This is a genomic window from Streptomyces hyderabadensis (assembly GCF_020404845.1).
Taxonomy (GTDB): domain Bacteria; phylum Actinomycetota; class Actinomycetes; order Streptomycetales; family Streptomycetaceae; genus Streptomyces; species Streptomyces hyderabadensis.
This window is the reverse complement of sequence record NZ_JAIOJZ010000008.1, coordinates 1-112,266: the sequence shown is the minus strand read 5'-3', so window position 1 is coordinate 112,266 and position 112,266 is coordinate 1. Positions and strand designations below refer to the sequence as shown.

The 112,266-nt window shown below is 72.2% G+C and carries 111 protein-coding genes, 2 tRNA genes and 1 riboswitch (1 of these 114 only partly in view); of the genes, 82 read left to right on the top strand and 31 right to left on the bottom strand.

Translation table 11 applies throughout. The annotated features are described in order from the left end of the window. Positions 1-69 carry the 3' end of an ATP-binding protein gene (locus K7854_RS09145; protein ID WP_226025944.1) on the top strand. It extends 384 nt beyond the left edge of the window, so 69 of the gene's 453 nt are visible here — the last part of the coding sequence; its start codon lies beyond the left edge, outside the window; it ends in the stop codon at positions 67-69. Positions 70-113: 44 nt separating this feature from the next. Here the strand turns inward: K7854_RS09145 and idi are convergent, their stop codons facing one another. Together idi and K7854_RS09135 are read right to left on the bottom strand one after the other, a co-directional pair. Beyond that, the gene (gene idi / locus K7854_RS09140; protein ID WP_226025880.1) at positions 114-707 is read right to left on the bottom strand and encodes an isopentenyl-diphosphate Delta-isomerase; all 594 of its coding nucleotides are present in this window, start codon (positions 705-707) and stop codon (positions 114-116) included. Positions 708-949: 242 nt separating this feature from the next. Continuing rightward, a complete protein-coding gene (locus K7854_RS09135) occupies positions 950-1,888 on the bottom strand; it encodes a cation diffusion facilitator family transporter (RefSeq protein WP_226025879.1) in 939 nt (312 codons plus the stop codon). A 477-nt stretch (positions 1,889-2,365) separates the two neighbouring features. Between K7854_RS09135 and K7854_RS09130 the strand changes: the two genes are divergently transcribed. From K7854_RS09130 to K7854_RS09035, 20 genes are all read left to right on the top strand, one after another. Continuing rightward, positions 2,366-4,183, top strand: a complete 1,818-nt coding sequence (locus K7854_RS09130) for a DUF5941 domain-containing protein (RefSeq protein WP_226025878.1) — start codon at positions 2,366-2,368, stop codon at positions 4,181-4,183. Next, entirely contained in the window at positions 4,180-4,932 is a 753-nt protein-coding gene (locus K7854_RS09125; protein ID WP_226025877.1) for a phosphocholine cytidylyltransferase family protein, read from the top strand. Before K7854_RS09130 ends, K7854_RS09125 begins: the two co-directional genes overlap by 4 nt. Next, complete coding sequence (locus K7854_RS09120) at positions 4,920-5,981, top strand: iron-containing alcohol dehydrogenase family protein (RefSeq protein ID WP_226025876.1); 1,062 nt, start codon at positions 4,920-4,922, stop codon at positions 5,979-5,981. Before K7854_RS09125 ends, K7854_RS09120 begins: the two co-directional genes overlap by 13 nt. Continuing rightward, entirely contained in the window at positions 5,959-6,738 is a 780-nt protein-coding gene (locus K7854_RS09115; RefSeq protein WP_226025875.1) for a CDP-alcohol phosphatidyltransferase family protein, read from the top strand. The genes K7854_RS09120 and K7854_RS09115 overlap by 23 nt, the downstream gene beginning before the upstream one ends. An 8-nt stretch (positions 6,739-6,746) precedes the next feature. After that, positions 6,747-7,619, top strand: a complete 873-nt coding sequence (locus K7854_RS09110; protein WP_226025943.1) for a glycosyltransferase family 2 protein — start codon at positions 6,747-6,749, stop codon at positions 7,617-7,619. 106 nt (positions 7,620-7,725) lie between these two features. Continuing rightward, a complete protein-coding gene (locus K7854_RS09105) occupies positions 7,726-8,655 on the top strand; it encodes an ABC transporter permease (protein ID WP_226025874.1) in 930 nt (309 codons plus the stop codon). Next, entirely contained in the window at positions 8,648-9,427 is a 780-nt protein-coding gene (locus tag K7854_RS09100) for an ABC transporter ATP-binding protein (RefSeq protein ID WP_226025873.1), read from the top strand. The genes K7854_RS09105 and K7854_RS09100 overlap by 8 nt, the downstream gene beginning before the upstream one ends. Before the next feature lie 362 nt (positions 9,428-9,789). Further along, positions 9,790-10,701, top strand: a complete 912-nt coding sequence (gene hpnC, locus K7854_RS09095) for a squalene synthase HpnC (RefSeq protein WP_226025872.1) — start codon at positions 9,790-9,792, stop codon at positions 10,699-10,701. Beyond that, positions 10,698-11,648 carry a presqualene diphosphate synthase HpnD gene (hpnD, locus tag K7854_RS09090; protein WP_372481017.1) on the top strand — a complete coding sequence of 317 codons (951 nt, stop codon included), beginning with the start codon at positions 10,698-10,700 and terminating at the stop codon, positions 11,646-11,648. The genes hpnC and hpnD overlap by 4 nt, the downstream gene beginning before the upstream one ends. Beyond that, a complete protein-coding gene (locus K7854_RS09085; RefSeq protein WP_226025871.1) occupies positions 11,648-11,806 on the top strand; it encodes a DUF6380 family protein in 159 nt (52 codons plus the stop codon). The genes hpnD and K7854_RS09085 overlap by 1 nt, the downstream gene beginning before the upstream one ends. Continuing rightward, on the top strand, positions 11,803-13,239 hold the full coding sequence (gene hpnE, locus K7854_RS09080) for a hydroxysqualene dehydroxylase HpnE (RefSeq protein ID WP_226025870.1): 1,437 nt from the start codon (positions 11,803-11,805) through the stop codon (positions 13,237-13,239). The genes K7854_RS09085 and hpnE overlap by 4 nt, the downstream gene beginning before the upstream one ends. A 68-nt stretch (positions 13,240-13,307) precedes the next feature. Beyond that, entirely contained in the window at positions 13,308-14,372 is a 1,065-nt protein-coding gene (locus K7854_RS09075; RefSeq protein ID WP_226025941.1) for a polyprenyl synthetase family protein, read from the top strand. 114 nt (positions 14,373-14,486) lie between these two features. Beyond that, complete coding sequence (gene shc / locus K7854_RS09070) at positions 14,487-16,529, top strand: squalene--hopene cyclase (protein ID WP_226025869.1); 2,043 nt, start codon at positions 14,487-14,489, stop codon at positions 16,527-16,529. After that, the gene (locus K7854_RS09065) at positions 16,529-17,170 is read left to right on the top strand and encodes a phosphorylase family protein (protein ID WP_226025868.1); all 642 of its coding nucleotides are present in this window, start codon (positions 16,529-16,531) and stop codon (positions 17,168-17,170) included. Before shc ends, K7854_RS09065 begins: the two co-directional genes overlap by 1 nt. A gap of 6 nt (positions 17,171-17,176) precedes the next feature. Continuing rightward, positions 17,177-18,199 (top strand): adenosyl-hopene transferase HpnH, encoded by a 1,023-nt coding sequence (gene hpnH / locus K7854_RS09060; RefSeq protein WP_030404094.1) that lies wholly within the window; start codon positions 17,177-17,179, stop codon positions 18,197-18,199. Positions 18,200-18,203: 4 nt separating this feature from the next. Beyond that, a complete protein-coding gene (gene ispG, locus K7854_RS09055; RefSeq protein ID WP_226025867.1) occupies positions 18,204-19,358 on the top strand; it encodes a flavodoxin-dependent (E)-4-hydroxy-3-methylbut-2-enyl-diphosphate synthase in 1,155 nt (384 codons plus the stop codon). Between the two features lie 25 nt (positions 19,359-19,383). After that, the gene (dxs, locus tag K7854_RS09050) at positions 19,384-21,354 is read left to right on the top strand and encodes a 1-deoxy-D-xylulose-5-phosphate synthase (RefSeq protein ID WP_226025866.1); all 1,971 of its coding nucleotides are present in this window, start codon (positions 19,384-19,386) and stop codon (positions 21,352-21,354) included. Beyond that, complete coding sequence (locus K7854_RS09045; RefSeq protein ID WP_226025865.1) at positions 21,355-22,740, top strand: aspartate aminotransferase family protein; 1,386 nt, start codon at positions 21,355-21,357, stop codon at positions 22,738-22,740. A gap of 62 nt (positions 22,741-22,802) precedes the next feature. After that, the gene (locus K7854_RS09040; protein WP_226025864.1) at positions 22,803-23,417 is read left to right on the top strand and encodes a helix-turn-helix domain-containing protein; all 615 of its coding nucleotides are present in this window, start codon (positions 22,803-22,805) and stop codon (positions 23,415-23,417) included. Continuing rightward, positions 23,414-23,533: a DUF6126 family protein gene (locus K7854_RS09035; RefSeq protein ID WP_226025863.1), complete on the top strand. Its 120-nt coding sequence runs from the start codon at positions 23,414-23,416 to the stop codon at positions 23,531-23,533. The genes K7854_RS09040 and K7854_RS09035 overlap by 4 nt, the downstream gene beginning before the upstream one ends. A gap of 26 nt (positions 23,534-23,559) precedes the next feature. On the opposite strand, the gene K7854_RS09030 is transcribed toward K7854_RS09035, so the two are convergent. Next, positions 23,560-24,357 (bottom strand): tyrosine-protein phosphatase, encoded by a 798-nt coding sequence (locus K7854_RS09030; protein WP_226025862.1) that lies wholly within the window; start codon positions 24,355-24,357, stop codon positions 23,560-23,562. A gap of 423 nt (positions 24,358-24,780) precedes the next feature. Next, positions 24,781-24,940, top strand: a riboswitch (cyclic di-AMP (ydaO/yuaA leader). A 2-nt stretch (positions 24,941-24,942) separates the two neighbouring features. Between K7854_RS09030 and K7854_RS09025 the strand changes: the two genes are divergently transcribed. Together K7854_RS09025 and K7854_RS09020 are read left to right on the top strand one after the other, a co-directional pair. Next, positions 24,943-25,890, top strand: coding sequence for a M23 family metallopeptidase (locus K7854_RS09025; RefSeq protein ID WP_226025861.1), 948 nt, complete (start codon positions 24,943-24,945; stop codon positions 25,888-25,890). 235 nt (positions 25,891-26,125) lie between these two features. Further along, positions 26,126-26,911 carry an SGNH/GDSL hydrolase family protein gene (locus K7854_RS09020; protein WP_226025940.1) on the top strand — a complete coding sequence of 262 codons (786 nt, stop codon included), beginning with the start codon at positions 26,126-26,128 and terminating at the stop codon, positions 26,909-26,911. A gap of 159 nt (positions 26,912-27,070) precedes the next feature. Here K7854_RS09020 and K7854_RS09015 read toward each other — a convergent pair whose 3' ends face one another. Continuing rightward, the gene (locus K7854_RS09015; protein WP_226025860.1) at positions 27,071-27,691 is read right to left on the bottom strand and encodes a TetR/AcrR family transcriptional regulator; all 621 of its coding nucleotides are present in this window, start codon (positions 27,689-27,691) and stop codon (positions 27,071-27,073) included. Between the two features lie 154 nt (positions 27,692-27,845). Here K7854_RS09015 and K7854_RS09010 point away from each other — a divergent pair, with 154 nt between their 5' ends. After that, positions 27,846-29,039: an MBL fold metallo-hydrolase gene (locus tag K7854_RS09010; protein ID WP_226025859.1), complete on the top strand. Its 1,194-nt coding sequence runs from the start codon at positions 27,846-27,848 to the stop codon at positions 29,037-29,039. A gap of 95 nt (positions 29,040-29,134) precedes the next feature. Further along, the gene (locus tag K7854_RS09005; RefSeq protein ID WP_226025858.1) at positions 29,135-29,989 is read left to right on the top strand and encodes an FG-GAP repeat domain-containing protein; all 855 of its coding nucleotides are present in this window, start codon (positions 29,135-29,137) and stop codon (positions 29,987-29,989) included. Positions 29,990-30,028: 39 nt separating this feature from the next. Here the strand turns inward: K7854_RS09005 and K7854_RS09000 are convergent, their stop codons facing one another. Continuing rightward, positions 30,029-30,697, bottom strand: a complete 669-nt coding sequence (locus K7854_RS09000; RefSeq protein WP_226025857.1) for a GntR family transcriptional regulator — start codon at positions 30,695-30,697, stop codon at positions 30,029-30,031. 222 nt (positions 30,698-30,919) lie between these two features. On the opposite strand from K7854_RS09000, the gene K7854_RS08995 reads away from it, so the two are divergent. The 3 genes from K7854_RS08995 (at position 30,920) to K7854_RS08985 (ending at position 33,060) form a co-directional block, all read left to right on the top strand. Beyond that, entirely contained in the window at positions 30,920-31,630 is a 711-nt protein-coding gene (locus K7854_RS08995; RefSeq protein ID WP_226025856.1) for an RraA family protein, read from the top strand. Next, a complete protein-coding gene (dapA, locus tag K7854_RS08990; RefSeq protein WP_226025855.1) occupies positions 31,617-32,552 on the top strand; it encodes a 4-hydroxy-tetrahydrodipicolinate synthase in 936 nt (311 codons plus the stop codon). Before K7854_RS08995 ends, dapA begins: the two co-directional genes overlap by 14 nt. Positions 32,553-32,676: 124 nt before the next feature. Next, on the top strand, positions 32,677-33,060 hold the full coding sequence (locus tag K7854_RS08985; protein WP_226025854.1) for a RidA family protein: 384 nt from the start codon (positions 32,677-32,679) through the stop codon (positions 33,058-33,060). A 242-nt stretch (positions 33,061-33,302) separates the two neighbouring features. On the opposite strand, the gene K7854_RS08980 is transcribed toward K7854_RS08985, so the two are convergent. After that, a complete protein-coding gene (locus K7854_RS08980; protein WP_226025853.1) occupies positions 33,303-34,181 on the bottom strand; it encodes an amidohydrolase family protein in 879 nt (292 codons plus the stop codon). A gap of 435 nt (positions 34,182-34,616) precedes the next feature. Between K7854_RS08980 and K7854_RS08975 the strand changes: the two genes are divergently transcribed. The 8 genes from K7854_RS08975 (at position 34,617) to K7854_RS08940 (ending at position 44,207) form a co-directional block, all read left to right on the top strand. Beyond that, positions 34,617-35,516 (top strand): HpcH/HpaI aldolase family protein, encoded by a 900-nt coding sequence (locus K7854_RS08975; RefSeq protein WP_226025852.1) that lies wholly within the window; start codon positions 34,617-34,619, stop codon positions 35,514-35,516. 29 nt (positions 35,517-35,545) lie between these two features. Further along, complete coding sequence (locus K7854_RS08970) at positions 35,546-36,604, top strand: amidohydrolase family protein (protein ID WP_226025939.1); 1,059 nt, start codon at positions 35,546-35,548, stop codon at positions 36,602-36,604. Continuing rightward, positions 36,601-38,256 carry a thiamine pyrophosphate-binding protein gene (locus K7854_RS08965; protein WP_226025851.1) on the top strand — a complete coding sequence of 552 codons (1,656 nt, stop codon included), beginning with the start codon at positions 36,601-36,603 and terminating at the stop codon, positions 38,254-38,256. The genes K7854_RS08970 and K7854_RS08965 overlap by 4 nt, the downstream gene beginning before the upstream one ends. Then, entirely contained in the window at positions 38,256-39,152 is an 897-nt protein-coding gene (locus tag K7854_RS08960; protein WP_226025850.1) for a substrate-binding domain-containing protein, read from the top strand. Before K7854_RS08965 ends, K7854_RS08960 begins: the two co-directional genes overlap by 1 nt. 52 nt (positions 39,153-39,204) lie before the next feature. Then, positions 39,205-40,074: an amidohydrolase family protein gene (locus K7854_RS08955; RefSeq protein WP_226025849.1), complete on the top strand. Its 870-nt coding sequence runs from the start codon at positions 39,205-39,207 to the stop codon at positions 40,072-40,074. A gap of 40 nt (positions 40,075-40,114) precedes the next feature. Beyond that, a complete protein-coding gene (locus K7854_RS08950; protein WP_226025848.1) occupies positions 40,115-41,191 on the top strand; it encodes an ABC transporter substrate-binding protein in 1,077 nt (358 codons plus the stop codon). A 68-nt stretch (positions 41,192-41,259) separates the two neighbouring features. After that, positions 41,260-43,035 carry an ABC transporter permease gene (locus K7854_RS08945; protein ID WP_226025847.1) on the top strand — a complete coding sequence of 592 codons (1,776 nt, stop codon included), beginning with the start codon at positions 41,260-41,262 and terminating at the stop codon, positions 43,033-43,035. Further along, the gene (locus K7854_RS08940; RefSeq protein ID WP_226025846.1) at positions 43,032-44,207 is read left to right on the top strand and encodes an ABC transporter ATP-binding protein; all 1,176 of its coding nucleotides are present in this window, start codon (positions 43,032-43,034) and stop codon (positions 44,205-44,207) included. The genes K7854_RS08945 and K7854_RS08940 overlap by 4 nt, the downstream gene beginning before the upstream one ends. 52 nt (positions 44,208-44,259) lie before the next feature. On the opposite strand, the gene K7854_RS08935 is transcribed toward K7854_RS08940, so the two are convergent. After that, the gene (locus tag K7854_RS08935) at positions 44,260-46,149 is read right to left on the bottom strand and encodes a hypothetical protein (protein ID WP_226025845.1); all 1,890 of its coding nucleotides are present in this window, start codon (positions 46,147-46,149) and stop codon (positions 44,260-44,262) included. 376 nt (positions 46,150-46,525) lie between these two features. Between K7854_RS08935 and K7854_RS08930 the strand changes: the two genes are divergently transcribed. From K7854_RS08930 to mnhG, 19 genes are all read left to right on the top strand, one after another. Beyond that, the gene (locus tag K7854_RS08930) at positions 46,526-48,385 is read left to right on the top strand and encodes a sensor histidine kinase (protein WP_226025844.1); all 1,860 of its coding nucleotides are present in this window, start codon (positions 46,526-46,528) and stop codon (positions 48,383-48,385) included. A gap of 116 nt (positions 48,386-48,501) precedes the next feature. Next, a complete protein-coding gene (locus K7854_RS08925; protein ID WP_030189437.1) occupies positions 48,502-48,936 on the top strand; it encodes a roadblock/LC7 domain-containing protein in 435 nt (144 codons plus the stop codon). A gap of 2 nt (positions 48,937-48,938) precedes the next feature. After that, the gene (locus K7854_RS08920; protein ID WP_226025843.1) at positions 48,939-49,313 is read left to right on the top strand and encodes a DUF742 domain-containing protein; all 375 of its coding nucleotides are present in this window, start codon (positions 48,939-48,941) and stop codon (positions 49,311-49,313) included. Next, positions 49,291-49,920 (top strand): GTP-binding protein, encoded by a 630-nt coding sequence (locus K7854_RS08915; RefSeq protein WP_226025842.1) that lies wholly within the window; start codon positions 49,291-49,293, stop codon positions 49,918-49,920. Before K7854_RS08920 ends, K7854_RS08915 begins: the two co-directional genes overlap by 23 nt. Then, positions 49,917-50,492, top strand: coding sequence for a GAF domain-containing protein (locus K7854_RS08910; RefSeq protein ID WP_226025841.1), 576 nt, complete (start codon positions 49,917-49,919; stop codon positions 50,490-50,492). Before K7854_RS08915 ends, K7854_RS08910 begins: the two co-directional genes overlap by 4 nt. A 187-nt stretch (positions 50,493-50,679) precedes the next feature. Then, positions 50,680-51,708, top strand: coding sequence for an L-threonine 3-dehydrogenase (gene tdh, locus K7854_RS08905; protein ID WP_226025840.1), 1,029 nt, complete (start codon positions 50,680-50,682; stop codon positions 51,706-51,708). 37 nt (positions 51,709-51,745) lie between these two features. Then, on the top strand, positions 51,746-52,939 hold the full coding sequence (locus K7854_RS08900) for a glycine C-acetyltransferase (RefSeq protein ID WP_226025839.1): 1,194 nt from the start codon (positions 51,746-51,748) through the stop codon (positions 52,937-52,939). A gap of 29 nt (positions 52,940-52,968) precedes the next feature. Next, positions 52,969-53,871, top strand: coding sequence for a LysR family transcriptional regulator (locus K7854_RS08895; RefSeq protein ID WP_226025838.1), 903 nt, complete (start codon positions 52,969-52,971; stop codon positions 53,869-53,871). Positions 53,872-53,917: 46 nt separating this feature from the next. Continuing rightward, positions 53,918-54,496, top strand: a complete 579-nt coding sequence (locus tag K7854_RS08890) for a helix-turn-helix domain-containing protein (protein ID WP_226025837.1) — start codon at positions 53,918-53,920, stop codon at positions 54,494-54,496. Then, positions 54,493-55,038: a GNAT family N-acetyltransferase gene (locus K7854_RS08885; protein WP_226025836.1), complete on the top strand. Its 546-nt coding sequence runs from the start codon at positions 54,493-54,495 to the stop codon at positions 55,036-55,038. Before K7854_RS08890 ends, K7854_RS08885 begins: the two co-directional genes overlap by 4 nt. A 30-nt stretch (positions 55,039-55,068) precedes the next feature. Next, entirely contained in the window at positions 55,069-55,428 is a 360-nt protein-coding gene (locus tag K7854_RS08880) for an MmcQ/YjbR family DNA-binding protein (RefSeq protein ID WP_226025835.1), read from the top strand. Positions 55,429-55,556: 128 nt separating this feature from the next. Then, the gene (locus K7854_RS08875) at positions 55,557-56,858 is read left to right on the top strand and encodes an MFS transporter (protein WP_226025834.1); all 1,302 of its coding nucleotides are present in this window, start codon (positions 55,557-55,559) and stop codon (positions 56,856-56,858) included. Between the two features lie 105 nt (positions 56,859-56,963). Then, a tRNA-Pro gene (locus K7854_RS08870) sits at positions 56,964-57,037 on the top strand. 116 nt (positions 57,038-57,153) lie between these two features. Beyond that, complete coding sequence (locus tag K7854_RS08865; RefSeq protein ID WP_226025833.1) at positions 57,154-60,057, top strand: Na+/H+ antiporter subunit A; 2,904 nt, start codon at positions 57,154-57,156, stop codon at positions 60,055-60,057. Beyond that, the gene (locus tag K7854_RS08860; RefSeq protein WP_226025832.1) at positions 60,054-60,818 is read left to right on the top strand and encodes a Na(+)/H(+) antiporter subunit C; all 765 of its coding nucleotides are present in this window, start codon (positions 60,054-60,056) and stop codon (positions 60,816-60,818) included. The genes K7854_RS08865 and K7854_RS08860 overlap by 4 nt, the downstream gene beginning before the upstream one ends. Next, positions 60,815-62,458: a Na+/H+ antiporter subunit D gene (locus K7854_RS08855; protein ID WP_226025831.1), complete on the top strand. Its 1,644-nt coding sequence runs from the start codon at positions 60,815-60,817 to the stop codon at positions 62,456-62,458. Before K7854_RS08860 ends, K7854_RS08855 begins: the two co-directional genes overlap by 4 nt. Beyond that, the gene (locus K7854_RS08850) at positions 62,455-63,054 is read left to right on the top strand and encodes a Na+/H+ antiporter subunit E (protein ID WP_226025830.1); all 600 of its coding nucleotides are present in this window, start codon (positions 62,455-62,457) and stop codon (positions 63,052-63,054) included. The genes K7854_RS08855 and K7854_RS08850 overlap by 4 nt, the downstream gene beginning before the upstream one ends. Beyond that, a complete protein-coding gene (locus K7854_RS08845; protein WP_226025829.1) occupies positions 63,051-63,368 on the top strand; it encodes an MrpF/PhaF family protein in 318 nt (105 codons plus the stop codon). The genes K7854_RS08850 and K7854_RS08845 overlap by 4 nt, the downstream gene beginning before the upstream one ends. Beyond that, positions 63,365-63,730, top strand: a complete 366-nt coding sequence (mnhG, locus tag K7854_RS08840; RefSeq protein ID WP_226025828.1) for a monovalent cation/H(+) antiporter subunit G — start codon at positions 63,365-63,367, stop codon at positions 63,728-63,730. Before K7854_RS08845 ends, mnhG begins: the two co-directional genes overlap by 4 nt. 13 nt (positions 63,731-63,743) lie before the next feature. On the opposite strand, the gene K7854_RS08835 is transcribed toward mnhG, so the two are convergent. The 8 genes from K7854_RS08835 to K7854_RS08800 form a co-directional block, all read right to left on the bottom strand. Then, the gene (locus K7854_RS08835) at positions 63,744-64,271 is read right to left on the bottom strand and encodes an NUDIX hydrolase family protein (protein WP_226025938.1); all 528 of its coding nucleotides are present in this window, start codon (positions 64,269-64,271) and stop codon (positions 63,744-63,746) included. 80 nt (positions 64,272-64,351) lie between these two features. Continuing rightward, complete coding sequence (locus K7854_RS08830) at positions 64,352-65,500, bottom strand: amidohydrolase family protein (RefSeq protein WP_226025827.1); 1,149 nt, start codon at positions 65,498-65,500, stop codon at positions 64,352-64,354. 1 nt (position 65,501) lies between these two features. Further along, positions 65,502-66,902: a type I glutamate--ammonia ligase gene (locus tag K7854_RS08825; RefSeq protein WP_226025826.1), complete on the bottom strand. Its 1,401-nt coding sequence runs from the start codon at positions 66,900-66,902 to the stop codon at positions 65,502-65,504. Positions 66,903-67,028: 126 nt separating this feature from the next. Continuing rightward, positions 67,029-67,874 (bottom strand): hypothetical protein, encoded by an 846-nt coding sequence (locus K7854_RS08820; RefSeq protein ID WP_226025825.1) that lies wholly within the window; start codon positions 67,872-67,874, stop codon positions 67,029-67,031. A 153-nt stretch (positions 67,875-68,027) separates the two neighbouring features. After that, positions 68,028-68,678 (bottom strand): HhH-GDP family DNA glycosylase, encoded by a 651-nt coding sequence (locus tag K7854_RS08815; RefSeq protein ID WP_226025824.1) that lies wholly within the window; start codon positions 68,676-68,678, stop codon positions 68,028-68,030. A 2-nt stretch (positions 68,679-68,680) separates the two neighbouring features. After that, a complete protein-coding gene (locus K7854_RS08810) occupies positions 68,681-69,013 on the bottom strand; it encodes a DUF3140 domain-containing protein (protein ID WP_226025823.1) in 333 nt (110 codons plus the stop codon). Beyond that, on the bottom strand, positions 68,959-69,279 hold the full coding sequence (locus tag K7854_RS08805) for a WhiB family transcriptional regulator (protein WP_226025937.1): 321 nt from the start codon (positions 69,277-69,279) through the stop codon (positions 68,959-68,961). Before K7854_RS08805 ends, K7854_RS08810 begins: the two co-directional genes overlap by 55 nt. Before the next feature lie 93 nt (positions 69,280-69,372). Beyond that, entirely contained in the window at positions 69,373-70,182 is an 810-nt protein-coding gene (locus K7854_RS08800) for an alpha/beta hydrolase (protein ID WP_226025822.1), read from the bottom strand. Positions 70,183-70,358: 176 nt separating this feature from the next. Between K7854_RS08800 and K7854_RS08795 the strand changes: the two genes are divergently transcribed. From K7854_RS08795 to K7854_RS08785, 3 genes are all read left to right on the top strand, one after another. After that, positions 70,359-71,546, top strand: a complete 1,188-nt coding sequence (locus K7854_RS08795; RefSeq protein WP_226025821.1) for a thiolase family protein — start codon at positions 70,359-70,361, stop codon at positions 71,544-71,546. A 66-nt stretch (positions 71,547-71,612) separates the two neighbouring features. Next, positions 71,613-73,124, top strand: coding sequence for a long-chain-fatty-acid--CoA ligase (locus tag K7854_RS08790; protein ID WP_226025820.1), 1,512 nt, complete (start codon positions 71,613-71,615; stop codon positions 73,122-73,124). Positions 73,125-73,195: 71 nt separating this feature from the next. Continuing rightward, positions 73,196-73,978 carry a sulfite exporter TauE/SafE family protein gene (locus K7854_RS08785; RefSeq protein ID WP_226025936.1) on the top strand — a complete coding sequence of 261 codons (783 nt, stop codon included), beginning with the start codon at positions 73,196-73,198 and terminating at the stop codon, positions 73,976-73,978. On the opposite strand, the gene K7854_RS08780 is transcribed toward K7854_RS08785, so the two are convergent. The 3 genes from K7854_RS08780 to K7854_RS08770 all read right to left on the bottom strand — a co-directional run bounded on the left by K7854_RS08780 (position 73,905) and on the right by K7854_RS08770 (position 77,481). Further along, the gene (locus tag K7854_RS08780; protein ID WP_226025819.1) at positions 73,905-76,025 is read right to left on the bottom strand and encodes an MDR family MFS transporter; all 2,121 of its coding nucleotides are present in this window, start codon (positions 76,023-76,025) and stop codon (positions 73,905-73,907) included. The genes K7854_RS08785 and K7854_RS08780 overlap by 74 nt on opposite strands. Before the next feature lie 83 nt (positions 76,026-76,108). Next, complete coding sequence (gene cobF, locus K7854_RS08775) at positions 76,109-76,882, bottom strand: precorrin-6A synthase (deacetylating) (protein ID WP_226025818.1); 774 nt, start codon at positions 76,880-76,882, stop codon at positions 76,109-76,111. 59 nt (positions 76,883-76,941) lie between these two features. Further along, on the bottom strand, positions 76,942-77,481 hold the full coding sequence (locus tag K7854_RS08770) for a DUF309 domain-containing protein (protein WP_226025817.1): 540 nt from the start codon (positions 77,479-77,481) through the stop codon (positions 76,942-76,944). Between the two features lie 99 nt (positions 77,482-77,580). Here K7854_RS08770 and K7854_RS08765 point away from each other — a divergent pair. Further along, positions 77,581-77,654, top strand: a tRNA-Pro gene (locus tag K7854_RS08765). Positions 77,655-77,751: 97 nt separating this feature from the next. On the opposite strand, the gene K7854_RS08760 is transcribed toward K7854_RS08765, so the two are convergent. Next, positions 77,752-78,522, bottom strand: coding sequence for a methyltransferase domain-containing protein (locus tag K7854_RS08760; RefSeq protein WP_226025816.1), 771 nt, complete (start codon positions 78,520-78,522; stop codon positions 77,752-77,754). Between the two features lie 27 nt (positions 78,523-78,549). Between K7854_RS08760 and K7854_RS08755 the strand changes: the two genes are divergently transcribed. Further along, the gene (locus K7854_RS08755) at positions 78,550-78,999 is read left to right on the top strand and encodes a MerR family transcriptional regulator (protein ID WP_226025815.1); all 450 of its coding nucleotides are present in this window, start codon (positions 78,550-78,552) and stop codon (positions 78,997-78,999) included. Between the two features lie 22 nt (positions 79,000-79,021). Here the strand turns inward: K7854_RS08755 and K7854_RS08750 are convergent, their stop codons facing one another. The 6 genes from K7854_RS08750 to iolC are packed head-to-tail and all read right to left on the bottom strand — an operon-like array spanning position 79,022 to position 85,004. Then, a complete protein-coding gene (locus K7854_RS08750) occupies positions 79,022-79,444 on the bottom strand; it encodes an ankyrin repeat domain-containing protein (RefSeq protein WP_226025814.1) in 423 nt (140 codons plus the stop codon). Positions 79,445-79,492: 48 nt separating this feature from the next. Then, positions 79,493-80,278, bottom strand: a complete 786-nt coding sequence (locus tag K7854_RS08745; protein WP_226025813.1) for a GntR family transcriptional regulator — start codon at positions 80,276-80,278, stop codon at positions 79,493-79,495. A gap of 51 nt (positions 80,279-80,329) precedes the next feature. Beyond that, on the bottom strand, positions 80,330-82,204 hold the full coding sequence (gene iolD / locus K7854_RS08740; protein WP_226025812.1) for a 3D-(3,5/4)-trihydroxycyclohexane-1,2-dione acylhydrolase (decyclizing): 1,875 nt from the start codon (positions 82,202-82,204) through the stop codon (positions 80,330-80,332). Next, positions 82,201-83,097 (bottom strand): 5-deoxy-glucuronate isomerase, encoded by an 897-nt coding sequence (gene iolB, locus K7854_RS08735; RefSeq protein WP_226025811.1) that lies wholly within the window; start codon positions 83,095-83,097, stop codon positions 82,201-82,203. The genes iolD and iolB overlap by 4 nt, the downstream gene beginning before the upstream one ends. Positions 83,098-83,131: 34 nt before the next feature. Continuing rightward, on the bottom strand, positions 83,132-84,028 hold the full coding sequence (locus K7854_RS08730; RefSeq protein ID WP_226025810.1) for a Cgl0159 family (beta/alpha)8-fold protein: 897 nt from the start codon (positions 84,026-84,028) through the stop codon (positions 83,132-83,134). A gap of 13 nt (positions 84,029-84,041) precedes the next feature. Then, positions 84,042-85,004, bottom strand: a complete 963-nt coding sequence (gene iolC, locus K7854_RS08725) for a 5-dehydro-2-deoxygluconokinase (RefSeq protein WP_226025809.1) — start codon at positions 85,002-85,004, stop codon at positions 84,042-84,044. Positions 85,005-85,256: 252 nt separating this feature from the next. Between iolC and K7854_RS08720 the strand changes: the two genes are divergently transcribed. The 5 genes from K7854_RS08720 to K7854_RS08700 all read left to right on the top strand — a co-directional run bounded on the left by K7854_RS08720 (position 85,257) and on the right by K7854_RS08700 (position 89,781). Continuing rightward, on the top strand, positions 85,257-86,279 hold the full coding sequence (locus tag K7854_RS08720) for a sugar ABC transporter substrate-binding protein (RefSeq protein WP_226025808.1): 1,023 nt from the start codon (positions 85,257-85,259) through the stop codon (positions 86,277-86,279). Continuing rightward, entirely contained in the window at positions 86,279-87,355 is a 1,077-nt protein-coding gene (locus K7854_RS08715) for an ABC transporter permease (RefSeq protein WP_226025807.1), read from the top strand. The genes K7854_RS08720 and K7854_RS08715 overlap by 1 nt, the downstream gene beginning before the upstream one ends. Before the next feature lie 5 nt (positions 87,356-87,360). Further along, a complete protein-coding gene (locus K7854_RS08710) occupies positions 87,361-88,350 on the top strand; it encodes an ATP-binding cassette domain-containing protein (protein WP_226025806.1) in 990 nt (329 codons plus the stop codon). A 2-nt stretch (positions 88,351-88,352) separates the two neighbouring features. Next, on the top strand, positions 88,353-89,255 hold the full coding sequence (locus tag K7854_RS08705) for a sugar phosphate isomerase/epimerase family protein (protein ID WP_226025805.1): 903 nt from the start codon (positions 88,353-88,355) through the stop codon (positions 89,253-89,255). A 112-nt stretch (positions 89,256-89,367) separates the two neighbouring features. Beyond that, positions 89,368-89,781, top strand: coding sequence for a VOC family protein (locus K7854_RS08700; RefSeq protein ID WP_226025804.1), 414 nt, complete (start codon positions 89,368-89,370; stop codon positions 89,779-89,781). Positions 89,782-89,814: 33 nt separating this feature from the next. On the opposite strand, the gene K7854_RS08695 is transcribed toward K7854_RS08700, so the two are convergent. Further along, positions 89,815-90,819, bottom strand: coding sequence for a Gfo/Idh/MocA family protein (locus K7854_RS08695; RefSeq protein ID WP_226025803.1), 1,005 nt, complete (start codon positions 90,817-90,819; stop codon positions 89,815-89,817). Positions 90,820-90,887: 68 nt separating this feature from the next. After that, entirely contained in the window at positions 90,888-92,051 is a 1,164-nt protein-coding gene (locus K7854_RS08690) for a phytanoyl-CoA dioxygenase family protein (RefSeq protein ID WP_226025802.1), read from the bottom strand. 160 nt (positions 92,052-92,211) lie between these two features. Between K7854_RS08690 and K7854_RS08685 the strand changes: the two genes are divergently transcribed. Beyond that, positions 92,212-93,258, top strand: a complete 1,047-nt coding sequence (locus K7854_RS08685; protein WP_226025801.1) for a LacI family DNA-binding transcriptional regulator — start codon at positions 92,212-92,214, stop codon at positions 93,256-93,258. Between the two features lie 13 nt (positions 93,259-93,271). On the opposite strand, the gene K7854_RS08680 is transcribed toward K7854_RS08685, so the two are convergent. Further along, positions 93,272-94,435, bottom strand: coding sequence for a Gfo/Idh/MocA family protein (locus K7854_RS08680; RefSeq protein WP_226025800.1), 1,164 nt, complete (start codon positions 94,433-94,435; stop codon positions 93,272-93,274). A gap of 152 nt (positions 94,436-94,587) precedes the next feature. Then, positions 94,588-94,941 (bottom strand): cupin domain-containing protein, encoded by a 354-nt coding sequence (locus K7854_RS08675; RefSeq protein WP_226025799.1) that lies wholly within the window; start codon positions 94,939-94,941, stop codon positions 94,588-94,590. A 177-nt stretch (positions 94,942-95,118) separates the two neighbouring features. Here K7854_RS08675 and K7854_RS08670 point away from each other — a divergent pair, with 177 nt between their 5' ends. From K7854_RS08670 to K7854_RS08645, 6 genes are all read left to right on the top strand, one after another. Further along, the gene (locus tag K7854_RS08670) at positions 95,119-95,769 is read left to right on the top strand and encodes a GntR family transcriptional regulator (RefSeq protein ID WP_226025798.1); all 651 of its coding nucleotides are present in this window, start codon (positions 95,119-95,121) and stop codon (positions 95,767-95,769) included. Positions 95,770-95,844: 75 nt separating this feature from the next. Beyond that, positions 95,845-96,597, top strand: coding sequence for a PIG-L deacetylase family protein (locus K7854_RS08665; protein WP_226025797.1), 753 nt, complete (start codon positions 95,845-95,847; stop codon positions 96,595-96,597). After that, entirely contained in the window at positions 96,594-97,301 is a 708-nt protein-coding gene (locus K7854_RS08660; RefSeq protein WP_226025796.1) for a 4-carboxy-4-hydroxy-2-oxoadipate aldolase/oxaloacetate decarboxylase, read from the top strand. Before K7854_RS08665 ends, K7854_RS08660 begins: the two co-directional genes overlap by 4 nt. Beyond that, positions 97,298-98,419, top strand: coding sequence for a 4-oxalomesaconate tautomerase (locus tag K7854_RS08655; protein ID WP_308112531.1), 1,122 nt, complete (start codon positions 97,298-97,300; stop codon positions 98,417-98,419). Before K7854_RS08660 ends, K7854_RS08655 begins: the two co-directional genes overlap by 4 nt. Beyond that, on the top strand, positions 98,400-99,350 hold the full coding sequence (locus K7854_RS08650; RefSeq protein ID WP_226025795.1) for a VOC family protein: 951 nt from the start codon (positions 98,400-98,402) through the stop codon (positions 99,348-99,350). Before K7854_RS08655 ends, K7854_RS08650 begins: the two co-directional genes overlap by 20 nt. Positions 99,351-99,549: 199 nt before the next feature. Beyond that, positions 99,550-100,857 (top strand): MFS transporter, encoded by a 1,308-nt coding sequence (locus K7854_RS08645; RefSeq protein WP_226025794.1) that lies wholly within the window; start codon positions 99,550-99,552, stop codon positions 100,855-100,857. Positions 100,858-100,987: 130 nt separating this feature from the next. Here K7854_RS08645 and K7854_RS08640 read toward each other — a convergent pair whose 3' ends face one another. After that, positions 100,988-101,962 carry a bile acid:sodium symporter family protein gene (locus K7854_RS08640; RefSeq protein WP_226025793.1) on the bottom strand — a complete coding sequence of 325 codons (975 nt, stop codon included), beginning with the start codon at positions 101,960-101,962 and terminating at the stop codon, positions 100,988-100,990. A 54-nt stretch (positions 101,963-102,016) separates the two neighbouring features. Beyond that, a complete protein-coding gene (locus K7854_RS08635; protein ID WP_226025792.1) occupies positions 102,017-102,421 on the bottom strand; it encodes a cupin domain-containing protein in 405 nt (134 codons plus the stop codon). A gap of 266 nt (positions 102,422-102,687) precedes the next feature. Between K7854_RS08635 and K7854_RS08630 the strand changes: the two genes are divergently transcribed. The 10 genes from K7854_RS08630 to K7854_RS08585 form a co-directional block, all read left to right on the top strand. After that, positions 102,688-103,251 carry a carboxymuconolactone decarboxylase family protein gene (locus K7854_RS08630; RefSeq protein WP_226025934.1) on the top strand — a complete coding sequence of 188 codons (564 nt, stop codon included), beginning with the start codon at positions 102,688-102,690 and terminating at the stop codon, positions 103,249-103,251. After that, positions 103,248-104,759 (top strand): sugar ABC transporter ATP-binding protein, encoded by a 1,512-nt coding sequence (locus K7854_RS37660; RefSeq protein WP_226025791.1) that lies wholly within the window; start codon positions 103,248-103,250, stop codon positions 104,757-104,759. Before K7854_RS08630 ends, K7854_RS37660 begins: the two co-directional genes overlap by 4 nt. Then, a complete protein-coding gene (locus K7854_RS08620) occupies positions 104,756-105,778 on the top strand; it encodes an ABC transporter permease (protein ID WP_226025790.1) in 1,023 nt (340 codons plus the stop codon). The genes K7854_RS37660 and K7854_RS08620 overlap by 4 nt, the downstream gene beginning before the upstream one ends. Positions 105,779-105,900: 122 nt before the next feature. Next, entirely contained in the window at positions 105,901-106,884 is a 984-nt protein-coding gene (locus tag K7854_RS08615) for a sugar ABC transporter substrate-binding protein (RefSeq protein WP_226025789.1), read from the top strand. Positions 106,885-106,938: 54 nt separating this feature from the next. Next, on the top strand, positions 106,939-107,850 hold the full coding sequence (locus tag K7854_RS08610) for a LysR family transcriptional regulator (protein ID WP_226025788.1): 912 nt from the start codon (positions 106,939-106,941) through the stop codon (positions 107,848-107,850). Positions 107,851-107,959: 109 nt separating this feature from the next. After that, complete coding sequence (locus K7854_RS08605) at positions 107,960-108,877, top strand: VOC family protein (RefSeq protein ID WP_226025787.1); 918 nt, start codon at positions 107,960-107,962, stop codon at positions 108,875-108,877. A 22-nt stretch (positions 108,878-108,899) separates the two neighbouring features. After that, complete coding sequence (locus K7854_RS08600) at positions 108,900-110,348, top strand: NAD-dependent succinate-semialdehyde dehydrogenase (protein WP_226025786.1); 1,449 nt, start codon at positions 108,900-108,902, stop codon at positions 110,346-110,348. After that, positions 110,345-111,121, top strand: coding sequence for a fumarylacetoacetate hydrolase family protein (locus K7854_RS08595; RefSeq protein ID WP_226025785.1), 777 nt, complete (start codon positions 110,345-110,347; stop codon positions 111,119-111,121). Before K7854_RS08600 ends, K7854_RS08595 begins: the two co-directional genes overlap by 4 nt. After that, positions 111,118-111,489: a VOC family protein gene (locus K7854_RS08590; protein WP_226025784.1), complete on the top strand. Its 372-nt coding sequence runs from the start codon at positions 111,118-111,120 to the stop codon at positions 111,487-111,489. Before K7854_RS08595 ends, K7854_RS08590 begins: the two co-directional genes overlap by 4 nt. Before the next feature lie 26 nt (positions 111,490-111,515). Beyond that, positions 111,516-112,266 (top strand): alpha/beta fold hydrolase (locus tag K7854_RS08585; protein ID WP_226025783.1); only part of this gene is annotated, 751 nt, incomplete at its 3' end.

The window sequence follows — 112,266 nt, the reverse complement described above, 5'->3', positions numbered from 1 at the left end:
GTGGCCCACACCGCGAGCGGCGGCAAGGTCATCTGGGCCGCCCTGCCGCTCAAGCACACCCTGCGGTAGGACGCCTTCCTACGGCAGGTGCGGCAGTGCGGCCCGGCGCCCGCTCACCAGTCCGCGGACGGACCCGTCAGCTCGCGCACGGCCGGCCGGGCCGCGTCCAGCACCGTCATGAACCACGCCGAGAAGGTGTCCTTCGCGTGCCGCTCGGCCAGCTCCGCCGGGGACACGAAGGCCGTGTCCGCGACCTCTTCCGGATCCGGGCGCAGCTCCGCCTGCACCAGGCCGACGAAGAGGTGGTTGTACTCCTGCTCGACCAGCCCGGAGGCCGGGTCCGGGTGGTTGTAGCGCACCGTGCCCGCCTCGGCGAGCAGGGAGGGCGACACCCCCAGCTCCTCGTACGTCCGCCTGGCGGCCGCGGCGAACGGCGCCTCGCCGGGGTAGGGGTGACCGCAGCAGGTGTTCGACCACACCCCGGGGGAGTGGTACTTGCCCAGCGCCCGCTGCTGGATCAGCAGCCGCCCCCGCTCGTCGAAGAGGAACACGGAGAAGGCGCGGTGCAGTCGCCCCGGCGGCTGGTGCGCGGAGAGCTTCTCCGCGGTGCCGATCGTCACGCCGTTCTCGTCGACCAGTTCCAGCAAAATCGCGTCTGCGGTGCCGTTCGACGAGCTGGGCGTCGCGGTGGCAGGAGTGATCGGCATACCCATCCTTCACATCGGTCCTCGCGCCCCAAGTGTGCCGTACGAATCCGGCACTCTCGGCACTTCCCGGCACACCCGCATGTCCCGTGTGCCCGCGCTGGCACCCCGGGGCGGCCGGTCGGACACCGAGCAGGGGTCCGATCAGTGATCGTTCCCGGCGTCGCGCCCCGGGAACCTTCCGGGGCGCGGGAACCGGCGCGTCCGGTGCGTGCGCGCCCCGCCGTCCGCCGGGTCACCCCGGCTCACCGGCACAGCCGTGCCTCGTGCTCCGCATGGCCGCCGGGCTCCAGCTGGAAGGTGCAGTGCTCCACGTCGAAGTGGTCGCCCAGGCAGCCCTGCAGCTCGTGCAGCATCTTCTCGTGGCCGATCGCGCTCAGCGCGTCGCCGTCCACCACCACGTGCGCCGACAGCACGGGCATGCCCGAGGTGATGGTCCAGGCGTGCAGGTCGTGCACGTCCTCGACCCCGTCCAGGGCCAGTATGTGGGCGCGCACCTCGGCGATGTCCACGCCCTTGGGAGCCGCCTCCAGGAGCACGTCCAGGGTCTCGCGCAGCAGGCGCCAGGTGCGCGGCACGATCATCAGACCGATGAGCAGCGAGGCGATCGGGTCGGCCGGCTGCCAGCCGGTGGCCAGGATCACCAGCGCCGAGACGATCACCGCCAGGGAGCCCAGCGCGTCCGCCGCCACCTCCAGGAAGGCGCCCCGCACGTTGAGGCTCTCCTTCTGGCCGCGCATCAGCAGCGACAGCGACACCATGTTCGCCACCAGGCCGATCGCGCCGAAGACGACGGTCGGGCCGCCCGCGGTGTCGGCCGGCGTGATGAACCGGTCGATCGCCTCGTACAGGACGTAACCGCCCACCCCGAGCAGCAGCAGGCAGTTGGCCAGGGCGGCCAGGATCTCGGCGCGGGCGTAGCCGAAGGTGCGGCGGTCGCTCGGCGGACGGCTCGCGAAGTGGACGGCCAGCAGGGCCATGCCGAGCCCCAGGGCGTCCGTGGCCATGTGCGCGGCGTCGGCGATCAGTGCGAGCGAGTCGGCGACCAGACCGCCGACGATCTCCACGACCATGACGGTGAGGGTGATCGCCAGCGCCACCCGCAGCCGCCCCCGGTAGGCGGCCGTCGCCGTCCCGCCGGCGTGCCCCCCGTGCGCGTGTCCGTGATCGTGCCCAGCCCCCATGAGAAAGCCGCCTCCCTGTGCGTAACGGCGTCCGGTGACCCGGTGCCCGGATGACAGTGAACTACGGGTAGGGGGTATCGGGCAACGCGGCACTGAACACCGTTGTCATGTGCCCTGACCTGCGAAAACGTTATGCAGGTCAGGACTCTGGAGGGCATTCGGAAGCCCAGATTCCGCCAGGTGGCGCACGGTCGGACGGAGAGCCGCGCTGACCCTGTGCGAACGACTGCGGACGCTGTGCGATGTCCGCGATGCCCGGTCTGCGAGGGCGGTTTGTGGGGCGGGCCCCGCATCCACGATGATGATCGCGGCAAAGGCGGGAGCAAGTGGCGTCGACCGACCGTGAAACGGGCGGTGAACACGGCGTTCCCGGCATCCGATAACCTCTGCCGACATGCCGCCCGGGTGCCCCAGGCACGGGGGCTCCACCATGCACAGGCCCGGCGCCCAGTCGCCGGCACCAGGGAGTGAGTTCGGTTGCCGACCGCCATCCTCACCGGTCAGCCGGTCCCCGGTTCGTCGATCGAGAGCGAGCTGCGGTCCCTGGGCTTCGACGTGCACCTCGCCACCGGCGCCGCCGACACCGAGACCCTGCTGGCCCGGGCCCCCAGCGAGGAACGGGTCGCCGTGGTCGACGCCCGCTTCGTGGGCCACCCGCACGCCCTGCGCCTCGGCCTCACCGACCCCCGCTTCCCGCTCGCCGCGATCCCCGGCGCCGTGACCGCCCAGCCGGCCGCCCGCCAGGCGCTGACCCGCGCGATGGCCCGCGAGAACTCCGCCGGCGGCGGCACCGTGCTCGCCGTGGACAGCCTCGCCGACCGGATCACCGCCGCCCTCGACGCCGACGGCGCCGCCGTGCACCGCCCCGAACTGGGCAGCCTCGTCGCCGCCGTCCCCGCCGACCCGCAGGCCCGCAACGAGGCACGGCAGGCCGTCGCCGCCGTCGACGACGAGGCCGTACGCCTGAAGTCGGCGGTCAAGGCCCGCGACGGCTTCGTCACCACCTTCTTCATCAGCCCCTACTCCCGCTACATCGCCCGCTGGTGCGCGCGCCGCGGACTGACCCCCAACCAGGTCACCACCGCCTCGCTGATCACCGCGCTCATAGCGGCGGGCTGTGCCGCCACCGGCACCCGGGGCGGCTTCGTCGCCGCCGGCGTGCTGCTCATCGCCTCCTTCGTCCTCGACTGCACCGACGGTCAGCTCGCCCGCTACTCCCTGCAGTACTCCACGCTCGGCGCCTGGCTCGACGCCACCTTCGACCGCGCCAAGGAGTACGCCTACTACGCGGGCCTCGCCCTCGGCGCCGCCCGCGGCGGCGACGACGTGTGGGCCCTGGCCCTGGGCGCGATGGTCCTGCAGACCTGCCGGCACGTCGTGGACTTCTCCTTCAACGAGGCCAACCACGACGCCACCGCCAACACCAGCCCCACCGCGGCCCTCTCCGACAAGCTCGACAGCGTCGGCTGGACGGTCTGGGTGCGCCGCATGATCGTGCTGCCGATCGGCGAACGCTGGGCGATGATCGCCGTCCTGACCGCGCTCACCACGCCCCGGATCACCTTCTACGCGCTGCTGATCGGCTGCGCGTTCTCCGCGACGTACACCACCGCGGGCCGCGTGCTGCGCTCGCTGACCCGCAAGGCCACCCGGACCGACCGGGCCGCGAAGGCACTGGCCGACCTCGCCGACTCGGGGCCGCTCGCCGAGGCCGCCGCCAGGGGCCTGCGCGGCACCGCCCGACGACTGCCCGCCGTCACCGCCCCCGCCGTCGCGCTCCTCGGCGGGGCGGCCGTCGTCGCCACCGCGGCCCTCACCGGCTTCGGCGGCCCCTGGCCGCTCGTCGCCGCGATCGTCTACGTGCTGACCTCGGCCCTCGCCGTCGCCCGCCCCCTCAAGGGCGCCCTCGACTGGCTGGTCCCGCCGTTCTTCCGGGCCGCCGAGTACCTCACCGTCCTGGTACTGGCCGCCAAAGCCGACGTGAACGGGGCCCTTCCGGCGGCTTTCGGGCTGGTGTCCGCGGTCGCCTACCATCACTACGACACGGTCTACCGCATCCGCGGCGACGAGGGCGCGCCGCCGCAGTGGCTGGTGCGGACGATCGGCGGGCACGAGGGCCGCACGCTGGTGATCTGCGCGCTGGCCGTGCTGCTCACCGCCTCACAGTTCAAGCTCGCGCTCACGGTCCTCGCCGTGGCCGTGGCACTCGTGGTGCTCGTCGAGAGCATCCGCTTCTGGGTCGCCGCCCACAAGGTCGGCGCACCCGCCGTACACGACGAAGGAGAACCCGCATGATCGGCCTCGTGCTGGCGGCCGGCGCCGGCCGGCGTCTGCGCCCCTACACCGACACCCTGCCCAAGGCACTGGTGCCGGTCGGCCCCGAGGGGGCGGAGGACAGCATCACGGTCCTCGACCTGACCCTGGCGAACTTCGCCGAGGTCGGCCTGACCGAGGTCGGGATCATCGTCGGCTACCGCAAGGAGGCCGTGTACGACCGCAAGGAGGAACTGGAGCAGAAGTACGGCGTCAAGCTCACCCTGATCGACAACGACAAGGCCGAGGAGTGGAACAACGCCTACTCCCTGTGGTGCGGCCGTGACGCCCTCAAGGACGGCGTGATCCTCGCCAACGGCGACACCGTGCACCCGGTCTCCGTCGAGAAGACCCTGCTCGCCGCCCGCGGCGACGGCAAGAAGATCATCCTCGCCCTCGACACGGTGAAGAACCTCGCCGAGGAGGAGATGAAGGTCGTCGTCGACCCCGACAAGGGCGTCCAGCGCATCACCAAGCTCATGGACCCGGCCGAGGCGACCGGCGAGTACATCGGCGTCACCCTCATCGAGGGCGAGGCCGCCGCCGACCTGGCCGACGCGCTGAAGGCCACCTTCGAGCGCGACCCGCAGCTGTACTACGAGGACGGCTACCAGGAGCTGGTCAACCGCGGCTTCAAGGTCGACGTGGCGCCGATCGGCGAGGTCAAGTGGGTCGAGATCGACAACCACGACGACCTCGCCAAGGGCAGGGAGATCGCGTGCCAGTACTGACGAGGCTGATCCCGTCGCCGGTCGTCGTGGACATCCGCGCGGGTGCCCTCGACGACCTGGGGGGTGTGCTCGCCGACGAGCGCATCTCCCACTCGGGCAAGCTGGCCGTCGCCGTCAGCGGCGGTTCCGGTGCCCGGCTGCGCGACCGCGTCGCCCCGTCGCTGCCCGGCGCCGACTGGTACGAGGTCGGCGGCGGCACCCTGGACGACGCGATCAAGCTGGCCGGCGCGATGAAGGGCGGCCACTACGACGCGGTCGTCGGCCTCGGCGGTGGCAAGATCATCGACTGCGCCAAGTTCGCGGCGGCGCGCATCGGCCTCCCGCTGGTCGCCGTGCCGACCAACCTCGCGCACGACGGCCTGTGCTCCCCGGTCGCCACCCTGGACAACGATGCGGGCCGCGGCTCCTACGGCGTGCCCAACCCGATCGCCGTCGTCATCGACCTGGACGTCATCCGCGCGGCCCCGGCCCGCTTCGTGCGGGCCGGCATCGGCGACGCCGTCTCCAACGTCTCCGCGATCGCGGACTGGGAGCTGGCCAACCGGGTCAAGGGCGAGAAGATCGACGGCCTGGCCGCCGCGATGGCCCGCCAGGCCGGTGAGGCCGTGCTCCGGCACCCCGGCGGCATCGGCGACAACGAGTTCCTCCAGGTGCTGGCCGAGGCGCTGGTGCTCAGCGGCATCGCCATGTCGGTCTCCGGCGACTCGCGACCGTCCTCGGGCGCCTGCCACGAGATCAACCACGCCTTCGACCTGCTCTACCCCGAGCGCGCGGCCGCCCACGGCGAGCAGTGCGGCCTGGGCGCGGCCTTCGCGATGTACCTGCGCGGGGCCCACGAGGAGTCCGCCCACATGGCCGAGGTGCTGCGGCGGCACGGGCTGCCGGTGCTGCCCGAGGAGATCGGGTTCACGCCCGAGGAGTTCTTCCGGGCCGTGGAGTTCGCCCCCCAGACCCGCCCCGGCCGCTACACGATCCTCGAACACCTCGACCTGAAAACCGACCAGATCAAGGACCTGTACGCCGACTATGTCAAGGCCATCGGTAGCTGAACTACGCCCGGTCGTCCATCCCGCGGGGGTCAAGGACCGGCGCAGCGGTGAGCACTGGGCGGGACGCCTCTACATGCGCGAGGTCTCGCTGCGGATCGACCGCTACCTGGTGAACACCAGGGTCACGCCCAACCAGCTCACGTACCTGATGACCGTCTGCGGCGTGCTCGCGGCCCCCGCGCTGCTCGTGCCGGGCATCTGGGGCGCGGTGCTCGGCGTGGTCGCGGTCCAGCTGTACCTGCTGCTGGACTGCGTCGACGGCGAGATCGCCCGCTGGAAGAAGCAGTACTCCCTCGGCGGCGTCTACCTGGACCGGGTCGGCGCCTATCTGACCGACGCCGCCGTCCTGGTCGGCCTCGGCCTGCGCGCCGCCGACATCTGGGGCACCGGCCGGATCGACTGGCTGTGGGCCTTCCTCGGCACCCTGGCCGCGCTCGGCGCCATCCTGATCAAGGCCGAGACGGACCTGGTGGGCGTCGCCCGCCACCAGGCCGGAATGGAACCGGTGAAGGAGGCCGCCTCCGAGATCCGCTCCTCCGGCATGGCGCTGGCCCGCCGGGCCGCCGGGGCGCTCAAGTTCCACCGGCTGATCCTCGGCATCGAGGCGTCCCTGCTGATCCTGGTGCTCGCGATCGTCGACCAGGCGCGCGGCGACCTGTTCTTCACCCGGCTCGGCACCGCCGTACTCGCCGGTATCGCGCTGCTGCAGACCCTGCTGCACCTGGTGTCCGTCCTCGCCTCCAGCAGGCTGAAGTGAGCGCGCCCATGAAGGTCGGCGCCGTCGTCATCACGATGGGCAACCGCCCCGAGGAGCTGCGGGCCCTGCTGGACTCGGTGGCCAAGCAGGACGGCGACCCGGTCCAGGTCGTCGTGGTCGGCAACGGCTCGCCCGTCCCGGAGGTGCCGGACGGCGTGCGCACCGTCGAGCTGCCCGAGAACCTGGGCATCCCCGGCGGCCGCAACGTCGGCATCGAGGCCTTCGGACCGGGCGGCAGCGATGTCGACATCCTGCTCTTCCTCGACGACGACGGTCTGCTCGCCCGCACGGACACCGCCGAGCTGTGCCGCGAGGCCTTCGCGGCCGACGACGAGCTGGGCATCATCAGCTTCCGCATCGCCGACCCGGACACCGGCGAGACCCAGCGCCGGCACGTACCGCGGCTGCGCGCCTCCGACCCGATGCGCTCCTCCCGGGTCACCACCTTCCTCGGCGGCGCCAACGCGGTGCGCACCCGGGTCCTCACCCAGGTCGGCGGGCTGCCGGACGCCTTCTTCTACGCCCACGAGGAGACCGACCTGGCCTGGCGGGCGCTCGACGCGGGCTGGATGATCGACTACCGGTCCGACATGGTGCTGAACCACCCGACGACCGCGCCGTCCCGGCACGCGGTCTACCACCGCATGGTCGCCCGCAACCGCGTCTGGCTGGCCCGCCGCAACCTCCCCGCGCTCCTGGTCCCGGTCTACCTCGGCGTCTGGATGGCCCTCACCCTGCTGCGGCGGCCGTCGCGACCTGCCCTGAAGGCCTGGTTCGGCGGCTTCCGCGAGGGCTGGGCCACCCCGTGCGGTCCCCGCCGGCCCATGCGGTGGCGTACGGTGTGGCGCCTGACCCGGCTGGGCCGCCCCCCGGTGATCTGACAAGCTCGTACCGAGAGCGTTCCGGCCCTCCGGCCGGAGGGCCACCAGGTCCAAGTCCACGGCAGGCCCGCGCGGCCGAGCATTTCGAAGACGAAAGTATCCACCAGTGAGTGAGACAACGCACGACGGCACGGTCGCCATGACCAAGCCCGTGTCGCCCGACGAGGGCCTCACACCGGCCCGGCTCGCCGCCAAGTACGGGCTGTCCGTGAGCGGTGCCAGACCGTCCCTCGTGGAGTACGTCCGTCAGCTCTGGGGGCGGCGGCACTTCATCCTCGCCTTCTCCCAGGCGAAGCTGACCGCCCAGTACAGCCAGGCCAAGCTCGGCCAGCTGTGGCAGGTGGCCACCCCGCTGCTGAACGCGTTCGTCTACTTCACGATCTTCGGTCTGATCCTCGACGCCGGCCGCGGCATGCCCAAGGACGTGTACATCCCGTTCCTGGTGACGGGGGTGTTCGTCTTCACCTTCACCCAGTCCTCCGCGATGGCGGGCGTGCGCGCCATCTCCGGCAACCTCGGACTGGTGCGGGCGCTCCATTTCCCGCGGGCCTCGCTGCCCGTCTCGTTCGCGCTCCAGCAGCTCCAGCAGCTGCTGGCCTCGATGATTGTCCTGTTCGCGGTGGTCATCGGCTTCGGCAGCTACCCCTCGCTGTCCTGGCTGCTGGTGGTCCCGGCGCTGGTCCTGCAGTTCCTCTTCAATACGGGCCTGGCCCTGATCGTGGCCCGCATGGGGGCCAAGACGCCGGACCTCGCCCAGCTGATGCCGTTCATCATGCGGACCTGGATGTACGCGTCGGGCGTGATGTTCTCCATCCCGATCATGCTGGAGGACAAGCCGGCCTGGCTCGCCGACGTGCTCCAGTGGAACCCGGCCGCCGTCTACATGGACCTCATCCGCTTCGCGCTGATCGACGGGTACGGCTCCGAGAACCTGCCGCCGCACGTGTGGGCGGTCGCGCTCGGCTGGGCCGTGGTCCTCGCCGTGGGCGGCTTCGTGTACTTCTGGAAGGCGGAGGAGAGGTACGGCCGTGGCTGAGCAGCAGCAGGACCAGCGGGTGCCGACGGTCATCGCGGACGAGCTGCACATCGTCTACCGCGTCAACGGCGCCAGGACCGGCAAGGGCAGCGCCACCGCGGCCCTGAGCCGCATCCTCAAGAGGGGCGAGGAGCGGGGCGTGCGCAAGGTGCACGCCGTGCGCGGGGTCTCCTTCACCGCGTACCGGGGCGAGGCCATCGGCCTGATCGGCTCCAACGGCTCCGGAAAGTCGACGCTGCTGCGGGCCATCGCCGGCCTGCTGCCGGCCGAGCGCGGCAAGGTCTACACCGACGGCCAGCCCTCCCTGCTCGGGGTGAACGCCGCCCTGATGAACGACCTGACCGGCGAGCGGAACGTCATCCTCGGCGGTCTGGCCATGGGCATGTCCCGCGAGCAGATCAAGGCCCGCTACCAGGACATCGTCGACTTCTCGGGCATCAACGAGAAGGGCGACTTCATCACCCTGCCGATGCGCACCTACTCCTCCGGCATGGCCGCCCGGCTGCGCTTCTCGATCGCCGCCGCCAAGGACCACGACGTCCTGATGATCGACGAGGCCCTGGCCACCGGCGACCGCAAGTTCCAGACCCGCTCCGAGGAGCGCATCCGGGAGCTGAAGAAGAAGGCCGGCACCATCTTCCTGGTCAGCCACAACAACAAGTCCATCCGCGACACCTGCAACCGGGTCCTGTGGCTGGAGCGCGGCGAGCTGCGCATGGACGGCCCGACCGACGAGGTGCTCAAGGAGTACGAGAAGTTCACGGGCAAGTAGCGGCCCGACACGCCGGGGCCCCGCCGGAACTGTTCCGGCGGGGCCCCGCGTCTGCAAAGGAAACGTCAACTCCTGGCGTTCTCAGGAATCTTGAACTCAATCGGTGTGTTGTTGTGATGCACCGTGCACCCCGACGGACGCCCGTGAGTTGTACAACGTAAGCTGTACCGGTCCCGAAACGCGGCACATGGGGCGATAATGCCCGACACCCTCGAGCGGGCCTGCCGCGCGGGTGGCGGGGCGGCGTGTCCGAAATAGTGTGTATTGGGTCAGCAGTGTAGAACGGGAGATGTGACGGCAATGGCGACGGAAACTCCCCAGCTCCGCGAGGCGTGCGCCGTCCCCGCCCAGGGCAGCCGGCGATGACGGCCACCGACACGACGCGCGCCGTCGCCCCGGAGCACGGCACCCTCGCCAAGGCCGCCGACGAGAACTTCCCCGTCGCCCCCTTCTTCCTGCCCCGCGCCTGGCGCACCGACCTCATGGCCGTGTACGGCTTCGCCCGTCTCGTCGACGACATCGGCGACGGAGACCTCGCCCCGGGCGGAGCGGACGCCCGCCTGCTCGGCGTGCCCGAGGACCGCGCCGACGACCGCCTGCTGATGCTGGACGCCTTCGAGGAGGACCTGCGCAGGGTCTTCGACGCCTCCGACGGCCCGCCCCGCCACCCGCTGCTGCGCGGTCTGGTGCCCACCGTGCGCCGCCGCGCGCTGACCCCCGAGCCCTTCCTCGGCCTGATCGCCGCCAACCGCCAGGACCAGCTGGTCGCCCGGTACGAGACCTACGACGACCTGCTCGCCTACTGCGAGCTGTCCGCCAACCCGGTCGGCCGTCTCGTCCTCGCCGTCACCGGCACCTCGACGCCCGAACGGATCCGCCGCTCCGACGAGATCTGCACCGCCCTGCAGATCGTCGAGCACCTCCAGGACGTCGCCGAGGACCTGGGCCGGGACCGGATCTACCTGCCCGCCGAGGACATGAAACGTTTCCACGTCCAGGAGACGGACCTCGCCGCGCCCACCGCCAACGCGTCCGTGCGCGCCCTGATCGCCTACGAGTCCGGGCGCGCCCGCGACCTGCTGAATGAAGGAGCCCCCCTGGTGGGTAGCGTCCACGGCAGGCTGCGGCTGCTCCTCGCGGGCTTCGTGGCCGGCGGCAGGGCGGCGCTCCGCGCGATCGCCGCGGCGGATCACGACGTACTTCCCGGTCCGCCCAAGGCAGGCAAGGTCCACTTGCTGCGCGAGGCGGGCGTGGTCCTGCGAGGAGAGGGGTGATCGGGTCCGTGGAGTCGTCAGCGACCATGCCGGCGCCGGTGCTCGCCGCCTACAGCTACTGCGAGGCCGTCACCGGTCAGCAGGCACGCAACTTCGCCTACGGCATCCGGCTGCTGCCCACGCCCAAGCGGCGGGCGATGTCCGCGCTGTACGCGTTCTCGCGCCGGGTCGACGACATCGGCGACGGAGTGCTGGCGGACGACGTCAAGGCCGCCCGGCTGGACGAGACCCGGGCGGTGCTCGCCCGGATCCAGGACGGCGCGGTCGACGAGGGGGACACCGATCCGGTCGCCGTCGCCCTCGCCCACGCGGCCCGGCAGTTCCCGATCCCGCTCGGCGGCCTCGACGAGCTGATCGACGGCGTCCAGATGGACCTGCGCGGTGAGACCTACGAGACCTGGGACGACCTGAAGGTCTACTGCCGCTGTGTGGCGGGCGCCATCGGACGCCTCTCGCTCGGCGTCTTCGGCACCGAACCGGGGGCGCGCGGCGCCGAGCGCGCGCCCGAGTACGCCGACACGCTCGGTCTCGCGCTCCAGCTCACCAACATCCTGCGCGACGTCCGGGAGGACGCCGAGGGCGGGCGCACCTACCTGCCCGCCGACGACCTCGCCAAGTTCGGCTGCTCGGCCGGCTTCAACGGGCCGACCCCACCCGAGGGCTCCGACTTCGCGGGCCTCGTGCACTTCGAAGTGCGTCGGGCCCGCGCCCTTTTCGCCGAGGGCTACCGCCTGCTGCCCCTGCTCGACCGGCGCAGCGGCGCCTGCGTGGCCGCCATGGCCGGCATCTACCGCCGCCTCCTGGACCGCATCGAGCGCGACCCCGAGGCCGTGCTGCGCGGCCGGGTCTCGCTGCCCGGACGCGAGAAGGCCTACGTCGCGGTGCGCGGCCTGTCCGGCCTCGACACCCGGCACGTCACCCGGCGGACCGTCAGGAGGCGCGCCTGATGGACACACCGGGCACACTCGACACCCAGGACCCGCACGAAAACACCGGCGGACAGCGGCGGGCAACCCTCCGGTGGCGGTCGGCGTCCCTGACTGAGACGGTCAGCCGTACGCCGTTCAAACACCACGGCGACCGGACAGGGAAGGGCGCACCATGACGCAGGGCAACGGCACGCGCGAGGGCGGACCGTCGGCGGACGCCTCGGCCCTCGGCCCCGGCGGGCATGCCGTCGTGGTCGGCGGCGGACTCGCGGGGGTCACCACCGCGCTCGCACTCGCCGACGCCGGCGTGCGCGTCACCCTGCTCGAAGGACGCCCGCGGCTGGGCGGACTCGCCTTCTCCTTCCAGCGCGGCGGCCTCACCGTCGACAACGGCCAGCACGTGTACCTGCGCTGCTGCACCGCCTACCGGTGGTTCCTCGACCGGATCGGCGGAGCGGCGCTCGCACCGGTGCAGGACCGTCTCGACGTGCCCGTGGTCGACCTGGCGCGACCCGAGGGCAACCGGCTCGGCAGACTGCGGCGCGACGCCCTGCCCGTACCCCTGCACCTGGGGCGCAGCCTGGCGACCTACCCGCACCTCTCGCTCGCCGAACGCGCCTCGGTGGGGCGGGCCGCGCTCGCGCTGAAGGGGCTCGACCTCGCCGATCCGACCCTGGACACCCAGGACTTCGGCAGCTGGCTGACCGCGCACGGTCAGTCGGCGCGTGCCGTCGAGGCCCTGTGGGACCTGGTCGGGGTCGCCACCCTCAACGCGGTCGCGGGCGACGCCTCGCTGGGGCTCGCCGCGATGGTGTTCAAGACCGGTCTGCTGTCCGACCCGGGAGCGGCCGACATCGGGTGGGCCCGCGTCCCGCTGGGCGAACTGCACGACCGGCTGGCCCGCAAGGCGCTCGACTCCGCGGGCGTCCGTACCGAGGTCCGTACACGCGTCACCTCCGTCTCTGTAAACGAGAACGGCGGCTGGAGCGTTCAGGTTCCCGGCGAGACGCTCGAAGCGGACGCGGTCGTCCTCGCCGTACCCCAGCGCGAGGCCCACGACCTGCTGCCGGACGGTGCGCTGGACGCCCCGGAAAATCTTCTGCGGATCGGCACCGCGCCGATCCTCAACATCCACGTGATCTACGACCGCCAGGTGCTCGGCACGCCGTTCCTCACGGCCCTCGGCACCCCGGTGCAGTGGGTCTTCGACCGTACCGAGGCCTCCGGACTGAAGGAGGGTCAGTACCTGGCGCTGTCCCAGTCGACCGCGCAGAACGAGATCGACGAGCCGGTGGCCGTGCTGCGCGAGCGGTACCTGCCGGAACTGGAGCGGCTGCTGCCGCGCACCCGGGGCGCCGAGGTGAAGGACTTCTTCGTGACCAGGGAGCGCACCGCGACGTTCGCCCCCGCCCCCGGCGTCGGCCGCCTCAGGCCCGGCGCCCGCACCAAGGCACCCGGCCTCTACCTGGCCGGAGCGTGGACCGCCACCGGGTGGCCCGCGACCATGGAGAGCGCGGTTCGCAGCGGTGTCGGGGCGGCGGCCGCCGTGCTCGGCACCCCGGGCCGGTCCCGCGGCCACCTTCCCGGGTTCTTCGAGGAGGCGGCGTGAAAGCCGATCCGCGCGGGACCGCCCCCCGCACTCCCGGCACCGCAACTGGAGGAAAGACTGTGCCCACTGTGCCCCCGGCCCCGAAGGCCGATCGACGGACCACGGTGGACGTGACCGCGCTGCTGGAGCGCGGCCGGACCCTGGCCACGCCGGTCCTGCGGGCGGCGGTCGACCGCCTGGCCCCTCCCATGGACACCGTCGCCGCCTACCACTTCGGCTGGATCGACGCCCAGGGCAACCCCGCCGACGGCGACGGCGGCAAGGCCGTCCGCCCCGCGCTCGCCGTACTCTCCGCCGAGGTCACCGGCGCCGCGCCCGAGGTCGGCGTGCCCGGCGCGGTGGCCGTGGAGCTGGTGCACAACTTCTCCCTCCTGCACGACGACCTGATGGACGGCGACGAGCAGCGCCGCCACCGCGACACCGTCTGGAAGGTGCACGGCCCCGCCCAGGCCATCCTGGTCGGCGACGCCCTGTTCGCGCTCGCCAACGAGGTGCTCCTCGAACTGGGCACCGTCGAGGCCGGGCGGGCCACCCGCCGCCTGACCAAGGCCAGCCGCTCGCTGATCGACGGTCAGGCCCAGGACATCTCCTACGAGCACCGCGACCGGGTCAGCGTCGAGGAGTGCCTGGAGATGGAGGGCAACAAGACCGGTGCCCTGCTCGCCTCCGCCAGCTCCATCGGCGCGGTGCTCGGCGGCGCCGACGAGCGCACCGCCGACACCCTGGAGAAGTACGGCTACCACCTCGGCCTCGCCTTCCAGGCCGTCGACGACCTGCTGGGCATCTGGGGCGACCCGGACGCCACCGGCAAGCAGACCTGGAGCGACCTGCGCCAGCGCAAGAAGTCGCTGCCGGTCGTCGCCGCCCTCGCGGCCGGCGGGCCCGCCTCCGAGCGGCTCGGCGAGATCCTCGCCGCCGACGCCAAGGCCAGTGACTTCGCGAACTTCTCCGAGGAGGAGTTCGCGGCCCGTGCCGCCCTCATCGAGGAAGCGGGCGGGCGGGAGTGGACCGCCGACGAGGCGCGTCGCCAGCACACCATCGCCATCGAAGCCCTCGACGCCGTGGACATGCCCGACCGGGTGCGGGAGATGTTCACGGCACTCGCGGACTTCGTCGTCGTACGAAAGAGATGATCATTATCGGTCGAATAGCCCTCGCGTAGTCGCCGGCCGGTGTCGTTCAGAGACGAGCACCGGCCGACGGCGGACCCAGCAGACGCACCACGCACACTGCACGAAGGGGAAGCCATGACAGCGACGACCGACGGAAGCACCGGGGCCTCCCTGAGGCCCCTGGCTGCCTCGGCCAGTGACACCGACATCACCATCCCCGCCGCGGCGGCCGGGGTACCAGAAGCCGCCGCACGCGCCACCCGGCGCGCCACCGACTTCCTGCTCTCCAAGCAGGACGCCCAGGGCTGGTGGAAGGGCGACCTCGAGACGAACGTCACGATGGACGCCGAGGACCTGCTCCTGCGTCAGTTCCTGGGCATCCAGGACGAGGCGACCACCCGCGCCGCCGCCCTGTTCATCCGCGGCGAGCAGCGCGAGGACGGCACCTGGGCCACCTTCTACGGCGGCCCGGGCGAACTGTCCACCACCATCGAGGCCTACGTCGCCCTCCGCCTGGCCGGCGACTCACCCGACGCGCCCCACATGGCGCGTGCCTCGGAGTGGATCCGCTCCCGCGGCGGCATCGCCGCGTCGCGTGTCTTCACCCGGATCTGGCTGGCCCTGTTCGGCTGGTGGAAATGGGACGACCTGCCCGAACTCCCGCCGGAGCTGATCTACTTCCCGACCTGGGTCCCGCTCAACATCTACGACTTCGGGTGCTGGGCCCGGCAGACCATCGTGCCGCTCACCATCGTCTCCGCGAAGCGGCCGGTGCGCCCCGCGCCCTTCGCGCTGGACGAACTGCACACCGACCCGGCCCGGCCCAACCCGCAGCGTCCGATGGCACCGGCGGCCAGCTGGGACGGCGCCTTCCAGCGCATCGACAAGGCCCTGCACGCCTACCGCAAGATCGCCCCGCGCCGGCTGCGCCGGGCCGCGATGAACAGCGCCGCCCGCTGGATCATCGAGCGGCAGGAGAACGACGGCTGCTGGGGCGGCATCCAGCCCCCCGCCGTCTACTCGGTCATCGCGCTCTACCTGCTCGGCTACGACCTCGAACACCCCGTGATGCGCGCGGGCCTGGAGTCGCTGGACCGTTTCGCCGTGTGGCGCGAGGACGGCGCCCGGATGATCGAGGCCTGCCAGTCCCCGGTGTGGGACACCTGCCTGGCCACCATCGCGCTGGCCGACGCGGGCGTCCCCGAGGACCACCCGCAGCTGGTGAAGGCCTCGGACTGGATGCTCGGCGAACAGATCGTGCGCCCCGGCGACTGGTCGGTGAAGCGCCCCGGACTCCCGCCCGGCGGCTGGGCGTTCGAGTTCCACAACGACAACTACCCCGACATCGACGACACCGCCGAGGTGGTGCTCGCCCTGCGCCGGGTCAAGCACCACGACCCGGAACGGGTGGAGAAGGCGATCGGCCGCGGGGTGCGCTGGAACCTCGGCATGCAGTCCAAGAACGGCGCCTGGGGCGCCTTCGACGTCGACAACACCAGCCCCTTCCCCAACCGGCTGCCGTTCTGCGACTTCGGCGAGGTGATCGACCCGCCCTCGGCGGACGTCACCGCGCACGTGGTAGAGATGCTCGCCGTCGAGGGCCTCGCCCACGACCCGCGCACCCGCCGCGGCGTCCAGTGGCTCCTGGACGCGCAGGAGGCGGACGGCTCGTGGTTCGGCCGCTGGGGCGTCAACTACGTCTACGGCACCGGGTCCGTGATCCCCGCCCTGACCGCCGCCGGACTGCCCACCTCGCACCCGGCCATCCGCCGCGCGGTGCGCTGGCTGGAGTCCGTACAGAACGAGGACGGCGGCTGGGGCGAGGACCTGCGCTCCTACCGCTACGTCCGGGAGTGGAGCGGCCGGGGCGCCTCGACCGCCTCGCAGACCGGCTGGGCGCTGATGGCCCTGCTGGCGGCGGGGGAGCGGGACTCCAAGGCCGTGGAGCGCGGCATCGCATGGCTCGCGGCCACCCAGCGCGAGGACGGCTCCTGGGACGAGCCCTACTTCACCGGTACCGGCTTCCCGTGGGACTTCTCCATCAACTACCACCTCTACCGCCAGGTCTTCCCGCTCACCGCGCTGGGCCGGTACGTCCACGGTGAGCCCTTCGCCAAGAAGCCCCGCGCGGCGAAGGCCCCGGCCGAGTCCGTCGCGGCCGAGGTGAAGGGCAGCTGATGACCCCGCAGACCGGCCCGTCCCCGCTGCTGATCGCCTGCGCGCTCGGCATCGAGCACCTCGCCCTGCGCACCGGCGACCGCGCCGGCGCGGGCGGGCCGGTCACCGTCCTGCGCACCGGCATGGGCCCGAAGGCGGCCGAACGCTCGGTCGCCCGGGTCCTCGCCGACCCGGCGCTGGCGTCCGCCGCCGTGCTCGCCACCGGCTTCTGCGCGGGACTCGCCCCCGGCATGCACCCCGGCGACCTGGTCGTCGCCGAGGAGACCCGGGACCCCCGCTCCACCGTCCCCTGCGTCGCGACCGACCGGCTCGTCAAGGAACTCGCGCGAGCCGTCCCCGGGCGAACCGTCCACACCGGGCCGCTGACCGGCTCGGACCACGTCGTCCGCGGTCCCGAACGCGCCGACCTGCTCGCGACCGGCGCGATCGCCGTGGACATGGAGTCCGCGGCCACGCTCCTGAGCGCCGTCCGCACGGGCCCGCGCCCGGTTGCGGCCGTACGGGTGGTCGTGGACGCTCCAGAACACGAACTCGTCCGGATCGGCACCCTGCGCGGTGGAATATCTGCTTTCCGCGTACTTCGATCCGTTCTTCCCGCATTTTTCGAATGGCACCGTTCTTTGTTGCTCCCCCGGAGGTGAGCCCAGATGGCCATGCCACTGCGCCAGTCCATCAAGGTCGCTACATACCTGGCCGAACAGAAGATTCGCCGACGGGACAAGTTCCCGCTCATCGTGGAGCTGGAGCCGCTCTTCGCCTGCAACCTGAAATGTGAGGGGTGCGGAAAGATCCAGCACCCGGCGGGCGTGCTCAAGCAGCGCATGCCGGTCGCGCAGGCCGTGGGGGCGGTGCTCGAATCGGGCGCGCCGATGGTCTCCATCGCCGGCGGCGAGCCCCTGATGCACCCGCAGATCGACGAGATCGTGCGGCAGTTGGTGGCCAAGCGGAAGTACGTCTTCCTGTGCACCAACGCGCTGCTCATGCGCAAGAAGATGGACAAGTTCAAGCCCTCGCCGTACTTCGCCTTCGCGGTGCACATCGACGGGCTGCGCGAGCGGCACGACGAGTCCGTGGCCAAGGAGGGCGTGTTCGACGAGGCCGTGGAGGCCATCAAGGAGGCCAAGCGGCGCGGCTTCCGGGTGACCACCAACTCGACCTTCTTCAACACCGACACCCCGCAGACCATCGTCGAGGTGCTCAACTTCCTCAACGACGACCTCAAGGTCGACGAGATGATGATCTCGCCCGCCTACGCCTACGAGAAGGCGCCCGACCAGGAGCACTTCCTGGGCGTCGAGCAGACCCGCGAGCTGTTCCGGAAAGCCTTCTCGGGCGGCAACCGAGCCCGCTGGCGGCTCAACCACTCCCCGCTGTTCCTCGACTTCCTCGAGGGCAAGGTCGACTTCCCGTGCACCGCCTGGGCGATCCCGAACTACTCGCTCTTCGGCTGGCAGCGCCCCTGCTACCTGATGAGCGACGGATACGTCCCGACGTACCGGGAGCTGATCGAGAAGACCGACTGGGACAAGTACGGCCGCGGCAAGGACCCGCGCTGCGACAACTGCATGGCGCACTGCGGCTACGAGCCCACCGCCGTCCTGGCGACCATGGGCTCGCTCAAGGAGTCCCTGCGCGCCATGCGCGAGACCGTCTCCTCGAACCGGGAGTGAGGTCATGACCGCCATCCCCTTGGGGCTCCCCGAGGTACCGGTCCGGCCGATCGCTGAGCGGCGCGTGTCGCGGCGGATCCAGGTCGGGCCGGTGGCGGTCGGGGGCGGGGCCCCGGTGTCGGTGCAGTCGATGACGACCACCCGTACCTCCGACATCGGGGCGACGCTCCAGCAGATCGCCGAACTGACGGCCGCCGGCTGCCAGATCGTGCGCGTGGCCTGCCCCACCCAGGACGACGCCGACGCGCTGCCCGTGATCGCGAGGAAGTCGCAGATCCCGGTGATCGCGGACATCCACTTCCAGCCCAAGTACGTCTTCGCCGCGATCGAGGCCGGCTGCGCGGCGGTCCGGGTGAACCCGGGCAACATCAAGAAGTTCGACGACCAGGTCAAGGAGATCGCGAAGGCGGCCCGCGACCACGGCACACCCATCCGTATCGGCGTGAACGCGGGCTCGCTGGACCGCCGCCTGCTCCAGAAGTACGGCAGGGCGACGCCCGAGGCGCTGGCGGAGTCCGCGCTGTGGGAGGCGTCGCTCTTCGAGGAGCACGACTTTAGGGACATCAAGATCTCGGTCAAGCACAACGACCCGGTCGTGATGGTCGAGGCCTACCGGCAGCTCGCCGCCCAGTGCGACTACCCGCTGCACCTGGGGGTGACGGAGGCGGGCCCGGCGTTCCAGGGCACCATCAAGTCGGCCGTCGCCTTCGGCGCGCTGCTCTCCCAGGGCATCGGCGACACCATCCGGGTGTCGCTGAGCGCCCCGCCGGTCGAGGAGATCAAGGTCGGCATCCAGATCCTCCAGTCGCTGGGCCTCAGGGAACGCCGGCTGGAGATCGTCTCCTGCCCGTCCTGCGGCCGGGCCCAGGTGGACGTGTACAAGCTGGCCGAGGAGGTCACCGCCGGTCTGGAGGGCATGGAGGTGCCGCTGCGCGTCGCCGTCATGGGCTGTGTCGTCAACGGCCCCGGCGAGGCCCGCGAGGCCGACCTCGGGGTCGCCTCCGGCAACGGCAAGGGGCAGATCTTCGTCAAGGGCGAGGTCGTCAAGACCGTCCCCGAGTCGAAGATCGTGGAGACCCTCATCGAGGAGGCGATGAGGATCGCGGAGCAGATGGAGAAGGACGGCGCCTCGGGGGCGCCGGCCGTCACCGTGAGCTGAAACGCGGACCGAAGGGGGCCCGAGCGTGACGATTCTGGAGAACATCCGGGGACCACGCGACCTGAAGGCGCTGTCCGAGGCGGAACTCGGCGAACTGTCCGACGAGATACGTGACTTCCTGGTGCACGCGGTCGCCCGCACCGGCGGTCACCTCGGACCCAACCTCGGCGTGGTGGAACTCACCGTCGCCCTGCACCGGGTCTTCGAGTCGCCGGACGACCGCATCCTGTGGGACACCGGCCACCAGAGCTACGTGCACAAACTGCTGACCGGCCGTCAGGACTTCTCCAAGCTGCGCAGCAAGGGCGGCCTGTCCGGCTACCCCTCGCGCGAGGAGTCCGCGCACGACGTCATCGAGAACAGCCACGCCTCCACCGTCCTGGGCTGGGCCGACGGCCTGGCCAAGGCCCGCCAGGTGCAGGGGGAGCGCAGCCATGTCGTCGCCGTGATCGGCGACGGCGCGCTCACCGGCGGCATGGCCTGGGAGGCGCTGAACAACATCGCGGCGGCCAGGGACCGGCCGCTGATCATCGTCGTCAACGACAACGAACGCTCGTACGCGCCGACCATCGGGGGCCTTGCCAACCACCTGGCGACGCTGCGCACCACCGACGGCTACGAGCGGGCCCTGGCCTGGGGCAAGGACGTGCTCCAGCGCACACCGGTGGTGGGCAACACCGTCTACGAGGCCCTGCACGGCGCCAAGAAGGGTTTCAAGGACGCCTTCGCACCGCAGGGGCTCTTCGAGGACCTGGGGCTGAAGTACCTCGGCCCGATCGACGGGCACGACATCGGCGCCGTCGAGTCGGCGCTGCGCCGCGCCAAGCGCTTCCACGGTCCGGTGCTGGTGCACTGCCTCACCGAGAAGGGCCGCGGCTACGAACCCGCCCTGCGCGACGAGGAGGACCACTTCCACACCGTGGGCGTGATGGACCCGCTCACCTGCGAGCCGCTGAGCCCGGCCGGCGGGCCGTCCTGGACCTCCGTCTTCGGCGAGGAGATCGTCCGGATCGGCGAGGAGCGCGAGGACGTGGTGGCGATCACCGCGGCCATGCTGCACCCGGTCGGCCTGGCCCCCTTCGCCGCGCGCTTCCCCGACCGGGTCTGGGACGTCGGCATCGCCGAGCAGCACGCCGCCGTGTCCGCCGCCGGGCTCGCCACCGGCGGACTGCACCCGGTCGTCGCCGTCTACGCCACCTTCCTCAACCGCGCCTTCGACCAGCTGTTGATGGACGTGGCCCTGCACCGCTGCGGCGTCACCTTCGTGCTGGACCGGGCCGGCGTCACCGGCGCCGACGGGGCCTCGCACAACGGCATGTGGGACATGTCCGTCCTCCAGGTCGTCCCCGGGCTGCGCATCGCCGCACCGCGCGACGCCGACCAGCTGCGCGCCCAGCTGCGCGAGGCCGTCGCCGTGGACGACGCGCCGACGCTGGTGCGCTTCCCGAAGGAGTCCGTCGGCCCCGCCGTACCCGCCGTGGACCGGATCGGCGGCCTGGACGTCCTGCACGCCGCGGACCGGCCCGAGGTGCTGCTCGTGGCCGTGGGCGTGATGGCGCCGGTCTGCCTCGGCGCCGCCGAGCTGCTCGAAGCCCGCGGCATCGGCTGCACCGTCGTCGACCCGCGCTGGGTCAAGCCCGTCGACCCGGCCCTCGCGCCGCTCGCCGCCCGACACCGCCTGGTGGCCGTGGTCGAGGACAACAGCCGCGCCGCCGGGGTCGGTTCCGCGGTGGCGCTGGCGCTCGGCGACGCCGAGGTCGACGTCCCCGTACGGCGCTTCGGCATCCCCGAGCAGTTCCTCGCGCACGCCAAGCGCGCCGAGGTGCTCGCGGACATCGGCCTCACCCCGGTCGACGTCGCCGGCCGGATCAGCGCCAGCCTGGCCCTCGCCGAGCCGGCCGCGGACCGGGCGGACGGACCGGCAGTGGAACAGCCCGGCGACGGACGTGTGTCCGGCGACGGACGGATCGTCATGCCAGCGCAAGGAGATAACTGAATGACCAAGGAGTTCGACCTCGCCGCGCTCTTGGCCGAGCGCGGGGCCGAGCGGTACGAGCTGCACGCCAAGCACCTCAACCACCAGCTGCCGCGCATGCTGCACACCATCGGCTTCGACAAGGTCTACGAGCGGGCCGAGGGCGCGCACTTCTGGGACGCGGACGGCAACGACTACCTGGACATGCTCGCCGGGTTCGCGGTCATGGGCCTGGGACGTCACCACCCCGTCGTCCGCAAGGCGCTGCACGACGTCCTCGACGCCTCGCTCGCCGACCTGACCCGCTTCGACTGCCCGCCGCTGCCCGGGCTGCTGGCCGAGAAGCTGCTCTCCTACAGCCCGCACCTGGACCGCGTCTTCTTCGGCAACAGCGGCACCGAGTCCGTCGAGACCGCCCTGAAGTTCGCCCGGTACGCCACCGGAAGGCAGCGGATCCTGTACTGCTCGCACGCCTTCCACGGACTGACCACCGGCTCGCTGTCCGTCAACGGCGAGGACGGCTTCCGCAAGGGCTTCGCACCGCTGCTCCCCGACACCGCGATCCCGCTCGGCGACCTGGACGCCCTGGCGCGCGAGCTGAAGAAGGGCGACGTGGCCGCCCTGATCGTGGAGCCGGTCCAGGGCAAGGGCGTGCACGAGGCCCCGCCCGGCTACCTGCTCGCCGCACAGGAGCTGCTGCACCGGCACAAGGCGCTGCTGATCGCCGACGAGGTGCAGACGGGCCTCGGCCGGACCGGCAAGTTCTACGCCTACCAGCACGAGGACGGCGTGGAACCCGACCTGGTCTGCGTCGCCAAGGCGCTGTCCGGCGGGTACGTGCCGGTGGGAGCCACCCTGGGCAAGGACTGGATCTTCCAGAAGGTGTACTCCTCGATGGACCGGGTGCAGGTCCACTCGGCGAGCTTCGGGTCCAACGCGCAGGCCATGGCCGCCGGGCTCGCGGTGCTGTCGGTGATGGAGAACGAGCAGATCGTGGCGAACGCGGCCGCGGTGGGGGAGCGGCTGAAGTCCCGGCTGGCGGAGCTGGTGGACCGCTACGAACTGCTCGCCGACGTCCGGGGCCGCGGGCTGATGATCGGCATCGAGTTCGGCCGCCCCAGGTCCCTGAAACTGCGCAGCCGCTGGACGATGCTCCAGGCCGCGCGGAAGGGACTGTTCGCCCAGATGGTGGTCGTCCCGCTGCTGCAGCGGCACCGGATCCTGACCCAGGTGTCCGGCGACCACCTGGAGGTGATCAAGCTGATCCCGCCGCTGATCATCGACACCGCCGACGCCGACCGCTTCGTCGACGCCTTCACGGAGGTGATGGAGGACGCGCACAATGGCGGTGGCCTGATGTGGGACTTCGGAAAGACCCTGGTCAAGCAGGCGGTGGCGAACCGCTGAGGGGGTTTTGCCTCTGAGGCAAGGAATTTGCCCTGCGGGCAAGAGTCGGGCTCAATGGAGGCATGAGCCCCTCCGAGACCGGCCCCGCCGAAGGGCCGGTCGCCGCCGTCGCACCCCAGCTGCGCGAGCTGCGGCGGCGGGCCGCCCTCACCCTGGAGGCCGCGGCCCGCGCCGCGGGGCTGTCGCCCGCCCACCTGTCCCGCCTGGAGACCGGGCAGCGTCAGCCATCGCTGCCGATGCTGCTCTCCCTCGCCCGCGTCTACGGTACGACCGTCGCCGAGCTGCTGGGGGAGACGGCCGCCGACCGGGACGCCGTCGTGCGCGCCGCCGACATGGAACCCACGAGCGCGGGCGGCTGGACGTACTACCGGGCCGGAGCGCCCGGCCGCGGCATGCACGCCCTGCGCGTCCTGGTGCCGTACGGCTCCCAGGGCGACGTCGTGCGGGTGCACCCCGGTGAGGAGTGGCTGCACGTCCTGCGGGGCCGGCTGCGCCTGCGCCTCGGGGACACCGAGCACCGGCTCGCCGCGGGGGACGGCGCCCACTTCGACTCCATGACCCCGCACCGGATCGCCGCCCAGGACCCCGACGGGGTCGAGCTGCTCTTCGTCCACACCCTGCTGCAGAGCCCGACGGCCGGGCTCTGCCTCGGCCCGACCCCTGGAGAGACGCCATGAGCACCATCGAGGACAAGTTCCCGCGCGCCCTGTGGGTGCGACTGCTCATCTACATCGTCCTGGGGCACGTCTTCGGCGGCTTCCTCTACCTGCTGTTCGAGGTGGGCGCCAAATAGCACCGGCCGCGGGCGGACGCCCCGGCTCAGTCCAGCATCCGCTCGCGCAGCCGCTCCCGGGTCCCGGGAGTCAGCCGCAGGCCCTTCTCCAGGTAGGCGTCGACGCCGCCCCACGTCTGCTCCATGGTCTCGAAGGCCGCCGCCAGGTACTCGGCGCGCGCGTCGAACAGGGGGCTGAGCAGCTCCATGACCTCGGGGGAGTAGGCCGAGGCCGCGGAGCCGCTGCGGCGCACCTTGTAGCGGCGGTGGGTGGCGTTCGACTTCAGGTAGTCCGCGACGACGGCCTCGCGCTCGACGCCCAGGGCGAGCAGGGTGACGGCGACGGACAGCCCCGCACGGTCCTTTCCGGCGGCGCAGTGCATCAGCGCGGGGACGCTGTCCTCGGCGAGCGCGTGCAGGATCCGGGAGTGCTCCGCCGTGCGCTCCGTGACGATCGAGCGGTAGGAGGCGATCATCCGGTCGGCGGCCTTGCCGCCGGCGAGGATCTGGCGCAGCTGGTCGAGGTCGCCGTCGCGGACCATCTTCCAGAACTCGGCGCCGTCGGCCGGATCGCTCAGCGGCAGGTTCACATTGCGCACGCCCGGCAGCTCGACGTCGGGGCCCTCCAGCTTCTGGTCGGCCGCGTTGCGGAAGTCGAAGATCGTGTGCAGGCCCAGCGAGGCCAGGAACGCGGCGTCCTCGCCGGTGGCGTGCGCGAGGTGCCCGCTGCGGAACAGCACCCCCGGCCGGACCCGCCTGCCGTCCACGGTCGGCAGCCCGCCCACGTCCCGGAAGTTGCGCACACCGGTCAGCTCGGGTTCGGTCGACGGGACCTGCTGCGTCACGGGGACTCCTCCCACTCCGCCCGCCGCCGCTGCTCGCCGGCGGGTGCCACTCGACGATACGGCATGACCGGTGCGCGAAAGCCGTTCCGAGCGGGCAATGCGAACCGATAAGGGCGTTCTGTCCGAATTGATGCCTTAGTGATAACTGGCCCTGAAATGGCGGAGGGTGGGTGAGGGGTGCGTGAGCAGCGTCATATCCGTGACCGAGCGTTGCCCGTCATGTTCACGTAATTCAGGCGGTTCTCAAGGGAATTCAAGGAAAAGGGTGCGACGGAAATCGACGCAGGGTTACCGGCTCTTCCCGCAAAGGATCAATCAAAACACCCGGCGCCGGAACCTCCCGCTTGTCCCTGTGCGTCTTGGTCCCTTACGTTCACCACCGATCCGGACGGACGCCTAATCCTGCCGCCGACCGGAGCCCGCACTCATCCACCACCCGTACCCGGCAGGAGCGGGGGACCCACAGGTAGAACTGCCTGTTCCGGTTCCCGGAACGGCTTGGGGTAAAGCCGCGTTTCGGCGCGGCCGGGCATCTCCAGCCCGCACCCGACAGCTCACCTCGCAGGCGCCGGAGAGGAATTCGCCATGCCCGCCAAGGGTAAGCACCGCCGTACCAGGGCCATGCGCCTGACCCGCACCATCGCCGTCGCCGGAACCGGTGGCGCCGCGCTCGCGCTCCCGCTGATGGGTGCCGCCTCGGCCAATGCCGCGCCCGCCCACTCCGTTTCCGAGCAGGCCGTGCAGTCCATTCCGACGTCGGCCAAGAAGGCCGCCGCGAACGGCTCCGACAAGAACTCGGATTCCCGCACGTACACCGTGAAGAGCGGTGACTACCTTTCGAAGATCGCCGACGAGCAGCACGTCGACGGCGGCTGGAAGAAGCTCTACGCGGACAACCGCGAGGCCGTCGGTTCCGACCCGTCGCTGATCCACCCCGGCCTGGAACTCTCGATCGCCGGCCAGGCCGCCAAGTCCTCGGCGCCGTCCTCCGCGCAGGCGCAGAAGCCCGCCGAGAAGACCGCCGAGAAGCCCGCCGCCGAGAAGCCGGCCCAGAAGTCGACGGACGCCGCGAAGACCTCCGACTCGCAGGCCTCGAACACGGCCGCCCAGTCCGCGGGCACCACCAGCGGCTACACCGCCCCCGTCGCGGGCGGCACCGTCGGCACCCCGTACCACCAGTCCGGCAGCATGTGGTCCAGCGGCTACCACACCGGCACCGACTTCGTCGTCCCGACCGGCACCTCGCTGAAGGCCGTCGGCGCGGGCACCGTCGTCTCCGCCGGCTGGGGCGGCGCGTACGGCAACCAGGTCGTCATCAAGCTCGACGAGGGCCACTACGCCCAGTACGCCCACCTCTCCTCGCTCTCCGTCTCCGCCGGGCAGACCGTGACGGCGGGTCAGCAGGTCGGCCTCTCGGGTGCCACCGGCAACGTGACCGGCCCGCACCTGCACTTCGAGATCCGCACCACGCCGGACTACGGCTCGGACATCGACCCGCTCGCGTTCCTGCGCTCGCACGGCGTCTCCGTCTGACGACCGGATCCGCGCAGCTCCCGCGCCCCGAAGGCCGGACCCCGATCCCCGGGTCCGGCCTTCGGCGTGCGTGGCCACCGGTGCCTCAGGCCCGCGCCGTATTCCGGAATTGACGAACACTTTAGGCGTGGCCTTTCTCACCGCCCGTCAACCCCTTCCTACGGTCGCGTAGGTCACATTCCAAGGTGAATCATGGGCCGATGTGGCAGACGATTCGAAGAGTGACAGCAGAGCAGTGATCGGGTCGTACGTGGCGGTGGGGGACAGCTTCACCGAGGGCGTCGGCGACCCCGGCCCCGACGGGGCGTTCGTCGGCTGGGCCGACCGTCTCGCCGTACTGCTCGCGGACCGGCGCCCCGAGGGCGACTTCACGTACACGAACCTCGCCGTGCGCGGCAGGCTCCTCGACCAGATCGTGGCGGAACAGGTGCCGAGGGTCGTCGCCCTCGCGCCGGACCTGGTCTCGTTCGCGGCGGGCGGCAACGACATCATCCGGCCGGGCACCGACCCCGACGAGGTCGCCGAGCGGTTCGAACTGGCCGTGGCCGCACTGACCGCCGCGGCCGGCACCGTCCTGGTGACCACCGGGTTCGACACCCGCGGGGTGCCCGTCCTCAAGCATCTGCGGGGCAAGATCGCCACTTACAACGGGCACGTCCGCGCGATCGCCGACCGCTACGGCTGCCCCGTGCTCGACCTCTGGTCGCTCCGCAGCGTCCAGGACCGCAGGGCGTGGGACGCCGACCGGCTGCACCTGTCGCCGGAGGGCCACACCCGCGTGGCGCTGCGCGCCGGACAGGCCCTCGGGCTGCACGTCCCGGCCGACCCGGACCAGCCCTGGCCGCCCCAGCCGCCGCGCGGCACGCTGGACGTCCGGCGCGACGACGTGCACTGGGCGCGCGAGTACCTGGTGCCGTGGATCGGGCGCCGGCTGCGCGGCGAGTCGTCGGGCGACCACGTGACGGCCAAGGGAACGCTGTCGCCGGACGACATCAAGACGCGGATCGCAGCGGTGGCCTGACGCCGGCGGGCGAACGCCCCCCCACGCACGCGGCACGACGCGTCCACCCCGAAGGCCCTGGCCGTCCCGGACGTCGGCTTGTGACGTCCCGGCTGACGGCCCTGGCCGTTCCGGCCGACGGCCTGCGGAGTGCGGGGTGATGGGGTGTGGTGTCTCGGGCTAGCGTCGGGTGGGGGTCAGGGCCGAGCGCTCCAGGCCCAGTTCCCGGGCCAGCGCCTCGTCCACCCACTCCTGGGCCCGGACCCGCGACACCGTGCCCGTGTACGACGTGAGCTGCACCGCCAGCCCGTCCAGCAGCGCAGTCAGCCGCAGGGCGGCGGCGTCGGGGTCGGGGCAGGAGAACTCACCGGCGGCCGTGCCCTCGGCGATGACCTCGGCGATCGCCGCCTTCCACTGGCGGTCCAGCTCGCGCGTGACCTCCCGCAGCGCGGGCTCGCGCGGCGCCGCCGCCCAGCCCTCGATCCACAGCCGCCAGCCCTTGGCCTGACCGGTCGGCGCGTACCACCGCACGGCCGCCCGCAGCCGGCGCAGTGCCGTCGTACGCCGGGCGAGCAGCCCGTGCAGATGGGCGAGGTCGGCCTCGGCGGCGTGCGTGAACGCGGCGGCGACCAGCCGTTCCTTCGTGGAGAAGTGATACAGCACCAGGGCGTTGCTGACCCCCAGCGCCGCGGCCACGTCGGCGATCCGCAGCGCCGCCACGCCCCGCGCCGATATCTGCTCGACGGCCGCGCGCAGCAGCTCCTCGCGCCGCTCCGCCACGCCCAACCGGACTCTCCCCACCCCGTCACCCTATACAGGCGCCCGTACGGTTCGCCGTGGACCGGGAACACGGATGTGGCACCCGTCGTTCGAGGTGACGTAGAACGAGACCCAGACGCAGACGCACACGCACACGCACACGACGAGAGCCTGAACCGCTCCACCTGGAGGTACCGTGGCCGCTTTCCGTATCCCGAGTCCCGGGTTCAGCGTGCCGCGGCCCGCGGCCTTCGGCGCGGACCCCGGTGGCGCCCGCATGGCACGCATCCGCAGATCGCCGAACTTCCGCGACGGCGTCTTCCAGAACCCCGGCGGCACCGCCCGCACCCGGCCCTCGGGTTCGGCGACCGAGTTCGCCAAGATCTACTTCGACAGGGAGGCGCGGGCCCTGCGGGCCCCGAAGGGCCCGATCCCGGTGCACGCCACCACCCTCGCCGACCTCGCCCGGCCGCCCGCCACCGGCCTCCGGCTGACCTGGACGGGCCACTCCAGCGTGCTCGCCGAGATCGACGGGCAGCGCGTGCTCTTCGACCCGGTGTGGGGCGAGCGCTGCTCCCCGTTCGCCTTCGCCGGGCCCAGGCGTCTGCACCCGGTCCCGCTGCCGCTCGCCGCCCTCGGCCCCGTCGACGTCGTCGTCATCTCCCACGACCACTACGACCACCTGGACATGCCGACCATCAAGGCGCTGGCCGGCACGGACACCGTGTTCGCGGTGCCCCTCGGCGTCGGTGCCCACCTCGAACACTGGGGCGTGCCCGCCGGCCGGCTGCGCGAGCTGGACTGGCACGAGTCGACCCGCGTCGGCGGCCTCACCCTCACCGCCACCCCGGCCCGGCACTTCTGCGGGCGCGGGCTGCGCAACACCCAGCACACCCTCTGGGCGTCCTGGGTCGTCGCCGGGGAGGAGCACCGCGTCTACCACAGCGGGGACACCGGTTACTTCGACGGCTTCCGGGAGATCGGCGTCGCGCACGGCCCGTTCGACGCCACGATGATCCAGCTCGGGGCCTACGCCGAGTTCTGGCCGGACATCCACATGACCCCCGAGGAGGGTCTCCGCGCGCACCTCGACCTCCAGGGCGGCGGTGCGCACGGCACGCTGCTGCCGATCCACTGGGGGACCTTCAACCTGGCGCCGCACGCGTGGGCGGAGCCGGGGGAGTGGACGAAGGATGCGGCTGAGGAGGCGGGCCAGGCGGTGGCGTTCCCGCGGCCGGGCGAGCCGTTCGAGCCGGCCGGGAAGCTGCCGGTGGAGGCGTGGTGGCGGGCGGTGTCGGGCCCGATCGCGCACCCCTGGCGCCGCCCCCGGATCGCTGAAGGCGTGGCCGGGACGAGCAAGGGCGATCTCGACCTCGCGGGGGAGAGGTGAGGCCGTCGGGGACAGGATGGGGGGGCTGGTTGGAGAGGCGGCGCTGAAACGCTCACTGGCGATCGACTTCCGGCACCGGACACTAGAATCCCGCCATGGCGGAGCCCGTGAGTCCACAACAGGACGGTGTCGGCAGCGTGTTCACCGCCCGGCAGGGACGGCGACGACCGTACATACGCGGGCGCCGGCGGTTCGTCATCGGCACGGGAGCCGCTCTGGCCGCGGTCGCCACGACGCTCGTCCTCCAGCCCGAGCCCGGTGATCACGCGCCGACCGTGGTCTGCTCCGACAACGACAACACCAGCCTGACCGCCGACGTGGACGCGGACGGGCGGCTGGACGAAATACACGACCCCGGCCGCTCAGGAGAGGGTTCCGTCCTCTTCAGCCGGGCCGACGACCGTGTCGAGGTCGGTGTCGGGGAGGCTCTCGGCGTCTGGCAGAAGGCCCGTGGCCTGCTGACGTCGGACCTGGAGACCAGGGGCACGTTCGGCGACTTCGACGGCGACGGCTATCTCGATCTGGCGTTGTTCCGCAGCCAGGAGGACATCGGGGACAGCCCCCGCTCCAACCTGCTGGTGCATGAGGTGCGCTACGGACCGCTTGCCCGGGACCTGAGCGGCAGCCGGAGCGGCACCGTCCGCGCTCAGGCCTCGTTCTTCGTCGCCGCGGTGCGTGCGACCGACGAGGACCGGGACGGGCGCGCCGAGCTGCACGTGTTCCAGTCGGCCGGAGACGGAGCATACGTGGAGTACATCGGCCGTCAGGAGGACGGCAGCGTGACCCTGAGCGAGGCCGGCACGGGCTACTACGGCTACGGTGACTGGGACGAACTCCAGCCGGGGTGGAGCGACTTCGGCACCTGCGTGTACACCAGCCCGGAGGGCACGCCGTCGGTCCGGAGAGAGCCTTCGGATGTCATACCCGCACCAGGAGTGAGGCGAGGGTGACGGGTGCGGCGACGACGGCAAGTTCGACTCGTCCTCGGGTCACTGCCCGGCCCGGGTGGCGTCGTTGGCCTGAACCGCCTGCAGGGTGTTGAGCTTGTGCTGGCGGGCGGCAACCTCGATCGCGTCGAAGGAGGCGGGCGCACCGAGCAGGTCCAGGAGCGCCTCGTGCTCGACGACGGATGCGCGGGCACGGCCGGGGACGGAGGAGAACGCCGCCTTGCGGATCATGTCGAGGCGGCTCCACTCCAGCTTGATCAGGTTGTAGAGGTGCGCATCACCGCAGCGCTCGTAGAAGATGAAGTGGAACTCGCGGTTGAGCGCCGTGAAGCCGACCGGATCGAAGTCGTCCAGCGACTTGGTCATCTGCTGGTTGAGGTGCCGGGCCTGGTCGAGGTCGCCGCTGGTCAGCCTGGGCAGTGCGGCTGCCGTGGCGTAACCCTCGAGCCTCGCCAGCACCTGCATCGTCTGCCCGTAGCTCGCCGTGTCGAAGATGGCCACGCGGGCGCCGACGTTGGGCACCATCTCCAGCCAGCCCTCTGCCTCCAGGCGGCGGATCGCCTCCCGCCACGGGATGGAGCTCATGCCCGTCTCACGCGCGAGCTGGTCGATGACCAGCCGGTAGCCGGGGCCGTAGGTGCCGTCCGAGATCCGCTGCTTGAGCAGTTCGTAGGCGGTCTCCATCTTGGTCGTCCTGCGGGACGTGGTCACCTGTCTCCTCCGGTGTGGCGTGGGTCGATGGCTCCATGATGCCGACTCGCCGCACGGACGGGCAGGCGCAGCGTGCGACGGCGCCCGACTGAGGCGTAGACGGTTCCATGTGGAAAATCATATGTGATCGTGTTAGGTTCTGGCCTCATACCCTCGCAGACGACTGACGGGCGATCGCGCCCCAGTCCCATATATGGAATCGTATATTTTAAGGAGGGTCGGATGATCGACAGAAGTACGGTGCAGGCCCTGGAGAGCGTTTCGACCGCCACGTTGTCGGCTCAGTTGCGCAACCGTGGCATCGAGAACGCCTTCCTGGAGCACCTGACCGTGGGGCAGCCCGGCAAGCGCATGGTGGGTGAGGCCCGCACCCTGCGGTACACCGCGTTGCGGGAGGACGTGTTCGCCGTCCGCGGTGGCGGGATGAACGAGCAGAAAAGGGTGGTGGACACCATCCGCCCCGGCGAGGTGCTCGTCATCGAAGCCCGTGGCGACCTGGGCGCCGGCACCATCGGCGACATCCTCGCCCTGCGGCTGATGCGCCGCGGCGGGGTCGGTGTGGTCACCGACGGCGGAGCGCGGGACACACCGGCGCTGCGCGAACTGGGTCTCCCCCTGTACTTCGGCGCCCCGCACGCCGCGGTGCTCGGTCGACGGCACGTGCCGATGGACTCGGACCTGCCCATCACCTGCGGCGGTGTGCTGGTGATGCCCGGCGACGTGCTGTGCGGCGATGCCGAGGGTGTCGTGGTCCTCCCGGCCGCGATCGCCGCGGACGTCGCGCGTGCGGCCGTGGTCCAGGAGCGCGAGGAGCGCTACATCACCGAACAGGTGGCGAAGGGCGAGTCGTTGGACGGGCTCTACCCCATGGGGGAGGCCCACAGGAAGCAGTTTGAGCTCTGGTCGGAGGATGGGGCAGATGAGGTTTCGTAGCGATCCGTCGGCACTGCGTGGCTCGCTGGCGGCGGTGCTCACACCGTTCACGGAGGACGGCGAGCTGGACATCGAAGGGCTAACCGAACTCGCCCGCTGGCAGCGCGACGCGGGGGCGGACGGGCTGTCCATCGGCGGCTCCACCGGAGAGCCGAGCAGCCAGACGGCGCAGGAGCGCGTCAGCGCCATGCGGGCGGTGGCGCAGGTGGCCGGCGACCAGGTGCCTTTCGTCCCGGCGACGGGCTCGACCAAGCTGGACGAGACGATGGAGCTGACCGCGGCCGCGCGTGACCTCGGCGCGGACGCGGCCCTCGTCATCACTCCGTACTACTCCAAGCCCACGCAGGAGGGGCTCGTCGAGTGGTATGCCACCGTCGCCCGCGAGTTCCCCGACCTCCCGCTCATCGTGTACAACGTGCCGACGCGCACCGCGATCGACATCGCGCCGGAGACGGCGCTGGAACTGCGCCGCCGGTGCGACAACATCGTGGGCATCAAGGAGACGACCAAGGACTTCGAGCACTTCTCCCGGGTGCTGCACCGCTGCGGTCGCGATTTCCTGGTCTGGTCGGGCATCGAGCTGCTGGCCCTGCCCCTGCTGGCGCTCGGCGGGGCCGGGTTCATCAGCGCGCTGAGCAACCTGGCCCCCCGCTCCCTCGCGGACATGTACCGGCACTGGCAGCGCGGCGAGCTCGAAGAGGCCGCGCGGGTGCACTACCGGCTGCACCCGCTGGTCGACCTGCTGTTCGTGGAGACCAATCCCGCCCCGGCGAAGTGGGCGCTCCAGCGCGCCGGACGCCTGGCTTCGGCGAAGGTGCGCCCGCCCCTGGTGGGCCCCGGGCCGTCGGCCCAGCAGCGCATCCTGGAGCTGCTGGACGAGGCCAAGGACGTCGTCGAGCACGAGCAGCTCGCCGCGGCCTGACCGGCGCGGCGCCGTCGGCCTCCGGCGATCGGCACGGGCCGCGGCGCCGGCACTGTTCGGTTCCGCGCCGTGATGTACCCGCCCGCACCGTCCGCGGTGTTCCGCCCTTGAGAAGGAGTCCGAGATGCCTCGCCGAACCAGCATCTACGTCCAGGAGTTCGCGCACGCCAACCCCGTTCCGGCCGCGTGCAGGATCGACAACGTCGTCCACTCCGGTGCGATCGTCGGGACCGACCGGGTCAACGGCGTCCCCCGCACGCTCGACGAACAGTGCGCCGTGATGTTCCAGCGGATGCGCGACATCGTCGCGGCCGCGGGCGGTGAACTCTCCGATGTCGTGAAGGTGACGCTGTGGATGGCCGATCGACGTGACCGAAGCGCGGTGAACCGGGAGTGGACGGCCATGTTCCCCGACCCGGCCGACCGGCCCGCACGCCACGTCGTACAGATCGAACTCGACGAGGCGACACTGATCCAGTGCGACTTCGTCGCCGTGCTGCCCCGCTGAGCGAGTGCTCCGGCAGCCCGACCGGTGACGGCGCGCTCGCATCCGGCGGCGCCCGTGGCGGGTGCCGGGGGTCAGGAGTCCGTTCTGCCGGCCCGTGGACACATGGATGACATGCGCATGTCCGCGGGCCGGCAGGTGTCTTTCCGGGTGCTGTCGTGGCCGCGGGGCGGACTCGCGGACGAAGCGCGGACCGGCCGGTCGCCTGAGGGCGGCCGGCCGGAAACGGGGGCGCGGGATCTGTGTCAGCGGCGGGTGAGTGCCGGGTACAGCCGCAGCGCGGTGTTCCTGAAGATGTCCTCCCGCTCCCGCGGCGTCAGCGCGCCGAGGACGTCGGTCGCGAGGGTGATCAGCTCCGGGAGGGGCTGTTCCGCGGCCGGGCAGTTGGAGCCCCAGGCGATCCGCTGGGCGGAGAAGGCGTCGAGAACGGGGGAGACGAACTCCGCCGCCCGGTCGCCGATGTCGCGGAGCCCTTCCAGGGTCCGGTGGGTCAGCTTGAGGTGCAGGCCCGGATGGGCGGCGAGCGGGGTGAGCTGCGCCGCGGCGGCCGCCGGTGACGTCCGCACGTCCGGGTAGCCGCAGTGGTCGAGCAGGACCTGCGCGTCGGGGTGGCGGTGCAGCAGACGGTCCAGTGCCGCGGCCGTATCGGCTCCGAGCCGCAGCTGGAGGCATACGGGCAGGCGCGTGGCGGCGGCCGCGGTCCAGAAGGCGTCGGCCGCCTCGTCCGCGAACCACATGCCCTGTTCGGAAGTCGGGCTGCCGTCGGTGGTGAACAGCCGGACGCCGGAGAGACCGGCGTCGACCGCGCTCCTGAGCCGCTCGGCGGCGTCCTCCTGCGTGGCGTCGAACGTGCCGACCGCGACGAACCGGCCGGGCCGGAGCTTCACGGTGTCGAGCACGTAGCTGTTGTCGTAGCCGTAAGCCGTCGTCGCCTGGACCAGAGTGGCCTGGCCGACACCGGCCTCGTCCATCCGCTCGACCAGTTCCTCGGCGGTCAGCGGCCGTCCGTGCGTCCATGCCGACTGCTTGCCGCCGATCGGCGCCTGCTTGCCCCCCAGAGGCTTGCGCGGGTAGCGCTCGGTGTCCGCGGAAATGATGTGGCAGTGGGTGTCGACGATCTCCATGGTTGCTTCCTTCTGCCGTGGGCGGGCCGGACGGGGGCCGCCGCACTCCGGACGGGGACCGGCTGAGGCCGCGCCCACGTCGTCGTGCCGGCTGTCGCCCGGGCCTGTCGTGTCGTTCGGGCGTCCGCTGTCCCGCGGTGCTCGGTCCACCGTGCGCCGGTGGAGGCCGCCGGAGAATGCGTCAGTCGGGCACCGCGTCGAGGGATCATACACGATCTCATGTATGGCATTGCCATCGTACATGATTGCATGTATGACTTAGGTCATCAGGGCTTTACACGGTTGTCACTGCCCGGAGGCGGTGTGGTGCGCCCTGGGTCCACCGGTGACCGGCCCCACCCGGCCGTCGCACCCGCTCTCGACGCTCATCGACGTCGCAGCCGGCCGCCGCACCCACACCTCCGCACACTCCGCCCCCAGTGATTGGAGTCCAGCGTGAGCACGACCTCCGCACGCAATGCGTCCCCGCATCCCCCCGGTACCGATGCCCGGCTGAACGGGATCATCGACGGCTTCGAACGCGGCCTGCCGGTCTTCGGTGCCTTTGCCGCGCCCGAACCGGCGGCGGCGATCGGCCTGCGCGACACCGACTACGACGCGGTCCTCTTCGAGGCCGAGCACAAGCCGTGGGACCCGCCGCAGCTGCGGGACGCGCTCCAGTACCTGCTGGACCGCCGGGAGGTGCGCGGGGCCGAGGGTCTCGCCCCGGCGACCACGCCGCTGGTCCGCGTACCGCCCAACGGCGCCGAGCTCTCCCAGTGGCACGCCAAGCAGGCGCTCGACCTCGGTGCGTACGGAGTGGTGTGGCCGCACATCGACACGGTCGAGGAGGCGCGCAACGCGGTCGCCGCCTGCCGCTACCCCGGGCAGGAGCCGGGTGACCGCGGGCCCGCCGGACTGCGTGGCGACAGCCCCGCGTGGGCGGCGCGGTACTGGGGCGTGCCGACCGCCGAGTACTACCGGCGGGCGGATGTGTGGCCGCTCGCGCCGCACGGCGAGCTCCTCGTCGGCCTGATGATCGAGAGCGTCCGGGCCGTGGAGAACCTCGACGAGATCCTGCGGCAGGTGGCGGGCGTCGGCTTCGTGATGATCGGTGAGGGCGACCTCAGCCAGGAACTGAGCCTGCCACGCCAGTACGACCATCCGGCCGTCGTGAAGTACAAGCAGCGGATCCTCGACATCTGCGCCGGGCACGGGGTCGCCGTCGCCCATCCGCATGTGACCGCCGCCAACGTAGACGAGGCCGTCGAGCAGGGATACCGGCTGCTGTTCACGGCACCGGTCGTCAGCCATCCCGGTCTGGCCCGCGGCCGGGAGATCGCCGGCCGCTCATGAGCACGCCCGCTGAGCAGCGAGAGGAACCGATGTACATCGACTGTCACGCCCACTTCACCACCGTCCCACGGGCGCTGAAGCAGTGGCGGGAACGACAGATCGCCGAGTTCGAGCAGCACGGCCGGCGCCTCGCCGCCGACGCGCTGGAGGTGTCCGACGACGAGATCGCCCAGGCCCTGCTGGCCGGGCCGCTCGCGCTCCAGGCCGAGCACGGGATCGACGTGGCACTGCTGTCGCCCATCGCGGGACTGATGGCGCACCACTACGGAGACCAGGAGACCAGCATCGTCTGGAGCCGGCTGAGCAACGACCTGATCCATCGGGTCCGCGGCCTGTACCCCGACGCGTTCGCCGGTGTCTGCCAGCTGCCCCAGTCCCCGCGCGGCGCCATCGACGCCTCCGTCGAAGAGCTGCGCCGCTGTGTGAACGAGCTGGGGTTCGTCGGGTGCAACCTCAACCCCGACCCGTCCGACGGCTACTGGCAAGCACCCCCGATCACCGACCCGTACTACTACCCGCTGTACGCCGAGATGGTCGAGCTGGGCGTGCCTGCGATGGTGCACTCCTCGATGTCGGCCAACCCGGCCGTGCACGGCACCTGCGCCCACTACCTCAACGCCGACACCACCGCGTTCATGCAGCTGTGCCAGTCCGACCTGTTCAAGGAGTTCCCCGACCTGCGGCTGATCCTGCCGCACGGCGGCGGCGTCGTGCCGTACCACTGGTCCAGGTTCCAGGGGGTCATGCAGGACCAGGGGCGGGGCGACCTGCTCGACGTCATCGGCGACAACATCTACTTCGACACCTGCGTCTACGGGCAGCGGGGCATGCAACTGCTCGTCGACACCGTGCCCTCGGCGAACCTGCTCTTCGCCTCCGAGATGATCGGCGCCGTCCGGGGCGTCGACCCTTCCACGGGCCGCCGGTACGACGACACCCGCTCCCTCCTGGACGCGGCCGGAGGTCTCCCGCTGCCCGCCCGCGCCGCCATCGCCTCCGGCAACGCGCTGCGGGTCTTTCCGCGGCTGCGCGCGGCACTGAAGACCCCCGGCGTCGTCTCCGAGCCAGAGAAGGAAACCACCCCATGACCAAGGTGTACGAAGCCATCGCCGACGCGTTCGTGGCGGAGGGCGCCACCCATGTGTTCGGCATGATGGGCGACGCCAACATGCACTGGATGAACGCCATGGCCGACCGCGGCGCGGCGCTGCTGGAGGCCCGCCACGAGGGCCCCGGTCTGACGATGGCCGACGGCTGGGCGCGGGCCACCGGCCGCCCGGGTGTCGCCTCGACGACCTGCGGCCCCGGCGTCACCCAACTCGCCACCGCGCTGGTGTGCGCCGCCCGCGCCCGCACCCCGCTGGTCGTCTTCGCCGGCGAGGCGTCACTGGCGACCCCCGGCGACTCGCAGTACCTGGACCAGCGCAAGTTCGCCGACGCCGTCGAGTGCGCCTTCGTACAGGTGTCGACGCCGTCGCGGGCCCACGCCGCGGTGCGGGAGGCGTTCCGGCTCGCCCGGACGACATCCCGGCCGGTGATGATCAGCGCTCCCATGGACGTGCAGCAGGAGGAGTTCACGGACCCGGCCCCCTACGTGCCGTCCACCGACTTCATCGACACCACCGCCGTGACCCCCGCCCCCCAGCGGATCCAGGACGCCGCGGACATCGTCGCCCGCAGCGAGCGAGTCGTCGTCCTCGTCGGCCGGGGGGCGCGCAGCCCGGAGGTGGCCGACCTCGTCGTCGAGCTGCAGAACACCACCCGCGCCCTGCTGGCCACCACGCTCCAGGCCATCAACTGGCTGCGGGACCGCACCCCCTACCACGCGGGCATCTCCGGAGGCTATGGCACGCGCACCGCCCACGACCTGATGCGGCAGGCCGACTGCCTGGTCGTGGTGGGCGCGAGTCTGAGCGAGTACACGACCTGGTTCGGCCGCCTCTACCCGGCGGCCAGGATCGTCCACATCGACCGGGCGGAACAGGTCGTGCCGGGAGACGGCCGGCCCGCGGACTGCTACGTCCGCGGTGACGCACGGCTCGCCCTCCAGCAGCTGATCACCGCTCTGGACGGCCGCGCCGAACGGGACCCCGGATACCACACGCCCGAGGTCGCCGAGCGGCTGCGCGAGGCCGCCGCGCCGCAGGAGCCGTTCCACCAGGAGGCCGACCGGCTGGACCCGCGCGAGGTGATCCTCACGCTCGACCGGGTCGTCCCGGAAGCGGTCCCCCTGGTGCTGGGCAGCGGTCACCAGACCGACTTCGGCACGATGCTGTTCACCCGGCCGCGCGAGGTCGTGTGCAACTACGGGCTCTTCGGTGCCATCGGCCAGGCGCCGCTGCTCACCATGGGATGGAGCCTCGGACGGGACGGCCGGCCGACCCTCGTCGTGGAGGGCGACGCCAGCTTCATCATGCACCTCGCCGAGTTCGACACCGCCTGCCGCTACGGCTGGCCCGTGCTGGTCCTGGTGATGAACGACGAGGCGCTCGGCGCCGAATACCACAAGTCCGAAGCCCACGGGCTGCGCCGCGACCTGTCGGCGATCCACTCACCCGACCTCGGAGCCGTGGCGCGGGCCATGGGCGGCGCCGGCGCCACCGTGCGCACCCTCGCCGAGCTGGAGAAGGCGGTCGGCGCCTTCGTCGACGATCCCGGCCCCACGGTCGTCGACGTCCGCATCTCGCGCGAGGTGATGAGCGTGCCGTTCCGCCGGCTCTGGCGCGGGGAGGACGTCTGATGAGGCACCTCACGGCAGCGCTGCGCAGGTACCCCCACACCGCACCGCTCATCGAGGGCACCACGCACCTGGACGGCTGCCGGGTCGACATCGCCGACGTCGACCCGATCCACCAGGCGTTCGCGCCGATGGTCCGCCACCAGCGCTACGACGTCAGCGAACTGGCCCTGGCCACCCTGTTGCAGGCCGTCGAGGCCGAGGTGCCGGTCGCGGCCCTGCCCGTGGTCACGGTCGGCAACTTCCCCCACCGGTCGCTCTACACGTTCCGGGACGGACCGCGGCTCACCCCGGCGGACCTGCGCGGCAGACGCGTAGGGGTACGCGCCTACAGCCAGACCACCGGACTGTGGGTACGAGGCGTGCTGAGCGACAGCTACGGGGTGCCGTCCCGCGACGTGACGTGGGTGACCACCGAGGCCCCCCACGTCGCCGCCGTCCGGGAACCCTCCAACGTCGAGCGGACCTCGGCGGACCTCGTCGAGGCGCTGCGCGGCGGACACCTCGCGTCGATCGTGCTGGGCGCTCCGTTCGCGTCCCGGGTCGACGGGCTGGTCCCGCTGATCGAGGACTGGGAGACCCGGCAGGAGAGCTTCTACGCGGAGCACGGCTGGGTACCCGCCAACCACCTCATCGTCGTCCGGCGTGATCTGCTCCGGTCCGAACCGGGCCTCGTCCGGGAGCTGTACCGCGCCCTGACCGCGGGTATCGACGCCGCCCGGCCCCACGCGCCGGCGGGCTCGGTCCGTGAACGCGCCGTCCGGTACGGCGTCGACGACACGCTGCTCGCGATGGTCGGGGCCGCCGTCCGCCACGCGCGGGAGCAGGAGATCGTCCGACGCGACATCGACCCCGCGGAACTCTTCGCGGACTTCGAGAAGTACGCCGGCGGGTCCTGACCCGGGCACCGAGCCGCAGCACCACCGCCCTGCGCAGTTCCTGAGGAGAACGATGACCTACTACTTCGACACGCACACCCACGCCGTGTCCGGCGACACCACCGCGTACCCCGTGCGTCCGCTCGGCGGGAACCGGTCCGAGTGGTCCCGCACCCGTCCGGTCGACGCCGACGGACTGATCCGCCACCTCGACGAGGCCGGGGTGCGCCGGGCGGCGCTCGTCCAGGCGTCGACGGTGTACGGATACGACAACAGCTACGCGGCGGACACCCTGGCCAGGTACCCCGACCGCCTGGTGGGGGTGTGCTCGGTCGACTTCCTGTCCGACACGGCCGTCACGGACCTGCGGTACTGGATCGAGGAGCGGGGCTTCTCCGGAGTGCGCATCCGCGTCTCCGACGGTGACACGAAGGTCGCCACCCCGGGCGCGGGCCTGTCCGACGAACGGATGACCGCCGTCTGGGACTACGTCGGCGCGCGGGGCGTCCCGGTCTGCGTCCAGATGCATTCCAAGGACACGGCGAAGCTGCTGGAGGTGCTCGAAACCCGTCCGGCCCTGACCGTCCTGCTCGACCACGCCGGGCGCCCGAACGCCGCCGGCGGACCGCCGTACCCGAAGCTCGCGGAACTGGAACAGCTCACGCGATTCGACGGCGTACACCTGAAGATCACGCCCGCGGCGCTGCGCCGCCTGGGCGACGAGCCCGGCGCCGAAGTCACCGAGGTCCTGCGACGGCTGGCGGACAGCTTCGGCACCGACCGCCTGATGTGGGGCTCCGACTTCCCCGCCTCCCGGGGCACCGCACGGGAGTCCCGCGAGCTGATCGAGAGCCGGCTGTCCTGGCTGGACGAGGACCGGCGACTCGATGTGCTCGGCCGCAACGCGGCGCGCGTCTACGGCACACCCGTCGGTGCGGCGTGACGCCGTGTCCGCGCCCAGCCCGCAGCAGAACACGGAGGACATGATGACGAGGCGATACCGGAGCGGCCGGCTCACGGCCCTTGGCGCGGTGCTGGCTGTCGTGGGCGCCGCGACCGGGTGTGGCGCCGACCTGGGCACCGCGGACCTCCCGGACTCGATGAGCGCACTCGTCGAGCAGGCGAAGAGCGAAGGCGAGGTCGACTGGCAGGCGGCCAAGCCGCTGGCGCAGATGCAGCCGGTGATCGACCTGTTCGAGAAGGAGTATCCCGGGATCGACGTCACCTACACCGAGACCAAGGCCCCGGACCAGGCGAGCCGGCTGAACGTGCAGCAAGCCGCCGGACGCGTCTCGGTCGACGTCGCCAACGCCGTGGGACAGACGGTGGTGCCGTCCGCCAAGATGGCTGACGACGTCCCCTGGTCCGCGTACGGGGTGGCCGCCGAGAACATCTTCAACGAGGACTTCGTCTACATCTGGGCCGCTCCCAAGGTCTGGGTGTACAACACCGACAAGGTCAAGTCCGCCGACCTGCCGAAGACATGGGACGACCTGCTGCAACCGTCCTGGGCCGGCGGCGCCGTCGCGGCCGACTCACCGGCGCAGTTCATGACCGTGTGGGACCTGGACCCCGCGATGGGCGAGGGCCGGGCCGTCACCTGGGCGAAGAAGTTCGCCGAGCAGGGGCCGCACTACACACCCACGGTCAACGAGGCCGAGGCCCTGGTCGAGTCCGGTCAGGTCGACATGGGTACGAGCCTCGTCAACCTGGTCCTCCAGGCGAAGGCCAAGGGCGCGCCCGTCGAGATCGCACCGCTGTCACCGACCAGTGCGAGCGAGGCGTACCTCTACGTGCCGAAGGGCGCCCCGCACCCGGCCGCGGCCGCTCTGCTGACCTCGTTCCTGTCCTCCGACAAGGCGCAGAAGGTGCTCGGCGAGACGTTCAACTCCCGGATCCCCAGCAGCACCGACTGCTCGGACCCCGACGGCAGTCCCACCCTGCGGGCGATGTGCGACGCCGGCCTGAAGTGGTTCCCCAGCACGGCTCTCAGTGACTACAAGAGTCTGTCGCAATTCTCCGTCAAAGCACAGAAAGCGCTCGGGACGGACATCAGCTAGATCACTCCGCCAAGGAGCGAAGAGGACAGTGACGTGCTTCAGACACGGGAGAAACTGCAATGAATCACGTGAAAGTCGATGAAACGCCGGCGCGGTCGACGGAGCCGGCGGAACCGGCCCCGCGAGCCGATCCGCCACCGGCCGCGCGGGGCGGACGCCTCGCCGCGGGCACCCTGGTCAACGTGGCGATGGTCGTCCTGATCGGCTACCTCGTGCTCGTACCCCTGGTCATCCTGCTGTACTCCAGTCTCAAGGCTTCGACGACCCAACTGCCTTTCCAGGTCTCCGGGTTCTCGTTCACGAACTTCGTCAACGTCTTCGAGTCCAGCCACTTCGCCTCGGTGGCGGGGAACACGGCCCTCTACGTCGTGGGATCGCTGCTGGTCGCCCTGGTACTCAGCATGTGCCTGGCGTACCTCATGGAACGGACCGACATTCCCGGCCGGCGGTTCCTCGCCCCGATGGCCCTGGCGCCGATGGCCGTGCCGGTCACGGTGATGGCGATCGCCTGGGCCCTCGTCGCCAATCCGGTGAACGGGCCGCTGGCGGTGGCCGTCCGCGAGGTGTTCGGCGTGGACATCGACATCTACTCGCTGGCCGGGATGATCCTGGTCATGGGAATCTTCGGCGTTCCCAGCATGTATCTGACGATCGCGCCCGCCTTCGCGCGTCTCAACCCCGAGCTGGAGGAGGCCGCCGCGGCCGTCGGGGCGCCACTGCGACGCCGGCTGCGGCTGATCGTGTTCCCGCTCGTGATGCCCGCCGTGTCCGCCGCCGCCATGCTGCTCGTCGTCGTGGCACTGGAGGGCTTCGCCATCCCCGCGATCCTCGGGCTGCCCAAGCAGATCTTCGTCTTCAGCAGTCAGATCCAGTACTACGTGCAACCGCCGACGGGCCTGCCCAACTACGGCCAGGCCAGCAGTTACGGCGTACTGCTCCTCGCGGTGTCGCTGGTCATGCTGCTGGTCTACCGGCGCCGCACCCGCGACGCGCACCGCTTCCGCGTCGTGTCCGGCAAGGGCTACCGGCAGACCAGAACGGAACTCGGACGCTGGCGGATCCCCGTCTTCGTCGTGGTCTGCGTCTACCTGGCCGTCGGGATCGCCCTGCCCATCCTGACCCTGGTCTGGACCAGCTTCTCGCCGTTCGTCCGTCCGGTCAGCCTCTCCGGCCTCGGCTCGCTGACGCTGTCGAACTACAGCACCGTCTTCACGGCGCCCGGGATGGGGCAGATCCTGCTGAACACGGCGGAGGTGGTGCTGCTCACCGCGACCGTCGCCACCGCGATCTCCGCGTGGCTCGCCATGTCCGCCTCCCGTCGCAGGTTTCCCGGCAGCACGTTCCTGTTCGAGGCCACGTTCCTGGTCTTCGGGATCCCCAGCGTCGTCCTGGGCTTCGCGATCCTGTTCCTCTACATCTTCTTCCCCGTGCCGCCGATCTACGGCACGGTATGGATCATCATCGTGGCCCTGGTGGCCCGCTACCTGCCACGCGGCTCACGCATGGTGCAGACCGCGATGCTGCAGCTGGACGACGGTCTCGTCGAAGCCGCCCAGGTCACCGGCGCGCGACCGTTCACGGTCACCAGGACCGTGCTCCTTCCGCTGCTGAGCCCCGCACTGCGCAAGTGCTGGCTCTGGATCTTCGCCCAGGCACTCGGCGAACTGCCGATCGCCCTCGTACTGACCAGCCCCGACAACCGCACCCTCGTGGTCGAGCTGTGGAGCATCTTCACGTCCAGCGGCGACTACCCGACGGCAAGTGCCCTGGCCGTGCTGCTCCTCGTGGTCTCGACCGTGGCGGTGTGGTCGGTCAACAGGCGCGGCGCAATGGAGGAATCATGACAGAGAACATGACGGAGAACGTGGCCGGCCCGGCGAAGGCCGCACCCGGCAGGTCGATCGTCGTCGACGGCCTCCGCAAGTCCTACGAACGCAACGCCGGCGACGCCGCCGCCTACGCGATCGACGGGGTGTCCTTCGACGTGCCCGAGGGGCAGTTCGTCACCCTGCTGGGACCGAGCGGCTGCGGGAAGACCACGACGCTGCGCTGCGTCGCCGGGCTGGAACGGGCGCAGGGCGGCCGGATCGAGATGGCCGGGCAGATCGTCTTCGACGCGTCCCAGGGGCGCCACGTACGGCCGGAGGACCGGCCCATCGCCATGGTGCCGCAGTCCTACGGGATCTGGCCGCACATGACCGTCCTCGACAACGCGGCCTTCCCGATGCGGCACGGCCGCAACCGTCGACGGGGCGAGGAGGTGCGCCGGCGTGCCATGGAGATGCTCGAACAGGTCGGGCTGCAGAGCATGGCCGACCGGTGGGCGACGCAGCTGAGCGGCGGCCAGCAGCAGCGCCTCGCCTTCGCCCGCGCCCTCCTCGGCGACCCCGAGGTGCTGCTGCTGGACGAGCCGCTGTCCAACCTCGACGCGAAGCTGCGAGCCAAGCTGCGCCAGGAACTGCGGTCGTTCCAGGAGAAGTTCGAGATCGCCGCCCTGTACGTCACCCATGACCAGTCCGAGGCACTCGCGCTGTCGGACACCGTCATCGTCATGAACCAGGGCCGGATCGAGCAGATCGACGGGCCGGAGCGCCTCTACGACCATCCGCGCTCCTCCTTCGTCGCCGACTTCATCGGCAGCGCCAACCTCCTTCCCGTCGAGCACACTTCGCCGGGCCCGGACGGCAGTGTCCTGGCCAAGACCGGTGTCGGCGCCGTGCTCTGCGGGCGCTCTCCGGCCGCCCCGGACGACCGGAGCGGCAACGGCGGCTTCGTCTGCGTGCGCCCGGAGAACGTGCGGGTGCGCGCCGCCGATGAGGGGACACCGCAAGCCGGGGACGACGAGATCCTCGGCAGGGTGGAGACCTCGGAGTTCCTCGGGGACCGGCTGGAACTGGTCGTCCGCGCGGGGGACGTGGCGATCACCGCGTTCGCGCGCGCCGACCTCGGAAGCCGGCCGGGGGACGACGTCTCGCTGGCGTTCGACCCGGCGAGCACCAGCTACCTCGCGAGCTGAACGTCGAAAGGGTGGGGCCGTCCGCGGGACGGCCCCACCCTTTGGCCCGGCGTCAGGAACGCTTCTTCCCCCTCAGGAACTTCTGCGGGATGTAGAGCGGCATGGAGTCCTCCGTCAGCGAGTCGGTGAGCATCCTCTTGTCGGAGCCGTCCGCGTTCATGCTGAAGATCTGGCCGTACGGCTGGAAGGTGTTGTCGGACAGACACGCCTCCTCGCGGAAACCGTACATACCGCTGCTGTACAGGAGGCGCCCGTCGTGGTTCCAGACGGCGTGCGCGTCGTTGGCGCCGCTGTCGGTGAGGCAGCGCAGGCCGGTGCCGTCCGGGCGGATGGTGTACACGTCGAAGTTGGCTCCGGCAGTCCGCCGGGTGAAGACGATGAGCTGACCGTCCGGGGACCAGTCGGGGAGGTTGTCGTAGTCATCGGTGATGGCCCGGATCTCCCGGGTCCTGAGATCGAGGACGCGCAGCCCCTTGTCCCACTCGCTCCAGACGCGGTACACGAGCCGGCGGCCGTCGGGCGAGTAGCTCGGGAATCCGGCGTTGGACGTGCCGTCGGTGAGCTTCTCCCAGGCCGAGCCGTCGCTGCGCACCCGTATCACGGTGTTGGCCGGTGCGTCCTGGGTGAACCAGGAGCCGAGGCCACAGGCGATCCATGCGCCGTCCGGCGACCACGCGGGCCGGTACGCGCCGGGCGAGAAGCCGGGGTCGGGGATCTTTCCGGCCGGGTCGAAGGCGACACGGCGGTCGGAGCCGTCCGGGTTCGCCGTGATGATGGAAGAGGTGCCGGTGAACTTGTCGGTGTACGCAAGGCGGCCCTGCGCCGACAGCACCGGGAAGGAGTCGCAGAACCGGTACTCCCAGTCCGGGTCCCAGCTGTACAGCGGGGTGTCGAACGGACGCGGCGTGAAGTCCGGCTTCTCGTAGATCACCGAGGTGCCGTCCGGCGACCAGCACGGCGAGCGCAGCGCCCGCCTCACGGCCGGCACCGTGCCCGACACGTATGCCAGGCCCTCGTCGTCGCCTCCCTTGACCAGGTAGCCGATCTCCGTGTCGCTCAGGTACTGCGGGGCGAGTTTCAGATTGGGCCCCGACGTGTGCTCGACCCGGTCGGCGCCGGTCGCGAAGTCGACGGAGACGATCTGCGACCGGACCTGGGGGTTCGTCGAGTGCGCGTCGTAGGTGTCCTCCGTCGCGATCTCGTAGAACACGATGCGGCGGCCGTCGGGTGACCACTTCGGCGAGCCGAGACAGTACTCGGGCCTGGTCGCGACCCGACGGAAACCGGTGCCGTCCGGGCGGATGGCGTAGATGCTCAGTTCCTGCGTGTGCTCCCAGCCCACGCCGTTGTCGTGCCCGCGCCAGACGGTGTTGCGGTCGCTGGAGAACGCGATCCACCGGCCGTCCGGCGACCATGCGGGCCGGAAGTGGCAGTCCGGTCCCGCGGGGTCACCGGCGACCACAGGACTGTCGGTGAGGTTGCGCAGGGCCCGGGTGCGCAGGTCCAGCAGCCAGATGTGGGCCCGGTGGTCGCCGCGCGTGGAGACGAACGCCAGTGTGCTGCCGTCCGGCGAGAGCGCGCCGACGTCGTCCACCGCGGGGCCGGTCACCAGCGGTTCGACGCCGGTGCCGTCGACGCGGGCGCGGTGGACACCGGCGTTGCCGGCTCCTTCGCGCTCCGACGTGAAGATCACCGAGCGCCCGTCCGGGGTGAAGGCCGCGTGGTAGTCGAACCCGGGGTTCGCCAGCAGCCTGCGCTCGTTCGAGCCGTCGGCGTTCGCGATGTACAGGTCGCAGGACGACGGCCCGAGCCGGTTCATCAGCATCACGCCCTTCTTGCCCGGGGCCGCGGCGGCGACCGCGAGGGACTTCGGCAGCAGTGCGGCGGCGGCGGACGTCGCCCCGACGGCAAGAAAGGCACGGCGCTTCATGTCTGGCGACATCGTTGTACCAGCTCCCCTTGTCAGGTGATCGAGTGAACGCGCACTGCGACGTTAGGTGCGGAAGGGAGCTGACGTCAGTCAAACATTTATGAAATTAAGAGGGATTTCATATACGATCTTGTCGATCACGGCTCGGGCGGGGTTACTTACTGTGACCAATTCCGATCGAATCCGATCGATGGCGAGCGTGTGCTGAGCGAGTGCTTCACCGGCTTATCGGTCTGTCGTACGAGGCCTCATACCAGAGCGGGATGTTGTCCGGGGGACTTTGGCAACTGCCCACCGCACATGAGGAGCAGACGACTACTGTCAGTGTCCGTCGGGCGACGCAGGGCCGACGGACCAGTAGACGGACCAGTACGAGGACACGACACCGATGTCTCACCTCCGCGCCCCGGCCGCGCGAGCAGACCGCCGCGAGGGCGGGCGGCACGGCCGGCCGGCCCCACGTACCACCGCCGCGCCGACCGAGACCCACATACGGCCCCAACTCCTCAGGCTCGCCGTCCTGCCGCCGGTCGCGGTCGCCCTCAGCGCCTGCGCGGTCGTCCTGTTCACCGTCCGGTCCACCGGCGCCCGGCCCGGTCCCGTCCTGTGGGGTGTCCTCGCCGGGGCGGTCTCGGTGACCGTCGCGGCCGTCGTCATCGCCGCGGTCGCCGCCGACCGCGCCGCGCGCTCCGTGTACGACCGCGTGGGCGCCCTGCGCCGCAGCACCGCGCGCCAGGAGGGCGACCTGCGCGCCGTCGTGGAGGCGTTGCGCCGCGGCGAGGCCCCGTCCCCGCGCACCCCGCGCGGCGGACCGCCGGACGACGCCGACGCCCTCGAACTGCTCGCCGCCGACCTCTCCCGCGCCCACGACGGCGCCGTCACGGCCGTCGTCCGCGCCGCCCAGCTCTCCAGCCAGGCGGGCAGCGAACAGAAGCTGGAGGTCTTCGTCAACCTCGCCCGGCGCCTGCAGTCCCTGGTGCACCGGGAGATCTCCATCCTGGACGAGCTGGAGAACGAGATCGAGGACCCCGACCTCCTCAAGGGCCTCTTCCACGTCGACCACCTCGCCACCCGCATCCGCCGCCACGCGGAGAACCTCGCCGTGCTCGGCGGCGCCGTCTCCCGCCGCCAGTGGAGCAACCCGGTCGACATGACCGAGGTGTTGCGCTCGGCCATCGCCGAGGTCGAGCAGTACTCCCGGGTCCGGCTGGTCCCGCCGATCGACGGCACCCTGCGCGGCCACGCCGTCGCCGACGTCATCCACCTGCTGGCCGAACTCGTCGAGAACGCCACCCTGTTCTCCGCCCCGCAGACGCAGGTGCTGATGCGCGCCAACCTCGTCACCTCGGGCCTGGCCGTCGAGGTCGAGGACCGCGGACTCGGCATGCCCGTCGGTGAACAGGACCGGATGAACGCCCTGCTCGCCGACCCCGACCAGGTCAACGTCGCCCGCCTGCTGGCCGACGGGCGCATCGGGCTGTTCGTCGTCTCCCAGCTCGCCAAGCGGCACGGCATCACCGTCCGGCTGCAGACCAACATCTACGGGGGTGTCCAGGCCGTACTGGTCGTGCCCCAGGCCCTGTTGGGCGCGGAGCCGGGTGCGCTCCCCGGGGGCGGCGCGGCCCGTCCGGCACCGGCCGCCGGGGGTGAGCCGGTGCCCGTGCCGCAACCCCGCCGGCAGATGCGGGTCGTGTCCTCGGCGATGCCGCAGGCCCCGGACCTGTCCGCCACGCCGCACGCGCCGACCCCGGACGCCGCACCGGCCGCGCCGGGGCCGGAGCCCACGGGACCGGCACCCGCCGTGCCCCCGCCCGCGCCCGTTCCCGCCCCCGCGCCCGCCACGACCGGGCCGGCCCAGGTGCGCGGGGCCGACGGCGAACCCGTGCCGCTGCCGGTGCGCGGCACGCACCGCAACCGGCCCACCCCCGCCGCCGCCGTGCCCGGCGTGCGGTCCGAGGACCGGGGCGTGCTCGCCGAGCACGCGGCCACCCCGCCCGTCCCGCGGCACAGCGCGGTGCGCGGCACCATGGGGAAACCCCAACTGCCGCGCCGCCGTGCCCAGGAACACATCGCGCCCCAGTTGCGCGGTGGTCCCGCACCCCGCCAGGAACCCGAGCAGTACACCGGTCACGACCCGGGCCTGATGGCGGCCTTCCAGCGTGGCTTCGGTCTCGCGGAGGCCCAGCAGAACACCGAACCGGCGTCCTTGACACCGATCCACGGCGACCCGGGCGGGACGGCCGAATGACCACCCGCACCACCCCCAGCACCTCCGCCTCCATCACCCCCACTCACACCCCCGTAACCCCCACCCTCACCACCAGCGCTCCCGCAGACCTTCGTACCCCAAGGAGTCGATCCACCATGGCGAGCGATGCGCCGACCGGCCAAGTGTCCGACCTCGACTGGCTGATGAGCGGCCTCGTCCAGCGCGTGCCGCACACCAGCAGCGCGGTGCTCCTGTCCGCCGACGGACTGGTGAAGTCCGTCCACGGCCTCGACGCCGACAGCGCCGACCACATGGCGGCCCTGGCCTCCGGCCTGTACTCCCTCGGCCGCAGCGCCGGTGTCCGCTTCGGCGACGGCGGTGACGTGCGGCAGGTCGTCGTCGAACTCGACTCGACCCTGCTCTTCGTCACCACCGCGGGCTCCGGCACCTGCCTCGCTGTACTGGCCGGCCGCGAGGCCGACGCGGCCGTGCTGGGCTACGAGATGGCGATGCTGGTCAAGAGCGTCCGCCCGTACCTGGTCACCGCGCCCCGGCAGCACGCCGTCGAACCCCCGGCGATGAGGCCTTGACGGTGGCTGCGGCCGGCGACGGGCCCTGGCTCGACGACGCGGCCGGACGGCTGGTGCGCCCCTTCACCGTCAGCAACGGCCGTACCCGGCCCACCGTCGCGCTGGACCTGATGTCCCAGGTCATGGCCACCGGGGCGACCCCCCTCGGCTACCTCGGACCCGAGCACACGCAGGCACTCGAACTGTGCCGGGTGCCCCTCCCGGTCGCCGAACTCGCCGCCCGGCTGCGGCTTCCGGTGGCGGTCACCAAGGTGCTGCTCTCGGACCTCGTCGACTGCGGCGCGCTGACCACCAAACCCCCCGCCGCGTTCCACCACCACCCCACGGACCGGGCCCTTCTGGAGGCAGTGCTCGATGGACTACGACGACAGCTCTGACCACGTACACGGCGAAGGCGCCGACCCGTTCCCCACCGCCCTGAAGATCCTCGTGGCGGGCGGATTCGGCGTCGGCAAGACGACCTTCGTCGGCGCGGTCAGCGAGATCGCGCCGCTGAGCACGGAGGAACTGCTCACCACGGTCAGCGCCGCGACCGACAACCTCGACGGAATCGAGAACAAACTCGAAACGACCGTGGCCATGGACTTCGGCCGCCTCACCCTCGACGCCGAACACGTCCTGTACCTCTTCGGAACGCCCGGCCAGGAACGCTTCTGGTTCATGTGGGACGAGTTGTGCGAGGGCGCGCTCGGCGCGGTGATCCTCGCCGACACCCGCCGCCTGGAGGAGTCCTTCGCCGCCGTCGACTTCTTCGAGGAACGCGGTCTCGGCTTCATCGTCGCGATCAACGAGTTCGACGGCTCCTACCGCTACGACCCCGAGGAGGTGCGCGCGGCCATGGACCTCCACCCCGAGATCCCGATCGTGCGCTGTGACGCCCGGATCTCCAGCTCCGGCGTCCAGACGCTGCTCACCCTCGTGCGCCACCTCATCGCCCACACCCCCGCCCCCGCCTCGGGGTTCGGAGCCGGAGTCCGCCCATGAGCTACGACCCGCCACGCCCGGCCGGACGTCTGCTGCTCACCCCCGAGGACCGGGAGGCCCCCGAGCGGGTACGACGGCTGCGTCGGCTCGGCCTGGCGGAGCGCCCCGATCCGGCCCTCGACGCCTACGCCGACCACCTCGCCGGCCTCGCCGAGGCGCCGTACGCGATGGTCAACTTCCTGGTGGAGGGCGGGCAGTTCTTCGCGGGGCTGCGGGTGCCGGACGTCCCTCCGGTGACCCGCGGGGACGGGACCAGCCCCGAGTTCGGCCGGGTGCAGCCCCGCGACCACGGCTTCTGCCCCCATGTGGTGGTCCGGCGCAAGGCGCTGGTCCTGGAGGACGTGCGCGACTACCCGCGCTTCGCGGGCAACCCAGTCGTCGACGCCTTCGGCATCCGCTCCTACCTGGGCGCCCCGCTCATCGACAGCACCGGCACGGTGCTCGGCACCGTGTCCGCCGCCGACGTGCGGCCCCGGGCCTGGGGGACCGCGGGCCTGGCCACGATCAAGTCGGCGGCGGCCGACCTGGTACGGCGGATCGAGCGCAGTGCGCAGGACGGGCTCCCGCTGTGAATCGCAGGTCGGCCGGGCGCCCGGGGCGTGCGGCGTGAAGGAAAGCTGCGGCCGGGCTTAAGAAAGGCTCGATGGACCCGGGGCGGTGCCGTACGGCAGATTGCTGTGCGATTCCCCTCCCCTCCCCGGACGCGGGCCGCCTCGGTGTGCCCTGCGCCGGGACCTCACCCCGTCAGGAGCCGTTCAGTTGAAGGCGCTGGTCAAGGAGAAGGCGGAGCCCGGGCTGTGGCTCGCGGACGTGCCCGAGCCCGCCGTGGGACCCGGTGATGTGCTCATCAAGGTGCTGCGCACCGGCATCTGCGGCACCGACCTGCACATCCGGGCCTGGGACGGCTGGGCGCAGCAGGCCATCCGCACCCCGCTCGTCGTCGGCCACGAGTTCGTCGGCGAGGTCGTGGAGACCGGGCGAGACGTCACCGACATCAAGACCGGCGACCGGGTCAGCGGCGAGGGCCACCTGGTCTGCGGCAAGTGCCGCAACTGCCTGGCCGGACGGCGCCACCTGTGCCGCGCCACGGTCGGCCTCGGCGTCGGCCGGGACGGGGCGTTCGCCGAGTACGTCGCCCTGCCCGCCACCAACGTCTGGGTGCACCGCGTCCCCGTCGACCTCGACGTCGCCGCGATCTTCGACCCGTTCGGCAACGCCGTGCACACCGCGCTGTCCTTCCCGCTGGTCGGCGAGGACGTGCTGATCACCGGCGCCGGACCGATCGGCCTGATGGCCGCCGCCGTGGCCCGGCACGCCGGCGCCCGCAACGTCGTGATCACCGACGTGAGCGAGGAGCGGCTGGACCTCGCCCGCAAGGTCGGCGTCAGCCTCGCCCTGAACGTCTCGGGCGCCACCATCGCCGACGGACAGCGCGAGCTGGGCCTGCGCGAGGGCTTCGACATCGGCCTGGAGATGTCCGGCCGTCCCGAGGCCATGCGCGACATGATCGCCAACATGACGCACGGCGGCCGGATCGCCATGCTCGGCCTGCCGGCCGAGGAGTTCCCGGTCGACTGGGCCCGGATCGTCACCTCCATGATCACCGTCAAGGGCATCTACGGCCGCGAGATGTTCGAGACCTGGTACGCCATGTCCGTGCTGCTCGAAGGCGGCCTCGACCTCGCCCCGGTGATCACCGGCCGGTACTCCCACCGCGACTTCGAGGCCGCGTTCGCCGACGCGGCGAGCGGCCGGGGCGGCAAGGTCATCCTCGACTGGACCGCGTAAGCCACCCTCATCTCCCGTCTCTCCAGGAGCGTTTGACATGTTCGACTCCGTGCGCGACGACCTGCGCGCCACCCTCGACGAGATCCGCGCCGCCGGCCTGCACAAGCCCGAGCGCGTCATCGGCACCCCGCAGTCCGCGACCGTCGAGGTCACCGCGGGCGGCCGCCCCGGCGAGGTCCTCAACTTCTGCGCCAACAACTACCTCGGCCTCGCCGACCACCCCGAGGTCGTCGCCGCCGCCCACGAGGCACTGGACCGCTGGGGCTACGGCATGGCCTCCGTCCGCTTCATCTGCGGCACCCAGGAGGTGCACAAGGAACTGGAGGCCCGGCTCTCCGCGTTCCTCGGCCAGGAGGACACCATCCTCTACTCCTCCTGCTTCGACGCCAACGGCGGCGTCTTCGAGACCCTGCTGGGCCCCGAGGACGCGGTGATCTCCGACGCCCTCAACCACGCCTCGATCATCGACGGCATCCGGCTGTCCAAGGCCCGCCGCTTCCGGTACGCCAACCGCGACCTCGCCGACCTTGAGCGGCAGCTCAAGGACGCGTCCGACGCCCGGCGCCGCCTGATCGTCACCGACGGCGTGTTCTCCATGGACGGCTACGTGGCCCCGCTGGACGAGATCTGCGACCTCGCCGAGCGCTACGACGCCATGGTCATGGTCGACGACTCCCACGCCGTCGGCTTCGTCGGCCCCGGCGGCCGCGGCACCCCCGAGCTGCACGGCGTCATGGACCGCGTCGACATCATCACCGGCACCCTCGGCAAGGCGCTCGGCGGCGCCTCCGGCGGCTACGTCGCCGCGCGCGCCGAGATCGTCGCCCTGCTGCGCCAGCGCTCCCGCCCGTACCTCTTCTCCAACACCCTCGCGCCGGTGATCGCCGCCGCCTCCCTCAAGGTGCTCGACCTGCTGGAGTCGGCCGACGACCTGCGGGTGCGGCTGGCCGAGAACACCGCCCTGTTCCGCCGCCGGATGACCGAGGAGGGCTTCGACATCCTTCCCGGCGACCACCCCATCGCGCCCGTCATGATCGGCGACGCGTCGAAGGCGGGCCGCATGGCGGAGCTGCTCCTGGAGCGCGGCGTGTACGTGATCGGCTTTTCCTACCCGGTCGTCCCGCAGGACAAGGCCCGTATCCGGGTCCAGCTGTCCGCCGCGCACTCCACCGACGACGTGAACCGCGCGGTGGACGCCTTCGTCTCCGCGCGGGAACAGCTCGACGCCTGAAGCCCCGGTGACCTGAGAGAATCGATCCCATGATCGAGGCGCGGCGGCTGCACATCCTGCGAGCGGTGGCGGACCACCGCACCGTGACGGCGGCTGCCGCCGCGCTGTACCTCACCCCGTCCGCGGTCTCCCAGCAGCTCGCCGCCCTGGAGCAGGAGACCGGGCACCGCCTGGTCGAGCGCGGCGCCAAGGGCGTACGGCTGACCCCGGCCGGGGAGATCCTGCTCAGCCACACCAACGCCGTCCTCGCCCAGCTGGAGCGAGCGGAGGCCGAGCTGGCCGCGTACGGCTCGGGCGAGGCCGGCACCGTCACGGTCGCCTCCTTCGCGACCGGCATCGCCCTCGTCGTCGCGCCCGCCCTGGCCCGCCTCGCGGCGTCGGCGCCCGGCATCCGGATCCGCGTCCAGGACGCCGAGGGCGACGCCAGCCTGCCGATGGTCCTGGACCGGCAGGTCGACGTGGCCGTCGCCGTCGAGTACCGCGGGGCGCCGGCCGCCGACGACCCGCGGCTGACCCACGTCCCGCTGTACGCCGAGCCCTTCGACGCGGTCGTCCCGGTCGCCCACCGCCTCGCCGACGCCGCGGAGGTGCCGCTCGCCGAGCTGGCCAAGGACACCTGGATCGGCCCCTACCCGGGAAACCCGTGCCACGACGTGGTGGTGCTGGCCTGCGAGAACGCCGGGTTCCAGCCCCGCCTGGAACACTCCTCGGACGACTTCCGCGCCGTGGTGTCGCTCGCCGCGGCCGACGCCGGGGTGGCGCTCGTCCCGCGCTCGGCGCTGCACGGCACCGACCTCACCGGCGTGGTCGTCCGCCCGGTCGACGGGATCGCGCCGACCCGCCGCGTCTTCGCGGCCGTACGCCGGGGCGCCGAGGAGCACCCGCTGATCCGCCAGGTGCTGGACGCGCTCGGCGAGGCGGCCCGGGTGTGAGGCTTCCGTAACCAGGGTGTCTCATTTCCGGGATAGCGTCCCGGATATGAGACATGATGACGAGGGTGCGGACCCGGTGGACGTCCGGCTCGCCGCCCGCCTGGCCGAACTGCGGGCCGAACGCGGCTGGTCGCTGGGGGAGCTGGCGGAGCGCAGCGGGGTGAGCCGGTCCACGCTGTCCCGGGCCGAGCGGGCCGAGACCAGCCCCACCGCAGCCGTGCTCAACCGGCTCTGCGCGGTCTACGGACGGACCATGTCCCGGCTGCTCAGCGAGGTCGAGGCGGAACCCGCGCTGCTGGTGCGGGCCGCCGAGCAGCCCGTGTGGGAGGACCGCCCGGCCGGGTTCGTACGCCGCTCGGTGTCCCCGCCGCACGCCGGACTGCGCGGCGAACTCGTCGAGGGGCGGCTGGCCGCGGGCGCCGACATCGCCTACGACCGGCCGCCCGTGCCCGGCCTGGAACAGCACCTCTGGGTCCTGGAAGGGGCCCTGGAGATCACGACGCAGGACGTGGCGCACCACCTCGCCACCGGGGACTGCCTGCGGATGCGCGTGTGGGGCCCGACCCGGTTCCGGTCCGCCGGACCCGAGGGCGCGCGCTACGCGCTGGCGGTGGTGCTGCCGTGATCGTGCAAAGACTCGACGAGCACGGAGTGACGGCGTTGCTGGACGGCCTGGCCGCTCTGCTGACCGACACCGTCGCGGGCGGCGCCTCCGTCGGCTTCCTCGCCCCGCTCGGCCACGCGGAGGCCGCCGACTGGTGGTGCGGGCGGGCCGCCGCCGTGGCCGCCGGGCAGCTCGCCGTCTGGGTGGCGCGGGAGGGGGAGCGGGTGACCGGAACCGTGAGCCTCGCCCTGCCGGACAAGCCCAACAGCCGCCACCGCGCGGAGCTGGTCAAGCTCATGGTGTCCCGCGGGGCCCGCGGCCGGGGACTGGGCCGCCGGCTGCTGGCCACCGCCGAGGAGGCGGCCGCGGCGGCCGGGATCACCCTGCTCCATCTCGACACCGAGACCGGCAGCCCCGCCGAGCACCTGTACCGGTCCACCGGGTGGACCCGGGCCGGCACGATCCCCGACTACGCGGCCGACCCGCGCGGCGAACTGCGGCCGACGACGCTGTACTTCAAGCAGGTCGGCGTGCGGGTGGCGACGCCCGCCGTCACCGGGTGATTGTCGGTGGCGGCCGATACCGTGCCTGTCATGCCGGACGCAGAAGACGTACGCCGTATCGCCCTGTCCCTGCCGGACACGACGGAGAAGATCGCCTGGAGCATGCCCACCTTCCGGGTCGCGGGAAAGATGTTCGCGACCCTGCCCGAGGAGGAGACCTCCCTCGCGGTGCGCTGCCCGAAGGAGGAACGCGACGAACTGGTGCTGGCCGAGCCGGAGAAGTTCTGGATCGCCGCGCACGAGGCCCAGTTCGCCTGGGTGCGGGCCCGGCTCGCCGCCCTGGAGGGCGAGGACGAGCTGCGCGACATCCTCGCCGACTCCTGGCGCCAGGCGGCCCCGACCCGGCTGCTGGAGGCGCACCCCCGGCTGGGGCTGCCCGCCGGGGACTGAAAACCCCTCGGGCGTTGTAAGTGCCCCGTGGCATGATCCGAAGACGTGCGTGACAGCCGGGACCGGAGGGGGGTCCCGGCTGTCGGACGTACGGCGCCACCGGAGGGCAAGGGGAGGGGAGAGCACGCATGCCCGGTACGTCGCTGCGGCCGACGGCGGCGCGAGCCGTCTGGTCGCGGGACTTCGCGCTGTTCTTCGCCGCCCGGGCGGTGGCCCGGCTCGGCGACACCATGCTGCCCGTCGCGCTCGCCGCCGGACTGCTCCAGCACGGGTACGGCGCGGGCGCGGTCGGCCTAGCCATGGCCGCGACGGCCGCCGCCTTCGCCGGTCTGGTCGTCTTCGGCGGAGTCCTCGCCGACCGCTTCAGCACCCGCAAGCTGATGATCGGCGCCGACCTGGTCCGGCTCGGCACCCAGGCCGCGGCCGCCGCGCTGTTCTTCTCCGGGCACGTCGTGCTCTGGCAGATCTGCGTCATCGGGTTCGTCAACGGGGTCGCGGGCGCCGTCTTCCAGCCCGGCGTCGCCAGCACCGTGCCCCGGCTCGCCTCCGACGTCCAGGGCGCCAACGGTGCGATACGGGTGGCCGAGTCCGCCGCCCAGCTCGCCGGGCCCGCCGTGGCGGGCCTCCTGGTCGGCTTCGCCTCGCCCGGCGGGGTCTTCGCCGCCCACGCCGCCACGTACGCGATCAGCGCCCTGTGCCTGCTGCTGCTCCGGCTGCCTCCGCCCGCGCCGGGCGGCCGGGCGGTGTCCGGCCGCGGGAGCAAGGCCTTCCGTGCCGACCTGGTCCAGGGCTGGCGGGAGTTCCGTGCGCGACCCTGGCTGTGGAGCGTCATAGCCGTCTGGTGCGTGTACATGATCGCGGTCTGGGGCCCGACCGTCCCGCTGGTCGCCACCGAGGTGGTGCAGGAGCACGGCCCGCGCGCCTACGGGCTGGTCAACTCCGCCCTGGGCGCGGGGACCGTCGTGGGGGGCCTGCTCGCCCTGCGGCTGCGGCCGCTGCGCATGCTCCGGGCCGGGGCGATCGCCCTCGTGGGCTTCGCCGCCTTCCCGGCGAGCGTCGGTTTCGGGCTGGGCGTACCCGTCATGGCGGCCGGAGCGGCCGTCGCCGGGGCCGGCCTGTCCTTCTGGGGCGTGATGTGGGCGACCAGCGTGCAGACCCAGGTCCCGCCGGACGTCCTCAACCGCATCCACGCCTACGACGTGGCGGGCTCGCTCGCGATGATGCCCGTCGGCCAGGCCCTGGCCGGCCCGGCCGCCTCCGTTCTCGGCGCCGAGAACGTCCTGCTCGTCGCCGGTGCGACCAGCTTCGCCGTGTGCTCGGCCCTGCTCCTGATACCGGCGGTGCGCGGGCTGGTGCGGGCGGAGGCGGCCACGGCGGGGCCGAGCGGCGCCCCGGCCGGGGCGGAGCCGTCCCGCACCCGCAAGTGCTGACGCCGCCGGAGCCCGCCCCGGAAAAGCGATGCGCGACCACCGGCCCGAGTGCGGTATGGTTTTCCTGCGCGTTCGACCGGGGGAAACCCCAGGTCAGGCGGGCATCGGGACGTGGCGCAGCTTGGTAGCGCACTTGACTGGGGGTCAAGGGGTCGCAGGTTCAAATCCTGTCGTCCCGACTGGAGACGGTCGTTGATCGAGGGGCTGTTTCGGAGAGATCCGAAACAGCCCCTCGATTGTTCTCCCAGCGGCGTGCCTGGGCGCTCAGGCGAGATGCCCGATATATCACTGTCGGGTGTCCGCGCTCATCCTCTGCCACTTCGCGCTCGCGCCGTTCGCCGGGCTGCTGGTGCGACGGTGGGGAACGCGCGCCTTCCTCGTACTGGCCCTGCCGCCCGCCGCGGCGACCGCCTGGGCCGCCACCCGGTGGAGCACGACGGCCGCGGGCGGCGCCGACGCTACCGAGTGGCGGTGGCTGCCGACCTACCACGTGGACTGGGCGCTGCGACTTGACGCCCTCGCCGAGCTGATGGTGCTGCTCGCCGCGGGCGTCGGCACCCTCGTCCTGGTCTACTGCGCCTCCTACTTCGACGACCGCTCGCGGCAGCTCGGCAGGTTCGCGGGGAACCTCCTCGCCTTCGCCGGGGCGATGCTCGGCCTGGTCCTCGCCGACGACCTCGTCCTGCTCTACATCTTCTGGGAACTGACGACCGTCTTCTCCTACCTGCTGATCGGCCAGACCAGCGACCACAAGCGCAACCGGCGCAGCGCCCTGCAGGCCCTGACGGTCACCGCGCTCGGCGGACTGACCATGCTGGTCGGCTTCCTGCTCCTGGGACACGAGGCGGGCACCTACCGCATCTCCGCGATCCTGGCCGACCCGCCGCCCCCGTCGGCGGCGCTGCCCACGGCGATCGTGCTGATCCTCGTCGGCGCCCTGTCCAAGTCCGCGATCTGGCCGTTCAGCCTCTGGCTGCCCAACGCCATGGCCGCCCCCACCCCGGTCAGCGCCTATCTGCACGCCGCCGCGATGGTCAAGGCCGGCGTCTACCTCGTCGCCCGGCTCGCCCCCGCCTTCGCCGACGTCACGCCCTGGCGCCCGCTGCTGCTCGTCCTCGGCTCGCTGACGATGCTGCTGGCCGGCTGGCGGGCGCTGCGGCTGCACGACCTGAAACTCGTCCTCGCCCACGGCACCGTCAGCCAGCTCGGCTTCCTCACCGTGCTGGCCGGCGCGGGCCGCCACGACACCGGCCTGGCCGCCACCGCGATGATCCTCGGGCACGCCCTGTTCAAGGCGCCGCTCTTCCTGGTCACCGGCATCGTCGACCACGCCACCGGCACCCGCGACCTGCGCAGGCTCTCCGGCCTCGGACGCCGGCTGCCCGCCGTGTGCGCCGTCGCCGTGGTCGCCGGCGCCTCGATGGCCGCGGTGCCGCCCCTGCTCGGCTTCAGTGCCAAGGAGGCCGCCTTCCAGACGCTCCTGGACGGGAGCACCGGTGACCGCTGGGCGCTCGCCGCGGCCGTCGTCGGCTCCGCCCTGACCACCGCATACACCCTGCGCTACCTGTGGGGCGCCTTCGCCCGCAAGCCCGGGCTCCCCGACACCCGCGCACACCCCGTCCCGGCGGTCTTCCTGGCACCGCCCGCCGTGCTCGCCCTGGCCTGCCTCGTCCTGGGACCCGGAGTGTCCCGGCTCCAGGATCTGCTGGGCACCTACGCCGGGCAGTTCCCGGCGCCCGCCCACCCTTACCACCTGGCGCTGTGGCACGGGGCGGGCCCCGCCCTCGGCCTGTCCGGCGCGGCCTGGGCGGGCGGGGTGCTGCTGTTCCTCGCCGCGGGCCCCGTCGCGCGGGCCGGCCAGCGACTCGCCTGGCGCTCCGCGGACCTCGTCTTCGGACGGCTGCTGCTCGCCCTGGAGCGCACCGCCCTGCAGTGCACCGGGTTCGTGCAGCGCGGCTCGCTGTCGGTGTACCTGGTGACGACCATGAGCGTGGTCCTCGCCGGGCAGATCGCCGTGCTCGTCGCGGACGAACCGTGGGCGGCGGTGCCCGCCCCGCGCCTGTGGGACCACCCCGCCCAGGCCGCCGTCGCCCTGCTGACCTGCGCGGCGGCCCTGCTCTGCCTGGGCGTGCGGCGCCGGATGAAGGCCGTCGTGTTCGCCGGTCTGACCGGGTACGGCACCGCGCTGCTCTTCGTCGCGCAGGGCGCGCCCGACCTCGCCCTCACCCAGTTCTGCGTGGAGACCGTCTCGATGATCGTCTTCGTGCTGGTGCTGCGCCGGATGCCGGTGCGCTTCGAGGAGAACTTCAGCCGGTGGCGGCGCCTGCTGCGGATGCCGGTGGCGCTCGCGGGCGGCGCCGCCGTCGCCGTCGTCGTCTGGATCATGGCCGGGCACCGCCGGGCCGACAGCGCGGGAGCGGCGATGGTCGAGGAGACCGCGCACCACGGGCTCAAGGACGTCGTCGCCACGATCCTGGTCGACCTGCGGGCCTGGGACACCATGGGCGAGTCCGCGGTGCTCGCCGCCGCCGCGATCGGCGTCACCAGCCTCATCTACCTGCACCGCCGCGCCGACGGCGCCGAGCAGCCGGTACTGCCGCTGCCCGGGGACCATCCGCACGCGGGACTGCGCACCGCCTGGCGGGCCAGCCGCTACGAGTCGGCGGGCCTGCCCAGCGGCGACGAGGGGGCACCCGAACGGACCTGGCTCGCCGCCAGCGCCACCCTCGCCCCCGAACGCCGCTCCCTGGTCCTGGAAGTGGTCGCCCGCCTCATCTTCCACCCCGTCCTCGTCCTCTCCGTCTACCTGCTGCTGTGCGCGGAGAACCTGCCGGGCGGCGGCTTCGTCGCGGGTCTGACCGCGGGCGTCGCCTTCATCGCCCGCTACCTCGCCGGAGGCCGCCACGAACTCGCCGAGGCCGTGCCCTTCAAACCCGGACTGTTCACCGGCCTCGGCCTGTTCCTGTCCACCGGCATCGCGCTCGGCGGCCTCGGCGAGGGCACCGTGCTGCACGGCTGGACCTGGCACGGCCACCTGCCCGTGTGGGGCGACGCCCACCTGTCCACCGCCGTCCTCTTCGACTGCGGGGTCTACCTGCTGGTGCTCGGCGTGGTCCTGGACATCGTGCGGGCCCTCGGCGCCCGGATCGACCGCCAGATCGAACGGGCCGCCCCGCGCCCGGAGGCGGGCCGCACATGACCGTGAGCCTGTCCCTGCTGGTGGCGGCCGCCGTCCTCAACGCCGTCGGCGCCAGCCTGCTGCTGACCCGGTCGCTCACCCGGATCCTGCTCGGCGCCGTCGTCCTCGGCAACGGCGTCAACCTGCTGGTCCTCGCCGCCACCGGCAGCGCGGGCGACGCACCGCTGCTCTACCCGCACATCATCCGCAACCGCGTCACCGACCCGCTGCCCCAGGCCATCGCCCTGACCGCGATCGTCATCACCCTCGCCACCACCGCCTTCCTGCTCGCCATGGCCTACCGCAGCCACCAGGTCACCGGCTCCGACGAGATCAGCGACGACACCGAGGACCGGCTGGTCGCCCTGCGCGCCGAGTTCCTCGACCGGCGCGGCGAGCTGCGCGACCGCTACCGCGAGGCCCGCGCCGAGGACGGCGGCACCGACGCCGAGCAGCGCGCCCGCTACCGAGCCGCCCGCAAGCGGCTGCGCCGACGGGTCCGCGAGGAACGCGCCTACCAGGCCCGCGCCAACGACGTCTCCGGGAACCTCTGGAACGACATCCTCGGCGCCGACCCCGAGGACTACCGGGAGGGCCGGGAGCGGGGCTCCACCGATGCCGCGGGCCGCCCCGGACCGGCCCCGGCCCGGATCGCCGGACCCTCCAACGACCCCGAGGAGACCGGCCGCGAACCCGACTCGCTCCCCGGTGAGGACTCCTGCCACCCGCCGCCCGACCAGCCCGACGACCCCGAAGGCGCCGGCACGGAAGGAACCAGGTGAACGCGCTCGTCCCGCTCCCCGTCCTGCTGCCCCTGTGCGTCACGGGCCTGAAGCTGGCCATCGGGCCCCGGTTGCACCGCTTCCAGCGCTTCATCAGCCTGGCCGTGCTCGGCGCGGTGCTGGTGCTCTCCGTGGTGCTCATGGTCGCCGCCGACCGGCACGGCCCGCTCAGCGTGCACCTCGGGGACTTCGCACCGCCGGTCGGCATCACCCTGGTCGCCGACCGGCTCGCGGGCCTGATGCTGACCGTCTCCAGCGCCATCACCCTGCTCGTCCTCGTGTACTCGATGGGCCAGGGCATGGCCGACCGGGACGACCAGGCGCCGGTCGGTGTCTTCCACCCGGCCTACCTCATCCTCGTGGCGGGCGTCTCCTGCACCTTCCTCGCCGGTGACCTCGTCAACCTCTACGTCGGCTTCGAGATCATGCTCGTCGCCAGCTTCGTGCTGCTCACCATCGGCGGCACCGCGACCCGGATCCGGGCCGGATCGACGTACGTGATCATCTCGCTGTTCTCCTCCGTGCTCTTCCTGGTCGCCATCGCCATGACCTACGCGGTCGCGGGCACCGTGAACTTCGCTCAGCTCGCCCAGCGGCTGCAGGAGGTGCCGCTCGGGGTGCGCACCCTGCTGGAGGCGATGCTGCTGACGGTCTTCGCCATCAAGGCGGCGGTGTTCCCGCTGGCGGCCTGGCTGCCCGACTCCTACCCGACCGCGCCCGCACCGGTCACCGCGGTCTTCGCCGGACTGCTGACCAAGGTCGGCGTGTACTCCATGCTGCGCACCCAGACCCTGCTCTTCCCCGGCCACCGCCTGGGCGACCTGCTGATGCTCGCCGCGCTCGCCTCGATGGGCGTCGGCATCCTCGGCGCCGTCGCCCAGACCGACCTCAAGCGGGTGCTGTCCTTCACCCTCATCAGCCACATCGGCTACATGGTCTTCGGCATCGCCCTCGCGGGACGCACCTCGATCAGCGGGGCGATCGTGTACGTGGCCCACCACATCACCGTGCAGACCACCCTGTTCCTGGTCGCCGGGCTCATCGAGCGGCGCGACGGCACCACGGAACTCACCCGCCTCGGCGGCCTGGCGAGGGCGGCGCCGCTGCTCGCCGTGCTGTTCTTCGTGCCCGCCATGAACCTCGCCGGCATCCCGCCGCTGTCCGGCTTCATCGGCAAGCTCGGCCTGATGCGGGCGGGCGTCGCCGACGGCGGCGGCTGGGCCTGGGCCCTGGTCGCCGGGTCCGCCGCCACCAGCCTGCTCACCCTCTACGTCATGGCGAAGGTCTGGAACCTCGCGTTCTGGCGCGACGCGCCACCCGGCGCCGAGGAGGAGGGCGTGGTGCTGGAGTCCGCCGAGGACGACGACACGGGCGACGACGACACCGACGACGAGGAGGAGAGGCCGACCGGGAGCGGGCTGCCGGTGCCCGCGGGCGCCGTGGTCGCCGCGGGCTTCCTCGGGCAGTCCATCACCACCACCAAGCACCTGCCCTGGCCCATGGTGGCGGCCACCGGCGCCGCCGTCGCCCTCGGCCTGTCGTACACCGTGCTCGGCGGCCCGCTCACCACCTTCACCCAGGCCGCCGCCACCGAACTCCTCGCCCGTACCCCCTACATCGAGGCGGTGCTCGGCCGGTGAGCAACCTCTTCCGCGACCGTTCCCCCTACAGCTGGTCCTTCCGCGTGGGCCGCGGCCGGCGCGTGCTCGACCTGCCACTGGTCGGCTGGCTCACCGTCATCTGGATCCTGCTGTGGGGCACCCCCTCCTGGGCCAACCTCGTCAACGGCGTCCTTGTCGCCCTCTGCCTGTGCCTGGCCTTCCCGCTGCCCGCCGTGGACATCGGCCTCCGGCTGCGCCCCCTGGGCATCCTGCGCCTGGCCGCCTACCTGCTGTACGACATGTTCTCCTCCAGCGTCGAGGTCACCCGGCAGATCTTCGCCAAGGGCCCCTACCACGCGGCGGTGGTGGCGGTTCCGCTGCGGGTGCGCAGCGACCTCATGCTCACCGCCACCGCCGTCGCCGTCTCCAACGTCCCCGGCGGCTCCGTGATCGAGGTGCGCCGCTCCACGGCCACCCTGTTCCTGCACGTCCTCGACGCGGCCAACCCCGGCGAGATCGAGGGCGCCCAGCGGCAGGTGTGGCGCATGGAGGAACTCGTCGCCCGCGCCTTCGGCACCGCCGAGGACATCGCCGACGCCGCCCGTCCCGTACCGGAAGGTGACTCCTCGCCGTGACCACCCTGCACGCCGTCGAAGACGCCCTGCTCGTCGCCTCGCTCGCGATGATCCTCGTCGCCGGCGCCCTGCTGCTGTACCGGATCTGGTACGGCCCCTCGATGCTGGACCGCGCCGTCGCCCTCGACGTGCTCGCGGCGCTCATCATCGCCGGCATCGGCGTCAAGGCCGCCCACGACCGAGACTCCTTCTACTTCCCCGTGATGCTGGTGCTCGCCTTCCTCGGCTTCACCGGCTCGGTCGGCATCGCCCGCTTCATCGCCGTGCGCGACCGGCCCTCCGTAAGGGCGGACGGCCGGCAGGACCACCGGTGAACGCCTGGGCCGAGGCCGCCGACCTGGCCGGGACCGTGCTGCTGTTCCTCGGCTGCCTGCAGTGCCTGCTCGGGGTGCTCGGGATGCTCCGCTTCCCCGACGTGCTCTCCCGCAGCCACGCCGCCACCAAACCGCAGACCCTCGGGATGCTCCTCGTCCTCGCCGGGGTCGGGCTGCGGCTGCGTCACGGCACCGACGTGGGCACCCTGGCGCTCATCGTCTTCTTCCAGTTCCTCACCGGGCCGGTCGCCTCCCACCTGGTGGCGCGCTCCGCCTACCGCACCGGGCAGACGGGGTCCCGGGGCCTGCTCAGGGACGACCTGGACCCGCAGCTGAGCGACGGGGACCGGCGGGAGGAGTAGCCCCGGACAGGGGTCAGCCCACGCAGCCCACGTGCGCCAGCGCCTGCTTCAGCAGCACCCCGTGCCCACCCGGCATCTCGCTGCGCACCGCCTCGGACAGGGCCTCGCGCGGATCGAACCAGACCAGGTCCAGGGCGTCCTGCCGCGGCCGGCAGTCACCGGTCACCGGCACGACGTAGGCGAGCGAGACCGCGTGCTGCCGGGGGTCGTGGTACGGCGTGACCCCGAGCGTCGGGAAGTACTCGGCCACCGTGAACGGCTGGAGCGAGGCCGGCACCCGGGGCAGCGCCACCGGGCCGAGGTCCTTCTCCAGGTGGCGCAGCAGCGCGTCCCGGACCCGCTCGTGGTGCAGCACCCGGCCGGAGACCAGCGTCCGGCTGACCGTCCCGTCGGGCCCGATGCGCAGGAGCAGGCCGACGCTGGTGACTTCGCCGCTGTCGTCCACCCGCACGGGCACGGCCTCGACGTACAGGATCGGCATGCGGGCGCGCGCCATTTCGAGTTCGTCGCTCGTCAGCCAGCCCGGCGTGGTTTCGGTCATGTCAGACATCGCTTGATCATACTTTCAGCCGTTCGTGCTTCCCGGGCGGCGCTCCGGGACTGTGACCCGTCCCACGCCGCTCAGCCGTCGTCCGCCGGACCGCCCGGCAGCCGGTAGACCCGGCGGGCGTTGTCCCGCCCCGCCCAGCGGGCCAGGCGCAACGCGTCCGGCAGGGACAGCTCGTCGGCGTCCAGCCGCTCCTGGAGCAGCCCGGCCAGTCCCTGCCGGAAGGCCAGCGCCCCCAGGTGGTGGAACTCGGCCACGCCGTAGGCGTCGGAGCTGTACAGCAGCTTGCGGAACGGGGTGATCTCCAGTGCCTCGGCGAGGATCGCGCCCGCGCGGGCGGGGCCCACGTGGTGCAGGGTGAGCCCCACGTCGAGGTACACCCGTTCGAAGACCGCGGACAGATAGGCCGCCTGGCGCTGGTAGGGCCAGCAGTGCAGCAACAGGATTGGGATCGTGCCGGCGGTCAGGTGCAGCCAGTCGGTCAGCAGGGCGGGATCCGCCCGGTGCAGGCGGATGTCGTTGTCGCCGAACCCCGTGTGCAGTTGCAGCGGCCGCCCGAGGTCCACGGCGGTCCACAGCAGGTGGCGCACGAGCACCGGGTCCGCGAGCCGCCCGCCGCCGCCCGCGAGCCAGCGCCGGGCGGCCGCGGTGACCTCGGCGGGCGCGGGACGGGCCGGGTCCAGGTCGAACCCGGTGCGGTAGGCCGCCACCGACTTGACGCCCACCACTCCGGGCCGCTGTACCGCCTCCCACGCCGCGGTGCGGAACGCCTGCGCGTACGCGTCCGGTTCGACACCGCCCGCCGCCACCGCCTCCGCGACGCCCTCCAGCCGGACCACCTCGTACGCCGTCGCGCCCGCCGCCTCGGCCAGCTCGGCCGGGCTCGTCACCCGGTGCGGCGCGTACCCGGTGTCCACACAGAACACGCCGGTGTGCGCGGCGCGCAGGAACCGCCGGTTGACCTCGGCCGCGCCCAGCTCCGAGCGGCGGGCCAGGTACACGTCGGCGGGGGCGTGGCGCGGCAGGTCCAGCAGCGGCGCGCAGTGGCGGCGCACGGCGAGGCCGACGGGGCTGTCGAAGGGGGAGACGCCGGGCCACGCCTCGCCCTCGGTGAGCAGCGACTCGAAGCCCGCGCGGTCCGGGTCGCCGGTGACGGCGCCGTGGCAGTGGTGGTCCACCAGCTCCAGCGCGGCGAGCCGCTCGTGCACGGGTCCGGCGGCCATCTCAGTACTTCCAGCGGTAGGCCGCCGCCACACCGTCGTCGTCCAGCCCCTCGACCGACCGGGCCTCGCCCAGCCGTACGGCGACCACCGCGTCCGCCAGCACCGGACCGAGCGCCTCGCGCAGCACACCGTCGGAGCGGAACGCCGCCACCGACTCCGTGAGGGTGACCGGCAGCCTGCGCACGCCCCGGGCCGCCGCCTCGGCGGCCTCCAGCCGGGCCGGGTCGCCGGTGGTCTCCTCGGGCAGCGGCGCGGACGCGGAGAGCCCGTCGAGTCCGGCGGCGATCACCGAGGCCAGGGCGAGATAGGGGTTGGCGGCCAGGTCGACCGGCTTCACCTCCAGGTTCGCCGCGCGGTCGCGGACGCCGGTGGTGCCGGTGACGATCCTGAGCGCCGCCTCGCGGGTCTCCCGGCCCCAGGCGGTGAACACGCCCGCCCACTGCGAGGGGCGCAGCCGCAGCCTGCTGGCCGGGCTCGGCGCGGTGATCGCGGTGAGCGCCGGGAGCCGGCCGAGGACCCCGGCCACGAAGGACTCGGCCTCGGCGGTCATGCCGTACCGGCCGGTGCCGCCCGCGTGCAGGTTCGTCCCGTCCCGCCAGGCGGAGAGGTGGAGGTGCCCGCCGTTGCCGACGCCCTGGCCGAGGACCGCGGGGGCGAAGGAGACGCGCAGCCCGTGCCGCCGGGCCACCGCCCGGATCGTCTGCCGCACCAGCACGCTGTGGTCGGCCGCCGCCACCGGGTCCAGCGCGCCCACCGAGACCTCGAACTGCCCGGCCGCGTACTCGGGGTGGAACTGCTCCACGTCCACTCCCTGTGCCGCGAGCGCCGCCAGCAGGTCGGCGGCGCAGTCGCTCAACTCGACCTGCCGGGCGGCCCCGTACGCCGGTCCGGAGACCGCCGGAACGAACGCGTCGCCGTCCGCGTCGTCCCGTCCCACGACCCACTCGATCTCGACGGCGGCCCGGAAGGTGATGCCGTGCCGGGCGGCGGCCTCGGCCACGGTGCGGCGCAGGACGGTGCGCCCGCACGCCGGATGCGGTGCGCCCTCCTGCGTGATCCGGTCGACCGGCGCCCAGGCCCAGCCGGGCTGCGCGGCCAGTACGGTCAGCCGGTCGAGGTCGGGGAAGAGGCGCAGGTCGCCGTCGGGGGAGCCCAGGTGGTCCGTGGTGACGATCGAGTCGTCGGCCAGGAAGGTGTCGAACACCGGCGACATCCCCACGCCCCAGGCGGCGGCCGGGGCGAGCTTGGCGGTGGGCACGGTCTTCACCCGGGCGATCCCGGCGGTGTCGACGTACGCCAGTACCACGCCGTGCACGCCCTGCCCGGTCAGCTCGCCGCTCAGCGCGGTGGCCCGCTCGACGTCACCGGGACGCCCGCCGGGCACGGGGTCGCTCTCGCTCACGTCTCGGCTCCTTCGCGCGTGCGCCGTCCGTCGCGGACCATTGTGCCGTCCGGTGATCACCCTGTCCGGGTTTCGCCGGATGTGCGCACGACGCGGTGGGAGCCGCGGGGGATGCTCCCGCGGATGTCAGTCCAGGTTCGTGGGCTGCGGGGAGGGGGTGCCGCCGTCCAGAACGGTCTTCAGGCGCTGTGTGCCCTGGCGTACCGCCTGTTCCACGGAGGAGGCCTGTGCGCCGTCCAGGCCGCCGCCCGTGACGGTGAGGGCGGAGGTGCCGACGCGTACGGCGGCGATGTCCAGGGTGAGGGTGACCGGGGTGGCGTCGGCGGTGCCCTGCACCGTCACGTGCAGGCCCTCGCGGGCGTCGCCCGCGTCGGGCACCGAGGCCTCGGTCACCTGGACCGTGCGCTCGGCGCCGTCGGAGTCGGTCGCGGTGAACTCGTCGCACGTCTGCGGCAGCGAGGCCATCCACTTCAGGCGGTCGTCGAGTCCGGCCCGGTCGTAACCGGCGACCTGTTCGAGGAGGCGGGAGTCGCCCTGCTCGAAGCCGGTGAGCGCCGACGGTCCCGACGGTTCGCCCAGCAGGTTGTCGCGGTAGAGCCCGTCGAGCAGTTGCTGACAGTCCGCCGCGTCGGCCTTCGCGGTGAGGAAGCCGGACACGTCGACCTCGCCGACGAGCAGCCGGTCGCGCCACTTGTCGGCGTCCTGGACCTGGTTCCAGCCGCCCTCCAGATCGGCCTCGGTGAGCAGGGCGGCCTTGGCACCGGCCTCGGTGAGGGTGCCGGGGGAGGCGCTGGGGGAACCGGTCGGGGTCTGCTTCGCGGCGTCGGGCCGGGCGACCCCGGCCTGCTCGGCGGCGGTGTCCGAGGCGTTCTCCGATCCGGCACCGTCCGAACAGGCGGCGGTGGTGAGCAGCGCGCCCGCGGCCAGGGCGGAGGCCAGGAGACGGACGGGGTGGGACGGACGACTGCTCATCGCGGGATGCCTCCTGGGACGGGAAACGGTGTCCTCAGCGCATCACCGGGGCCGGGGGCGCACCAGCGCACGAGCCTGTTCGGGTGACCGGCGGCACCGTGTGGCGGGAGCGGGCCGGACCGCCGGGCCCGGCGCGCTCGGCCGACGCGGTGCTCAGCCGACGCGGTCGAGGGTGTCCTCGGCCACCCCCTTGTCGACCGCCGCACGCACCAGCGCGGCCGCGAGGACGGCGGGTTCCGTCTTACCGGCCAGGGACAGGAGCCGGTCCCGGTCACCCGGCAGGCCCAGGCGCTCCGCGCCCTGGAGGGCCTTGCGGTCCAGCAGGGGGCCCGCCTCCGGCCAGACCAGCTGCGCCTCCCGCAGGAAGATGTCCGCGCCGGTCGGCCCGACCCCCGGGAACTCCTGGAGCAGCCGCCGCAGCTCGCGGACGTCGCCGTCCGCCTCGTCGCGGAGCCGGCGCAGGTCGCCGCCCCACCGCTCGGCCAGCAGTTCGGCGCCCTCGCCGAGCTGGGTGGCGGTGCGCTCGTCGTAGCGCCGGTAGCCGCCCCGGCCGAGCGCGTCCACCCGCTGCTGCCAGGTGGCGTCGGCCATGCGGCCCGCATCGCGCAGCCCCGCCTCGCTGAGGGCACGGGCGGTGGCGACCGCGACGGAGGCGCTGATCCGGGCGCTGAGCAGGTGCGCCAGGACAAGCAGCCGGTACAGCGGCTGCGGGGTGTCCTTCAGCCGGATGCCCGCCTCCTCGGCGTAGGTCTGCCCGTGCGCGTCGACGAGTTCGCGCACGGTCCGCCGTTGGCCGGGGGCCACGGCTACGGCTTCAGCGGGTCGTGACCGACCGTCATGAGCCGGTGCCGCAGGCGGGTGTCGTCGGCCTCGGGCTCGTTCTCCAGGTCGGTCTGCGAGGTCACGGTGTCCACGACCTTGCGCATGGCACGCAGGTCGTCCTCCGTCAGGTCGGTGCGCCGCTTCTGCAGGATCGCGAGGACATGCTGTCCGAGCGGCGGGCCGGCGTCGTCCGGCAGCGGTTCGGTCAGCTCGCCGGAGTCGCGCACCCGCAGCCAGTCCGCGAGTTCCGCGGAGGTCATGTTCACCACGCGGTGGAAGTCCTCCCACAGCGCGTCGAGTTCGAGGGCGTCGGCCATGAGGTGTCCCTCATTTCGTCGTGCGTACGTGCGTGTTGCGTGGTCAGCCGGAGCAGGGCGACGCGTTCCGCCTCGTCGGTGCCGCCCCACACGCCCGACGTCTGCCCCGACTCCAGGGCGAAGGCCAGGCACTCCGGGGTCACCGGGCATCCGGCGCAGACGCGCTTGGCGGCCGCCGTGTCCCGCAGGGCGGGCCCGGCGGTGCCCACCGGGAAGAACAGGTCGGGGTCCTCGTCCACACAGGCGGCGCGCCGCAACCACTCCATGCGGCCGCGGGTGCCCATGCGGCACGGGAGGCAAACGCCCGGCGGTCCCCGGAGGGACGGTCCCGCCCGCCCCTGGGCGGGCGCACCGCCGCCTCAGCGGGCGAACACGCCGTCCAGGAAGCGCGTGACGTCCGCGAAGACCTCCGTGCGGTTGGTCTCGTTGAAGACCTCGTGCCGGGCGCCCGGGTAGATCCGCTCGGTCAGGTCGCCGCCGCTCAGCGGCTCGACCCCGACGCGGCTGCCGGGCAGCGGCACCAGCCGGTCGTCGTCCCCGTGCAGCCACAGCAGCGGCAGCCGCCCGACGTCGCCGCCGTCGGCCACGGTCCCCAGCGTCCGCACGAACGCCTCCAGCGTCGGCCGCTTCATCGGGCCGTGCCACACCAGCGGGTCCGCCGCGTACGCCGCTCCGACCGACGGGTCGCGGGAGAGCGAGGCCGGGCTGATCGGGGTGTCGGGGATCTCGTCCAGCGCGAGCAGCCGGCGCGGCAGCTCCCAGTCGCCGATGACGGGCCCCGACAGCACCAGGGCCGTCAGCTCGCCGGGGTGGCGCTGGGCGTAGCGGGCGGCGATGAGGCCGCCCATGGAGTGTCCGACCATGACGACCGGCAGGCCGGGGTGGGCGGCGCGGGCCAGCTCTGCCACCGCGTGCACGTCGGTGACCACGTCCTCGAAGTCCTCGATCACCACCCGCTCACCGTCCGAGCGCCCGTGCCCGGCGTGGTCCGGCGCGTAGACGGCCGCGCCGTGGCCGGTCAGGACGCCGGCCACCTCCGCGTAGCGCCCGCTGTGCTCGCCGTACCCGTGCACCAGCAGCGCGACGTAGCGGGGGCGTGCCGCGGGCCACTCGCGGACGGCGATCCGTCCCCGCGTTCCGGTCAGGGTGTGCTCGCGGGCCTCGGCCATGTCTCCTCCGGCTGCGTCGGTGACGTCGTCCGGAGGATCTTCCCAGGACGCCGTCCGGCGGTCTATAGTCCGAAACTAGCAGTGCTAATTAAGTGGTAGTGCCCAGCAAGGTTCGTGGTGGTCGACGCGACGGTGCGCCGTCCGGTGACCGCGCGACGACGGTCAGGAGTCCCCTCGTGCGTCCCGTCCACTTCGCGGCCGCCCGCCGCACCCCGATCGGCAAGCTGCGCGGCTCCCTGTCGACCGTACGGCCCGACGACCTCGCCGCCGCGGTGATCCGGGGCCTGGTCGCCGACGTGCCCGCGCTCGACCCCGCCCGGATCGACGACGTGTACTGGGGCGCCGCCAACCAGGCCGGCGAGGACAACCGCAACGTGGCCCGGATGGCCGCCCTGCTCGCCGGCCTGCCCGAGACCGTCCCCGGCGCCACCGTGAACCGGCTGTGCGCCTCCGGCCTCGAAGCCGTCACCACCGCCGCCCGCACCATCGCCGCGGGCGAGGCCGACATCGTGCTGGCCGGCGGCTCCGAGTCCATGAGCCGCGCCCCCTTCGTGCTGCCCCGCCCCGACGAGGCGCTGCCGCACCGCATCGAGACCGCCGACACTCGCCTCGGCTGGCGCCTGGTCAACCCGGCGATGAAGGACCTGCACGGACTGCTCGCCATGGGGGAGACGGCCGAGGAGGTCGCCGAGCGGTACGGCGTGCCGCGCGAGCGCCAGGACGCGTTCGCCCTGCGCAGCCACCGCCTGGCCGCCGAGGCCCGGAAGAACGGTCACTTCGACGACGAGATCCTCCCCGTCGAGCGCCCCGACGGCGTGGTCGTGGACACCGACGAGTGCGTCCGCGAGGACACCTCCCTGGAGAAGCTGGGCCGCCTCAAGCCCGTCTTCCGCCCCGGCGGCACGGTCACCGCGGGCAACGCCTCCCCGATGAACGACGGCGCCGCGGGTCTCCTGCTGGTCAGCGAGGAGGCACTGAACGACCTCGGCCTGGAGTCGCTCGGCCGCTACGTCGCGGGCGGCTCGGCCGGTGTCCACCCCGACGTCATGGGCATCGGCCCGGTCCCCGCCACCCGCAAGGTCCTCGCCCGGGCCGGCTGGAGCGTCGGCGACCTCGCGGAGGCCGAGTTCAACGAGGCGTTCGCCGCCCAGGCCCTCGCCTGCGTCGACCGGCTCGGCATCGACCCCGACCTGGTCAACCCCACCGGCGGGGCCATCGCACTGGGCCACCCGCTCGGCTGCTCCGGCGCCCGCATCCTCACCACCCTGCTCCACCGCATGCGCCGCACGGGGGCCGGCCGCGGGCTGGCCACGATGTGCGTGGGCGTGGGGCAGGGCAGCGCGGTCCTCGTCGAACGCCACTAGGCCCGCCCCCCAGCCGTAGAGCCACCCCCTCTGCAGAGCCGCAGCAAGGAAACGGAGCAACACCCCATGGCAACCCTCTCCGTCGCCGCCGTCCTCGCCGAGAACGCCCGGCGCCGTCCCGACAAGGAAGCGCTGGTCGAGGGCGACCTGCGGCTGACCTTCGCCGAGGTGTGGCGGCGGGCCCGCGCCCAGGCCGGTGCCCTGGCCGGCCTGGACGTCCGGCCGGGTGACCGGGTGGCCCTGATGGCACCGAACACCGCCGACTTCCCGGTCGCGTACTACGCCGTCGCCGCGGCCGGTGCCGTGGTGGTGCCGGTGCACCTGCTGCTGTCGACGGCCGAGGTCGAGCACGTGCTGCGCGACAGCGGCGCCACCCTGCTGCTCTGCCACCCGGCGCAGGCGGAGACCGCGGCGGCCGCCGCGCGGGAGACCGGCGTACGGATGATCACGCTCGGCGAGGAGATGGACAAGCTCGCCGCGGACGCCGAGCCGCTGCCCTCGTACGTCACCCGCGACGCCGACGACCCGGCCGTCGTCTTCTACACCAGCGGCACCACCGGCGTCCCCAAGGGCGCCGTGCTCAGCCACTTCAACCTGGTGATGAACGCGACGGTCAACGCCTTCGACGCCAACGACATCCGGCCCGACGACGTGGCGCTCGGCGCGCTGCCGCTCTTCCACGCCTTCGGCCAGACCGTCTCCCTCAACTCCACCTGGCGGGCGGGCGCGACCCTGGTCCTGCTGCCGCGCTTCGACGCGGCCCGGGCGATCGAGCTGATGGTGAAGGAGGGCGTCAACACCTTCCACGGGGTGCCGACCATGTTCGTCGCCCTCGCCGCCGCGGCGGCCGGTGCCGACGTCCTGCCCGAGCTGCGGGTGTGCGTCTCCGGCGGCGCCTCGCTGCCGGTGGCCGTCCTCGAACGGTTCGAGGATGCCTTCGGGGCGAAGATCTACGAGGGGTACGGGCTGTCCGAGACCTCGCCCGCGGCGGCCGTGAACCAGCCGGTGTTCGGCGCCAGGCCCGGCACCATCGGCCACCCGCTGTGGGGCGTCGACGTGGAGATCGCCCGCGCCGAGGTCGAGGACGCGGTGGAACTGCTGCCGCCCGGCGAGCTGGGCGAGGTCGTCGTCCGCGGCCACAACGTCTTCTCCGGCTACCTCGGCCGCCCCGAGGCCACGGCCGAGGCGCTGGTCGACGGCTGGTTCCGCACCGGGGACCTGGGCACCAAGGACGAGGACGGGTTCCTCAGGATCGTCGACCGGAAGAAGGACGTCATCATCCGGGGCGGCTACAACGTCTACCCGCGGGAGGTCGAGGAGGTGCTGATGCGCCACCCCGGCATCGCGCAGGTCGCCGTCATCGGGCTCCCGGACGAGCTGCACGGCGAGGAGGTCTGCGCCGTGGTCGTGCCCGCCCCCGGCGCGACGCCGGACGCCGGGGAGATCACCGAGTGGTCCAAGCAGCACCTCGGGCGGCACAAGTACCCGCGCCGGGTGGAGTTCGCCGACGAACTGCCGCTCGGGCCGAGCATGAAGGTGCTGAAGCGCGAGCTGCGGGCGCGCTGCACCCAGGGCTGAGGACCGCTGGGCGAGACGGTGCTCACGGCGCCGGTGGGGTGCGCATAGCATCGGTCCCCGCAATGGACACCATGACCGTGACGGACACGATGACGCTCTGGCACCTCACCGGCTGGGAATTCGCCGCCCTCGCCCTCGCGGCGCTGCTCGTCGGCTTCTCCAAGACCGCGGTGAGCGGGGCCAACACGGTCAGCCTGGCGATCTTCGCGGCCGTCCTGCCCGCCCGCGCCTCCACCGGCATCCTGCTGCCGGTCCTGATCGCCGGTGACGTCCTGGCCGTCCTCACCTACCGGCGCCACGCGCACTGGCCCACGCTGTGGCGGCTGTTCCCGGCGGTGGGGGTGGGCGTGGTGATCGGCACCGTGTTCCTGGTGTGGGCCGACGACGCCGTGGTCCGCACCTCGATCGGCGTGATCCTGCTGTTCATGGCCGGGGTGACGGTGTGGCGCAGGCGGCAGGCGGAAGCCGCCGAGCGGCCGGCCGAGGCCGGCCCGCGCACCGGCCGCGTGAAAACCCGCTCGTACGGCGTCCTGGGCGGGTTCACCACGATGGTCGCCAACGCGGGCGGCCCGGTGATGTCGATGTACCTGCTCTCCGCGGGGTTCCGGAAGCTCGGCTTCCTGGGCACGTCGGCGTTCTTCTTCCTGATCGTCAACGTCTCCAAGCTGCCCTTCAGCGCGGGCCTCGGCCTGATCGACGGCCACTCGCTGCTGCTCGACGCGGCGCTGGTGGTCTTCGTGGTGCCCGGCGCGTTCCTCGGCAAGTGGGCCGTGAGCCGGATCAACCAACGCCTGTTCGAGCGTCTGGTGATCGCGGCGACGGTTGTGGGGGGTCTCCAGCTCCTGCTTGCCTGACCCGCTGCGGGAGGCCGTTGCTGAGGTCCTCCACCAGCAGGCGCTTGGCGATGGCGTCGACGGCCGCGCGCAGCTCCGTGTCCGTGGGACGGCCGATGTCCCGCTCCACCCGGTCCTCCAGCCAGGCCGCCCACGCCCGGCCGATCACCAGCGCCTCCCGGGCGCCGGCGTCGGTGTGGGAGAGCAGCGAGCCGTGGCGGGTCAGGAACCCCTCCTCCACCATCCGGTCGAAGACCGGCAGCAGCACCTCCGGCGGCAGCCGACGGCGGGCGGCGATCAGGCCGAGGCTGGCGTGCCCGACCAGCCGCGTGAACAGGTCGACCTGCATCACGGCCCAAGCCCCGGCGACGTCCAGCCGGGTGTCGCTGTCCGCGATGATCCGGCGCGCGGTGTCCAGCTCCGTACTGCCGATGATCTTCCCGACGGAGGCCTCCAGCGCCCGTCTGCTGCTGGCGTCGTGCGGGGAGGCGAAGCCCTCGCCCATGTCCGTGGAACCCGCGCGGGCGCTGTCCCGCAGCTGGACCTGCTTGAGGAACAGCGCGACCACGAAGCCCAGGACGGCGACCGGCACCGTCCACAGGAACACGGTCTGGATGGTGTCCGCATAGGCGCCGATGACCGGCGCCGACGCCGGGGGCGGCAGCCGGTGCACACCCTCCGGACTGGTCGACGCCCTCGCGATCACCGACGGGTCGGCGGCCCCGGTGCGGGCCGCCGCCGCGACTCCGTCGCGCAGGTTGGGACCCAGCGAGTTGGCGTAGATCGTGCCGAACACGGCGGTGCCGAAGGAACTGCCCAGCGTGCGGAAGAAGGTGACGCCGGAGGTCGCGGTGCCCAGGTCGGAGTACTCGACCGTGTTCTGCACGGCGATCGTCAGCACCTGCATGGACAGGCCGATCCCCGTGCCGAGGACGAACATGTACAGCGACTCCAGCCCCGCACCCGTGGCCGGCCCCATCAGGGACATCAGATACAGGCCGACGCCCATCACCAGCGTGCCCGCGATCGGGAACAGCCGGTACCGCCCCGTCTTGCTGACCACGTTGCCGCTGAACACCGAGGCGATCAGCAGTCCCGCCACCATCGGCAGCGTCCGCACCCCGGAGACGGTGGCCGAGTCCCCGTCGACGTACTGCAGATACGTCGGCAGATACGTCAGCGCGCCCAGCATGGCGAAGCCGACGATGAAGCTGAGGATCGAGCAGACCGTGAACACCGGGTTGGAGAACAGCCGCATCGGCAGCATCGGTTCGGCCGCCCGGGTCTCCACCCAGCAGAACAGCCCCAGCGCGATCAGCCCGCCCGCGAACAGGCCGAGGATCACGGCCGAGCCCCACGCGTACTCGTTGCCGCCCCAGCTGGTCGCCAGGATCAGCGCGCTCGCGCCGACCGCGACCAGCGCGATGCCCAGGTAGTCGATGACGGGACGGGCCGCCGACTTCACCACCGGGATGGTGCGGGCGGCGGCGATCACGACGACCACCGCGATCGGCACGTTGACGTAGAAGGCCCAGCGCCAGGACAGGTGGTCGGTGAACAGGCCGCCGAGCAGCGGCCCGATGACGGTCGCGACCCCGAACACCGCGCCGATCGCGCCCTGGTACTTGCCCCGCTCCCGCAGCGGGATGACGTCCGCGATCAACGCCATCGCCGTCACCATCAGGCCGCCCGCGCCGACGCCCTGCACCGCCCGCCAGACGATCAGCAGCGGCATGTTGGTCGCCAGCCCGCACAGGAACGAGCCGGTGATGAACACGACCGCGGACACCTGGAAGACCACCTTGCGGCCGAACAGGTCGCCGAACTTGCCGACCAGGACCGTCGCCACGGTCTCCGCGAGCAGGTACGAGGTCACCACCCACGACATGTGCGCGGCGCCGCCCAGGTCCGACACGATCGTGGGCAGCGCGGTGCCCACGATCGTCTGGTCCAGGGCCGCGAGCAGCATGCCGAGCATGATCGTGACGAAGACGACGTTGCGGCGGCGCCGGTCCAGCACGGGCGGCTGGGTGGCGACGGTCCGTGGTGCTTCCTCGGCGACTGTCACACGGTCACGATCACACCGGTGCACGGGCCACGCATGCGGGGGCGGTCCGCCCGGGTGCCGCAGCCGACGGCCCGGGCCCCGTCCTACCGGTCCCGCGGGTTGCGCCGCAGCAGATAGGTGTCCATGATCCAGCCCTTGCGCTCCCGCGCCTCGGCACGCAGCCGCTCGATGCGGGGCGCCGCCTCGGCGATCGGGCCGGAGTCGAGGATCTCGTCCGGCGTGCCCAGGTAGGCGCCCCAGTAGATGTCGATGTCCTGGTCCGCGTACTGCCGGAAGGTCTGGTGGGCGTCCAGCATCACGACGACGTCGTCCGCGTCCTTCGGGAAGCCCTCGGCGAGCCGCCGCCCCGTGGTGATCTGCACCGGCCGCGCCACCCGGTTCAGCCCGGTCCGGTGCCGGGCGACCAGCGAGGAGACGCTGCTGATGCCGGGCACCACGTCGTACTCGAACGCCACCGCGCCGCGCTCCAGGATCTCCTCCAGGATGCCCAGCGTGCTGTCGTAGAGCGCCGGATCGCCCCAGACCAGGAAGGCGCCGCTCTGGTCCTCGCCCAGCTCCTCGGCGATCAGCCGCTCGTAGATGCCGGCGCGGGCACTGCGCCAGTCCCCGACGGCGGGGGAGTACGCGGCGCCGCCCGCGCTCCGGTCCCGCTCGGGGTCGCGCGCCTCGACGATCCGGTACGTCCCCGCCGGGACGTGCGTCTCCAGCATGTCCCGGCGCAGCCGCACCAGGTCGGCCTTGGCCTCGCCCTTGTCCAGGACGAAGAACACGTCCGTGTTCTGCAGCGCCCTGACCGCCTGGAGGGTGAGCTGCTCGGGGTCGCCCGCGCCGATTCCGATCACATGAATGGTCCGCACGGCCACGAGTCTGCCGTACGCCCCCGACCGCGCCCCCGCCGGGCCGCCCGCTGCGGGAGTCAGCCCCGCAGCCGGGGCGCCCGCGCCGCCGCGTCCACCGGCCCGCCGCCCTCCACCTCGCCCGCCAGCTCCCGGGCCCACCCGGCGACCGCGCCCAGATCCATCCCGTACGGCCGCTCCCGCCCGGACCCCGACGTCGCCCACCCGGTCACCGCGCCCGCCCCGCGCCGCAGCAGCCTGGCCCCGCCGGTGGCGTTGCCGCGCGCCGAGTGGGTGAGCCCGACGGCCAGCTGGGCCAGCCCCCGCCACAGCTCGCGCTCCTCCTCGGGCCCCGACTTCCAGGCGTCCTCGAAGACCTCGTGCGCGTGGAACGGCTTCCCCTCGTCCAGCAGCCGCTGCGCCTCCGCGACCGTCTCCCGCGGCGCCCGCACGACGCCCTCGGGCTGGCGGGGCACGCCCTCCGCGCCGTACGGCAGCGGGCGGCCGAGCCCGTCGCGCGGGCGGGCGTTGCGCGCCCGGCCCTCGCCGTCGCGGTCCCGTCCGTCCACCGGGCGGTCGGCTGCGGCGCTGTCCACGGGCTTGTCGGCAGGGCTGTCCATGGCACCGATTGTCCCTGACCGTGCCCGCTTAGGCGTGGCCCGGTCCGTGGGGTAAAGTGCTGTCCGCGTGATCGCGCGGTTCACCGTGCGTGACGGCACCGGGACGTGGCGCAGCTTGGTAGCGCACTTGACTGGGGGTCAAGGGGTCGCAGGTTCAAATCCTGTCGTCCCGACGGTGAAGAAGCAGATGAGAGGGGTCCTTCGGGGCCCCTCTCCCTGTGTGTCCGGCTCACGGGTGTCCGGGTCAGGCTGACCGACTGATGCGACGTCTCACGCGGAAGCGGCGGCGACGAAGAACGGAACGGCGACCAGGAGGCGGCCGGCCTCGGCGCGTCGGCGCTGCTCGGCGAGCCACTCGTCAGCCCGGTCGCGGCCGACGGCGCCGGCGGCGCAGGCCGGTTCGGCGAGCCTCACGAGCAGCGACAGCATCGCGGGGTCGGTGAACACGCTGGTGTGCACCTCCACCGTGACGTCGTCGAAGCCGCCGGCCAGGAGCAGGCCGCGGTACTGGCGGCCGGCGCGGGGCGTGTCCAGGAGGTCGGCGCGGGCGTGCACGATGGTGCGGGTGAGCGCCGCGTCGTCCGAGTCGATCATGATGGCGTCCCAGTCCTGACCGACCAGGACGATCCTGCCGCCCGGGCACAGGACCCGGCGTGCCTCCGCCACCGCGCGCTGCGGCTCCTGAAGGACGTGGAAGACCTTGTCGGCGCGGTACCCGCGCACGCTGCCGTCGGCGAACGGCAGATCCTCCGCCCCCGCCTCCCGGAACTCGCCCTCCTGCCACCGTTCCCGGGCCGCCGTCAGCATCCACGGGCTGGGGTCCACGCCCACCGCGTGGACGCCGCGTCCGGCCAGCTCGGCGACGGCTCGCCCGGCGCCGCAGCCGACGTCCACGACGGTCGAGCCCGGTACGAGGGAGAGCAGTTCGTAGGAGCGGGCCCGCAGCCGAGTGGCGCTCGGCATCCGGTCCGCAGCGTCGAGAGCGGCCAGCAGGGCTTCTGTGTCGCGGTGTTCTCCCACCGCTTCCTGGCTCTTGGACATGGACGCATGCTGCGACTTAATGTCGGCATGAAGTCAAGCGAAGACGGCGGCACCGGCACCTTGGGCATCGGGGCCCTCGCGGCACGGTTCGGACTGGCCACGCACGTGCTGCGCCACTGGGAGACGATGGGTCTGCTGCACCCCGGACGGGACGCCGGGGGGCGGCGCCGCTACGGCGCGGACGACCTCACCCGCGTGGCGACGATCCTCGTCCTGAAAGAGGCCGGCCTCGGCCTGAACACGATCAGGAGCCTGTCCGCGAGCACCGGCCGCACCGCCCGGCACGGGATCCTGCGTCCCGCGGCCGAAGAGCTCCGGTCGCGCATCGCGGCGGCCCAGGCCTCGTTGGAGCTGATCGAGGGCGGCCTGAACTGCAGCTACGAGGACGTCACCCGGTGTCCGAACTACCGTCGGCTCATCGCCGAGCGGGTCGGCCCCCGAAGCCCGGCCGGAGAACCGGTGAAGCCGACACACTGACCAGGACGTCTCGTGGCGGCGGTCAGGCGCGCGGTCGTGCCCCCGCGGTGACGAGCAGGTCCATCGTCTCCGGGTACGGTCCCTTCGACGCCCAGTCCAGTGGTGCCCAGCCGGTGCCGTGGTCCTCGCGCAGGTTCGGGTCGGCGCCGTGTTCCAGGAGGGCGCGGACGGTCTCCGTGTGGCCCCAGCAGGCCGCCCCGCACAGGGGAGTGCCCTCCGAGCCGATCCCGCTCTCCGTGTCGGGCCGTGCGCCGGCCGCCAGCAGGACGCGGACGATCTCGGTGTTCCCGTTCACGGACGCGAGGTACAGCGGGGTGGTCCGCGCGGTGTCCGCCGTCTCGGCCGGCGCTCCGTCCCGCAGGGCGGCCCGGACCCGGGCCAGGTCACCGACGAGCGCGGCGTCGACGAGGCGCCGGGACAGTTTCTTGTGCTTTCGCCTGTTCACGCGAGCCGACACTACTCACTGCCCGGCGCGCGGCGCAGACGGGTCCGGTCAGTTCCTGACCAGCAGTTGGAAGTCGAACGCGTACCGGGACGCGCGGTAGACGTGCGTCCCGTACTCGACCGGCCGGCCGGTGTCGTCGTACGCGATGCGCCGCATGGTGAGCAGTGCGGCGCCCTCCCGTTCGCCGAGGCGCTCGGCCTCCTCGCGTGAGGCGGTGCGGGCGCCGACGGTCTGCCGGGCGCTGTGCAGGGTGATGCCCGAGGAGCGCATCATCCGGTACAGGCCGGTGGACTCCAGCCGGGCGTCGTCGAGTTCCAGCAGGCCCGCCGGAAGGTGGTTGCACAGCATCGCCACCGGCTGCCCGTGGGTGAGGCGCAGCCGCTCCAGGACGGTGACCTCGGTGCCCTCCACGACGCCGAGGGCCGCCGCGACCTCGGCGGTGGCCGGGACGCCCTCGTTGCGCACCACCCGGGTGCCGGGGTTCTGACCGGCCGCCGCCAGGTCGTCGTAGAGACTGCTCAGCTCCAGCGGGCGCCTGACCTGACTGTGCACCACCTGGGTGCCGACCCCGCGCCGCCGCACCAGCAGCCCCTTGTCGACCAGGGACTGGATGGCCTGCCGGACGGTCGGCCGGGACAGGCCGAGGCGGACGGAGAGGTCGACCTCGTTGCCCAGCAGGTTCCCGGGCGCGAGGGCGCCGTGTTCTATCGCCGCCTCCAACTGCCGGGCCAGCTGGTAGTAGAGCGGCACCGGACTGCTCCGGTCCAGGGCGAAGTCCAGGGTTCCGGTCGCGGGGGCGGTCACGGCACGTGCGGGGTCGCCGGTCTTCGCCATGGACGTACCTCCCTTGCGTAGGGGACTGGGCCGGTGGGGGAGCCGGAGGTGTCAGAGGTGGCGGCGGCGGTCGGCGACCGCGCGCTCGTAGACCGCCCGCGCGTCCGTGGCGGCCGCGCGGGCCGACACCTCGGCCACCGGCACGTCCCACCACGCCTCGGCCGGGAGGGCGTCCGACGCGGGCGCCGTCTCGACGTACACGCAGGTGGGCCGGGTGGCCGCGCGGGCCGTCGCGAGCGCCTCGCGCAGCTCCCGCACCGTCTTGGCGCGCAGCACGTCCATGCCCAGGCTGGCCGCGTTGGCGGCGAGGTCGACGGGGAGCGGGGCGCCGGTGAAGGAGCCGTCGGCGACGCGGTGGCGGTAGTCGGTGCCGAAGCGCTCGGCGCCCACCGACTCGGACAGGCCGCCGATGGACGCGTATCCGTGGTTCTGCACCAGGACCAGCTTGACCGGCAGGTTCTCCTGCACGGCTGTGACGATCTCCGTCGGGTTCATCAGGTACGTGCCGTCGCCGACCAGCGCCCACACGGGGACGTCGGGCGCGGCCTGCTGGACACCGAGCGCGGCCGGGATCTCGTAGCCCATGCAGGAGTAGCCGTACTCCAGGTGGTACTGGCGCGGGGAGCGGGCCCGCCACAGCTTGTGCAGGTCACCGGGGAGCGAACCGGCGGCGTTGATCACCACGTCCTCGTCGCCGACGACCGCGTCCAGCGCGCCCAGCACCTGCGTCTGGGTGGGCACCGCGCTGTCGTCGTCGGCGCGGAAGGCCGCCGCGACCGTCTCGTCCCAACGGGCCTTCCCGGTGCGGTACTCCGTCTCGTACGCCGCATCCACCCGGTGCCCGGCCAGCGCCTCCGTCAGCGCCGTGAGCCCCGACCGCGCGTCGCACACCAGGGTCGCGGCGGCGAGCTTGTGGGCGTCGAAGGCGGTGATGTTGAGGTTCAGGAAGCGCACGGCGGGGTGCTGGAAGAGGGTGCCGGAGGCGGTGGTGAAGTCCGAGTAGCGGGTGCCGACGCCGATCACCAGGTCCGAGGTGCGGGCGAGTTCGTCGCTCACCGCGGTGCCGGTGTGGCCGATGCCGCCGAGGTCCGCCGGGTGGTCGTGGCGCAGCGCGCCCTTGCCGGCCTGGGTGGAGGCGACCGGGATGCCGGTGGCGTCCACCAGTGCCTTCAGGGCCGGTTCGGCCTCGCTGTGGTGGACGCCGCCGCCCGCGACGATCAGCGGGCGTGCGGCGGCGCGGATCGCCCGCACGGCCTCGGCCAGCTCCGCCGGGTCGGGCGCCGGACGACGCACCCGCCACACACGGTCGGCGAAGAACTCCTCCGGCCAGTCGTACGCCTCGGCCTGCACGTCCTGCGGCAGCGCCAGGGTGACCGCGCCGGTCTCCGCCGGGTCGCTGAGCACGCGCATCGCCTGGAGCGCGGAGGCGAGGAGCGCCTCGGGGCGGGTGATCCGGTCGAAGTACCGGGACACGGGCCGCAGGGCGTCGTTGACCGACACGTCGGCCTCGACCGGGTGCTCCAGCTGCTGGAGCAGCGGGTCGGCGGCGTGCGAGGCGAAGTAGTCGCCGGGCAGCAGCAGGACCGGCAGCCGGTTGATGGTGGCGAGGGCGGCACCGGTGACCAGGTTGGTGGCGCCGGGGCCGATGGAGGTCGTCACCGCCTGTGCGGACAGGCGGTTCAGCTGCCGGGCGTGGCCGACGGCCGCGTGCACCATGGCCTGTTCGTTGCGGCCCTGGTGGTACGGCATCGCCTTGCGGTACTCGACGAGTGCCTGGCCGAGGCCGGCCACGTTGCCGTGGCCGAAGATGCCCCAGGTGCCGGCGATCAGACGGCGTCGCACGCCGTCGCGTTCGGTGTACTGCGCGGCCAGGAAGCGCACCAGGGCCTGGGCGGTGGTCAGTCGGCGGGTGGCGGCGGCGCTCATGCGGACCTCTCCGGTGCGGTGTAGAGGGGGAGCCGGGGGTCGACCGGCTGCTGGGGCCAGGTGTCGCGGATCCAGGCGTGGTCGGGATGGTCGCAGATCAGCCAGGCGCGCTCGGGCTCCGGCCCCGCCATGACGTTGAGGTAGTACATGTGGTGGCCGGGGACCGCCATCGACGGTCCGTGCCAGCCGTCGGGGATCAGTACGACGTCCCCGTCGCGCACCTCGGCGAGCAGGTCCGTGCCCCGTCCCCGCCCGGAGGGGGAGACGCGCTGGTAGCCCAGGCCCGGGGTGCCGTCGTGGTCCGCGAACTCGAAGTAGTAGATCTCCTCCAGCACCGACTCCTCGCCGGGGCGGTGCTCGTCGTGCTTGTGCGGCGGGAAGGAGGACCAGTTGCCGCCCGGGGTGAGCACCTCGACCGCGATCAGCTTGTCGCACTCGAACACTCCTGCCGCGCCGAAGTTGTTGACCTGCCGCGAGCAGTTCCCGGTGCCGCGCAGCTCCACCGGCACCGAGGACGCCGGTCCATAGCGGGCGGGCAGCCGGCGGGTGCAGCGGGCGCCGGTGAGGGCGAACCGGCCGCCGCCGGGGGACGTCAGGGTGGTGCGGGCGTCCCGCGGCACGTACGCGAAGTCGGTGACGCCGGTGAACACGCTCTTCCGGCCGGTCAGTTCGAAGGTGTCCCGGCCGGAGTCGTCGGCGGTCGCGACCGTGCAGCCGCCGCTCAGCGGCAGGACGATCCACTCGCTCTCGCCGCTGTCGAAGGTGTGGCTGCCGCCGGGGGGCAGGTGCACGACGCGCAGGCTGCTGTGGTCCCAGCCCGCGCTCCCGGGCGTCACGTCCACGGCGTACGGGCCGTCCGCCGCGGCCTTGCCCGCGGGAAGGTGATACGTCATCGTCCGCTCCTCCGCCTCTCCTGGCTCTCCCGGGTCACAGCAGTCCGACGGCCGTGTCCACCGCCTCTTCCACACTGCCCCCGGCCGGGTAGAGCAGCGAGCGGCCGACGACCATGCCCTGCACGGTGGGCAGCCTCAGTGCCTTGCGCCAGCGTTCGTAGGCCGCGGTCTGGTCCGCCGGGGAGCCGCCTATGTCGCCGCCGAGCAGGACCGCGGGCAGCGTGGAGGTCTCCAGGACCTCGGCCATGTCGTCGGGGTCCTGGGTGACGGGCAGTTTCAGCCAGGTGTAGGCGGAGGTGCCGCCGAGGCCCGAGGCGATGGCGATGGAGCGGGTGACGGCGGCCGCCGACAGGTCGTTGCGGACCCGGCCGTCGATCCGGCGGGAGATGAACGGCTCCACGAACACCGGCAGTTCGCGGGCCGCCATGGCGTCGACCGCGCGGGCGCCGGCCTCCAGGGTGGCCAGCGAGCCGGGGTCGTCGTAGTCGATGCGCAGCAGCAGCTTGCCCGCGTCGAAGCGCAGCCGGGCGATGTCCTCGGCGCGGTGGCCGGTGAAGCGGTCGTCCATCTCGAAGGCGGCGCCCGCGAGGCCGCCGCGGTTCATCGACCCCATGACGACCTTGTTCTCCAGCACCCCGAGCAGCAGCAGGTCCTCCAGCACGTCCGCGGTGGCGAGCACCCCGTCGACGCCGGGCCGGGACAGCGCGGTGCACAGGCGTTCCAGCAGGTCGGCCCGGTTGGCCATGGCGAGCCCGCGGTCACCGACGCCGAGCGCGCCGCGCGCCGGGTGGTCGGCGGCCACGATCATCAGGCGGCCGGAGTCGCCGATCAGCGGGCGGCGTACCCGGCGGGCCGCGGCCTCGGCGATCGCCTCCGGGTGCCGGGCGCGGATCGCGGTGAGGTCCGGGATGCTGGAGATGCTGCGGGACAATGCTTTGCTCCGTTCAGGGAGTGGCTCGCGCGAGGAGGTCGTCGACCTCCGCCTCGGTGGGCATCGCGGAGGAACAGGCGAGACGGGAGGCGACGAGGGCGCCGGCCGCGTTGGCGTACCGCATGATCCGCTCCAGCTCCCAGCCGGAGAGCAGACCGTGGCACAGACAGCCGCCGAACGCGTCACCCGCGCCGAGGCCGTTGACCACCTCGACCGGGACCGGCGGCACCTCGGCCGAGCGGCCGTCGCGGTGCACGGCGAGGACGCCTTTGGGGCCCTGCTTGACCACGGCCAGCTCCACGCCGGCCGCGAGCAGTGCCTCGGCGCAGGCGCGGGGTTCGCGCACGCCCGTGGCGATCTCGCACTCGTCCAGGTTGCCGACCGCGACGGTCGCGTGCCCGAGCGCCTCGGCGTAGTACGGGCGGGCCTGGTCCGGGTCGGTCCAGAACATGGGGCGCCAGTCCAGGTCGAAGACCGTGGTGCCGGACTTGGCGCGGTGGGCGAGCGCGGCCAGGGTCGCCGTGCGGCTCGGTTCCTCGCTCAGTCCGGTGCCGGTCATCCAGAAGATCGAGGCCGCGCGGATCGCGTCCAGGTCCAGCTCCTCGGGGCGGATCTCCAGGTCCGGGGCCTTGGGGCGGCGGTAGAAGTACAGCGGGAAGTCGTCCGGCGGGAAGATCTCGCAGAAGGTCACCGGGGTCGGGTACGCGGCGACCGGGGTGACCCAGCGGTCGTCGACGCTGAACTCCTTCAGCGCGCCGTGCAGATAGCCGCCGAAGGGGTCGTCGCCGGTGCGGGTGATCACGGCCGCGGCGCGGCCGAGCCGGGCGGCGGCGACCGCCACGTTGGCGGCCGAACCGCCGAGAAACTTGCCGAAGGTCTCAACCTCCGCCAGGGGCACGCCCGTCTGCAAGGGATAGAGATCGACCCCGATGCGGCCCATCGTGATCAGATCGAAACGCGGGACTGACTCGGCCATGTGCGACGCTCCTCGGGCTGGGCGGGGGCCTGCCGCCTCCCAGGTGTATGACTCCTGGACGACGCTGTCAATACTTTGTACTTACATTCGGACCTGTGAGTGAAATGATGTCTTGACAAAGTATTGACAGTGGGCGTCTCAAGGACTTGTATCCGGTCCCAGCGCAGCAACAGCCATCCTTCTCGGGTCTGGCACTCGGGTCTGGCACACGGCTCTCCCGTAGCACAGTCGCACAGTGAGGTGCAGGAAAAGATGGACCGCTCTTCGCACGCCCGCTCCCGCAGATTCGCCCCTGCCGTGGCCCTCGCCGCCGCCGCGGCCCTGACCCTCGCCGGCTGCTCGAGCAGCTCGGGCGGGAAGAAGGCCGACGAGGAGAGCGACTCGGGCGCCTCCGCGGGCAAGGCGAACACCCCCCGCATGACGGTCGCCCTGGTCACCCACCAGGCCCCCGGCGACACCTTCTGGGACATCGTCCGCAAGGGCGCCCAGGCCGCCGCCGACAAGGACAACGTCAAGCTCGTCTACTCCGCCGACCCGAACGCGGGCAACCAGGCCAACCTGGTGCAGAACGCGATCGACCAGAAGGTCGACGGCATCGCCGTCACCCTCGCCAAGCCGGACGCCCTGCGCAGCGTCCTCGACAAGGCGGAGAAGGCCGGCATACCCGTGGTCGGGCTCAACTCCGGTCTGGCGGACTGGAAGAAGCTCGGCCTGATGGAGTTCTTCGGCCAGGACGAGAGCGTGGCCGGCGAGGCGCTCGGCAAGCGGCTCAACGAGGACGGGGCCAAGAAAGCCGTCTGCGTCATCCACGAGCAGGGCAACGTCGGCCTGACCCAGCGCTGCGACGGCGTGAAGAAGACCTTCGAGGGGTCCATCGAGAACCTCTACGTCAACGGCACCGACATGCCCTCGGTGAAGTCCACCATCACCGCCAAGCTCAAGCAGGACGGCGACATCGACCACCTGATCACGCTCGGCGCCCCCTTCGCCATGACCGCCGTGCAGTCGGTGGACGAGTCCGGCAGCAAGGCCGAGGTCGCCACCTTCGACCTCAACAAGGAACTGACCGGCGCCATCGAGAAGGGCGACATCGAGTTCGCCGTCGACCAGCAGCCCTACCTCCAGGGCTACCTCGCGGTCGACGGACTGTGGCTGTACAAGAACAACGGCAACTACAGCGGCGGCGGTGAGCAGCCGGTGCTGACCGGCCCGGCCTTCGTCGACAAGACCAACGTCAAGGCCGTCGCCGAGTTCGCCTCGAAGGGCACCCGGTGATGAGCACGGCCAGGCAGGCTGAGCCGGCGGTGACCACACCGCCGGCCCCCGGCCCCCAGCAGACCGACGGACGCACCCGGGAGCGCTCCGTGGCGCTGCGGGTGCTCGCCCGGCCCGAGGTCGGCGTCTTCCTCGGCGCCGTCGCCGTGTTCGTCTTCTTCCTGATCGCCGCGCCCACGCTCCGCGACGGCGGCTCCATGGCGACGGTGCTCTACCAGTCGTCCACCATCGGCATCATGGCGCTGCCCGTCGCCCTGCTGATGATCGGCGGCGAGTTCGACCTGTCGGCCGGTGTCGCCGTGGTCACCTCGGCGCTCACCGCAGGCATGCTCAGCTACCAGCTCACCATGAACGTCTGGATGGGCGTGATCGTCGCCCTCGTCGCCTCGCTGGCCGTCGGCGCCTTCAACGGCTGGGTGCTGGTGAAGACCGGCCTGCCGAGCTTCCTGGTGACGCTGGCCACCTTCCTGGTCCTCCAGGGCGTCAACCTCGCCGTCACCAAGCTCGTCACCGGCAACGTCGCCACCGACGACATCAGCGACATGGACGGCTTCGACCAGGCAAAGGCGGTGTTCGCCTCGTCCTTCGACGTCGGCGGCGTCGAGGTGAAGATCACGGTGGTGTGGTGGCTGGTCTTCGCGGCCCTGGCCACCTGGGTGCTGCTGCGCACCAAGTACGGCAACTGGATCTTCGCCGTCGGCGGCAGCCAGGAGTCCGCCCGCGCGGTCGGCGTGCCGGTCACCTTCACCAAGATCACTCTGTTCATGCTGGTCGGCTTCGGCGCCTGGTTCGTCGGCATGCACCAGCTGTTCTCCTTCAACACCGTGCAGTCGGGTGAGGGCGTCGGCCAGGAGCTGATCTACATCGCGGCGGCGGTCATCGGCGGCTGCCTGCTCACCGGCGGCTACGGCTCCGCGATCGGCCCCGTCTTCGGCGCCTTCATGTTCGGCATGGTGAACCAGGGCATCGTCTTCGCGGGCTGGAACCCCGACTGGTTCAAGGCCTTCCTCGGCGTGATGCTCCTCGGCGCCGTCCTCATCAACCTGTACGTCCGCCGTGCCGCGACCCGGAGGTGATCGGCATGACCAGCAAGACCCCCGCAGCCCCCGGCAGCCACGGCGCCGTCCTGGCCGACCCCGCACCCGAACAGGACCGCCCGCTCGTCGAACTGCGCCGCGCCGGCAAGTCCTACGGCAACATCCGCGCCCTGCACGGAGTCGACCTCACCGTCCACCCCGGCAGGGTGACCTGCGTGCTCGGCGACAACGGCGCCGGCAAGTCCACCCTGATCAAGATCATCTCCGGGCTGCACCAGCACACCGAGGGGGAGTTCCTCGTCGACGGCGAGGCCGTGCGCTTCGCCACCCCGCGCGACGCGCTGGCCCGCGGCATCGCCACCGTCTACCAGGACCTCGCGACCGTCCCGCTGATGCCGGTGTGGCGCAACTTCTTCCTCGGCTCCGAGATGACCAAGGGCCCCTGGCCCGTGCGCCGCCTCGACATCGACCGCATGAAGCGGACCGCCGACGAGGAACTGCGCAACATGGGCATCGTCCTGGACGACCTCGAACAGCCCATCGGCACCCTCTCCGGCGGCCAGCGCCAGTGCGTCGCCATCGCCCGCGCCGTCTACTTCGGCGCCCGCGTCCTCATCCTCGACGAACCCACCGCCGCGCTCGGCGTCAAGCAGTCCGGCGTCGTCCTCAAGTACATCGCCGCCGCCCGCGAGCGCGGCCTCGGCGTCATCTTCATCACCCACAACCCCCACCACGCCTACATGGTCGGCGACCACTTCAGCGTGCTGCGCCTGGGCACCCTCGAACTGAGCGCCGCCCGTGCCGACATCACCCTCGAAGCGCTCACCAACCACATGGCAGGCGGCGCCGAACTCGCCGCCCTCAAGCACGAACTGGCGCAGGTCGGCGGGGTGGACGTGGCGGCGCTGCCCGACGCCGCGGGCGATGCGGCGAAGCCCGCCGCACCCGATACTGCCGACAGGACGGGCGCCGTGGAGTCCGGCACCGCGGCATCCAACAGCACCGCATCCGGCACCGCCGAAGGGAAGGCCTGAGCATGCCCTCTGCCCTCGACCGCATCCGCGTCGGCTCGGCCCCCGACTCCTGGGGCGTGTGGTTCCCCGACGACCCCCGGCAGGTGCCGTGGGAACGGTTCCTGGACGAGGTCACCGAGGCCGGCTACGACTGGATCGAGCTGGGCCCCTACGGCTACCTCCCCACCGACCCGGCCCGGCTCACCGACGAGGTGACCCGGCGCGGCCTCAAGGTCTCCGCGGGCACCATCTTCTGCGGACTGCACCGCGGCCCCTCCGAGTGGGACGCCACCTGGGAACAGGTCAGCCGCGTCGCCGCCCTGACACAGGCCATGGACGCCAAGCACCTCGTCGTCATCCCGTCCTTCTGGCGCGACGACAAGACCGCCGAGATCCTGGAGCCGCCGGAGCTGACCGGCGAGCAGTGGACCCACCTCACCCGGGGCATGGAGCGCCTGGGCCGCGAGGTGCGGGACACCTACGGCCTGGACATCGTCGTCCACCCGCACGCCGACACCCACATCGACACCGAGGAGCACGTCGAGCGCTTCCTCGACGCCACCGACTCCGACCTCGTGAACCTCTGCCTCGACACCGGCCACTACGCCTACTGCGGCGGCGACAGCGTCAAGCTGATCGAGACCTACGGCGAGCGCATCGGCTACCTCCACCTCAAGCAGGTCGACCCGGACATCCTCGCCGGGGTGCGGGAGGGCGGGGTGCCGTTCGGACCGGCCGTGCAGCGCGGCGTGATGTGCGAGCCGCCGGGCGGCGTGCCGGAGCTGGGCCCGGTGCTCACGGCGGCCCAGGACCTCGGCGTGGACCTGTTCGCCATCGTCGAGCAGGACATGTACCCCTGCGAGCCGGACAAGCCGCTGCCCATCGCGGTGCGCACCCGGAAGTTCCTGCGCTCCTGCGGCGCCTGAGACGGGCCGCGCCGGCGGGTGCGTCCCGCCGGTGCACCGCTCGGCGGGCCGTTGTCGGTGCCGCGCGCTAGCGTGCGCAGCACTGACACCTCGTCCCTTCCGGGAGGCATCCATGTCCTCGCGTCTCAACCCGTACCTCAGCTTCGACGGCGACGCCCGCCAGGCGATGGAGTTCTACGAGCAGGTCTTCGGCGGCACGCTGGCGCTGAACACCTTCGGCGAGTCCGGCATGCCGGACCCCGCGTACGCCGACAAGGTCATGCACGCCATGCTGGAGACGCCGGGCGGCTTCACCCTGATGGCCTCCGACACCCCGCCCGGGATGGAGTACCGGCCGGGCAGCAACTTCTCGGTGAGCCTCAGCGGCGACGACGCCGCCGAGCTGCGCGGCTACTGGGAGAAGCTCTCCGCCGGCGGTTCCGTCGCCGTGCCCCTGGAGAAGCAGATGTGGGGCGACGTCTTCGGCATGTGCACGGACCGGTTCGGCGTCCCCTGGATGGTGAACATCAGCGAGCCGGCGAGCTGACCCACCAGCCCGCCGGACCGCGACCGGCGCCGCTCAGCCGCGCCGTACCTCCGCGAGCGTCACCGGACGGTGCTCGTGCAGCGACAGGGTGCACGCCTCGGCGATCCAGCCCGCCTCCAGCGCGTCCTCGACCGTGCAGGGGGAGGTGCGGACACCGGCGACCACCTCGGTGAACGCGGTCAGCTCGGCGCGGTAGGCGGCGGTGAAGCGGGCCATGAAGAAGTCGTGGGGGACACCGGCCGGGAAGGTGACGCCGGGCTCGACCGAGCGCAGCGGCAGCCTGTCCTCCAGGCCGACGGCGATCGAGTCGGCGAAGCCGTGGACCTCCATCCGGACGTCGTAACCCCGGGCGTTGTGGCGGCTGTTGGAGACCACGGCGATGGTGCCGTCGTCCAGGGTGAGGACCGCGCCGGTGGTGTCCGCGTCGCCCGCCTCCCGGATGAAGTCGGCGCCGCGGTTGCCGCCGACGGCGTACACCTCGCTCACCTCACGGCCGGTCACCCAGCGGATCGCGTCGAAGTCGTGCACCGAGCAGTCCCGGAAGATGCCCCCGGAGGCGGCGACGTACGCGGCGGGCGGCGGCGCCGGGTCCAGCGTGGTCGCCCGTACGGTGTGCAGCGGGCCCAGCTCACCGCCGCGCACGGCGGCCCGCGCGGCGGCGAACCCGGCGTCGAAGCGGCGCTGGTAGCCGATCTGCACCGGCACGTCGTGGCCCGCGAGCGCCTTGAGCACCTCGACGCCCTCCGTCATGGTGCGGGCGACGGGTTTCTCGCAGAAGACGGGCACACCGGCCGTCACGGCGGCGCGGATCAGCTCCGGGTGGGCGTCGGTCGCCGCCGCGACCACCACCCCGTCCACGCCCGCGGCCAGCACCGCCTCGGGCGAGTCCGCCACCTCGGCGCCGAACCGCTCGGCGGCGGCCCGCGTGGCGTCCGCGAACGGGTCGGCGACGACGAGGGAGTCGACGGCGTCGAGTCCGGCGAGGGTCTCGGCGTGGAAGGCGCCGATGCGGCCGAGGCCGAGGATTCCGATACGCATGTGCTGTGCTGCTCCTTGCTCGGTGTGCGGGGTGTCCGTGCCGGGGCCCGTGCCCCGCGCGCCCCCGGTCATGTGCTCTCTCGTCGTGCGCGGCCCGCTCGCAGCCGCGCGCGCAGCTCCCGCGGTGGCCACTCCTCGCGCAGCGCCCGCCGTACGAGGTCCGCCTGGGAGGGCGGGGCCAGGCCGTCGACCGGCGGGTCGCGGTCGAGGTTGGTGGGGAAGGGGTACCCCTCCGCGCTCGCGGCGACCACCTGCTCCAGCCACCGCTCGCCCGCGCCCTCGGCCTTCCGCCTCAGCAGCACCGGGTAGACGGCGTTCACCACCGCCTCCCGGTCCACGCTCTCCATGGCCCGGCCGAACGCGGAGGAGATCTGCAGCAGGTTGGCCATGCGGCGGATGCCCGCGGAGCGGTTGGCACCGGCCGCGTGGAACAGCGCCGGGTTGAAGAACACCGCGTCGCCCTTGGCCAGCGGCAGCTGCACGTGGTGTGCCTCGAAGTAGGCCCGGAACTCGGGCAGCCGCCAGGCCAGGTAGCCCGGCTCGTACTTCTGGGAGTGCGGCAGATACATCGTCGGCCCCGACTCCACCGGCATGTCGCAGTGCGCGACCGCGCCCTGGAGCGTGAGCACCGGCGAGAGGCGGTGCACGTGCGCCGGGTACGCGGCGGCGGCCTCGTTCGAGAGGAAGCCCAGGTGGTAGTCGCGGTGCGCGGTCTGGGCGGCGCCGCCCGGGTTGACCACGTTGATCTGCGAGGTGACCTGGTGGCCGGGACCGAGCCAGGCGCGGGCCACCAGGGCCAGGGCGTCGTTGGCGTAGTACTCGGCGAACGCCTCCGGATCGCGCAGGGCCGCCTTCTCCAGCGCGTTCCACACCCGGTCGTTGGCGCCGGGCGCGGCGAAGTGGTCGCCGGCGGCGACGCCCGAGGCACGCTGCTCGGCGATCAGCGCCTCGAACACCGCGGTGGCCCGGTCGACCACCGCCGGGTCCGGGAAGGCGTGTTCGAGAACGACGATGCCCGGGCCGTCGGCGAGGGCGTGGACGAGTTCGGCCGCCGTCCCCGCGTCGTCGCGCAGTCCACCCGCGTCGTACACGGGGACGCCGTGCGTCACGGCGGCGGCCCGCGGGTAGGCGGCCGGGTCGGTCGGCTGCTCGACCAGCTCGCGGAAGGCGGCGAGATCGCAGTCGCGGGCGGACAGCTGGGCGCGGTGGGCGGGGACGGGCGCTGCGGGCATCGTCGTCCTTTCGCTGACAGGGGCGACGCGGTGCTGTCATTCTTGTCCTGACAAACGCGTCGAACAACCAGCAGGCGGCCATCAAAAACCCCTCAGAGCGTGCCGCGTCGCCCCGGGTGCGCGGCCGGGGTGGCCGCCGGACGAAGCCGAGGAGCCGGTCATGGGCCACCCCTTCCCGATCCGGGAGATCGCCCGGCAGGCGGGCCTGAGCGAGGCCACCGTCGACCGGGTGCTCAACGGCCGCGGCGGCGTGCGCGAGAGCACCGCGTCCGAGGTGCGCCGGGCCATCGCCGACCTGGACCGCCAGCGCACCCAGGTCCGGCTGGTCGGCCGCACCTTCATGTGCGACATCGTGATGCAGGCGCCGGAGCGCTTCACCACGGCCGTGCGGGCCGCGCTGGAGGCCGAACTGCCCGCCCTGCACCCCGCCGTGGTGCGCTGCCGCTTCCACTTCCGCGAGACCGGCCCGGCCGGGGAACTGGCCGGCACCCTGGACCGGATCGCCCGGCGCGGCTCCCAGGGGGTGATCCTCAAGGCCCCGGACGTCCCCGAGGTGACCGCCGCCGTGGCCCGGCTGACCGCTGCGGGCGTCCCCGTCGTCACCCTGGCCACCGACCTGCCCGCCAGCACCCGGGTCGCCTACGTCGGCATCGACGACCGGGCGGCCGGCGCCACCGCCGCCTACCTCATGGGCCAGTGGCTCGGCGACCGCCCCGGCAACGTCCTCACCAGCGTCAGCAGCGGCTTCTTCCGCAACGAGGAGGAGCGCGAGATGGGCTTCCGCGGCGTCATGCGGGCCCGCCACCCCGGGCGGGCCCTGGTCGAGATCGCCGAGGGGCAGGGCCTGGACGCCACCCAGTACGACCTGGTGCGCGCCGCGCTCGCGCGCGACCCGGAGATCCGGGCGGTCTACTCGATGGGCGGCGGGAACATCGCCACCCTGCGCGCCTTCGCGGACCTCGGCCGCCGCTGCGAGGTGTTCGTCGCCCACGACCTCGACCAGGACAACACCCGGCTGCTGCGCGAGCGGCGCCTGTCCGTCGTCCTCCATCACGACCTGCGCCACGACCTGCGCGAGGCCTGCCGCCAGGTGATGCGGGCCCACGGCGCGCTGCCGCCCGCCGGTCCGGCCCGGCCCTCGCCGATCCAGGTCGTCACCCCGCACAACATGCCCCTCGACACGCCCTTCGACCCCGCGGCCCCGTGACGCGGGGCCGCCGTCACCCGGACGTCTCGGGGCTGACCCAGGTGCCGCGCTCCGCCGACCGTGCCATGGCCTCCAGTACGGCCGCGCTGTGCACGGCGTCCGGCAGGGTGGCGCCGTACGGGGCGCCCTCCGCGATCGAGCGCAGGAAGCGGTGGGCCTCCACCACCTTCAGGTCGTCGTACCCCATGGCGTTCGCGGCCCCCGGCTGGAAGGCGGCGAACTCGCCGTGCCCGGGGCCGACGTACACGGTGCTCACGGGCTGGTCCTGGTACTCCGTGCCGCGGCTGACGCGCAGTTCGTTCAGGCGGCGGAAGTCCCAGAACACCGCGCCCCTGGTGCCGTGCACCTCGAAGCCGTAGTTGTTCTGCTCGCCGACCGAGACCCGGCAGGCCTCCAGGACTCCGCGGGCGCCGGAGGCGAAGCGCAGCAGGCAGTTGACGTAGTCCTCGTTCTCGACCGGGCCCAGCTCGCCGCCCGTGGCCCGCGCGTGGCCCGCGGTGGCGGCGGCGGGACGGGCCCGCTGCGGCAGGAAGACCGCCGTGTCCGCGGTCAGCGACGCGATGTCGCCGAGCAGGAACCGGGCCAGGTCCGCGCCGTGCGAGGCCAGGTCGCCGAGCACCCCGCTGCCGCCGCGCTCCCGCTCGTAGCGCCAGGTCAGCGCCCCTTCCGGGTGGGCCGCGTAGTCGCTGAAGAAGCGGAGGCGGGCATGGGTGACGGTGCCGATCTCCCCGGCCGCGATCAGGTCGCGGGCGGTCTCCACGGCGGGGGCGTTGCGGTAGTTGAAGCCGACCGCGCCCTGCACCCCGGCTCCGGCCACCGCGTCCGCCACCGCACGCGCGTCGTCGGCGGACAGACCGACCGGCTTCTCCACCCAGATGTGCTTTCCCGCCCCGGCCATCGCGACGGCGATCTCCCGGTGCAGGAAGTTGGGGGCCGTGATGCTGACCGCGTGCACCCGCGGGTCCGCCACCACCTCGCGCCAGTCGCGGGTCGTCGAGGCGAACCCGAACTGTGCGGCGGCCTCCTCGGCCCGCCCCGGCACCTCCTCGGCGACCGTCACCAGCTCCGGGCGCAGTGCCAGGTGCGGATAGTGGTGGCGGACCCGGGCGTACGCCTGGGTGTGCACCCGGCCCATCCAGCCGAAACCGACGACGGCGACACCGAGTGCCTCGACCATGAGCGCCCCTCTTCGGACCTGTCCGTGATCTGTCCTGCGTGATCCGCCTGCGTGATCCGCCCGCGTGATCCGTTCGTGGCCACCCTGGGCGGGCGGCGGCATCATGTCAACCTTTTGACAGGACAAAGCCGGAAGACCCGGGAGGACCGGCCTCAGCGACCGCCGAGGTCGATCGCGTACGCCTTGCGCAGCGTCTCGTGCACCGTCCAGGTCGTACGGTCGCCCTCGCGCAGCACGGCCAGGTCGCCCGGCCCCACCGTGAGGGTCGCACCGCCCGCCACCTCGATGGTGGCCGAGCCGCTGAGCACGACGAACATCTCGTCCGCCTCGGTGTCGGTGACCACGCCCGGGGTGATCTGCCAGACGCCGCGCAGCCGGCGGCCGTCCGGCGACTCCCAGACCACCTTGCCGGTCACCTCGGGGGTGCCGGACACGATCTGGCCGGGGTCGAGCGGCTCGGGTTCGAGCTCGGCGTCGGGGACGTGGACAACGAAGCTGTGGGTCATGCCGTGACGCTAACCGGGCCCCGCGGGGCGCCGGGGGAGACAGGGTGTGGGGCATCCGGCCCGGCGGGCGGACACTTCGTCGCGGCCGGAGCGGGAGCGAATAGCGCGAACAAAATTGTTGACAATCTTGTTTGGCTAGATTTACGTTCGACAGGCACTCACTCAGGGAGGGCAACCATGCCGAACCAAGCCCGTCCGGGCACCGGGGAGCAGGCCAAACAGCTTGCGCTCGGGCAGCTGCGGCAGGCGATCCTGCGCGGCGACATGGCACCCGCGCAGCGGCTGGTGGAGAACGAACTCGCCGAGCAGTTCGGCGTGACCCGGGCCAGTATCCGGGCCGCGCTGATCGACCTGGAGTCCCAGGGGCTCGTCGAGCGCATCCGCAACCGCGGTTCACGGGTGCGGGTGGTGACCGTGGAGGAGGCCGTCGCCATCACCGAGTGCCGCCTGGTGCTCGAAGGGCTCTGCGCGGCCAAGGCCGCCGCCGCCGTCGACGACGGGCAGGTCGCCCGGTTGAAGGAACTGGGCTCGGCGATGCGCAAGGCGGTGGCCGACGGCGAACCGCTGACCTACTCGGACCTCAACCACGAACTCCACGCCCGGATCCGGGAGTTCTCCGGCCAGCTGACGGCCGTGGAACTGCTGGAACGGCTCAACGCCCAACTGGTGCGGCACCGCTTCCAGTTGGCGCTGCGCCCGGGGCGGCCGCAGCAATCCCTGAACGAGCACCTGGCCATGATCGAGGCGATCGAGGCCAGGGACCCACAGGCCGCCGAGGCGGCCGTCCGGGCCCACCTCACCAGCGTGATCGAGGCGCTGCGCGACTGACCGGCGCGCCGAAGACACACGCCTGAGACACGGCACCGAGGCGGGCGCCACCTGTCCACCAAGGAGAAGTCACCCATGACGTACGGCAACGCGCCCGCCGCCGTCCCCCGCTCGACCCTCGTCGTCACCGCGCACGCGGGGGACTTCGTGTGGCGGGCGGGCGGCGCCATCGCCCTGGCCGCCTCGCGCGGGGAGAAGGTCACCATCGCGTGCCTGACCTTCGGCGAGCGCGGCGAGTCCGCCAAGGCCTGGCGGGAGGGGAAGACCCTGGCGGAGATCAAGGCGCTGCGCCGGGAGGAGGCCGAGAAGGCCGCCGCCGTCCTGGGCGCCGAGGTCCGCTTCTTCGACGCCGGCGACTACCCGCTGGCCGTCACCCCGCAGCTGACCGACCGGCTCGTCGAGGTCTACCGGGCCACCCAGCCCGACGTGGTGCTCACCCACCCGGTCGAGGACCCGTACAACGGCGACCACCCGGCCGCCAACCGCATGGCCCTGGAGGCGCGCGTCCTGGCGCAGGCCATCGGATACCCGGGCGAGGGCGAGATCATCGGCGCCCCGCCGGTCTTCTACTTCGAGCCGCACCAGCCCGAGATGAGCGGCTTCCGCCCCGAGGTGCTGCTCGACATCACCGAGGTGTGGGAGACCAAGCGCAAGGCGATGGAGTGCCTCGCCGCCCAGCAGCACCTGTGGGACTACTACACCGACCTGGCCGTCCGCCGGGGCGTCCAGCTCAAGCGCAACGCGGGCCCCAACCTGGGCCTGGCGCACAAGACCATGGCCGAGGCGTTCATGCGCCCCTACCCCCAGATCGCGAAGGAGCTGGCATGAGCGGCGTCGTCGTCACCAACCCGCCCAAGGCCGACGCCGAGGACGTCGAGGCGCTCGCCGCCTACGGCGTGGCCACGGTCAGCGAGGCGATGGGCCGCACCGGACTGCTCGGGCCCGGGATCCGCCCCGTCCAGCAGGGCGTACGGGTCGCGGGCACCGCGGTCACCGTACTCAGCTGGCCCGGGGACAACCTGATGATCCACGCCGCCGTCGAGCAGTGCGGCGAGGGCGACGTCCTCGTCGTCACCACCACCTCCCCGTCCACCGACGGCCTGTTCGGCGAACTCTTCGCCACCGCCCTCCAGCGGCGCGGGGTGCGCGGCATCGTCCTCAACACCGGCATCCGCGACACCCAGGAACTGCGCGAGATGGGCTTCGCCGCCTGGTCCCGTGCCGTGTCCGCCCAGGGCACGGTCAAGGCCACCGGGGGCTCGGTCAACGTCCCGATCGCCGTCGACGGCCAGGTCATCCGCCCCGGTGACGTGATCGTCGCCGACGACGACGGCGTGGTGGTCGTCCCCCGCGAGCGCGCCCGGCAGGTCGCGGAGGCCTCCGAGGCCCGCGAGAAGAAGGAGGCCGCCACCCGCGCCGCCTTCCTCGACGGCCAACTCGGCCTGGACCGCTACGGGTTGCGCGAGAAACTGAAGGAACTCGGGGTCACCTACCAGTCCTACGACGCGTACACCGCCGGGGAGCGGCCGTGACCGGCACCGGGCCCGAGGAGGTGCGCTGCACGCTGATGCGCGGCGGCACCTCCAAGGGCGCCTACTTCCTCGCCGCCGACCTGCCCGCCGACCCCGCCGCCCGCGACGACCTGCTGCTGCGGACCATGGGCAGCCCCGACCCGCGCCAGATCGACGGCCTGGGCGGCGCGCACCCGCTGACCAGCAAGGTCGCCGTGGTCTCCGGCTCGGCCGACCCGGACGCCGACGTCGACTACCTCTTCCTCCAGGTCGCCGTGGACACGCCCGAGGTCACCGACCGGCAGAATTGCGGCAACATCCTCGCCGGGGTGGGCCCGTTCGCCGTCGAGCGCGGACTCGTGCCGGCCGGGGACGCCGAGACCTCCGTACGCATCCGCATGCTCAACTCCGGCGAACTGGCCGTCGCGACCTTCCCGACCCCGGGCGGGCGCGTCGCGTACGACGGGGACACGGCGATATCCGGCGTGCCCGGCACCGCCGCCGCGGTCGTCATCGAGTTCCCGCAGGGCGCCGGCCCCCTGCTGCCCACCGGCAACGTCCGCGACACCGTCGCCGGCACCGAGGTGACCTGCGTCGACAACGGCATGCCGGTGGTCCTGATCCCGGCCGCCGCGCTGGGAGTCACCGGGTACGAGACACCGGCGGAGCTGGAGGCGGACGCGGCGCTCGCCGGCCGCCTGCGCGAGATCCGGCTGGCCGCCGGGCACCTGATGGGCCTCGGCGACGTCGAGGGCGCCACCGTGCCCAAGCTGACGCTGCTCGCCCCGCCCCGGGACGGCGGTGCAGTCGCCACCCGCACCTTCATCCCGGTGCGCTGCCACACCTCCATCGGCGTCCTGGGCGCCGCGAGCGTCGCGGCCGGGCTGCGCGTCCCCGGCGGCGTGGGGGAGGGCATCGCCCGCCTCGCTCCGACCGGCGACCGGGTCCGGGTGGAACACCCCACCGGCTTCCTGGAGGTGGACGTGCGGCTCGACCCCGGCCCGCTCGTGGTCCGGCGTACCGCCGTCGTACGCACCGCGCGCAAGATCTTCGACGGCACCGTCTTCCCCCGGTCCGCCGCGACGGCACCGATCCCCGCACAACGCCCTGGAGGCCACCATGACTCCGCCGCTCGGTGACATCGCCCACGTCGGCCACGCCCAGCTCTTCACGCCCGACCTCGACGCGAGCGTCGCCTTCTTCACCGACTTCCTGGGCCTGACCGTCAACGGGCAGCAGGGCGACACCGTCTACCTGCGCACCTACGACGACTACGAACACCACAGCCTCGTCCTCACCGCCCGCGAGCAACCCGGCCTCGGCCGCCTCGCCCTGCGCACCTCCGGCGAGGAGGCGCTGCGGCGCAGGGTGGCGGCCCTGGAGGCGGCGGGACGGCCCGGCACCTGGGTCGAGGACGAGCCCGGCCTCGGCAAGCTGTACCTCACCACCGACCCCGACGGGCACGAACACGCCCTGTACTGGGAGAGCGAGCACTACCGGGCGCCCGAGGACCTCAGGCCCGCCCTCAAGAACCAGCCGCAGGCCAAACCCAACCGGGGCGTCGGCGTGCGCCGCCTGGACCACGTCAACTTCCTCGCCGCCGACGTGCTCGCCAGCGCCGAGTGGCAGGAACACCTCCTCGGCGCCCGGCCCACCGAGCAGATCCGGCTCGACACCGGGAAGATCGCGGCCCGCTGGCTGACCTTCACCAACAAGTCCTACGACGTCGTCTACACCGAGGACTGGACCGGCTCCTCCGGGCGGCTGCACCACATCGCCTTCGCCGCCGACACCCGCGAGGACATCCTGCGCGCCGCCGACCTCGCCATCGACACCGGCGTGTTCATCGAGACCGGCCCGCACAAGCACGCCATCCAGCAGACGTTCTTCCTGTACGTCTACGAGCCCGGCGGCAACCGCATCGAGCTGTGCAACCCGCTCACCCGGCTGGTGCTGGCGCCGGACTGGCCGCTGGTCACCTGGACCGAGGAGGAACGGAAGAAGGGCCAGGCCTGGGGTCTGAAGACGATCGAGTCCTTCCACACCCACGGCACTCCGCCGGTCGCGTGACGCCTTTCTGACGCCGTCCCGACAGCTTTCCGACAGCTTTCTCACAGGGGGTGGGTCGCGCACGTCCGCGTGCGCGACCCACCCCCAAATCGTTGCTGAGATTGTTAACAAAAGCGTTGACACTCGTTCTCGCGGTCCTTAGCGTCGCCCCATCACACGTCCCCTCCAGGCACCGCCTCCTGGACGAGAGGAAACAACGATGTCCTCCTCACCCGCGCTGTCCGCCCGCGGCAGCAGACTGGCCCTGCTGGTCGTCGGCCTCTGCTGGCTGGCCGTCCTCTTCGACGGTCTGGACATGTTCATCTACGGCTCCGTGCTGCCCCACATGCTTCAGGAGAAGGCCCTCGGCATCACCTCCGGCCAGGCCGGCGACCTCGGCAGCTACGCCACCTTCGGCATGCTGGTCGGCGCGCTGGCCGCGGGCACGGTCGCCGACCGCATCGGCCGCAAGAAGCTGATGGTCTCCTGCGTCGCGCTCTTCTCCCTGGCCTCCGGCCTGTGCGCGATCGCCGGAAGCGTCGGCGTCTTCGGGCTCGGCCGTACCCTCGCCGGTGTCGGCCTCGGCGGACTGCTGCCGACCGCGATCAGCATGGTCTCCGACTACGCCCCCCGGGGCCGCGCCGCGATCACCATCGGCCTGCTGATGACCGCCCACCACGCCGGCGGCATCCTCTCCGCCTACGTCGCCCTGTGGATCGTCGAACCGCTCGGCTGGCGCTCGGCCTTCTGGGTCTGCGTGGTGCCGCTGCTCTTCGTCCCGGTGCTGCTGAAGTTCCTGCCCGAGTCGCTCAGCTTCCTCGTCGCCCAGGGCCGCACCGAGGAGGCCCGCGCCCTGGCCGGCCGCTACGACGTCGAACTCCCCGCCGCCCCGGCCGGCCGGCCCGCCACCGCCCGCTGGGAGGCCCTCGCCAACCTCTTCCGCGGCCGCGAGTGGATCCAGACCCTGCTGTACTGGCTGGCCTCCTTCGGCGGACTGCTGCTCGTCTACGGCGTCGCCACCTGGCTGCCCACCCTCATGCGCAGCGAGGGCTACGAACTGGGCTCGGCGCTCACCTTCGTCGTGCTGTTCAACCTCGGCGGCATCGTCGGCATGCTGGTCGCGGGCCGCGCCTCGGACCGGTTCGGCGCCCCGCGCATCTCGGCCATCTGGTTCGCGCTGACCGCCTGCGGCGTCTTCCTGCTCAGCGTCCACATGCCGCTGGCGCTGACCTTCGCGGTCGTCTTCCTGACCGGCGTCTTCCTCAACAGCGCCCAGACCATGATCTACGCGACCGTCTCCATCGGCTCCACCCCGGCCAACCGCGCCACCGCGGTCGGCTGGACCTCCGGCATGGGCCGCTTCGGCGCGGTCTTCGGTCCGTGGCTCGGCGGCCAGCTGCTCGCCGCGGACAAGGGCGACTGGGGCTTCACCGCCTTCGCCATCGCCGGCTTCTCGTCCATGGTCTTCATCGGCATCGCGTCCCTGCGCACGACAGCCGCCAGCCCCAAGCTGGCCCCGGCCCACTGAACGCGCCCCGAAGGGGCGCGGGGCTGTAACATGGTGCGGCTCCGCCGCGCGAGCGCGACCAGCCACGACGCACCCGCGCCCGGCCACCGCCCCCGGCGGAACGGCGCTACCCCGCCCAGCCGGCCGCAGGTCACCGCCGCCGCGACAGCCACGCGGCAACCACCGCACCGGACACGTTGTGCCACACGGAGAAGACCGCGGCCGGCAACGCCGCCAGCGGGCTGAAGTGCGCGGTGGCCAGCGACGCGGCGAGGCCGGAGTTCTGCATGCCGACCTCGAAGGCCATGGCCCGACTGCCGGGCTCACCCAGCCGCCCGAGGCGCCCCGCGCCGTAACCGAGGGCCAGACCCAGCCCGTTGTGCAGCACGACGGCGACGAACACCAGCCCCGCCGCCGACTTGATGGCGTCCGCGCTGCCGGCCACCACGACGGTCACGATCACGGAGATCGTCAGCGCGGACAGCCAGGGCAGCGCCGGCAGCGCCCGCTGCACGTACCGGCCCGCGAGCAGCCGTACGACGACGCCCGCGAGGACCGGCAGCAGCACCGTCTTGAGGATGTCGGTGACCATGGACCCGGCGTCCACCGGGAGGTACTCGCCGGCCAGCAGCAGCGTCAGCGGCGGGGTGACCAGCGGGGCGACCAGCGTGGAGACGGTCGCGACGGAGACGGACAGCGCGACGTCGCCGCGGGCCAGGTAGGTCACCACGTTGGAGGCCGTGCCGCTGGGCGCGCAGCCCACCAGGATGACGCCGGCGGCGAGCTGCGGCGGCAGATCGAGCAGGTGGGCGATCGCCCAGCCGAGGCCCGGCATGATGACGTAGTGGGCGACGAGCCCCAGCGCGACCGCCCAGGGACGCCGCACGACCCCGTGGAAGTCCTCCGGGGTCATGGTGATGCCCATGCAGAACATCACGACGCCCAGCAGGTACGGCACCGCCTCGCTCCACCCGGTGAAACTCCCGGGGAGCAGCAGCCCGAGGGCGCCGGCCAGCAGGACGAGGACCGGGAAGACGGTCACGGCACGCCGCGCGGAGCGGTCGCCGGTGACGTCCTCACCGGGATGTTCGGCACGTTCGTTGTTCGCGGTTCTTTCGGTTCGCACCGTGCGAGGTAACGCCTGGTGGGCGGCGTGACGCAAAGGCGTCTCGCGATGTGATCAGCCCATCTGGTCGGCCGGCGACAGGTGCTCCACCGTCCGGCCCGTCTCGGTGAACGTCCGCGTCACATGGCCCGAGGAGTACACCCACAGGATGCGCAGCGGCGTGTCGCCCACGTTGCGGAACAGGTGGGGGACGGGGGAGGGGATGTACGTGGTGTCGAACCGCTCCAGCTTCGTCACCTCGCCGTCGACCCACACCTCCGCGTCCCCTTCGAGGACCGTCACGTGCTCGTCGCAGTTGTGCGAGTGCAACGGCGCCCCGGAGCCCACCGGGTACACGCTCATGCCACTCGTGATCAGGTTCTCGCCGCCCGCCGACGGCGTGGTGATCAGGGGTGTCGTCACGACGGCCCCGCCCCGGTCGAGCAGGGGCACGGACGCGGCCTTGATGATGGTGGTCATCCCGGATTCCTCTCCACTCCACTGTGTCCCGCGCACTTCTCGCGCGGGTCGCGCACGGGTCGCGACGACCGACGTTAGGTCGCGCCGATCCGAAACGGTGCCCTCCGGCGTGCAGGTTTACGTTGCAGTCCGAGAGGGGTGAGCCTTCTCCGCCCGGCTGTACCGTCACCGACACCGCACGGCTCCTCCGTCTTGTTGCGGTAACGCGCCGGAAAGAAAAGGCAGGTATCGGCCAGATGAGGCTCCCCGTTCTCACCGAAGAGGAAATGGACCCGCGCCAGCAGGAGCTGGCCGCCCGGATCGCCGGCCGCCGCGGCGCGGTCCGCGGCCCCTTCCGGGTGTGGCTGCACAGCCCCGAGATGTGCGAACGGGCAGAGTCCCTCGGCGCGTTCGCCCGCTTCGACTGCGGGCTGCCCAAGCACCTGCGGGAGCTGTCACTGCTCATGGCGGCCCGCAACTGGGACGCGCAGTACTCCTGGAACGCGCACGTGCACCAGGCGATCGAGGCCGGGGTCCCCGAGGCCGCAGTCAAGGCCATCGCCGAGAAGCGCGAGGCGGTCTTCGACAACGAGGCCGACCAGGCGTTCTACCAGTTCTGCAAGGAGATCCTGGAAGAGCACTTCGTCAGCGACGCCACCTTCGCCGCGGCGCAGCGCCACTTCGGCAACAAGGGCCTGGTCGACACCATCGGCGCCCTCGGCAACTTCACCATGCTCGGCATGTGCCTCAACACCTTCCAGGTGGACCTCCAGCCCGACAAGGAACCCCCCTTCCCCGACGTCCGCGGCTACGGCCGGGTCCGCACCGAGACCGACGGGCCGCGGCCGTGACCTCGCCCGCCACGACGACCGGCCCCGTGGTCCGCGTGCGCGGCGTCACCAAGAGCTTCGGCGGAGCGGCCGCGCTCAAAGGCGTCGACCTCGACCTGTACCCCGGGGAGATACACGCCCTGATGGGCATGAACGGCGCCGGCAAGTCCACCCTCGTCCAGGTGCTGTGCGGCGTGCACCAGCCCGACGGCGGCACCATCGAGGTGGACGGGCACCGGCACACCGGACTGAACGTGCGCAGGGCCCGCGGGCTCGGCGTCTCCTCGGTGCCGCAGCGCCGCGAACTGGCCATGGGCCTGACCGTCGCCGAGAACATCATGCTGGGCGACCTGCCGACCCGGCGCTTCGGCGCCGTCGACTGGAAGGCCGTCCGCGCCCGGGCCGGCGCCGCCCTGTCCGGCCTCGGCATCGACATCGACGTCCAGCGGGTCGCGGGCTCCCTCACCGTCGCCGAGCAGACCATGGTCGAGGTGGCGCGCGAGGTCCGGCGCGGCGGCCGGGTGCTCATCCTGGACGAGCCCACCGCCTGCCTCAGCGCCAGGGACGCGGGACAGGTCCGCGCCCTGGTGCGCAGGCTGCGCGACGAGGGCGTCGCCGTCGTCTACATCTCCCACTACATCGACGAGGTCATGTCCGTCGCCGACCGGGTCACCGTGCTGCGCGACGGCGGCCTGGTGCGCAGCGCCCCGGCCGCGGAGACCGACCCGGCCGCGCTGGTCCGCGACATGGTCGGCCGGGACGTCGTCTCGCGCCGCCCCGAGCGCCCCGCACCCCGGGACGAACCCGGACTCGCCGTCCGCGGGCTCAGCCACGGCCACGCCGTCCGCGACTTCACCGTCGAGGTGCGCAAGGGCGAGATCGTCGCCGTCCTCGGGCCCGCCGGGGACGCGCAGTCGCGGCTCTTCGACCTGCTCTCCGGACGGGTGCGCCCCGACGCCGGCGAGGTCCTCGTCGACGGCCGGCCGGTGCCCCCGGGCCGGGTGGGCGCCGCGCTCGCCGGCGGGCTGCGCTGCGTCACCGGGGACCGCCGCTCGCTCGGCCTGGTCCAGAGCATGACCGTGGACGAGAACCTGATGCTGGCCGGCGACCGCTTCGCCCGGCGCCGGCTGCACCGCAGCGCCGACCTGGCCCGCCGCGCCGCCCCGGTCCGGGACGCCTACGGCGTCGTCGCGCTGAGCGGCAACCCGCCGGTCGGCTCCCTGTCCGGCGGCAACCAGCAGAAGGTGCTGCTCGGCAAGTGGCTGGAGACCGAGCCGGTCGCCTGCTTCCTGGAGGACCCCACCAACGGCGTGGACGTCGCCGCCATGGCCGACATCCACACCCTCGTCGACGACCTCGCCGCCCGCGGAGTCGCCGTCCTGCTCGCCTCCTCCTCCGCCGAGGAGGTCATGCGGCTGGCCGACCGGGTCGTCGTCGTGAGCGCGGGCCGCACGGTCGGCGAGCACGACATCACCGCCATCACCCGCGACGAACTCGTCGCGACCGCACTCGGAGGTCAACCGCAGTGAGCCTCAAAACCCCCTCCGCCGCCCCGGACGTCGCGTCCGGCGGCCCCTCCGAACGCCGAGCGCCGTCCCGGTCCACGGCCCGCGGGCTGCTGCACGTCCCGCACGGCGGACTGGTCGTCGTACTGATCCTGGTGTGCGTGTTCACCGCCCTCCAGGCCGACGCCTTCACCTCCTCGCAGAACCTGCTCAACGTGCTGCGCCAGGTCAGCGTGAACGCCGTCATCGCGGCCGGACTGACCCTGCTGATGACCGCGGGCGGCATGGACTTCTCCATGGGCAGCAACGCGGCCGTCACCCTGTGCGTGGGCGCCCAGCTGATCGACGGCGGCTGGTCCACGCCCGCCGTCGTGGTCGTCTGCCTGGCCCTGGCCACGCTGATCGGGCTGGTCAACGGGCTGGTGGTGACGTACACCCGGGTCGCGCCCTTCGTCGCCACCCTCGCCTCGGCGATGCTCCTCGACGGGGTCGCCCTGCTCGTCCTGGACGGCATGAGCGTCACCATCGGCGACAAGATGTCCTCGCTCGGCAACGACGAGGTCGTCGGCGTGCCCTACCTGACCGTGGTCGCGGTGCTGGTCCTGGCGCTGACCGGGGTGACCATGCGCTTCACCACCTTCGGCCGGGACGCCTTCGCGATGGGCGGCAACGAGCACGTCGCCCGGCTCAGCGGCATCAACGTCAACGCGCGCAAGCTCGCCCTGTACGCCCTCGCCGGCGTGCTGGCCGGACTCGCCGGGCTGATGCTGCTCTCCCGGCTGGGCGCCGCCGCCCCCAACACGGCGGGTCTCCAGACCCAGCTGACCGCGGTCGCCGCCGTGGTCATCGGCGGGACCTCGCTCGCCGGCGGCCACGGCACCGTCGTCGGCACGGTGTTCGGCGTCGTGCTGCTCGGCGTGGTCGCCAACGCCCTGAACCTGCTCCAGGTCAACAGCAACTACCAACTCGTCGTCACCGGCGGCGTCCTGCTGGTCGCGGCGATCATCAACGAGGTCCAGCGCAAGTCGTCCCCGGGCCACTAGCGGGGCCCCGCCACCCTCCCAGACCAGCAAGCACCTTCCGTTCAGGCACGCACCTTCTCCACGCACGCACCCTCTCTCCACGCACGCACCTTCTCTTCAACGATGCAGGAAAGGCCCGACCCATGAAGTCCACCGCCCCCTCCCGCCGCCGCTCCGCCGCGGCCTCGCTCGCCGGCGTCGCCGCCCTGGTACTGGCCGGCTGCGGCTCCGGGAACGACAGCGGGGGCGCCGCCGACGGCTCGGTCTCCCTCGGGTTCGTCAACGGCTCCAACACCCACTTCCACACCTGTCTGCTGCGCGCGGTCGAGCAGGAGGCCGAGGCACAGGACGCCAAGGTCTACTCGGCCAACTCCAAGCAGGACGCCGGGACCGAACTGTCCAACATCGAGGACATGATCGCCCGCAACGTGGACGCCCTGATCGTGCAGACCGTGAACGTGGACGCGCTCGAGGGCGACATAGCCAAGGCCAAGAGCGCCGGCATCCCCATCTACCTGACCTCCGTGGCCACCTCCGACATGGCGGACGTGCTCGGCGCCGCGGTCGTCGACCTGAAGAAGGTCGGCGCGATGGACGCCGGGTGGATCGCCGAGGACGCGGGTGGCAGGAACGTGACCGTCGGTGTGGTGGCGGGTGCCCCCGGCGCCGCCTCCGACCTGCTCGTCGGCGGCTTCGAGGATGCCCTGCCGAAGACCGCGAGGGTGGTCGCCAACCAGCCCGGCATGTTCAACCCCGCCAAGGCCCAGGACGTCGCCGAGAACATGATCCAGTCGCACCCCGACCTGGACTACGCCTTCGTTGCCAACGAGGAGATGGCGTTCGCCGTCCGCAAGGCCTTCGACGCCGCCGGCGCCAAGGACGTGAAGATCGTGTCCGTCAACGGCACCGAGGAGGGCGTCGCCGCGGTGAAGGACGGCCGGCTGTCCGCCACCGTCGCGAACTCGGCGGCGACCATCGGACAGACCGCGGTCAAGAGCACCGTCTCGCTGCTCGACAAGGGGGAGCAGAACGGCGGCGACCAGGGTGTTGACAAGATCTCCGACATTCCTCTTGTCTTGGTCACCAAGGAAAACCTGAGCGAGGCTCCCCAGTACTGCCCCAAGTAGGGCCCCCACCGGGAACCGGCGCCCGACTCAGCGTCGGGCCTTGGGAGGAAGAACATGGACCGCCTGCTCCTCATGCACAGCTTCGTCACCGTCGCCCAGGTGGGCAGCTTCAGCGGGGCCGCCAAGAAGCTCGGCTCGTCCGGGTCGCTGGTGTCCCGGCACGTGGCCGAACTGGAACGCCAGGTGGGGGTGCGGCTGGTGAACCGCACCGCCCGCTCGGTGAGCCTGACCGAACCGGGCAGGCGCTACGCGGAATTCGCCGCCCGCATCCTGGACGAGATCGAGGCCGAGGACGCCGGCATCGCCCAGCTGCACGACCGCGCCGAAGGCACGCTCAGCGTCATCTGCCCCAAATGGATAGGCAGCCTGGATCTCGGCGACGCCATCGCCGCGTTTTCCGCCGCCCACCCGAAAATACAGATCCGGTTCGAACTGGGGGGAATGTCCGACCGCACCTACGATTTCCTGGACAGCGGATTCGACATCGCCTTCCACACCCGCGACCTGAGGGATTCGAGCGTCCGCCTGAAGAAGATCTCCTCGCTGCCGTTCGTCCTGTGCGCGTCCGAGGAGTACATCAAGCAGCACGGCTCCCTCTCGCACCCCAACGACCTGGCCGCCCACGACTGCCTGGTGCACCTCAACGACCCGGTGTGGCGGATCGGCCACGGACACGCCAGCACCCTGCACAAGATCCGCAACATCGCCTTCTCGTCGAACTCCTACATCGCCCTGCAGAAGGCCGCCGTACACGGCCGGGGGATCGCCCTGCTGCCCCAGCGGCCGGCCTACGACGACCTCGTCTCCGGCGCCCTCCAGGTGCTGCTGCCGGAACTGGCCGTGCCGGACCGGCCCCTGTACGCGATCTACGGACCCGGCCGGGACACCCCGCGCAAGGTCAGCGTCTTCCTGGACTTCCTGGCCGGCTGGTTCGCCCGGAATCCCATTCCCGGCATCCGTCCGTGAGTACCGGACGAAGGCGCAAGAAACGATTGCGAACCGCGGGCGCCCCAGCCCATTGAGGCGCCCGCTCACGCAAACCTACGCTCGCCGGGCGAGACGGAAACGAGGACCCATGGGAATCCAGAGAATCGAATCGGTCACCTACGGCATAGACGACCTCGACACCTGCGCGCGGTTCTTCGAGGACTTCGGCCTCTTCCAGGTGGAGCGGACCGACGAACACGCGGTGTTCGAGACGCGCACCGGACAGACCCTCCACCTCGACACCGACCCCGGCCCGCTGCTGCCGGCCCCGGTGGAGAGCGGGCCCACCCTGCGGGAGGTGGTCTGGGGCGTCGACACCCACGAGGAACTCGACCGCCTGGTCGCCGCCGTGGGCCGGGACCGCGAGGTCCGCGAGAGCGCCGACGGCGTCCACCACACCGTCGACCGCAGCGGCTTCGGCGTCGGCCTCACCCTCGCCAGGCCCAGGCGGCCGGCCGTCCAACCGCGCCCCGCCAACACCCTGGGCAGCGTCAACCGGTGGAACCGCGCCCTGGACCCGGTCGTCCGCGCCCACCCGCTGCGCATGTGCCACGTCGCCCTCAACATCGCCAAGGAGGGCAAGGAGGAGGCCGTCGCCTTCTACACCGACCTGCTCGGCTTCCGCCCCACCGACGTGGTCGAGCCCATGGGTGTCTTCATGCAGGCACCCGGCGACGACGACCAGCACACCATGCTGCTGTGCCACCGCCCCGACCGGGCCGGGGTCAACCACATCGCCTACGAGGTCCCCGGCTTCGACGACGTGGTCGAAGGCGGCAACTTCATGATCGAGCGGGGCTGGCGGGAGGCCCGCAGACTGGGCCGGCACACCATCGGCTCCAACGTCTTCCGCTTCCTGCACGCCCCCTGCGGCGGGCGCGTCGAGTACGCCGCCGACATGGACCGGGTCGACGACACCTACGAGACCCGCGTCCACGAGACCACCCCGCCGCACCACATCTGGGCCCTGCGCACCAACCGCGACCAGGACGCCCCCGCCTCCTGAATCCCTGAGAGGGCACCCATCCATGACCACCGACCACGGCCACCCCGCCGCCCGCATGTACATCGCGGGCGAGTGGTGCCAGGGCGGGAGCGGACGCACCGCCCCGATCGTCGACCCCGCCACCGCGGAGGTGATCGGGGACGTCCCCCTGGCCACCGCCTCGGACCTGGACCGCGCTCTCGACGCCGCCGCCGAGGGCTTCGAGGTGTGGCGCGCGACCCCCGTCACCGAGCGCACCCGCATCCTGCACGCCGCCGCCGGCCTGATCGCCGAGCGCGCGGCGCGGATCGGCCGGACCGCCACCCGGGAGCAGGGCAAGCCGCTGCGCGAATCCACCGGTGAGGCCCGCCGCACCGCCGAGACCCTGCGCTGGCACGCCGACGACGCCCGCCGCGCCTACGGCCGCATCGTCCCCACCGACCCCGGCACCGTGCTCACCGTGCGCCGCGAACCGATCGGCCCGGTCGCCGCCCTCGTTCCCTGGAACTTCCCCGTCGGCGGGCCCAACCGCAAGATCTCCTCGGCCCTCTCGGCCGGCTGCTCGCTGGTCGTCAAGGCCTCCGAGGAGACCCCGGCCACGGCCGCGGAACTGGTCCGCTGCTACGCCGACGCGGGACTGCCGCCCGGCGTCCTCAACCTCGTCTTCGGCGACCCCGCAGAGGTCTCCGAACGCCTCATCTCCTCCCCGGTCACCCGCCTGGTCGCCTTCACCGGCTCCGTCCCCGTCGGCAAGCTCCTCGCGGCCCGGGCGGGCGAGGTCATGAAGCCCTCCCTGATGGAACTGGGCGGCCACGCGCCGGTGATCGTGTGCGCGGACGCCGACCCCGTGACGACGGCCCGCAGGGCGGCCCGCGCCAAATGGGCCAACGCCGGGCAGGTGTGCACCTCGCCCAGCCGGTTCCTCGTCCACGAGTCGATCGTCGCCGAGTTCACCGCCGAGTTCGTCAGGTCCGCCGAGGCGGTCGTCGTCGGCAACGGCCTGGACGAGGGCACCACCATGGGCCCGCTCGCCAACGAGCGCCGCCTGGCGGCCATGGAGCGGCTCACCGCCGACGCCGTCGACCGCGGCGCCAAGATCCTCACCGGCGGCGAGCGCCCCGACCGGCCCGGCCACTACTTCGCGCCGACCGTCCTCACCGACGTACCCGACGACGCACAGCTGCTGTCCGAGGAGCCGTTCGGGCCGCTGGCTCCGATCATGCCGTTCACCGATCTCGACGACGCCCTCGCCACCGCCAACGCGCTGCCGTACGGACTGGCCGCCTACGGGTTCACCGACTCCGCCGCGACCGCCGAGCGGCTCTCCGCCGAGCTGGAGGCCGGCATCCTCTCGATCAACCACTGCGGCGGCTCCGTCCACGAGGCCCCCTCCGGCGGCGTCAAGGACAGCGGCTACGGCCGCGAGGGCGGCCCCGAGGCCCTGGACGCCTACCTGATCACCAAGCGCGTCTCCCACCTGCTGGCGCCATGAGGTACGCACGCCTCTCGGTCGGCGGGCGGGCGGTCTGGGGCCGGGTGGGGGAGCGGGACGTCCACCTGCTCTCCGGCTCCCCGCTCGAAGGCCCCACCGCCCCCGACGTCATCGGCACGGTGCCGCGCGCCGACGCCCACTGGCTGCCGCCCGTCGTGCCGCCCGTCTTCTACGCCGTCGGCATGAACTACCCCCGGCACATCGCCCACGCCAAGGCCGCCACACCCGAGCGCCCCGAGGTCGGCTACCGGGCCAACAACGCCCTCACCGGCCACCTCTCGCCCATCGTCAAACCGGCCGCCGTCACCGGCCGCTTCGAGGCCGAGCCCGAACTCGTCGCCGTCATCGGCCGCACCCTGCGCCGCGCCACCCGCGCCGAGGCCCGCGAGGCGATCTTCGGCTGGACCATCGGGAACGACATCAGCGCGCGCACCTGGCAGCACCAGGACCGCACCTTCTGGCGCAGCAAGAACAGCGACACCTTCAAGCCGATGGGCCCCTGGATCGAGACCGACGCCGACGCCCTCGCCGGTACCACCACGCTCCGCGTTAACGGCGCCGAGCGGGCCCGGTTCCCGACCGGCGACATGGTCTTCGACCCCTACGCCTACATCGTCGAGATCACCAAGCACCTCACCATGCACCCCGGCGACGTGCTGTGGATGGGTGCCGAGTCCACCTGCCACCTCGAACCCGGCGACACCGTGGAGGTCGAGATCGACGGCATCGGTGTGCTGTCCAACCCCGTACTCCTGGAAGGGAATCACTCATGAGCGCGGAACCCCGCTACATCCACCACGTCAACTTCCCCACCACCGACCCCGACCGGACCGCCGCCTGGTACGCCAAGGTCTTCGGCATGAAGCGGATCACGCCCAAGTCCAACACCCGCGTGGTGCTGATGACCCGGGGCAACTTCGACCTGCACTTCACACCGGTCGAGGAGATGGAGCGCATGGCGCCCTACCACTTCGCCGTCGAGGTCGACGACTGGGACGACTTCCTCGCCCACCTGGGGGAGCTGGGCATCCGGCACACCCGGCCGATCCAGCGCCCCGAGAACCAGTCCAAGTTCTGCTACATCCACGACCCCGACCACACCATGATCGAGCTGGTCCACCACGCCAAGCGCCCCAACTGAGCACGCTCGCTGAGGAGTTACCTGTCATGCCCTACGCCGACTCCGACGGCACCTCCCTCTACTACGAGCGCCACGGCAGCGGTCCGGCGATCCTGTTCGTGCACGGCAGCGGCGGCCACCACGCCGCCTGGTGGCAGCAGGTCGCCGCCCTGCGCGAGGAGTTCACCGTCGTCACGCTCGACCTGCGCGGCTTCGGCAGGTCCGACAGCTCCATGCCCGAGTTCGACGGCCAGGACTTCCCCGGCGACGTCGTCGCGGTCCTGGAGGCCGAGGACCTCACCGACGTCATGCTGGTCGGCCAGTCCATCGGCTCGGTCGCCGCGCTCCGCGCCGGTCTGCTGCGGCCCGAGCGGGTCAGCAGCGTCGTCCTCGGCCACTCCCTCGGCGGCATCAGCCACCCCGAGCTGCGGGAACTGGCCGCCGCCGACCGCGCCGAGGCCGTCAAGCTCCCGGTGATCGACCGCCTGCTGACCACGTCGTTCCAGCAGCGGCGCGCCGACCTCACCTTCCTCTTCCAGCAGATGGGCACCTTCAACGTCGCCCGGATGCAGGACCTGCGCAACCTCGACACCAACGGTCCCTCGCTGGAGGAGATCCAGGCCTCCGGCGTCAGGATCGCCTTCCTCGCCGGCGAGCGGGACGCCGTACTCGGCGTCAAGACCGTCACCCGCGCCCACGAACTGCTGCCCGGCTCGCACCTGGAAATCGTCCCCGGCGCCCCGCACTCCATGTACTGGGAGACACCCGAGCCGTACAACGCGGCCGTCGCCCGCCTGC

What these genes read in the sequence shown, in the direction of transcription:
- idi (WP_226025880.1), bottom strand. Translation starts at nt 707, where the DNA reads ATGCCGATCACTCCTGCCACCGCGACGCCCAGCTCGTCGAACGGCACC.
- K7854_RS09135 (WP_226025879.1), bottom strand. Translation starts at nt 1,888, where the DNA reads ATGGGGGCTGGGCACGATCACGGACACGCGCACGGGGGGCACGCCGGC.
- K7854_RS09125 (WP_226025877.1), top strand. Translation starts at nt 4,180, where the DNA reads ATGATCGGCCTCGTGCTGGCGGCCGGCGCCGGCCGGCGTCTGCGCCCC.
- K7854_RS09115 (WP_226025875.1), top strand. Translation starts at nt 5,959, where the DNA reads ATGTCAAGGCCATCGGTAGCTGAACTACGCCCGGTCGTCCATCCCGCG.
- K7854_RS09110 (WP_226025943.1), top strand. Translation starts at nt 6,747, where the DNA reads ATGAAGGTCGGCGCCGTCGTCATCACGATGGGCAACCGCCCCGAGGAG.
- hpnC (WP_226025872.1), top strand. Translation starts at nt 9,790, where the DNA reads ATGACGGCCACCGACACGACGCGCGCCGTCGCCCCGGAGCACGGCACC.
- K7854_RS09085 (WP_226025871.1), top strand. Translation starts at nt 11,648, where the DNA reads ATGGACACACCGGGCACACTCGACACCCAGGACCCGCACGAAAACACC.
- hpnE (WP_226025870.1), top strand. Translation starts at nt 11,803, where the DNA reads ATGACGCAGGGCAACGGCACGCGCGAGGGCGGACCGTCGGCGGACGCC.
- shc (WP_226025869.1), top strand. Translation starts at nt 14,487, where the DNA reads ATGACAGCGACGACCGACGGAAGCACCGGGGCCTCCCTGAGGCCCCTG.
- K7854_RS09065 (WP_226025868.1), top strand. Translation starts at nt 16,529, where the DNA reads ATGACCCCGCAGACCGGCCCGTCCCCGCTGCTGATCGCCTGCGCGCTC.
- hpnH (WP_030404094.1), top strand. Translation starts at nt 17,177, where the DNA reads ATGGCCATGCCACTGCGCCAGTCCATCAAGGTCGCTACATACCTGGCC.
- ispG (WP_226025867.1), top strand. Translation starts at nt 18,204, where the DNA reads ATGACCGCCATCCCCTTGGGGCTCCCCGAGGTACCGGTCCGGCCGATC.
- K7854_RS09045 (WP_226025865.1), top strand. Translation starts at nt 21,355, where the DNA reads ATGACCAAGGAGTTCGACCTCGCCGCGCTCTTGGCCGAGCGCGGGGCC.
- K7854_RS09040 (WP_226025864.1), top strand. Translation starts at nt 22,803, where the DNA reads ATGAGCCCCTCCGAGACCGGCCCCGCCGAAGGGCCGGTCGCCGCCGTC.
- K7854_RS09035 (WP_226025863.1), top strand. Translation starts at nt 23,414, where the DNA reads ATGAGCACCATCGAGGACAAGTTCCCGCGCGCCCTGTGGGTGCGACTG.
- K7854_RS09025 (WP_226025861.1), top strand. Translation starts at nt 24,943, where the DNA reads ATGCCCGCCAAGGGTAAGCACCGCCGTACCAGGGCCATGCGCCTGACC.
- K7854_RS09005 (WP_226025858.1), top strand. Translation starts at nt 29,135, where the DNA reads ATGGCGGAGCCCGTGAGTCCACAACAGGACGGTGTCGGCAGCGTGTTC.
- K7854_RS08995 (WP_226025856.1), top strand. Translation starts at nt 30,920, where the DNA reads ATGATCGACAGAAGTACGGTGCAGGCCCTGGAGAGCGTTTCGACCGCC.
- dapA (WP_226025855.1), top strand. Translation starts at nt 31,617, where the DNA reads ATGAGGTTTCGTAGCGATCCGTCGGCACTGCGTGGCTCGCTGGCGGCG.
- K7854_RS08985 (WP_226025854.1), top strand. Translation starts at nt 32,677, where the DNA reads ATGCCTCGCCGAACCAGCATCTACGTCCAGGAGTTCGCGCACGCCAAC.
- K7854_RS08980 (WP_226025853.1), bottom strand. Translation starts at nt 34,181, where the DNA reads ATGGAGATCGTCGACACCCACTGCCACATCATTTCCGCGGACACCGAG.
- K7854_RS08970 (WP_226025939.1), top strand. Translation starts at nt 35,546, where the DNA reads ATGTACATCGACTGTCACGCCCACTTCACCACCGTCCCACGGGCGCTG.
- K7854_RS08965 (WP_226025851.1), top strand. Translation starts at nt 36,601, where the DNA reads ATGACCAAGGTGTACGAAGCCATCGCCGACGCGTTCGTGGCGGAGGGC.
- K7854_RS08960 (WP_226025850.1), top strand. Translation starts at nt 38,256, where the DNA reads ATGAGGCACCTCACGGCAGCGCTGCGCAGGTACCCCCACACCGCACCG.
- K7854_RS08955 (WP_226025849.1), top strand. Translation starts at nt 39,205, where the DNA reads ATGACCTACTACTTCGACACGCACACCCACGCCGTGTCCGGCGACACC.
- K7854_RS08950 (WP_226025848.1), top strand. Translation starts at nt 40,115, where the DNA reads ATGATGACGAGGCGATACCGGAGCGGCCGGCTCACGGCCCTTGGCGCG.
- K7854_RS08940 (WP_226025846.1), top strand. Translation starts at nt 43,032, where the DNA reads ATGACAGAGAACATGACGGAGAACGTGGCCGGCCCGGCGAAGGCCGCA.
- K7854_RS08935 (WP_226025845.1), bottom strand. Translation starts at nt 46,149, where the DNA reads ATGTCGCCAGACATGAAGCGCCGTGCCTTTCTTGCCGTCGGGGCGACG.
- K7854_RS08930 (WP_226025844.1), top strand. Translation starts at nt 46,526, where the DNA reads ATGTCTCACCTCCGCGCCCCGGCCGCGCGAGCAGACCGCCGCGAGGGC.
- K7854_RS08925 (WP_030189437.1), top strand. Translation starts at nt 48,502, where the DNA reads ATGGCGAGCGATGCGCCGACCGGCCAAGTGTCCGACCTCGACTGGCTG.
- K7854_RS08915 (WP_226025842.1), top strand. Translation starts at nt 49,291, where the DNA reads ATGGACTACGACGACAGCTCTGACCACGTACACGGCGAAGGCGCCGAC.
- K7854_RS08910 (WP_226025841.1), top strand. Translation starts at nt 49,917, where the DNA reads ATGAGCTACGACCCGCCACGCCCGGCCGGACGTCTGCTGCTCACCCCC.
- K7854_RS08900 (WP_226025839.1), top strand. Translation starts at nt 51,746, where the DNA reads ATGTTCGACTCCGTGCGCGACGACCTGCGCGCCACCCTCGACGAGATC.
- K7854_RS08895 (WP_226025838.1), top strand. Translation starts at nt 52,969, where the DNA reads ATGATCGAGGCGCGGCGGCTGCACATCCTGCGAGCGGTGGCGGACCAC.
- K7854_RS08890 (WP_226025837.1), top strand. Translation starts at nt 53,918, where the DNA reads ATGAGACATGATGACGAGGGTGCGGACCCGGTGGACGTCCGGCTCGCC.
- K7854_RS08880 (WP_226025835.1), top strand. Translation starts at nt 55,069, where the DNA reads ATGCCGGACGCAGAAGACGTACGCCGTATCGCCCTGTCCCTGCCGGAC.
- K7854_RS08875 (WP_226025834.1), top strand. Translation starts at nt 55,557, where the DNA reads ATGCCCGGTACGTCGCTGCGGCCGACGGCGGCGCGAGCCGTCTGGTCG.
- K7854_RS08860 (WP_226025832.1), top strand. Translation starts at nt 60,054, where the DNA reads ATGACCGTGAGCCTGTCCCTGCTGGTGGCGGCCGCCGTCCTCAACGCC.
- K7854_RS08835 (WP_226025938.1), bottom strand. Translation starts at nt 64,271, where the DNA reads ATGACCGAAACCACGCCGGGCTGGCTGACGAGCGACGAACTCGAAATG.
- K7854_RS08830 (WP_226025827.1), bottom strand. Translation starts at nt 65,500, where the DNA reads ATGGCCGCCGGACCCGTGCACGAGCGGCTCGCCGCGCTGGAGCTGGTG.
- K7854_RS08820 (WP_226025825.1), bottom strand. Translation starts at nt 67,874, where the DNA reads ATGAGCAGTCGTCCGTCCCACCCCGTCCGTCTCCTGGCCTCCGCCCTG.
- K7854_RS08810 (WP_226025823.1), bottom strand. Translation starts at nt 69,013, where the DNA reads ATGGCCGACGCCCTCGAACTCGACGCGCTGTGGGAGGACTTCCACCGC.
- K7854_RS08805 (WP_226025937.1), bottom strand. Translation starts at nt 69,279, where the DNA reads ATGGAGTGGTTGCGGCGCGCCGCCTGTGTGGACGAGGACCCCGACCTG.
- K7854_RS08800 (WP_226025822.1), bottom strand. Translation starts at nt 70,182, where the DNA reads ATGGCCGAGGCCCGCGAGCACACCCTGACCGGAACGCGGGGACGGATC.
- K7854_RS08790 (WP_226025820.1), top strand. Translation starts at nt 71,613, where the DNA reads ATGGCAACCCTCTCCGTCGCCGCCGTCCTCGCCGAGAACGCCCGGCGC.
- K7854_RS08785 (WP_226025936.1), top strand. Translation starts at nt 73,196, where the DNA reads ATGACCGTGACGGACACGATGACGCTCTGGCACCTCACCGGCTGGGAA.
- K7854_RS08770 (WP_226025817.1), bottom strand. Translation starts at nt 77,481, where the DNA reads ATGGACAGCCCTGCCGACAAGCCCGTGGACAGCGCCGCAGCCGACCGC.
- K7854_RS08760 (WP_226025816.1), bottom strand. Translation starts at nt 78,522, where the DNA reads ATGTCCAAGAGCCAGGAAGCGGTGGGAGAACACCGCGACACAGAAGCC.
- K7854_RS08755 (WP_226025815.1), top strand. Translation starts at nt 78,550, where the DNA reads ATGAAGTCAAGCGAAGACGGCGGCACCGGCACCTTGGGCATCGGGGCC.
- K7854_RS08745 (WP_226025813.1), bottom strand. Translation starts at nt 80,278, where the DNA reads ATGGCGAAGACCGGCGACCCCGCACGTGCCGTGACCGCCCCCGCGACC.
- iolD (WP_226025812.1), bottom strand. Translation starts at nt 82,204, where the DNA reads ATGAGCGCCGCCGCCACCCGCCGACTGACCACCGCCCAGGCCCTGGTG.
- iolB (WP_226025811.1), bottom strand. Translation starts at nt 83,097, where the DNA reads ATGACGTATCACCTTCCCGCGGGCAAGGCCGCGGCGGACGGCCCGTAC.
- iolC (WP_226025809.1), bottom strand. Translation starts at nt 85,004, where the DNA reads ATGGCCGAGTCAGTCCCGCGTTTCGATCTGATCACGATGGGCCGCATC.
- K7854_RS08720 (WP_226025808.1), top strand. Translation starts at nt 85,257, where the DNA reads ATGGACCGCTCTTCGCACGCCCGCTCCCGCAGATTCGCCCCTGCCGTG.
- K7854_RS08715 (WP_226025807.1), top strand. Translation starts at nt 86,279, where the DNA reads ATGAGCACGGCCAGGCAGGCTGAGCCGGCGGTGACCACACCGCCGGCC.
- K7854_RS08710 (WP_226025806.1), top strand. Translation starts at nt 87,361, where the DNA reads ATGACCAGCAAGACCCCCGCAGCCCCCGGCAGCCACGGCGCCGTCCTG.
- K7854_RS08705 (WP_226025805.1), top strand. Translation starts at nt 88,353, where the DNA reads ATGCCCTCTGCCCTCGACCGCATCCGCGTCGGCTCGGCCCCCGACTCC.
- K7854_RS08700 (WP_226025804.1), top strand. Translation starts at nt 89,368, where the DNA reads ATGTCCTCGCGTCTCAACCCGTACCTCAGCTTCGACGGCGACGCCCGC.
- K7854_RS08695 (WP_226025803.1), bottom strand. Translation starts at nt 90,819, where the DNA reads ATGCGTATCGGAATCCTCGGCCTCGGCCGCATCGGCGCCTTCCACGCC.
- K7854_RS08690 (WP_226025802.1), bottom strand. Translation starts at nt 92,051, where the DNA reads ATGCCCGCAGCGCCCGTCCCCGCCCACCGCGCCCAGCTGTCCGCCCGC.
- K7854_RS08685 (WP_226025801.1), top strand. Translation starts at nt 92,212, where the DNA reads ATGGGCCACCCCTTCCCGATCCGGGAGATCGCCCGGCAGGCGGGCCTG.
- K7854_RS08680 (WP_226025800.1), bottom strand. Translation starts at nt 94,435, where the DNA reads ATGGTCGAGGCACTCGGTGTCGCCGTCGTCGGTTTCGGCTGGATGGGC.
- K7854_RS08675 (WP_226025799.1), bottom strand. Translation starts at nt 94,941, where the DNA reads ATGACCCACAGCTTCGTTGTCCACGTCCCCGACGCCGAGCTCGAACCC.
- K7854_RS08670 (WP_226025798.1), top strand. Translation starts at nt 95,119, where the DNA reads ATGCCGAACCAAGCCCGTCCGGGCACCGGGGAGCAGGCCAAACAGCTT.
- K7854_RS08665 (WP_226025797.1), top strand. Translation starts at nt 95,845, where the DNA reads ATGACGTACGGCAACGCGCCCGCCGCCGTCCCCCGCTCGACCCTCGTC.
- K7854_RS08660 (WP_226025796.1), top strand. Translation starts at nt 96,594, where the DNA reads ATGAGCGGCGTCGTCGTCACCAACCCGCCCAAGGCCGACGCCGAGGAC.
- K7854_RS08650 (WP_226025795.1), top strand. Translation starts at nt 98,400, where the DNA reads ATGACTCCGCCGCTCGGTGACATCGCCCACGTCGGCCACGCCCAGCTC.
- K7854_RS08645 (WP_226025794.1), top strand. Translation starts at nt 99,550, where the DNA reads ATGTCCTCCTCACCCGCGCTGTCCGCCCGCGGCAGCAGACTGGCCCTG.
- K7854_RS08635 (WP_226025792.1), bottom strand. Translation starts at nt 102,421, where the DNA reads ATGACCACCATCATCAAGGCCGCGTCCGTGCCCCTGCTCGACCGGGGC.
- K7854_RS08630 (WP_226025934.1), top strand. Translation starts at nt 102,688, where the DNA reads ATGGACCCGCGCCAGCAGGAGCTGGCCGCCCGGATCGCCGGCCGCCGC.
- K7854_RS08615 (WP_226025789.1), top strand. Translation starts at nt 105,901, where the DNA reads ATGAAGTCCACCGCCCCCTCCCGCCGCCGCTCCGCCGCGGCCTCGCTC.
- K7854_RS08610 (WP_226025788.1), top strand. Translation starts at nt 106,939, where the DNA reads ATGGACCGCCTGCTCCTCATGCACAGCTTCGTCACCGTCGCCCAGGTG.
- K7854_RS08605 (WP_226025787.1), top strand. Translation starts at nt 107,960, where the DNA reads ATGGGAATCCAGAGAATCGAATCGGTCACCTACGGCATAGACGACCTC.
- K7854_RS08600 (WP_226025786.1), top strand. Translation starts at nt 108,900, where the DNA reads ATGACCACCGACCACGGCCACCCCGCCGCCCGCATGTACATCGCGGGC.
- K7854_RS08595 (WP_226025785.1), top strand. Translation starts at nt 110,345, where the DNA reads ATGAGGTACGCACGCCTCTCGGTCGGCGGGCGGGCGGTCTGGGGCCGG.
- K7854_RS08590 (WP_226025784.1), top strand. Translation starts at nt 111,118, where the DNA reads ATGAGCGCGGAACCCCGCTACATCCACCACGTCAACTTCCCCACCACC.